The 114,503-nt window shown below is 44.0% G+C and carries 124 protein-coding genes, 4 tRNA genes and 1 pseudogene (2 of these 129 running past the window's edge); 62 read left to right on the top strand and 67 right to left on the bottom strand.

Features of this window, described 5'->3' with window-relative positions:
• The 5 genes from ICN15_RS10155 to ICN15_RS10135 all read left to right on the top strand — a co-directional run.
• Positions 1-217, top strand: partial view of a hypothetical protein gene (locus tag ICN15_RS10155; protein ID WP_216202619.1) — the end only. 653 nt of this gene lie to the left of the window's left edge; only the last 217 of its 870 coding nucleotides appear in the window; its start codon lies off the left edge, out of view; its stop codon occupies positions 215-217.
• A gap of 86 nt (positions 218-303) precedes the next feature.
• The gene (locus ICN15_RS10150) at positions 304-510 is read left to right on the top strand and encodes an AlpA family transcriptional regulator (RefSeq protein WP_216202618.1); all 207 of its coding nucleotides are present in this window, start codon (positions 304-306) and stop codon (positions 508-510) included.
• Positions 507-2,804: a phage/plasmid primase, P4 family gene (locus tag ICN15_RS10145; protein ID WP_216202617.1), complete on the top strand. Its 2,298-nt coding sequence runs from the start codon at positions 507-509 to the stop codon at positions 2,802-2,804. The genes ICN15_RS10150 and ICN15_RS10145 overlap by 4 nt, the downstream gene beginning before the upstream one ends.
• A 150-nt stretch (positions 2,805-2,954) precedes the next feature.
• A complete protein-coding gene (locus tag ICN15_RS10140; protein ID WP_216202616.1) occupies positions 2,955-3,257 on the top strand; it encodes a hypothetical protein in 303 nt (100 codons plus the stop codon).
• A 184-nt stretch (positions 3,258-3,441) separates the two neighbouring features.
• Positions 3,442-3,750, top strand: coding sequence for a hypothetical protein (locus tag ICN15_RS10135; RefSeq protein ID WP_216202615.1), 309 nt, complete (start codon positions 3,442-3,444; stop codon positions 3,748-3,750).
• 406 nt (positions 3,751-4,156) lie between these two features.
• Here the strand turns inward: ICN15_RS10135 and ICN15_RS10130 are convergent, their stop codons facing one another.
• Genes ICN15_RS10130 through ICN15_RS10120 form a run of 3 tightly spaced genes read right to left on the bottom strand, consistent with a single transcriptional unit; the run spans position 4,157 to position 5,856 of the window.
• Positions 4,157-4,588: a DUF6691 family protein gene (locus tag ICN15_RS10130; RefSeq protein WP_216202663.1), complete on the bottom strand. Its 432-nt coding sequence runs from the start codon at positions 4,586-4,588 to the stop codon at positions 4,157-4,159.
• 2 nt (positions 4,589-4,590) lie between these two features.
• A complete protein-coding gene (locus tag ICN15_RS10125; protein WP_216202614.1) occupies positions 4,591-5,031 on the bottom strand; it encodes a YeeE/YedE family protein in 441 nt (146 codons plus the stop codon).
• A 12-nt stretch (positions 5,032-5,043) separates the two neighbouring features.
• Positions 5,044-5,856, bottom strand: coding sequence for a sulfite exporter TauE/SafE family protein (locus ICN15_RS10120; RefSeq protein ID WP_216202613.1), 813 nt, complete (start codon positions 5,854-5,856; stop codon positions 5,044-5,046).
• A 59-nt stretch (positions 5,857-5,915) separates the two neighbouring features.
• On the opposite strand from ICN15_RS10120, the gene ICN15_RS10115 reads away from it, so the two are divergent.
• The 3 genes from ICN15_RS10115 to ICN15_RS10105 are packed head-to-tail and all read left to right on the top strand — an operon-like array spanning position 5,916 to position 7,299.
• Entirely contained in the window at positions 5,916-6,776 is an 861-nt protein-coding gene (locus tag ICN15_RS10115) for an MBL fold metallo-hydrolase (RefSeq protein WP_216202612.1), read from the top strand.
• A gap of 5 nt (positions 6,777-6,781) precedes the next feature.
• Positions 6,782-7,087: a metalloregulator ArsR/SmtB family transcription factor gene (locus ICN15_RS10110; RefSeq protein ID WP_216202611.1), complete on the top strand. Its 306-nt coding sequence runs from the start codon at positions 6,782-6,784 to the stop codon at positions 7,085-7,087.
• Between the two features lie 17 nt (positions 7,088-7,104).
• On the top strand, positions 7,105-7,299 hold the full coding sequence (locus ICN15_RS10105; RefSeq protein WP_216202610.1) for a DUF2892 domain-containing protein: 195 nt from the start codon (positions 7,105-7,107) through the stop codon (positions 7,297-7,299).
• A gap of 203 nt (positions 7,300-7,502) precedes the next feature.
• Here ICN15_RS10105 and ICN15_RS10100 read toward each other — a convergent pair whose 3' ends face one another.
• A complete protein-coding gene (locus ICN15_RS10100) occupies positions 7,503-8,126 on the bottom strand; it encodes a tyrosine-type recombinase/integrase (RefSeq protein ID WP_216202609.1) in 624 nt (207 codons plus the stop codon).
• 337 nt (positions 8,127-8,463) lie between these two features.
• On the opposite strand from ICN15_RS10100, the gene ICN15_RS10095 reads away from it, so the two are divergent.
• The 4 genes from ICN15_RS10095 (at position 8,464) to ICN15_RS10080 (ending at position 11,331) form a co-directional block, all read left to right on the top strand.
• A complete protein-coding gene (locus ICN15_RS10095; RefSeq protein ID WP_216202608.1) occupies positions 8,464-8,796 on the top strand; it encodes a cupredoxin domain-containing protein in 333 nt (110 codons plus the stop codon).
• Positions 8,793-9,560, top strand: coding sequence for a hypothetical protein (locus ICN15_RS10090; RefSeq protein WP_216202607.1), 768 nt, complete (start codon positions 8,793-8,795; stop codon positions 9,558-9,560). The genes ICN15_RS10095 and ICN15_RS10090 overlap by 4 nt, the downstream gene beginning before the upstream one ends.
• A 244-nt stretch (positions 9,561-9,804) precedes the next feature.
• Complete coding sequence (locus ICN15_RS10085) at positions 9,805-10,374, top strand: DsrE family protein (protein ID WP_096674878.1); 570 nt, start codon at positions 9,805-9,807, stop codon at positions 10,372-10,374.
• Between the two features lie 177 nt (positions 10,375-10,551).
• The gene (locus ICN15_RS10080; RefSeq protein WP_216202606.1) at positions 10,552-11,331 is read left to right on the top strand and encodes a class I SAM-dependent methyltransferase; all 780 of its coding nucleotides are present in this window, start codon (positions 10,552-10,554) and stop codon (positions 11,329-11,331) included.
• A gap of 51 nt (positions 11,332-11,382) precedes the next feature.
• Here the strand turns inward: ICN15_RS10080 and ICN15_RS10075 are convergent, their stop codons facing one another.
• From ICN15_RS10075 to ICN15_RS10065, 3 genes are all read right to left on the bottom strand, one after another.
• A complete protein-coding gene (locus tag ICN15_RS10075; RefSeq protein WP_216202605.1) occupies positions 11,383-11,802 on the bottom strand; it encodes a CHRD domain-containing protein in 420 nt (139 codons plus the stop codon).
• A 104-nt stretch (positions 11,803-11,906) separates the two neighbouring features.
• Complete coding sequence (locus ICN15_RS10070; RefSeq protein WP_216202604.1) at positions 11,907-12,515, bottom strand: DsbA family protein; 609 nt, start codon at positions 12,513-12,515, stop codon at positions 11,907-11,909.
• Positions 12,516-12,553: 38 nt separating this feature from the next.
• Positions 12,554-13,108, bottom strand: coding sequence for a demethoxyubiquinone hydroxylase family protein (locus tag ICN15_RS10065; RefSeq protein WP_216202603.1), 555 nt, complete (start codon positions 13,106-13,108; stop codon positions 12,554-12,556).
• Positions 13,109-13,762: 654 nt separating this feature from the next.
• Here ICN15_RS10065 and ICN15_RS10060 point away from each other — a divergent pair.
• The 4 genes from ICN15_RS10060 to ICN15_RS10045 all read left to right on the top strand — a co-directional run bounded on the left by ICN15_RS10060 (position 13,763) and on the right by ICN15_RS10045 (position 16,871).
• Entirely contained in the window at positions 13,763-14,086 is a 324-nt protein-coding gene (locus ICN15_RS10060) for a hypothetical protein (protein ID WP_216202602.1), read from the top strand.
• Between the two features lie 295 nt (positions 14,087-14,381).
• Complete coding sequence (locus tag ICN15_RS10055) at positions 14,382-14,792, top strand: DUF4149 domain-containing protein (protein ID WP_255532961.1); 411 nt, start codon at positions 14,382-14,384, stop codon at positions 14,790-14,792.
• Positions 14,793-14,821: 29 nt separating this feature from the next.
• Positions 14,822-15,175, top strand: a complete 354-nt coding sequence (locus ICN15_RS10050) for an HNH endonuclease (RefSeq protein WP_255532960.1) — start codon at positions 14,822-14,824, stop codon at positions 15,173-15,175.
• 145 nt (positions 15,176-15,320) lie between these two features.
• On the top strand, positions 15,321-16,871 hold the full coding sequence (locus tag ICN15_RS10045; RefSeq protein ID WP_216202600.1) for a cryptochrome/deoxyribodipyrimidine photo-lyase family protein: 1,551 nt from the start codon (positions 15,321-15,323) through the stop codon (positions 16,869-16,871).
• A gap of 129 nt (positions 16,872-17,000) precedes the next feature.
• On the opposite strand, the gene ICN15_RS10040 is transcribed toward ICN15_RS10045, so the two are convergent.
• The 3 genes from ICN15_RS10040 to ICN15_RS10030 form a co-directional block, all read right to left on the bottom strand.
• Positions 17,001-17,177 carry a hypothetical protein gene (locus ICN15_RS10040; RefSeq protein WP_216202599.1) on the bottom strand — a complete coding sequence of 59 codons (177 nt, stop codon included), beginning with the start codon at positions 17,175-17,177 and terminating at the stop codon, positions 17,001-17,003.
• A tRNA-Ser gene (locus tag ICN15_RS10035) sits at positions 17,137-17,226 on the bottom strand. The genes ICN15_RS10040 and ICN15_RS10035 overlap by 41 nt, the downstream gene beginning before the upstream one ends.
• Before the next feature lie 20 nt (positions 17,227-17,246).
• A complete protein-coding gene (locus ICN15_RS10030; protein WP_216202598.1) occupies positions 17,247-18,383 on the bottom strand; it encodes an NAD(P)/FAD-dependent oxidoreductase in 1,137 nt (378 codons plus the stop codon).
• A 143-nt stretch (positions 18,384-18,526) separates the two neighbouring features.
• Here ICN15_RS10030 and pgi point away from each other — a divergent pair, with 143 nt between their 5' ends.
• From pgi to nadC, 6 genes are all read left to right on the top strand, one after another.
• Entirely contained in the window at positions 18,527-20,017 is a 1,491-nt protein-coding gene (pgi, locus tag ICN15_RS10025) for a glucose-6-phosphate isomerase (protein WP_216202597.1), read from the top strand.
• 84 nt (positions 20,018-20,101) lie between these two features.
• Positions 20,102-20,362, top strand: a complete 261-nt coding sequence (locus tag ICN15_RS10020) for a PbsX family transcriptional regulator (protein ID WP_216202596.1) — start codon at positions 20,102-20,104, stop codon at positions 20,360-20,362.
• Positions 20,362-20,730 carry a type II toxin-antitoxin system PemK/MazF family toxin gene (locus ICN15_RS10015; RefSeq protein WP_216202595.1) on the top strand — a complete coding sequence of 123 codons (369 nt, stop codon included), beginning with the start codon at positions 20,362-20,364 and terminating at the stop codon, positions 20,728-20,730. The genes ICN15_RS10020 and ICN15_RS10015 overlap by 1 nt, the downstream gene beginning before the upstream one ends.
• Positions 20,731-20,747: 17 nt before the next feature.
• Positions 20,748-22,133: a phosphomannomutase/phosphoglucomutase gene (locus ICN15_RS10010; protein WP_216202594.1), complete on the top strand. Its 1,386-nt coding sequence runs from the start codon at positions 20,748-20,750 to the stop codon at positions 22,131-22,133.
• A 52-nt stretch (positions 22,134-22,185) separates the two neighbouring features.
• On the top strand, positions 22,186-23,304 hold the full coding sequence (nadA, locus tag ICN15_RS10005) for a quinolinate synthase NadA (RefSeq protein ID WP_216202593.1): 1,119 nt from the start codon (positions 22,186-22,188) through the stop codon (positions 23,302-23,304).
• 23 nt (positions 23,305-23,327) lie between these two features.
• Positions 23,328-24,185, top strand: a complete 858-nt coding sequence (gene nadC / locus ICN15_RS10000) for a carboxylating nicotinate-nucleotide diphosphorylase (protein WP_216202592.1) — start codon at positions 23,328-23,330, stop codon at positions 24,183-24,185.
• 18 nt (positions 24,186-24,203) lie between these two features.
• Here nadC and nadB read toward each other — a convergent pair whose 3' ends face one another.
• The 6 genes from nadB to ICN15_RS09970 form a co-directional block, all read right to left on the bottom strand.
• The gene (gene nadB, locus ICN15_RS09995; protein WP_216202591.1) at positions 24,204-25,865 is read right to left on the bottom strand and encodes an L-aspartate oxidase; all 1,662 of its coding nucleotides are present in this window, start codon (positions 25,863-25,865) and stop codon (positions 24,204-24,206) included.
• Positions 25,866-25,900: 35 nt separating this feature from the next.
• Positions 25,901-26,179 carry a type II toxin-antitoxin system RelE/ParE family toxin gene (locus ICN15_RS09990; protein ID WP_216202590.1) on the bottom strand — a complete coding sequence of 93 codons (279 nt, stop codon included), beginning with the start codon at positions 26,177-26,179 and terminating at the stop codon, positions 25,901-25,903.
• A complete protein-coding gene (locus tag ICN15_RS09985) occupies positions 26,179-26,406 on the bottom strand; it encodes a ParD-like family protein (protein ID WP_216202589.1) in 228 nt (75 codons plus the stop codon). Before ICN15_RS09985 ends, ICN15_RS09990 begins: the two co-directional genes overlap by 1 nt.
• Before the next feature lie 109 nt (positions 26,407-26,515).
• Positions 26,516-29,410, bottom strand: a complete 2,895-nt coding sequence (gene fdhF / locus ICN15_RS09980; RefSeq protein ID WP_216202588.1) for a formate dehydrogenase subunit alpha — start codon at positions 29,408-29,410, stop codon at positions 26,516-26,518.
• Between the two features lie 23 nt (positions 29,411-29,433).
• Positions 29,434-31,236 carry an NADH-ubiquinone oxidoreductase-F iron-sulfur binding region domain-containing protein gene (locus ICN15_RS09975; protein ID WP_216202587.1) on the bottom strand — a complete coding sequence of 601 codons (1,803 nt, stop codon included), beginning with the start codon at positions 31,234-31,236 and terminating at the stop codon, positions 29,434-29,436.
• A gap of 214 nt (positions 31,237-31,450) precedes the next feature.
• The gene (locus tag ICN15_RS09970) at positions 31,451-31,675 is read right to left on the bottom strand and encodes a hypothetical protein (RefSeq protein ID WP_216202586.1); all 225 of its coding nucleotides are present in this window, start codon (positions 31,673-31,675) and stop codon (positions 31,451-31,453) included.
• Positions 31,676-31,804: 129 nt separating this feature from the next.
• Between ICN15_RS09970 and ICN15_RS09965 the strand changes: the two genes are divergently transcribed.
• On the top strand, positions 31,805-32,398 hold the full coding sequence (locus ICN15_RS09965) for a DUF1080 domain-containing protein (protein WP_216202585.1): 594 nt from the start codon (positions 31,805-31,807) through the stop codon (positions 32,396-32,398).
• A gap of 49 nt (positions 32,399-32,447) precedes the next feature.
• Here ICN15_RS09965 and ICN15_RS09960 read toward each other — a convergent pair whose 3' ends face one another.
• The 4 genes from ICN15_RS09960 to acs all read right to left on the bottom strand — a co-directional run bounded on the left by ICN15_RS09960 (position 32,448) and on the right by acs (position 35,758).
• Positions 32,448-32,753 (bottom strand): YciI family protein, encoded by a 306-nt coding sequence (locus ICN15_RS09960; RefSeq protein ID WP_216202584.1) that lies wholly within the window; start codon positions 32,751-32,753, stop codon positions 32,448-32,450.
• A 97-nt stretch (positions 32,754-32,850) separates the two neighbouring features.
• The gene (locus ICN15_RS09955) at positions 32,851-33,423 is read right to left on the bottom strand and encodes a phasin family protein (protein ID WP_216202583.1); all 573 of its coding nucleotides are present in this window, start codon (positions 33,421-33,423) and stop codon (positions 32,851-32,853) included.
• A 235-nt stretch (positions 33,424-33,658) separates the two neighbouring features.
• A tRNA-Ser gene (locus ICN15_RS09950) sits at positions 33,659-33,749 on the bottom strand.
• Between the two features lie 47 nt (positions 33,750-33,796).
• Complete coding sequence (acs, locus tag ICN15_RS09945) at positions 33,797-35,758, bottom strand: acetate--CoA ligase (RefSeq protein ID WP_370625441.1); 1,962 nt, start codon at positions 35,756-35,758, stop codon at positions 33,797-33,799.
• Positions 35,759-35,936: 178 nt separating this feature from the next.
• On the opposite strand from acs, the gene ICN15_RS09940 reads away from it, so the two are divergent.
• From ICN15_RS09940 to ICN15_RS09920, 5 genes are read left to right on the top strand one after another with little or no spacing between them, the layout of a single operon-like run.
• Positions 35,937-37,460 carry a fumarate hydratase gene (locus ICN15_RS09940; protein WP_216202581.1) on the top strand — a complete coding sequence of 508 codons (1,524 nt, stop codon included), beginning with the start codon at positions 35,937-35,939 and terminating at the stop codon, positions 37,458-37,460.
• A gap of 43 nt (positions 37,461-37,503) precedes the next feature.
• On the top strand, positions 37,504-38,313 hold the full coding sequence (murI, locus tag ICN15_RS09935) for a glutamate racemase (RefSeq protein ID WP_216202580.1): 810 nt from the start codon (positions 37,504-37,506) through the stop codon (positions 38,311-38,313).
• Positions 38,310-38,999 carry a TonB family protein gene (locus ICN15_RS09930; RefSeq protein WP_216202579.1) on the top strand — a complete coding sequence of 230 codons (690 nt, stop codon included), beginning with the start codon at positions 38,310-38,312 and terminating at the stop codon, positions 38,997-38,999. Before murI ends, ICN15_RS09930 begins: the two co-directional genes overlap by 4 nt.
• A 5-nt stretch (positions 39,000-39,004) precedes the next feature.
• Entirely contained in the window at positions 39,005-39,697 is a 693-nt protein-coding gene (locus ICN15_RS09925; protein WP_216202578.1) for a MotA/TolQ/ExbB proton channel family protein, read from the top strand.
• 2 nt (positions 39,698-39,699) lie between these two features.
• Positions 39,700-40,113, top strand: a complete 414-nt coding sequence (locus tag ICN15_RS09920; protein WP_216202577.1) for a biopolymer transporter ExbD — start codon at positions 39,700-39,702, stop codon at positions 40,111-40,113.
• Here the strand turns inward: ICN15_RS09920 and ICN15_RS09915 are convergent.
• Both ICN15_RS09915 and ICN15_RS09910 read right to left on the bottom strand, forming a co-directional pair.
• A complete protein-coding gene (locus ICN15_RS09915) occupies positions 40,110-40,562 on the bottom strand; it encodes a hypothetical protein (protein WP_255532958.1) in 453 nt (150 codons plus the stop codon). The two genes, ICN15_RS09920 and ICN15_RS09915, sit on opposite strands and share 4 nt — an antisense overlap.
• Positions 40,563-40,583: 21 nt before the next feature.
• A tRNA-Leu gene (locus tag ICN15_RS09910) sits at positions 40,584-40,672 on the bottom strand.
• 133 nt (positions 40,673-40,805) lie between these two features.
• Between ICN15_RS09910 and ICN15_RS09905 the strand changes: the two genes are divergently transcribed.
• Both ICN15_RS09905 and ICN15_RS09900 read left to right on the top strand, forming a co-directional pair.
• The gene (locus ICN15_RS09905) at positions 40,806-43,271 is read left to right on the top strand and encodes a penicillin acylase family protein (RefSeq protein ID WP_216202576.1); all 2,466 of its coding nucleotides are present in this window, start codon (positions 40,806-40,808) and stop codon (positions 43,269-43,271) included.
• Between the two features lie 78 nt (positions 43,272-43,349).
• A complete protein-coding gene (locus tag ICN15_RS09900; protein ID WP_255532957.1) occupies positions 43,350-43,760 on the top strand; it encodes a surface-adhesin E family protein in 411 nt (136 codons plus the stop codon).
• An 84-nt stretch (positions 43,761-43,844) separates the two neighbouring features.
• Here ICN15_RS09900 and ICN15_RS09895 read toward each other — a convergent pair whose 3' ends face one another.
• The 7 genes from ICN15_RS09895 to ICN15_RS09865 form a co-directional block, all read right to left on the bottom strand.
• On the bottom strand, positions 43,845-44,117 hold the full coding sequence (locus tag ICN15_RS09895; protein ID WP_216202575.1) for a hypothetical protein: 273 nt from the start codon (positions 44,115-44,117) through the stop codon (positions 43,845-43,847).
• Positions 44,118-44,225: 108 nt separating this feature from the next.
• Positions 44,226-45,023: a sulfur oxidation c-type cytochrome SoxA gene (gene soxA, locus ICN15_RS09890; protein ID WP_370625440.1), complete on the bottom strand. Its 798-nt coding sequence runs from the start codon at positions 45,021-45,023 to the stop codon at positions 44,226-44,228.
• Positions 45,020-45,349, bottom strand: a complete 330-nt coding sequence (locus ICN15_RS09885; protein ID WP_216202574.1) for a thiosulfate oxidation carrier complex protein SoxZ — start codon at positions 45,347-45,349, stop codon at positions 45,020-45,022. The genes soxA and ICN15_RS09885 overlap by 4 nt, the downstream gene beginning before the upstream one ends.
• On the bottom strand, positions 45,346-45,834 hold the full coding sequence (locus ICN15_RS09880; protein WP_255532956.1) for a SoxY-related AACIE arm protein: 489 nt from the start codon (positions 45,832-45,834) through the stop codon (positions 45,346-45,348). The genes ICN15_RS09885 and ICN15_RS09880 overlap by 4 nt, the downstream gene beginning before the upstream one ends.
• 13 nt (positions 45,835-45,847) lie before the next feature.
• The gene (gene soxX / locus ICN15_RS09875) at positions 45,848-46,297 is read right to left on the bottom strand and encodes a sulfur oxidation c-type cytochrome SoxX (RefSeq protein ID WP_216202573.1); all 450 of its coding nucleotides are present in this window, start codon (positions 46,295-46,297) and stop codon (positions 45,848-45,850) included.
• A gap of 47 nt (positions 46,298-46,344) precedes the next feature.
• Complete coding sequence (locus ICN15_RS09870; RefSeq protein WP_216202572.1) at positions 46,345-48,576, bottom strand: xanthine dehydrogenase family protein molybdopterin-binding subunit; 2,232 nt, start codon at positions 48,574-48,576, stop codon at positions 46,345-46,347.
• A 9-nt stretch (positions 48,577-48,585) separates the two neighbouring features.
• Positions 48,586-49,035, bottom strand: coding sequence for a (2Fe-2S)-binding protein (locus tag ICN15_RS09865; protein ID WP_216202571.1), 450 nt, complete (start codon positions 49,033-49,035; stop codon positions 48,586-48,588).
• 133 nt (positions 49,036-49,168) lie between these two features.
• Here ICN15_RS09865 and ICN15_RS09860 point away from each other — a divergent pair, with 133 nt between their 5' ends.
• The 6 genes from ICN15_RS09860 to ICN15_RS09835 all read left to right on the top strand — a co-directional run bounded on the left by ICN15_RS09860 (position 49,169) and on the right by ICN15_RS09835 (position 54,020).
• Positions 49,169-49,519 (top strand): CidA/LrgA family protein, encoded by a 351-nt coding sequence (locus tag ICN15_RS09860; RefSeq protein ID WP_216202570.1) that lies wholly within the window; start codon positions 49,169-49,171, stop codon positions 49,517-49,519.
• On the top strand, positions 49,519-50,247 hold the full coding sequence (locus tag ICN15_RS09855) for an LrgB family protein (protein ID WP_216202569.1): 729 nt from the start codon (positions 49,519-49,521) through the stop codon (positions 50,245-50,247). The genes ICN15_RS09860 and ICN15_RS09855 overlap by 1 nt, the downstream gene beginning before the upstream one ends.
• Positions 50,248-50,370: 123 nt before the next feature.
• Positions 50,371-51,363, top strand: coding sequence for a tripartite tricarboxylate transporter substrate binding protein (locus tag ICN15_RS09850; protein WP_216202568.1), 993 nt, complete (start codon positions 50,371-50,373; stop codon positions 51,361-51,363).
• Positions 51,364-51,382: 19 nt separating this feature from the next.
• A complete protein-coding gene (locus tag ICN15_RS09845) occupies positions 51,383-52,972 on the top strand; it encodes a gamma-glutamyltransferase family protein (RefSeq protein ID WP_216202567.1) in 1,590 nt (529 codons plus the stop codon).
• Positions 52,973-53,326: 354 nt separating this feature from the next.
• Complete coding sequence (locus ICN15_RS09840) at positions 53,327-53,620, top strand: ADP-ribosyl-(dinitrogen reductase) hydrolase (RefSeq protein WP_216202566.1); 294 nt, start codon at positions 53,327-53,329, stop codon at positions 53,618-53,620.
• Between the two features lie 55 nt (positions 53,621-53,675).
• Positions 53,676-54,020: a BrnA antitoxin family protein gene (locus tag ICN15_RS09835; RefSeq protein WP_216202565.1), complete on the top strand. Its 345-nt coding sequence runs from the start codon at positions 53,676-53,678 to the stop codon at positions 54,018-54,020.
• On the opposite strand, the gene ICN15_RS09830 is transcribed toward ICN15_RS09835, so the two are convergent.
• From ICN15_RS09830 to pgaC, 4 genes are read right to left on the bottom strand one after another with little or no spacing between them, the layout of a single operon-like run.
• Positions 54,017-55,342, bottom strand: coding sequence for an ATP-dependent RecD-like DNA helicase (locus ICN15_RS09830; RefSeq protein WP_216202564.1), 1,326 nt, complete (start codon positions 55,340-55,342; stop codon positions 54,017-54,019). The two genes, ICN15_RS09835 and ICN15_RS09830, sit on opposite strands and share 4 nt — an antisense overlap.
• A gap of 4 nt (positions 55,343-55,346) precedes the next feature.
• The gene (locus ICN15_RS09825; RefSeq protein WP_216202563.1) at positions 55,347-56,132 is read right to left on the bottom strand and encodes an SUMF1/EgtB/PvdO family nonheme iron enzyme; all 786 of its coding nucleotides are present in this window, start codon (positions 56,130-56,132) and stop codon (positions 55,347-55,349) included.
• A gap of 18 nt (positions 56,133-56,150) precedes the next feature.
• A complete protein-coding gene (gene pgaD / locus ICN15_RS09820) occupies positions 56,151-56,636 on the bottom strand; it encodes a poly-beta-1,6-N-acetyl-D-glucosamine biosynthesis protein PgaD (protein ID WP_216202562.1) in 486 nt (161 codons plus the stop codon).
• The gene (gene pgaC, locus ICN15_RS09815; protein ID WP_216202561.1) at positions 56,633-57,889 is read right to left on the bottom strand and encodes a poly-beta-1,6-N-acetyl-D-glucosamine synthase; all 1,257 of its coding nucleotides are present in this window, start codon (positions 57,887-57,889) and stop codon (positions 56,633-56,635) included. Before pgaC ends, pgaD begins: the two co-directional genes overlap by 4 nt.
• 185 nt (positions 57,890-58,074) lie before the next feature.
• On the opposite strand from pgaC, the gene ICN15_RS09810 reads away from it, so the two are divergent.
• Together ICN15_RS09810 and pgaB are read left to right on the top strand one after the other, a co-directional pair.
• Positions 58,075-60,474 carry a tetratricopeptide repeat protein gene (locus ICN15_RS09810; RefSeq protein WP_216202560.1) on the top strand — a complete coding sequence of 800 codons (2,400 nt, stop codon included), beginning with the start codon at positions 58,075-58,077 and terminating at the stop codon, positions 60,472-60,474.
• Positions 60,475-62,394, top strand: a complete 1,920-nt coding sequence (pgaB, locus tag ICN15_RS09805) for a poly-beta-1,6-N-acetyl-D-glucosamine N-deacetylase PgaB (RefSeq protein WP_216202559.1) — start codon at positions 60,475-60,477, stop codon at positions 62,392-62,394.
• A gap of 38 nt (positions 62,395-62,432) precedes the next feature.
• On the opposite strand, the gene ICN15_RS09800 is transcribed toward pgaB, so the two are convergent.
• The 11 genes from ICN15_RS09800 to ICN15_RS09750 all read right to left on the bottom strand — a co-directional run bounded on the left by ICN15_RS09800 (position 62,433) and on the right by ICN15_RS09750 (position 73,841).
• Positions 62,433-62,508, bottom strand: a tRNA-His gene (locus ICN15_RS09800).
• 64 nt (positions 62,509-62,572) lie between these two features.
• Positions 62,573-63,655: a tRNA dihydrouridine(20/20a) synthase DusA gene (gene dusA / locus ICN15_RS09795; protein ID WP_370625439.1), complete on the bottom strand. Its 1,083-nt coding sequence runs from the start codon at positions 63,653-63,655 to the stop codon at positions 62,573-62,575.
• A gap of 85 nt (positions 63,656-63,740) precedes the next feature.
• Positions 63,741-64,901: an HD-GYP domain-containing protein gene (locus ICN15_RS09790; protein ID WP_216202558.1), complete on the bottom strand. Its 1,161-nt coding sequence runs from the start codon at positions 64,899-64,901 to the stop codon at positions 63,741-63,743.
• A gap of 137 nt (positions 64,902-65,038) precedes the next feature.
• Positions 65,039-66,055 (bottom strand): GGDEF domain-containing protein, encoded by a 1,017-nt coding sequence (locus ICN15_RS09785; RefSeq protein ID WP_216202557.1) that lies wholly within the window; start codon positions 66,053-66,055, stop codon positions 65,039-65,041.
• A gap of 163 nt (positions 66,056-66,218) precedes the next feature.
• Positions 66,219-67,031 (bottom strand): phosphate/phosphite/phosphonate ABC transporter substrate-binding protein, encoded by an 813-nt coding sequence (locus ICN15_RS09780; RefSeq protein ID WP_216202556.1) that lies wholly within the window; start codon positions 67,029-67,031, stop codon positions 66,219-66,221.
• Between the two features lie 529 nt (positions 67,032-67,560).
• Positions 67,561-68,451: an EH signature domain-containing protein gene (locus ICN15_RS09775; RefSeq protein WP_216202555.1), complete on the bottom strand. Its 891-nt coding sequence runs from the start codon at positions 68,449-68,451 to the stop codon at positions 67,561-67,563.
• Positions 68,448-69,269: an OmpA family protein gene (locus tag ICN15_RS09770; RefSeq protein ID WP_216202554.1), complete on the bottom strand. Its 822-nt coding sequence runs from the start codon at positions 69,267-69,269 to the stop codon at positions 68,448-68,450. The genes ICN15_RS09775 and ICN15_RS09770 overlap by 4 nt, the downstream gene beginning before the upstream one ends.
• A 32-nt stretch (positions 69,270-69,301) precedes the next feature.
• Positions 69,302-70,900, bottom strand: coding sequence for a hypothetical protein (locus ICN15_RS09765; protein WP_216202553.1), 1,599 nt, complete (start codon positions 70,898-70,900; stop codon positions 69,302-69,304).
• Positions 70,901-70,983: 83 nt separating this feature from the next.
• Positions 70,984-71,376, bottom strand: coding sequence for a surface-adhesin E family protein (locus ICN15_RS09760; protein WP_216202552.1), 393 nt, complete (start codon positions 71,374-71,376; stop codon positions 70,984-70,986).
• A 56-nt stretch (positions 71,377-71,432) separates the two neighbouring features.
• Positions 71,433-71,966 carry a helix-turn-helix transcriptional regulator gene (locus ICN15_RS09755; protein WP_216202551.1) on the bottom strand — a complete coding sequence of 178 codons (534 nt, stop codon included), beginning with the start codon at positions 71,964-71,966 and terminating at the stop codon, positions 71,433-71,435.
• 276 nt (positions 71,967-72,242) lie between these two features.
• The gene (locus ICN15_RS09750; RefSeq protein ID WP_216202550.1) at positions 72,243-73,841 is read right to left on the bottom strand and encodes an EAL and HDOD domain-containing protein; all 1,599 of its coding nucleotides are present in this window, start codon (positions 73,839-73,841) and stop codon (positions 72,243-72,245) included.
• Positions 73,842-74,080: 239 nt separating this feature from the next.
• Between ICN15_RS09750 and ICN15_RS09745 the strand changes: the two genes are divergently transcribed.
• On the top strand, positions 74,081-74,470 hold the full coding sequence (locus ICN15_RS09745; protein ID WP_216202549.1) for a surface-adhesin E family protein: 390 nt from the start codon (positions 74,081-74,083) through the stop codon (positions 74,468-74,470).
• A gap of 6 nt (positions 74,471-74,476) precedes the next feature.
• On the opposite strand, the gene ICN15_RS09740 is transcribed toward ICN15_RS09745, so the two are convergent.
• Positions 74,477-76,045, bottom strand: a complete 1,569-nt coding sequence (locus tag ICN15_RS09740) for a PAS domain-containing protein (RefSeq protein ID WP_216202548.1) — start codon at positions 76,043-76,045, stop codon at positions 74,477-74,479.
• 268 nt (positions 76,046-76,313) lie between these two features.
• On the bottom strand, positions 76,314-77,423 hold the full coding sequence (locus tag ICN15_RS09735; RefSeq protein WP_216202547.1) for a response regulator: 1,110 nt from the start codon (positions 77,421-77,423) through the stop codon (positions 76,314-76,316).
• A 130-nt stretch (positions 77,424-77,553) separates the two neighbouring features.
• Here ICN15_RS09735 and ICN15_RS09730 point away from each other — a divergent pair, with 130 nt between their 5' ends.
• Both ICN15_RS09730 and ICN15_RS09725 read left to right on the top strand, forming a co-directional pair.
• Positions 77,554-77,799 (top strand): DUF1902 domain-containing protein, encoded by a 246-nt coding sequence (locus ICN15_RS09730; protein ID WP_216202546.1) that lies wholly within the window; start codon positions 77,554-77,556, stop codon positions 77,797-77,799.
• On the top strand, positions 77,796-78,062 hold the full coding sequence (locus tag ICN15_RS09725) for a type II toxin-antitoxin system HicA family toxin (protein ID WP_216202545.1): 267 nt from the start codon (positions 77,796-77,798) through the stop codon (positions 78,060-78,062). Before ICN15_RS09730 ends, ICN15_RS09725 begins: the two co-directional genes overlap by 4 nt.
• A gap of 160 nt (positions 78,063-78,222) precedes the next feature.
• On the opposite strand, the gene flhC is transcribed toward ICN15_RS09725, so the two are convergent.
• Both flhC and flhD read right to left on the bottom strand, forming a co-directional pair.
• Positions 78,223-78,786: a flagellar transcriptional regulator FlhC gene (flhC, locus tag ICN15_RS09720; RefSeq protein WP_216202544.1), complete on the bottom strand. Its 564-nt coding sequence runs from the start codon at positions 78,784-78,786 to the stop codon at positions 78,223-78,225.
• A 35-nt stretch (positions 78,787-78,821) separates the two neighbouring features.
• Positions 78,822-79,154 (bottom strand): flagellar transcriptional regulator FlhD, encoded by a 333-nt coding sequence (gene flhD, locus ICN15_RS09715; protein ID WP_216202543.1) that lies wholly within the window; start codon positions 79,152-79,154, stop codon positions 78,822-78,824.
• Positions 79,155-79,549: 395 nt separating this feature from the next.
• On the opposite strand from flhD, the gene ICN15_RS09710 reads away from it, so the two are divergent.
• Positions 79,550-80,809, top strand: coding sequence for a response regulator (locus ICN15_RS09710; RefSeq protein WP_216202542.1), 1,260 nt, complete (start codon positions 79,550-79,552; stop codon positions 80,807-80,809).
• 5 nt (positions 80,810-80,814) lie between these two features.
• Here the strand turns inward: ICN15_RS09710 and ICN15_RS09705 are convergent, their stop codons facing one another.
• The 3 genes from ICN15_RS09705 to ICN15_RS09695 are packed head-to-tail and all read right to left on the bottom strand — an operon-like array spanning position 80,815 to position 82,367.
• The gene (locus ICN15_RS09705) at positions 80,815-81,423 is read right to left on the bottom strand and encodes a FlgO family outer membrane protein (protein WP_216202541.1); all 609 of its coding nucleotides are present in this window, start codon (positions 81,421-81,423) and stop codon (positions 80,815-80,817) included.
• 51 nt (positions 81,424-81,474) lie between these two features.
• Positions 81,475-82,116, bottom strand: a complete 642-nt coding sequence (locus tag ICN15_RS09700) for a FlgO family outer membrane protein (RefSeq protein WP_216202540.1) — start codon at positions 82,114-82,116, stop codon at positions 81,475-81,477.
• Positions 82,113-82,367, bottom strand: coding sequence for a hypothetical protein (locus ICN15_RS09695; RefSeq protein ID WP_216202539.1), 255 nt, complete (start codon positions 82,365-82,367; stop codon positions 82,113-82,115). Before ICN15_RS09695 ends, ICN15_RS09700 begins: the two co-directional genes overlap by 4 nt.
• A 161-nt stretch (positions 82,368-82,528) precedes the next feature.
• Between ICN15_RS09695 and ICN15_RS09690 the strand changes: the two genes are divergently transcribed.
• The 13 genes and pseudogenes from ICN15_RS09690 (at position 82,529) to ICN15_RS09635 (ending at position 95,094) form a co-directional block, all read left to right on the top strand.
• The gene (locus tag ICN15_RS09690) at positions 82,529-83,317 is read left to right on the top strand and encodes a class I SAM-dependent methyltransferase (RefSeq protein ID WP_216202538.1); all 789 of its coding nucleotides are present in this window, start codon (positions 82,529-82,531) and stop codon (positions 83,315-83,317) included.
• A 94-nt stretch (positions 83,318-83,411) separates the two neighbouring features.
• Entirely contained in the window at positions 83,412-84,275 is an 864-nt protein-coding gene (gene motA / locus ICN15_RS09685) for a flagellar motor stator protein MotA (RefSeq protein ID WP_216202537.1), read from the top strand.
• Positions 84,276-84,278: 3 nt separating this feature from the next.
• Entirely contained in the window at positions 84,279-85,214 is a 936-nt protein-coding gene (motB, locus tag ICN15_RS09680; RefSeq protein ID WP_216202536.1) for a flagellar motor protein MotB, read from the top strand.
• Positions 85,215-85,278: 64 nt separating this feature from the next.
• On the top strand, positions 85,279-87,195 hold the full coding sequence (locus tag ICN15_RS09675) for a methyl-accepting chemotaxis protein (RefSeq protein ID WP_216202535.1): 1,917 nt from the start codon (positions 85,279-85,281) through the stop codon (positions 87,193-87,195).
• Positions 87,196-87,384: 189 nt separating this feature from the next.
• The gene (gene flhB, locus ICN15_RS09670) at positions 87,385-88,545 is read left to right on the top strand and encodes a flagellar biosynthesis protein FlhB (protein WP_216202534.1); all 1,161 of its coding nucleotides are present in this window, start codon (positions 87,385-87,387) and stop codon (positions 88,543-88,545) included.
• Positions 88,542-90,620: a flagellar biosynthesis protein FlhA gene (flhA, locus tag ICN15_RS09665; RefSeq protein ID WP_216202533.1), complete on the top strand. Its 2,079-nt coding sequence runs from the start codon at positions 88,542-88,544 to the stop codon at positions 90,618-90,620. The genes flhB and flhA overlap by 4 nt, the downstream gene beginning before the upstream one ends.
• Positions 90,617-91,906, top strand: a complete 1,290-nt coding sequence (gene flhF / locus ICN15_RS09660; protein WP_216202532.1) for a flagellar biosynthesis protein FlhF — start codon at positions 90,617-90,619, stop codon at positions 91,904-91,906. Before flhA ends, flhF begins: the two co-directional genes overlap by 4 nt.
• Positions 91,907-92,030: 124 nt before the next feature.
• A complete protein-coding gene (locus ICN15_RS09655) occupies positions 92,031-92,420 on the top strand; it encodes a hypothetical protein (protein WP_216202531.1) in 390 nt (129 codons plus the stop codon).
• A gap of 5 nt (positions 92,421-92,425) precedes the next feature.
• Complete coding sequence (locus ICN15_RS09650) at positions 92,426-93,160, top strand: RNA polymerase sigma factor FliA (protein ID WP_216202530.1); 735 nt, start codon at positions 92,426-92,428, stop codon at positions 93,158-93,160.
• Positions 93,142-93,882 carry a flagellar motor protein gene (locus ICN15_RS09645; protein WP_216202529.1) on the top strand — a complete coding sequence of 247 codons (741 nt, stop codon included), beginning with the start codon at positions 93,142-93,144 and terminating at the stop codon, positions 93,880-93,882. The genes ICN15_RS09650 and ICN15_RS09645 overlap by 19 nt, the downstream gene beginning before the upstream one ends.
• Positions 93,857-94,048, top strand: a pseudogene (locus ICN15_RS10990) (flagellar motor protein MotB); the annotation flags it as partial. The gene ICN15_RS09645 and the pseudogene ICN15_RS10990, both read left to right, overlap by 26 nt.
• Positions 94,049-94,711, top strand: a complete 663-nt coding sequence (locus tag ICN15_RS09640) for an OmpA family protein (protein WP_304609513.1) — start codon at positions 94,049-94,051, stop codon at positions 94,709-94,711.
• Between the two features lie 92 nt (positions 94,712-94,803).
• Positions 94,804-95,094 carry a hypothetical protein gene (locus tag ICN15_RS09635; RefSeq protein WP_216202528.1) on the top strand — a complete coding sequence of 97 codons (291 nt, stop codon included), beginning with the start codon at positions 94,804-94,806 and terminating at the stop codon, positions 95,092-95,094.
• 7 nt (positions 95,095-95,101) lie between these two features.
• Here the strand turns inward: ICN15_RS09635 and ICN15_RS09630 are convergent, their stop codons facing one another.
• Positions 95,102-95,428, bottom strand: a complete 327-nt coding sequence (locus tag ICN15_RS09630) for a hypothetical protein (protein WP_216202527.1) — start codon at positions 95,426-95,428, stop codon at positions 95,102-95,104.
• A gap of 184 nt (positions 95,429-95,612) precedes the next feature.
• Between ICN15_RS09630 and ICN15_RS09625 the strand changes: the two genes are divergently transcribed.
• Entirely contained in the window at positions 95,613-95,894 is a 282-nt protein-coding gene (locus tag ICN15_RS09625; protein WP_216202526.1) for a hypothetical protein, read from the top strand.
• 36 nt (positions 95,895-95,930) lie between these two features.
• On the opposite strand, the gene flgJ is transcribed toward ICN15_RS09625, so the two are convergent.
• The 9 genes from flgJ to flgB all read right to left on the bottom strand — a co-directional run bounded on the left by flgJ (position 95,931) and on the right by flgB (position 104,479).
• The gene (flgJ, locus tag ICN15_RS09620) at positions 95,931-96,956 is read right to left on the bottom strand and encodes a flagellar assembly peptidoglycan hydrolase FlgJ (protein WP_216202525.1); all 1,026 of its coding nucleotides are present in this window, start codon (positions 96,954-96,956) and stop codon (positions 95,931-95,933) included.
• Between the two features lie 11 nt (positions 96,957-96,967).
• Entirely contained in the window at positions 96,968-98,161 is a 1,194-nt protein-coding gene (locus ICN15_RS09615) for a flagellar basal body P-ring protein FlgI (RefSeq protein ID WP_255532955.1), read from the bottom strand.
• A gap of 4 nt (positions 98,162-98,165) precedes the next feature.
• Positions 98,166-98,846, bottom strand: coding sequence for a flagellar basal body L-ring protein FlgH (locus tag ICN15_RS09610; protein WP_216202524.1), 681 nt, complete (start codon positions 98,844-98,846; stop codon positions 98,166-98,168).
• Between the two features lie 5 nt (positions 98,847-98,851).
• Entirely contained in the window at positions 98,852-99,637 is a 786-nt protein-coding gene (gene flgG / locus ICN15_RS09605) for a flagellar basal-body rod protein FlgG (protein WP_216202523.1), read from the bottom strand.
• 41 nt (positions 99,638-99,678) lie between these two features.
• Complete coding sequence (locus ICN15_RS09600; RefSeq protein WP_216202522.1) at positions 99,679-100,419, bottom strand: flagellar basal body rod protein FlgF; 741 nt, start codon at positions 100,417-100,419, stop codon at positions 99,679-99,681.
• 64 nt (positions 100,420-100,483) lie between these two features.
• Positions 100,484-102,835: a flagellar hook-basal body complex protein gene (locus ICN15_RS09595; protein ID WP_216202521.1), complete on the bottom strand. Its 2,352-nt coding sequence runs from the start codon at positions 102,833-102,835 to the stop codon at positions 100,484-100,486.
• A gap of 28 nt (positions 102,836-102,863) precedes the next feature.
• A complete protein-coding gene (locus ICN15_RS09590) occupies positions 102,864-103,565 on the bottom strand; it encodes a flagellar hook assembly protein FlgD (protein WP_216202520.1) in 702 nt (233 codons plus the stop codon).
• A gap of 13 nt (positions 103,566-103,578) precedes the next feature.
• Positions 103,579-103,989 (bottom strand): flagellar basal body rod protein FlgC, encoded by a 411-nt coding sequence (gene flgC / locus ICN15_RS09585; RefSeq protein ID WP_216202519.1) that lies wholly within the window; start codon positions 103,987-103,989, stop codon positions 103,579-103,581.
• A gap of 43 nt (positions 103,990-104,032) precedes the next feature.
• Positions 104,033-104,479 (bottom strand): flagellar basal body rod protein FlgB, encoded by a 447-nt coding sequence (gene flgB / locus ICN15_RS09580; RefSeq protein ID WP_216202518.1) that lies wholly within the window; start codon positions 104,477-104,479, stop codon positions 104,033-104,035.
• A 206-nt stretch (positions 104,480-104,685) separates the two neighbouring features.
• On the opposite strand from flgB, the gene flgA reads away from it, so the two are divergent.
• From flgA to ICN15_RS09550, 6 genes are all read left to right on the top strand, one after another.
• Positions 104,686-105,474: a flagellar basal body P-ring formation chaperone FlgA gene (gene flgA / locus ICN15_RS09575; RefSeq protein WP_216202517.1), complete on the top strand. Its 789-nt coding sequence runs from the start codon at positions 104,686-104,688 to the stop codon at positions 105,472-105,474.
• A gap of 150 nt (positions 105,475-105,624) precedes the next feature.
• Complete coding sequence (gene flgM, locus ICN15_RS09570) at positions 105,625-105,933, top strand: flagellar biosynthesis anti-sigma factor FlgM (RefSeq protein WP_216202516.1); 309 nt, start codon at positions 105,625-105,627, stop codon at positions 105,931-105,933.
• Positions 105,934-106,006: 73 nt separating this feature from the next.
• Complete coding sequence (locus ICN15_RS09565) at positions 106,007-106,834, top strand: flagellin (RefSeq protein ID WP_216202515.1); 828 nt, start codon at positions 106,007-106,009, stop codon at positions 106,832-106,834.
• Positions 106,835-107,116: 282 nt separating this feature from the next.
• Positions 107,117-107,926, top strand: coding sequence for a flagellin (locus ICN15_RS09560; protein ID WP_216202514.1), 810 nt, complete (start codon positions 107,117-107,119; stop codon positions 107,924-107,926).
• Between the two features lie 186 nt (positions 107,927-108,112).
• The gene (locus ICN15_RS10985; RefSeq protein WP_216202513.1) at positions 108,113-109,294 is read left to right on the top strand and encodes a flagellin; all 1,182 of its coding nucleotides are present in this window, start codon (positions 108,113-108,115) and stop codon (positions 109,292-109,294) included.
• A gap of 145 nt (positions 109,295-109,439) precedes the next feature.
• Positions 109,440-109,811, top strand: a complete 372-nt coding sequence (locus ICN15_RS09550) for a hypothetical protein (protein WP_216202512.1) — start codon at positions 109,440-109,442, stop codon at positions 109,809-109,811.
• A 62-nt stretch (positions 109,812-109,873) separates the two neighbouring features.
• Here the strand turns inward: ICN15_RS09550 and ICN15_RS09545 are convergent, their stop codons facing one another.
• From ICN15_RS09545 to fliO, 6 genes are all read right to left on the bottom strand, one after another.
• Positions 109,874-110,674, bottom strand: coding sequence for a hypothetical protein (locus tag ICN15_RS09545; protein WP_216202511.1), 801 nt, complete (start codon positions 110,672-110,674; stop codon positions 109,874-109,876).
• A 300-nt stretch (positions 110,675-110,974) separates the two neighbouring features.
• A complete protein-coding gene (locus ICN15_RS09540; protein ID WP_216202510.1) occupies positions 110,975-112,552 on the bottom strand; it encodes a tetratricopeptide repeat protein in 1,578 nt (525 codons plus the stop codon).
• Positions 112,553-112,580: 28 nt separating this feature from the next.
• A complete protein-coding gene (gene fliR, locus ICN15_RS09535) occupies positions 112,581-113,357 on the bottom strand; it encodes a flagellar biosynthetic protein FliR (protein ID WP_216202509.1) in 777 nt (258 codons plus the stop codon).
• 60 nt (positions 113,358-113,417) lie between these two features.
• Positions 113,418-113,687, bottom strand: coding sequence for a flagellar biosynthesis protein FliQ (fliQ, locus tag ICN15_RS09530; protein WP_216202508.1), 270 nt, complete (start codon positions 113,685-113,687; stop codon positions 113,418-113,420).
• A gap of 10 nt (positions 113,688-113,697) precedes the next feature.
• Positions 113,698-114,489, bottom strand: coding sequence for a flagellar type III secretion system pore protein FliP (gene fliP / locus ICN15_RS09525; RefSeq protein WP_216202507.1), 792 nt, complete (start codon positions 114,487-114,489; stop codon positions 113,698-113,700).
• 13 nt (positions 114,490-114,502) lie between these two features.
• A protein-coding gene (gene fliO / locus ICN15_RS09520; protein ID WP_216202506.1) for a flagellar biosynthetic protein FliO crosses the window boundary here: on the bottom strand, position 114,503 shows a 1-nt sliver of it. The gene runs 569 nt beyond the window's last position; a 1-nt sliver of its 570-nt coding sequence is all that appears in the window; its start codon lies off the right edge, out of view; its stop codon straddles the right edge of the window (only 1 of its three bases is visible, at position 114,503).

The raw sequence follows: 114,503 nt of genomic DNA, 5'->3' as shown, positions 1-114,503 counted from the left end.
TGACTTTTCACATTATGTAGTCGTGATGGAAGATCAAGATTTAATGCAAAACAACTCCAAAAGATTAACTTCAACGGAAGAAGGCTGGGATCTCGCTACGCTTAGAAATTATTTCGCTGAAGAAACAAAACTAACGCCTGTATGGAGTAAAAAATTAGCTGCTGAAATTAGAAGTAAATACCCAAAATATACAAGAAAAAATATGATTGAAAACTAAACAGTTAACAGTTAAGTGTTAATCGTGCTTTTTAAGTTGTTCGTTTGAAAATCTATTTATGTTCAACCAAACAGGAGTAAACATAAATGGAGTCAAGTATCAAACTGCTACGGATTAGCGATGTAGCAAATAAAACAACCCTCGCTAAAAGCACCCTTTGGATCAAAATATCTAAAGGGCAATTCCCTAAGCCTATTAAGATTTCTCCAGCCATTAGTGTCTGGAAAGAGTCTGAAGTAGATGCTTGGATTGAAAGTTTTTGCAACCCTTCTTCTCACAAGGAGGCAGCATGAACTTAGATAATTTTCCACAAGAACTCAAGGCAATTAACAACTGGGTTTTGGTTGCACTAAAACCAAAGGCTAATGGTGGCTTTGATAAAGTTCCCGTCAGACTGAACCAAGGTATAGCCGTTGATTCTGCATGGAGCAAATCCTCAAATCGCTTATCTTTTGAGATAGTTAAAGCGCTACTAGACAATGAACTTCTACTAAGTCCAATTGAGAGGCGTTTTCATGGCGTAGGTTTCGTTCTAAACGATACCGATTACATATGCGTTGACCTAGATAAAGCGTTTAGTGGTGACTCATTAAAGCCCTTTGCCAAGGATATTCTGGCTAGTCTTCACGGCTTTGTTGAAAAGTCAGTCAGTCAAACTGGCTTACACATATTCGTTAAAAAGCATGGCTGGGATCTTGGTACTAAGCGAGGCAAGTTTGAAGATGGCTCGGGAATAGATGTTCTATGTAGCGGGACTTTTGTCATGGTTACAGGTGACATCATCGATGATGCTTGTTACAGCATTGGTGAGACTCAAGACTTTTCTGAGTTACATAAGTGGCGCGAGCTACTTAATGGTTCTGATAACGCTAGCACCTTCATAAACCAAGAAGTTCCGTTTGATCACAACATACCTGTTGCAGGTTGGGACGTAGAGCGTATCAGAGCAGAAATTTTGCCAAGGCTAAAAGATTTTGCTGATCGAGACAATTGGCGTGATGTCTGCTTTGCCCTGCACCACCAAACTGGAGGCAGTGATGAAGGATTAGAACTTTTTCATGAGTACAGCCAGCGTATTCCTGAGATGTACGATCCAAGTGAAGTAGATGCCCTTTGGAAAAGCTCTAAACGAGACCCTAATCGTCTTAATAAGACCTTTAGATGGTTATTGCACCTTATACGTCAGCAAATTACCCAAAGTGCTAGCCACATCATGGGTGACTTAGATAATGCTCGTTACTTTAAATCCATGTTTGAAGGTGAGTTCCTGTTTTGTCATTCCAATCGTAAATGGCTTCGTTTTACTGGCATGCGTTGGGAATGGTGCCAAAAAGAGGAACAGATTGGCGCTGCTAAGTTAGTAGCGGAGCAAATTATGGATAAAGCTGGCGAACTCTTTAAGTTAGATCCAACTGGCCCACTATCAAAAGCATGGCAGGCTCATGCCAAAGCAATTCGTAGTAATGGTCGAATCATTGCCATGCTCGAATTAGCGACCAGCGAACCAGGAATGGGAATTAGCAACATTAGTGACTTAGATAGCCAGCCAATGCTCCTAGGTGTCAGTAATGGTGTGTTTGACCTTAAAAACATGAAGTTACTGCTACCTGATCCCAAACTGCTAATTAGTAGGCAAGTTCATGCTGATTACAACCAGGCTGCTACCTGCCCTCTTTGGCTCAAGTTTCTCAATGAAATCTTTATTGGCGATCAAGATGTCATTAATTATGTCCAAAAGGCTTTGGGTTACTCCTTGACGGGCGATGTGTCTGAGGAATTACTTCATTTTTGCTATGGGCATGGCAAAAATGGTAAGTCCGTCATGGCAAATGTCATTGTCAAAATCATGGGTGATTATGTACAGACGGCTAACTTTGATCTGCTAGCACTCAAAGAATCAGGCGCTACCAATGATGTTGCCCGCCTAGCTGGTGCACGTTTAGTCATGGCTAATGAGACACGCGAAAATCAAAGGCTGGATGATCAAAAACTTAAAGCTTTGGTCTCAACCGAAAAGATTACTGCACGCTTTATGTATGCCGAGTTCTTTGAGTTTTGGCCACAGTTCAAGATTTGGCTGCGTGGCAACTACAAACCCATCATTACCGATAGTAGCAATGGTGCATGGCGCCGGATGAGGTTAATCCCCTTTGAATATCAAGTGCCAGAGGATAAAACCGACCACAAGTTAGAAGAGAAACTTCTAGCCGAGAAGGAAGGGATATTAGCTTGGATGATTGATGGCTGTTACCGCTGGCAACAAGAGCACCTACCCGCTCCAAAAAGGATTGAAGATGCTAGTCGTGTGTATCAAGAAGAGTCAGACATGCTTGGGGAGTTTTTGGAAGATTGCTGCGAAGTTGGTGCTGGTAAGTCTGAAAGTCAGAAATCTGTATTTGGCACTTACCGCATGTGGGCTAATAAAAATGGTACGCACCCAGTCACTCAAAAGTCATTTACACGTCAATTAGGTAGTCGTGGAGTCGATACAAAACGAGTAAAGGCGCAAGGTGAAACTAACCGTTTTTATATCGGTCTAGAGCTCAACGAAAAGGCGCAGAACGAGTGGAAGTGGTTTTTCCAATAACAACGAAAAAGTGTAGCGGTGACGATAGTGACGATTTGATACCCAATTCCCAAAAGTACTCTAAGCATTTTTCTCATGAGGAACTTTTAGGAAACGACTCATATTTCGACACCATCGTCACCAAAAATCTAAATAAATAAGGAATACAAAATGAAAGCAACAAAAAAACAAGTAATCGATGAATTAAAGCAACTCGAGCGTAAATATGAAATGCTCGTCTGGTACGCCAGAAAGACACCTAAACAAATCGCAACGATTGAAGGAGTCAGGATTGAAGCCGCAAATCTAGAAAGGGAGTATCCCAATGAAACAGATGCCCTAAGGTCAGTTACAACAGGCGACTGGCACCATGGATTTAATAGTGGAATGCTAGCCGCAACCCGGTTTGCTCAGGATGCACTAGATATAGGTATTGATGTTGCCTATATACCCTTTCCTGATCTCAGTACATAGCTGGACTTAAGCGCGCGAGAGGATGGACTTGGTCTTGAACCCCATTTTCAGCCCCTTGCACCAATTGTTCACAACTAAGCACACAGCTAGCCAAGAAATGTTCTCAAAAGTTAATTGGACTTCCTGTGTGTTTTTAAAAAATAAAAAATTGTCAGAAAAATGACTGCTCAAAAAGAGCTAAAAAATGGCAATAAACAGTCAAAAAGGTATAGAAATAATGCAAAAACGTACCAAAAAACGCAACAAACTAACAACTAATAGCGAAATTACTGAGCTTGCCTATGCATTACACGTTTCAGCAAATAGGCTTCGCTTAACTATTTCACAAATCAACATCCCTGCTGCTTATCGTCTTCAAATAGCTAGACATGTGCAATGGATGATTGGGCAAGCAAAGTCTTTGGGGGAAGAATTGAATGCGCCACAACCAAATGCGTTCTTAACTAAAGACTCAACTGAGAAAATTGCAGAGCATCTTGGATTGTTTGACTGAGAAAATATAGCTAGCTTGCTCTCATAGGTACCATCTAGGGGAGGTAAGCACCTCGAAAGGAAAAGGCGTATGCCTGTTTCTTGAAGGCGGGGGTCTACCCCGCCACTTTATTTAATCTGCAATTTGCAACCAGAACCGATGTACTGCAATCTTAACAATTGGTAACTTCTTTGGTAACAATACTAAATTCGGTGCTCCAAGCCAGATCTATTGGGGTTAATTGGCGGACAGTACCTCCGTAGACTGCAACACCAAAGGAGCGCCAGTAATTACATTGGCTGCTTTAGAGTTATTCCAGCCACTCAAACAAGCCTTTTTGGGACGATTGACCGTCCCAATTCGGCCAATAACAGCCGTTAGAGCAGAGGATTAAAAACACCAAAACTACCTCTAGGTATTCATGAAATTAAACGACACTCTCTGAAAATACTTTCTTATAGGGATGATCATGTATGTACATTCCTGACAGCATTGCAACAACAAAGATGATTGCCTTCTGATTTCCAGATCCAAGGGCAACAAGAGCGGGTCCAGGGCATAACCCTGCGATTGCCCAACCAGCTCCAAACAAGATACTCCCAACAACTAAATCTTTGTTGATGTGTGTTTTACCGGAAAGGTGAAGAGGCTCTTCAAAGTAAGTCGTTTTCTTTTTTTCAATAAACCTAAATCCAAAAAAGGTGACGAAAATTGCACCTATCATGACAAACATGAGGCTAGGGTCCCATTGCCCAAATAAGTCTAGAAACCCAATGACTTTGGCAGGATTGGTCATTCCAGAAATGATAAGTCCGATACCAAAACCTAGTCCAGCAAGAAAGGTGAGTAGGTTTTTCATAATTAATTGATCCAATGAAGTAATAGATAGCAAACAATAAATCCTGAAGTCATAAAGCTCAGGGTTGCAATAAGCGAGCGTGTCGATAATCTACCAAGTCCACAAACCCCATGACCACTCGTGCATCCCGAACCCATTCTTGTTCCAAAACCGACTAATAATCCTGCTATGACAAGCTCAATTGAGCTCTTATTGATTTCGATGGTCGGTACTCCAAAAATTATTGAATAAATTTGATATGAGCCAATCAGCCCTAAAAGAAAAAGAATTCTCCACAAGTAATGATCCTTAGGTGTATTTTGAAATTGCATTAGAGCGCCGATAATCCCGCTAATTCCTGCAATTCTTCCTTTAAAGGCGATCAGAAAAACAGCGCCAAGCCCTAAGATAGCCCCACCAATAAGCGATGAAACTGGGGTGAATTCTTGCCAATTAATTATCATGTTCTTAAACACCTATATATCTAGAAAAGATTTGTAAAGCATGTATACGCCAACCAAAAATGTGAAGGATGCAAATATCTGTTGAATGCGTAAAGGATCTAACTTTTGAGAGAACTGCCTACTGATGAGTAAGCCAATAATGGCGCCTACTGAGAATAAAGTAGCAATAGGTAGATTTAAGGTTCCTGCAAATGCTGAGATTCCTGCGCTACCAATTGCAATGATTGCCATCACCCCTAATGATGAGCTGATAATTGAATTTGTTGACAGGTTGGTGTATTTACGAAGCGCTGGAACAATCACGAATCCACCTCCGACACCTAGAAGTCCAGATAAAAAACCAGAGACTGCGCCAACACTTAACAAAGTCAAAAAACAGGGCTTAGTCCATGTTAGTTTTCCAGTTATATCGTTTAATTGGCAGATCGTATTGTTATTTATCTTTAGGTTAGTTTCATCTTGGTTGAAGATTGCCTGTAGGAAAAAACGTATTGATATGCCTATCAATATCAGCCCGAATAGCGCAACTAATGGTCGGTTGGGCACTTGGTGCGCTAGCCACAAACCAAAGGGAGCAGTAGTTAAACCAGCAAGCCCAATTAATAGAGCGGCTTTGTATCTTAAGGTTTTTTTTCTGTGGGCTAAAAGAGCTCCAATGCCAGCCGAGGAAGCAATAGCCATCAGTGCGATTGGACCCGCCTCTGCAATACTTAAGTGTAAAAAATAGACCAGCGCTGGAACTGAGACTATGCCTCCACCTGCGCCAGTGAGACCCATTAATAGACCAATAAATAGGCCCAAACTTGAGGTGGTGATCATTTCCATGTTTACATTATAGTGAAATATAATATATATTTCAATATATTAAATAGGTGGAGATTTGCATGAAAGCACAAATCAGGAGTTTTTTTGATAAGGCCACTTGGACCTTTACCTATGTTGTCTCAGATCCAGAGGCAAGGGTTTGCATTGTGATTGATCCTGTTTTAAATTATGACCCCAAATCAGGCAAGACTCTAACGCAATCAGCCGATCAGGTTATTGAATACATTACAAGTAACCAGCTGCAATTGAAATGGATTTTAGAGACGCACGCTCATGCTGATCATTTAACCGCTGCTAAGTACTTGCAGGATGTGCTTGGTGGAAAAATTGCGATTGGCGAAAAAGTGCAAAAGATTCAAGGGGTATTTAAAGGAATATTTAATTTAGGTGATGAATTTAAGGCTGACGGCTCCCAGTTCGACCATTTGATTAAGGGTGGTGAGAATATCCCTTTCGGAAATCTCAAGATTGAATCAATAGCTGTTCCAGGGCATACTCCAGCTTGCTTAGCCTATAAGATCGATGATGCTATTTTTATAGGGGATACATTGTTTCCGCCAGATGTTGGCACAGCTCGTTGTGACTTCCCAGGTGGGGATGCCAGCACCCTATATAAATCAATTAAAAATATACTCAGTTATCCTGAGTCCACAAATTTATACATGTGTCATGACTACCCACCAACTGATAGGCAAGTTATTGGTAGAACTACTGTCGGAGAGCAGCGGACAAATAATATTCATATCCGTGACGGCGTGACAGAGGATGCTTTTGTTCAAATGAGAAAAGCTAGGGATGCTATGTTAGAGGTACCAGTTTTATTGTTACCCTCTATACAAGTTAATATCCGAGCTGGAGCTATGCCTCCTAAAGAGGATAACGGCACTTCGTACATGAAGATTCCAATCAATTTGCTCTAAACGATATGAAAACAATCAATCTTAAAAAGATGCAATCATCTGCTGATGATGCTTGTCGCTTAATGAAAGTCCTTTCCAATAGAGATCGGATGATGCTGCTATGCCAAATAAGTCAGGGTGAAATGTGCGTTGGTGAGCTAGAGGAATGCCTTGATATTCATCAGCCCACCTTGTCTCAGCAGCTAACCATTCTCAGAAATGAAGAATTAGTTGAGACCAGACGAGAGGGAAAGCAAATTTATTATTCGCTTTCTAATCATGTTGCATTAGAAGTCATGAATGTGCTGTATAAAAATTACTGCAGTAAATAACCAAAAGGAGTCTTTATATGAAAAGCAATATTGGCGGTATTGATCGTATTCTCCGCATTGTGGTTGGTCTAGTTTTAATTGGCTTAGCTGCGACTGGAGTTGTTGGTACTTGGGGTTGGGTTGGTGTTGTACCGCTCGCAACATCCTTATTTAGATTCTGTCCAGCTTACACAATCTTAGACACTAATACCTGCAGTAAATTGTCCTCTTAAGCTAGTAGAGGTCGTTCTTAATTGCGTATATGCGTATATGAGTGTATGCGTATATATAAATTTATAACCTAAGATTATGCTGATGGAGTGTTCCACCAAGGTCAGATTTGGGTCGGAAGCAGCCTGCCATGGGACGACTCATTGATTGACCGCTAATGAGTGAGGGGCGGACTATGGCTTTCGATCACAGCCCGCTTTTACACTTAAACCTCAGTTTGTTCAGCCATCTCCAAAGCATCATCCACTTCAATACCAAGATAGCGAACCGTGCTTTCTAGCTTGGTATGCCCTAAAAGTAGCTGAATGGCTCTTAGATTTTTGGTTCTTCGATAAATTAATGAAACCTTAGTACGACGCATCGTATGGGTTCCATAGTTTGCCGATTCCAAACCAATAGAGCTCACCCAGCCGTGAACAATCCTAGCGTACTGCCTAGTTGATAAATGGGGAGATTCAATTATGCGACTAGGAAATAAATAGTCCTCTGGGTGCAAGGTATCAAATCTCATCCACTGTTCAACTGCAACTCTAGTCGGCTCAGTAATCTCAAACTGGACTGGCCGATGGGTCTTTTGCTGCAAGATAGTGGTTCTGGAAGAAACATGGTCTCCAGTGCAGATATCTCTCACCTTTAACTTTAATAAATCACAGGCTCGCAGCTTGCTGTCTATAGCTAGATTGAATAAGGCTAAATCCCGTTTGTTATCACCTAGCTGAAGTCTTACTCGAATGGCCCAAATATCTTTTAACTTAAGCGGTGCTTTCTGCCCTGTTAGCTTGCCTTTATTCCAGGGCTCTTTATGTGCAATTGCAATAAGCTGTTCCATGACATTCTCCTTATGTGAAAGGGAATATCACTCTGCGCTGAATTAAAGCTATCAGCAAGGGATGTAGAAGTCCTCTAGGCGGTCACTCAATTAACTAGTTATAGCAGACCGCTATCGACCCATAAGTGACATTCAGGGATAACAAAACCCGTCCGAAGGTCTCTTTAGTGTTTCTTGGTGACCGCAGCGGAATCGAACAGGGCCTTGGATGCGCAATCCGATGGCCAACATATCAAAGCAGGCACTCTCAGCATGGTTCTCTACTTTTATTAAATGAGAGTCATTCTTAATAAGGTATACAATGAGAATCATTCCTATTTGATAAAGATCTTATTTTATGAAAAACACTATTGCTTACGCCTTATTTTGCCTAATGATTGGAGTAGCTACCTTGGTGAGCGCCAACCAGTCAGAAATCACCATCAAGATTCAAAAGGGACGCTTCTCACCCGCCCAAATTGAAATCCCAGCAGATACCAAAGTAAGACTGGTGATTCAGAATCTGGATGACACCCCAGAAGAGTTTGAAAGCCACGATCTAAATCGAGAAGTGTTTATTAAAGCAAACAGTAGCGCCTCTTTCTATATTGGCCCACTTTCACCAGGACGCTACAAGTTTGAAGGTGAATTTAGTCCAGAAACTGCTCAAGGTGAGGTCATTGTTAAATGAAAAGAATTGTCATGCCGCCTGTTCGATGGATAGTGGCATCTATCTTTTTGTTAACCGCCACATTTACATATGCCGGCGAATATCTCAGCGGGCCAGCTGACTACATTTATAGCCCAAGAGTTGAGGAAGGTGAGCGAGAGATTGACACTAAATTTGGTACTCAAAAGCCCAGAAGCGGCGAAGACTCAAGGCAATCAGGCGCCTCTATCGGCTTTGGTTATGGCGTCACTTCTTGGTGGTTCACCGAAATATATGGAAAAAATACTTGGGATGGCAATAACTCTCAATTTGACGCTATTGAGTGGGAAAATAAATTCCAACTAACTGAGACAGGGAAATATTTTGTAGATGTAGGATTCTTAATTGAATTAGAGCGCCCACAAAATCGAAATGAAGGGTATGAGGCTAAGTATGGTTTTTTATTGCAAAAGGACTGGAATAAGTGGCAGGCAAACTTAAACCTACTGATGCAAGGTCATTACACTGGCACCGAAAATCAAGGCACCTATTTTGGCTATCAGGGGCAAGTGAAGTATCGCCTTCAACCTGAGCTTCAGCTCGGAGCACAACTATTTTCTTGGCTTGGACAACTGAATAATTGGAACACGAATCAACAACAGCAAACCAGTGTCGGACCGGCTATATTTGGAAAAACTAAACTTGGTAGAAAAGAAGCGCTTGTCTATAACATTGCCTATCTTTGGGGAACAACTACCGCATCCCCAAAAAACACAATACGTATGCAGGTTGAGTATGAGTTCTAATGAGCGTCGCTTAAATGGACGCTTGACGGACGCAGGGATGACAAACCCCCAATTCATAAACTGTCCTTTTAAAGGACGCCTCTAGGTAGGGATATCCGAGAGTAGTAGTGGACAACCCTACTAGGCACAAAAAAACACCTCAGCTGGCCCCTTGAGGCATAGTTATAAGCATATAAGAAAAGTATTAGTAAATAAATTGTGTTGTAAAGCAAAATGATCACTTCGATTTAATAGGATAAAAATTATGAATTATTTAAAGCTATTGGTTATTTTGAGCGTGTTCATTTTTCAAGGCCATGCTTTTGCCGCCTCTGAGGTAGAGCAGTACGGAACAGCCAAGTTTCAAAGCTACCAAGATATTGAATCTGTTAAGCAACTCAAAGTTGTTTGGGATTTTAATTTTCAGGATCCAAAAAGTGTCAATGGCGTTTTTAATAATCTCGCCGCATTACTCAAAGCAACCGCCGAATATGGTCCGCATGATTTTGAGCCCATCAAGGTCGTAATCGTATCGCATGGGCCGGAGTTGGTGGTATTTGACAAGCGTAACTATGCGAAATATAAAGATGTAGTCGAGCGTGCGAGTAACTTTGCCAAACAAGGTGTTAAATTTGAAATTTGTAATAACGCCGCCAAGGCTGTAGGCTCTAGACCAGAGGATCTATACGGCTTTGTTACGGTTGTACCAGCAGGGCCCTATGCCTTGGCTTATTGGCAGTCAAAAGGCTACTCATTAAATGCCGTCGGGGCTACGATGCCAACAGGGCCTTTAAGTGAACTGAATAAGGCGGATGTTCATCCAAAAATTGAGTAGGTCCCTTTAAGGGGCAGTTTTAGTCGAGGATAAAGACGGTCTATCCGAGGCCGATGGCGTCCAACCCTACCAAGCTACAAAAGAAAATAGCCCAACAAGTGGGCTATTGAGATTCTTGGTGGCCCGGGGCGAAGGATTCCTTCTCCGCCCTTAGCAATGCTTTGCTAATATCAAGCTATGAAACGAATTGACTACGGTATTGATGCTCCCAATCTATTTAGGGGCTTTATCACTGGCTCGCTGATTAGCTTTAGCTTGCTGGTTATGAGTCGAGCCCTATTTGAGCCCAACCTCATTACATCTATTGTCGATATTCCTTTGGCTGTTATGGCTCTTTATTTAGGCTTTATGGGATGCCTAATGTATTGCTATAGCAAATTCGTCAAACTCATAGATGCTCAAAGGTTATTGGGTGTCAGAAATTGGACTGGTAACGAGCAAGTGCTTGATATTGGCTGTGGCAGAGGTTTGTTCTTGATCAATGCGGCACAAAGACTTTTCACTGGCAAAGCCATAGGAATTGATATTTGGTCTGCCACTGACCAGTCAGATAACTCACAAGCCCAAACCCTTGATAACTTAGCTTTAGCTAAAGTGACTGCCAAGTGTGAAGTTCAAACAGCGGATATGAGAAATCTTCCCTTTACCAATAATCACTTTGATGTCATTACCTCTGGTTGGGTAATTCACAATCTTGAAAAGCTCGAGGATCGCAAAGAGGTTATCCGAGAAATTGTTCGTACATTAAAACCCGGCGGAATGATTTTAGTCTCTGATATCGTCAATCAAACTGAGTATGTGGTGCTCTTCAAGGAGTTTGGACTAATTAACATCACGCTTCATAGAAACCCTATTCGAGAGGCTTTCTTAAAGGCGGTATCTTTTGGAAGTTTTGGTCCTTTTGGAATATCCGCAACCAAGCCATTAAAGAAAATAGCCCAACAAGTGGGCTATTGAAATTCTTGGTGGCCCGGGGCGGAATCGACCAGGGCCGAGGATGTCTAATCCTTATGGCTTTAGCTGAGCTCTAATTTCGCCAGGCTTATTGGTAGCGCTGTGAACATTGAGATAAAGATTGCCGCTCTTCAAACTTTGGAGCTGAGCATCTGTTAATTTGGCACCAGCGGGAGCTGACCAAACATTATCAGCAGTCTTGGTAAATGGCACGATGACAGGACCATTTTGACCCATTGCCCCTTCATGAATATGAGCCATGGTTCCATCAACACCATTAGTGGTAATTGTTCCTGATACTGAACCATCTGGACCAACCATAATTGATCCCACCCCAGAAGCTGAAGTCATGACTGGCGGAACCTCTTGAGATCCAGAGAGTGTTACTTTCATTGACTGCGCTGAAACAGCTAATGAAGCAAAACCAATACAAATCCCGATTATATTTTTAATTAAAGTGTTACTTTTTATCATGTGTATCTCCTATAGGTTTACTTCTAGATTCAGACTATCACAACCAAGTTAATAAGATATGTTGCGTGTTTAAATTAAAAGAAATAGCCCAACCAGTAGGCTATTTAGATATTCAGACTTCGAATAATTGCAGATAACTCATCAAATGTTTTATATCCATTAATAGGCATGAAGCTCTTGGGTGAAAAGTCTTTCTCGCCGATTAACATTGCCGGCAAGCCTTGAAAGCCATAAATCTTAAATTCTTGCTCGTCAGCCATCACATGCTTAGTCAACTGACCATTATCAAGAGCTTGTCTTAATAGCTGGCCATTAACTCCTCTCTGGGAGGCAATCTGCATTACCACTTCTTCATTGCTAATATCCAGACCTTCTAAAAAGAATGCATCAAATAGTGCCCTTGCCAGTTTTAGCGATAGCCCCTGAGAGTTAGCAAAATAAACACTTTCTTGCGCAAGCCAGGTGTAGGCTAGAAATTTAGGAGTTAAAAGCTTCAGCCCCTCATCTGCAACAATGGGCTCTAACTTAGCCTCCTCAAAGTTACTTAAGTAGGATTGCGACGGTGAGATATTACCTTCTACTGGACTTAACTCAAACGCCCTCCATACTATTTCCACTGTGTCTTGATGCTGTGCCTGTATCTTCTCTAGAACGATGGTTTGAAAATAACTGTATGGACATTCAAGGTCAGCCCAAACCTGAATCTGCATCATTGTTTTACCTTTAGTAATTCACTACATTCATCAATTTTTTATATACGTTTTGCCAGCAAAACTGCCGTCGCTGAGCCGCTACCCACCATAGCGCACCATGCTCTCAGGGCTAATGGTAGTGAGGGGGAGGCTTTTGATCTTGCTTCATTTTTATGACCAATCTCATCGGCTTGGCAGCGGATTAATAGGTCAAGTAATTGCTCATGGCCGCCATGTTTTTTGAGGTAATTAATCTGCTCTTGGTAGTGCTGCTCTACGAATGTTTCAACTGCAGCAATAGTTGCATAGACTGCTTTTCTGCCAAATAGTGCTGGTATGGCTCCTGTTAGCCATCCCGCTATTCGCCATGGCCCTAGCAAACGGCTTCGATACTTCCTCTCAAAGACAGCCTCTATTAGCTGTAAATGCTCCGCTTCAGTAGCCCCATGTTCTTTTGCAAAATGGATGAGCTCTTGATCTTTAAGCAATGTCGCAACAGCAATGATGCCTTTGTAAATATAGACAGCACCTGTTTCACCCGCATGATCAGATCGGAGTTCTTGCTCTAGGTATTTAGAGTATGAGGCTATGCCAGACTCAATCACAGCACTCATCTTAAACATGCCCTGATATAACTAAGCACTTCGTCATAAAACTGTCGCATCTTTTGTATCAATTTCATTTTTGGTTATGGAAGGTAATCTGCGGGATCAAATTTGGAAGTGGGATCTAGCATTTTTTTACTTTTTGCATCTTTAGTTTGGTTCTTTGTGCTTTCTACTTATTTACCTCAAAAAAAGAAGTCGCCCAAAAGCGACTTAAGGACCCTAAATACGGGTCAGAAGACATGAACCATTCTCTACCCATCAGAGCTTTTATGTTTAAAACTACTAACAAAGGGGTTTTTACGGCTCTGCACCATCAAATAATTGAGCGCATACTAACTAAGTATTAACCCTAATGCATAAAACTAAAGGAGCCTTAAATGACACAGTTCAAACAGTTTCTTAATAATTTGGTCTTGGCTTTAATTGATGCTCGCAAAGCGTATGCCAAGCGTCATTTGAACCATTTATTGGGCTCATAACCCTTTTTAGGCAACCCTAAATGCGCTTAACCGTATTTCGTTATAGAGTCTGTAACACGTTGAGAGGCTAGATGGAGCGTCTGTCATTGAAGATGATGACTTAGCGGTAGACGAGTCCGGTCTTGATATTCATGGAAGAATAGCCGCTAATTAATCGGAACAACCTTAAAGGAAAAGGACTATGTCTATATTTCGCAGTTTTGTACTCTTGGGTTTTTTCTTGCTTGTGTCCAATCAGTCATACGCCCAGGCAATCTCTAAAGACTATCAAAAGAATTGTGCTCGTGAGCAAGTGGCTGAGCATCAAGGCATTAAAGGCAAAGCACTTACTGAGGAAGACTTTACCGCTTATTGCGGCTGCCAAGCCAACTTCATTTCTAAAACGGCTTCAAATCGACAAGTTAATGAGTTGGTCATGAATCCAAAAGCAAAGCCTGAGTGGCTCAAGGTTATAGAGTTAAAGGCCATGAAAGCTTGCTTCACAGATCCTAAAATGACTACTTAGGATTTAGGAAATATATGGATGACTTTGGTCCTGTCATTTTGATTGAAGTAATACTCGTGTTTGGAGGGCTTTTACTATTTGCATGGTGGCAATTACGAGACCTTCGGAAAGAGCGAGAAAAAAATCAGAAGAAAAAAGGGTAAGAAACTTAAAGATTAGTTCGACACTCTACTTTGCTGAAATCATCACGTAGCTCAGTGCTCAAATTGATTCACCAAAATGCTTTACTGTTTTAATAATTGCATCATTTAGTACGCCAGTTTGCATACAACCCTATTTATCTTGAGGCTACACTTTGTTTGAAAACGCTCTCCACATATCTGCTTTATTAACTTCCTCCTTACTTTTTGGGGGCATGTTATTTTTCTCCGCAAGCTTTGCTGCTTTTTTACTTAAATCCTTACCGCCAACAGAAGCACGTGCATTAATACGCAAGGCCTTCCCTTCTTTTTATATTTTTGTGGTGATCACATCACTCATTGCAGCATTACTGGCCCTAGCGAGCAGTCTATTTAGTGCCAGTATCTTGGCGCTCATTGCCCTATCCACTATTCCTACTCGTCAAATCTTAATGCCCGCAATTAATGCGGCAACGGACGCAAAACTAAAACAGCGTTTCTTAGTGCTGCATGGTTTATCTGTGCTTATTACCTTGGCACATATTGTTGCATTAGGATTTGTGATTGTTGATTTAGCAGCCCAGTAAACAAGCCTGGTTCTCAGGCTACCCATGTTATGACCGGACGCATTAAGAAAAAACTGATTCTGTCTGAGTTGAGTAATACTCCAGATCAACAATCTGAATTATTGATTTGCCCACTATGCGACAGAGCCGTTCCAAAATCTCAGCGAGATGAGCACCACCTAGTTCCCAAGTCCCATGGGGGTCGCCAAACCGCGGTATTGCATCGTATTTGCCATCGACAGATCCATGCCGTCTTGACTGAAACCGAGCTCGCGCGTCAATACAATACTGTTGAACAACTCAGGCTACAAGCTGACTTAGCGGGTTTTATTGAGTGGGTTCGCTTAAAGCCCGATGATTTTTTTGAGCGTACACGCAAAAGTCGAAGGTTAAAGTCTGCGTAGTGCCTTGTATCAGCATAAAGTATGACAAAGCAGTCTTGCTAGTTGGGCAAAATTAGCCAAAGGCTTTTATGATGAGACATTGCATCTCAAAAAGATTAATTTTGAGTTGATATTCATCTAAATCAATTTCTAATACTACTAAATTATGAGTTATCAACTGGTTTGGTTTAAGCGTGACTTACGCTGTGAGGACCACGCCGCACTTGTCGAGGCTTCAAAGCTAGGCCCCATTCGCTGTATTTATGTGCTTGAGCCTACGCTATGGATGCAGCCAGATGTTGCCCTTCAACATTTTGAGTTTATTCGAGAGTGTCTTCACGATCTAGATGCCCAACTCCATTTACTTGGTGGCACTTTGGAGGTTCATGAAGGTGAAGTTACTGAAGTACTGAATAACATCTGGGTAGCCAGTCCTTTTCAAGGTTTGCATTCTCACCAGGAAACTGGCAACGGATTTACCTATTCCAGAGATCAAGAGGTTAGTAAATGGTGTCAGTCCCATGGCCTTCATTGGGGTCAATATGCCCAGTTTGGAGTTACTAGAGGATTAAAAAATCGTAATGAATGGCAAGCTAATTGGCAAAAGCACATGGAAGCACCTTTATATGAAATTCATCCAATTCAATTTTGGGAAGCATCACCTGTACCGAACTCCAGTGCTCAGTGTCTGACGCCATCTACGATGCAGGCGCCTGCGCACCTTAGACACAATCCACCCTTGAGACAACGTGGCGGAAGATCCCTTGCACTAAAAACACTCAATAGTTTTTTGAAGCAGCGGAGCATGGGGTACCGCGGCGGGATCTCATCACCTCTATCAGCGCCAGATGCATGTTCCCGATTATCTGTGTATCTGACCTATGGGTGCCTCAGCATTAGGGAGGTAGTGCAAGCTACGAACGAAGAACTACTTCAAACTCCGCCTCAAGCCAGCCGAAAAATATCAGGTCTGTCTGCCTTCATGAGTCGCTTATATTGGCATTGTCATTTCATTCAAAAGCTGGAGAGTGAACCTGAAATCGAGTGGCGAAATATGCACCGTGGATATGATGCATTACGCGAGAATGAATTCAATGACGATTACTTCAATGCCTTAAAGGATGGTAAGACAGGTTGGCCTATGGTGGACGCCTGTGTCGTCATGCTACGTGAAACGGGATGGCTTAATTTTAGAATGCGCGCAATGCTGGTTTCAGTTGCAGCTTATCCACTTTGGTTGCACTGGAAACCAGTAGGAGATTGGTTAGCCACCCAATTTTTAGACTACGAGCCCGGAATCCATTGGAGTCAACTACAAATGCAATCGGGCACGACCGGGATCAACGTGACACGTGTTTATAACCCGATCAAGCAAGCGCAAGATCATGATCAAAAAGGCTTTTTTGTTAGAAAATGGCTTCCTCACATGCGTCAAATACCGAATATGTGGCTTTTTGAGCCGTGGAACATGACTCAGGAAGAGCAAAATAATATCGGCGTTTATATAGGTAAAGATATTCCACAGCCAATAGTAGACATAGCTATCGCTACAAAAGTGTCTAAGGATCGCTTGCATGCTAGGCGTAACTTATCAGACGTTCGGGCTGGTAAAAAATCAGTGATTGATAAACATGCTTCTCGAGCAAAAAGAACTGGCCGCAAAAGCTCTAAAGTGAAGACTACAGAATCAAGCCCACAACTTACTCTTGGGTTTTAGCGAGGCTCTCATAGAGTGGCTGATCTCACCCAACTAAGCTTTTATTTCGGGGGTCAACTAACTACCTTGACCTCAACCCGTCGTGCAACATACTAAAAACTGCGTAAGTGCAAGGAATCAACCATCCGATCATCCCAAGCGACCGCTAATGGCCGAAAGCAGACCCTCAATGCCAAAAGAAAAGCCACCCCGCAGAGTGGCTTTGGTAACGATTTTGGTAACAAGGCTGTTGTATTGCCACAAACCCTTGTAATACCTATTGACTTGGCGGAAGAGGTGAGATTCGAACTCACGGAGGACTTTCATCCTCGCCAGTTTTCAAGACTGGTGCATTCAACCGCTCTGCCACTCTTCCTTCGCGATTTGAGTCCTGAATTATAGAGAACTTTTGATTTGCGCCTCCAAATACTGCGCAATTGCCAGGCTTGAGGTCAGGCCTGGAGACTCAAAGCCGTAGAGGTTAAATAGACCCTGAAGCTGGTGCTGCTCGGGCCCATTGAAGTAAAAGTCTCCCGCTGGCGTATTCTGAGGAACAATCTTGGCCCTCACGCCAGAGTAATCGGCCTGAAGCGCCCCATCCTTAAGACCAGGCCAATATTGCCTAACAGCAGCATAAAAGTCATCACCCCTCTTGGGATCCACCGTGTAGCTAATTTGCCCCTCTTCTTCAATTGCTAGCCACTCTACATCTGGTCCAAACTTGGCTTGACCACCCATGTCGAGAGTCAGATGCACACCTAAACCACCTGGCTCAGGGATGGGATAAATCAAATGAGTAAATGGGGATTTTCCAGAAAGCGAGAAATAATTGCCTTTTGCAAAATACGCTTTCGGTATTTGCTCTTTAGATAAGCCCTCAATCTTTTGGGCCAGCGCTGGGGCACTCAGTCCTGCGCAGTTGATCAGTAACTTCGTCTGAATTGTCACACCATCAGCACCGCCAATGGTGAGCTCAAAACCCCCTTCAGCATGATTGCCAATGGGCTTGGCGCTGACTAAGGGAGATTGATAGGCAACCATGCCACCCGCATCCTCAAAGCCGCCTAGTAAAGAAAGCATGAAGCCATGGCTATCCACTACACCAGTAGAACCTGAAAGAAGCGCTGCCTCACATTGCAGTTGAGGTTCAAGCGTCTTTGCCTCGATACCTGAAATCATCTTGATATCGGGAACTTGATTATTTTGAGCCTTATAAAGGATGGCTTGCAGATCGTCTAGCTGGCTTGCATCAGCAGCGACAATGAGTTTGCCGTAGGCTTTTGTATTCACCTGATGGCTGCGGCAGTATTCATATAAGAGGCGATTGCCTGCTACACAAAGCTTGGCCTTCAGAGAATCTTTTGGGTAATAAATTCCTGCATGAATCACTTCACTATTGCGCGCACTACTGATTGTCCCAAAAGAATCTTCTCGCTCGAGCAAAATAGTTTCTCGGCCTTGCAAGGCCATTTCTCGCGCAACCGCTAAGCCAACTACACCAGCACCTATTACTACACAATCGACCTGCTCCATTTAGGATCTTTCTAATGGCCTTTATAGCCTTAACATCTGAATTAGTGATGCCAATGTTGTTATCAATGTACTCATCTACGCTAAATCGTAACATTTTGAGCGTTTTAAGGAGATATTGATGGCCTTATTGATAAAATCTGGAAATGTCTTTGCAAAGTCAATTAGCCAACCAAAATACCCATTCAGCTCTCGATATAGTGCTCGATACCGCCTATCAAGGTATCGACGGTGCGGGCTGGAAAAAGCTGTTTACCTCTGCTCGCCAAAGTCACCTAGAGCAATTTATTGCAGATATGTTTGCTGGCAAGCATATCAATCATAGTGAAGATCGCCCCGCTTTACATTCCGCTTTGCGCAATCTCTCTAAGACGCCTGTATTTATTAATGGTGCCGATGTCATGCCGGCAGTTGCTGAGGTCTGGCGCCGTATAGAAGCACTTTGCAATAAGTGGACCGGAGTGACAGATGTCATTCATATTGGCATTGGTGGTTCAGATTTTGGTCCTCGCCTCGCCATTGAAGCTTTAGCCCATGTACCTAGTATTGAAAGTCGAGGGATGCGGATACATTTCTTGGCCAATATTGATACCGCCGAACTGGCTCGTATCTTGGCTCGCGCTCATCCGCATAGCACTCGCGTGATAGTGGTATCGAAGTCATTCACCACCCTTGAAACCTCCATGAATGCGAAGGCTGTTATGGCTTGGCTAAAAAGTAGTGGATGCTCTAAAAGTCAAGTTGCACATAGTTTGTATGCGGTGACTGCCAATATTCCTGCTGCCAAAGAATTTGGTGTTGAGGAAGATCATATTTACCCTTTCTGGGAATGGGTCGGTGGGCGCTACTCAGTCTGGTCAGCCGTTGGCTTGCCAATTGCCCTGCAATACGGCTTTGAAACTTTTAAAGAATTTTTGGCTGGTGCAGAAGCCATGGATCTCCATTTTAAGAATGCACCTTTAGAGGAAAACCTGCCCGTCATCATGGCGCTCGCTTTACTACACCAGCAAGAGCAGCATGACATCAAGGCTTATGCAACCATTCCATATGCGGATGCTTTAGATTGGTTTCCAAAGTGGCTACAACAACTCGATATGGAAAGTAACGGCAAGAGCGTTGACCGTGATGGTAAACCCGTCAAACATTCTTCGCCAGTCGTCTTTGGTAGTGCGGGTAGCAATGCACAACATTCCTACTTCCAGCTCTTACACCAAGGTACCGAAATTATCCCGATTGATTTCATTGCCGTGCGCGAGCCAATGAGTGATAGGCCAGAAGCTGAGGCGCACCATCGCATTCTGCTTTCTAATTGTTTGGCCCAAGCTCAAGCTTTGGCAAATGGCAAAGATGCTAGCAATCCAAATGATGTATACCCAGGCAAGCGCCCGAGTAACCTCTTGTTGCTGCCAAAGCTCAATGCTTTTTATCTTGGCGCCCTACTTTCCTTATACGAGAATCGCGCAGCGACATTAGGCGCGCTTTGGAATATCAATAGCTTTGATCAGCCTGGAGTGGAATACGGCAAGGTATTGGCCAAGCCAATCGAAAAAGCCCTCGCAAGTCACCAGAGTAATATTCAGGCCAGTGCAGATATTGACGCTGTAACTGCCGGCCGTATTAATTTATTAAATTCATAAGACTGCACCCTCGTCAATCTATTCGATTTGACTTAAGCTGACAAATTGTTTAAACTTGTATAAACATTTAAATAGGAGTAAATCATGGCTCCAGCACTAAAGGTAGAACAGACTATCCAAGAATGGGGTAATGGATTGGGCGTTCGAATCACCTCGCCTATTGCGAAGGCTGCTCATTTGGCTCAGGGTGTCCCGATTTCTGTAGAGGTTGTTAAAGATGGCGTTTTACTCAGAGTGGTTGGTAAGCCTAAACTTAGCCTTAATCAAAAGCTGAAAGCCTTTGATCCAAAAAAGCATGGCGGCGAAGTAATGGCATCAACACCCGTTGGAAAAGAAAATATTTAATGGCGGAAAAATTGAAGACATGGGTTCCTGAGCGCAGGGACATGATTTGGATTAACTTTAATCCGCAACTGGGAAAAGAAATGAAAGATGAGCATCCCATGCTAATCCTCTCACCCAAAGCATTTAATGAAAAAACTGGCATTGTGATTGGCCTTCCCATGACGCATGCTAAGTCTAATGAAACCAATCCCTTTGCAATCAAATTTTCGGTTGGTCGAAGTGAGTCTGTTTTTATCTTGACTCATCAACCCAAATCTTTTGATTGGCGCCTACGCTCCGCAAGACCTCACCCATGGAAGAGTCTGCCGCCAGCCCTTTTTCAGGAGGCTTGTGAGGGACTTAATTCAATCATCGAAATAGCCCATTAATAACACCAGGATTCAAAGTGAAACTATCCCCTTCAATTTTTAAAGCATATGACATCCGTGGCATTATTGATGAGACTTTAGATCCCTCTATTGCCAAACTCATTGGTCAGGCCTTTGGTACGGAGATGCATCAACTTGGTGAAACCGATATCGTCATCGGCCGTGATGGTCGCCTGTCTGGCCCCAGCTTAATTGAAGCCCTTACCGAGGGCTTACTTTCTACTGGCATTAATGTGATTGATTTAGGCATGGTCGCCACACCAATGGTCTACTTTGCTGCCAATCACACCATTGATGGCAAGACACCCAAGTCCGGCATCATGATTACTGGGAGTCATAATCCCCCGAATTACAACGGCTTCAAAATGGTTTTGGGTACTGCAGCTATTTACGGTGACAAAATTCAGGACTTGCGTAAGCGCATTGAAGCCAAGCAATTTGTCACTGGGCAAGGAACAAGAAGTACCTTTGACATTTTCCCAATGTACCTCAACTATATTGTGGGTGACATCAAGTTGGCTCGTCCAATGAAGATTGCGGTTGATTGCGGTAATGGTGTTGGTGGCGCATTCGCTGGTAAGCTCTTAAGAGCGCTTGGTTGTGAAGTGCAAGAGCTGTTCTGTGAAGTCGATGGTCACTTTCCGAATCACCATCCAGATCCAGCGCATGTTGAGAACTTACAAGATCTCATGAAGAACCTCCAGACTACCGATAACGAATTGGGCCTCGCCTTTGATGGAGATGCCGATCGCTTAGGGGTAGTAACTAAGGATGCTCAGGTCATTTTCCCAGATCGTCAAATGATGTTATTTGCCAAAGACGTTCTATCCAGAAATCCTGGCGGCCAGATTATTTACGATGTGAAGTGCACTCGTAATCTAGCAACTTATGTAAAAGAACATGGTGGCGAACCCATCATGTGGAAAACGGGTCACTCTTTAGTCAAAGCCAAGCTAAAAGAAACTGGTGCCCCACTCGCTGGCGAGATGAGTGGTCATATCTTCTTCAAAGACCGTTGGTTTGGTTTTGATGATGGTCTTTATACCGGCGCACGTTTATTGGAGATTCTGAGTAAAGAACAGAATCCAAGTGACACGCTTAACAACTTACCCAATGCGATCTGCACTCCTGAGTTGCAACTTGCCTGCGCTGAAGGCGAGCCTTTCTCCATACTAGAAACCATCAAGGCGAATGCCAATTTCCCAACTGCTGAATCTATTAATACGATTGACGGTGTGCGCGTCGAATACGCTGATGGTTTTGGCTTAGCGAGACCATCCAATACAACACCGGTAGTAGTGATGCGTTTTGAGGCAGACAGCGAAGAGGCTATCAAACGCATTCAGGCAGAATTTAAGGCTGTTTTACTAGCCGCTAAGCCAGGAGCCGCGCTACCCTTTTAAGTCATGAAATGGTAGGCTCTCTCGAGTTGGCGTAATAGAGATAAAATTGCTTATGACTTCACCTCCTATCGCTTACGATTTCCCACAGCAAGACTCTACTGGCGTAACTTGTACCGCCCAAGCTTGGGCCAAGACACCTCCCCAACTTCATGGTGCTGAAAAGGCCACAGTAATAGCCCGTATTAAGCAGTTACTGATTGAGAAAGAGGCTGCCCTAGTGGCTCATTACTATGTCGACGGGGATATTCAAGACCTTGCTTTGGAGACTGGTGGTTATGTAGCCGACTCTTTGGAAATGGCGCGCTTTGGCAAAAACCATTCCGCTAAAAATCTCATTGTTGCTGGTGTGCGCTTTATGGGTGAGTCTGCCAAGATACTGAGTCCTGAAAAAAGGATCTTTATGCCAGATCTAGAGGCAACATGCTCTTTAGATTTAGGTTGTGCTGCAAGTGACTTTGCCAAGTTTCGTGCCTTACACCCAGATCGTGTTGTAGTGGTGTATGCAAATACTAGCGCTGCAGTGAAGGCTCAAGCCGATTGGATGGTGACCAGCTCTTGTGCTTTAGCCATCGTGCATCAACTCAAGCTGGAAGGTAAGAAAATTCTTTGGGCTCCCGATCGCCATTTAGGTCGTTACATTCAAGAGCAGACTGGTGCTGATATGTTGTTGTGGAATGGTGCCTGTATTGTTCATGATGAATTCAAGGCTGTTGAATTAGAAGTATTGATGGCTGCGCATCCCAATGCGATGGTTTTGGTTCACCCGGAATCCCCTCAGGGAGTAGTTGATCTTGCTGATGTAGTGGGCTCGACTTCCGCCATGATTAAAGCGGTTGTTGAAGGCACTGCAACTGAATATATTGTGGCAACTGATAACGGTATTTTGCACCGGATGCGCCAACTCGCCCCCAATAAGGTATTGATCGAAGCGCCTACTGCCGGCAATAGTGCGACCTGCAAGAGCTGCGCTCACTGCCCCTGGATGGCTATGAATGGTTTACAAGGAATTCTAAGTTGCTTAGAAAATGCTTCTGGTGAAATCCTCATCGATGAGTCTACCCGAGTGAAAGCGCTGGGTTGTATCGATCGTATGCTCGACTTCACACAAAACCATCCCGACCTTCTAGCCAAAGCCCAGCATGGCTTTGTGAAGAATATTGGCACTGCCTAATGAAATTAATTGTCTGAATACGAATGTTTGAATATAACGAAACCTTAGAGCAGGCATGTCAACGCAATATTGCCGATGCCTTAATGGAGGATATCGGCACAGGTGATTGGACCGCACAGCTTGTTCCTAATAAACCAGTTCATGCGCAAATGATTGTGCGCCAAGAAGCAGTGCTATGTGGAGTAGCTTGGTTTGAAGGCACTCTCAAGAAATTAGACCCTGTAGCGAAAGTGACTTGGCATTACCAAGAGGGTGACGTGATGAAACCCGATACTAAGGTCTGTGAGATTGAAGCTAACTCTCGTGCCCTGCTTTCTGCTGAACGTCCTTGCATTAATTTCCTGCAAACCCTGTCATGGACTGCTAGTATTGCTCGGCAGCACGTTGATGCTATTGCCGGTGTGAGCCCCAATCCTAAAGGTTGTGCAGTGTTAGATACACGCAAAACGATTCCGGGGTTGCGTCAAGCTCAAAAGTACGCGGTACGTGTAGGTGGCGGCCAGAACCAACGTCTTGCACTGTGGCATGGCATTTTGATCAAAGAGAATCACATCGCCGCCGCTGGTAGTGTTGCTGCTGCAGTGAAGGCTGCGCAGGCATTAAATTCTGGGGTGGATATTCAAGTAGAAGTAGAAAATTTTGCCGAATTAAAAGAAGCTTTGGATGCTGGTGCGAAGAGTATTTTGATTGATAACTTCACCACAGAGCAAATGAAAGAAGCCGTAGCTTTTACCAATGGCCGAGCATTACTAGAGGCTTCTGGGGGTATCGGTTTAGATCAAATGCGCGTAATTGCCGCAACTGGCGTTGATCGTATCTCTCTCGGGAAGCTCACTAAGGATATTCAGGCGGTGGATTTCTCCATGAGAATAATCACCTAAGTCTCAATCACTAAAGAATTAAGTGTTGGCGCCCTCAGAATTTCCCTCTGCCTGAGGCGTCAGAATAGTCGGATAAGAGACTGCCCAAGTCCCCGGGTAATCGCGACTGTAATGCAGCCCCCTACTCTCTCTGCGCATGAGTGCTGATCTCACGATCAGTTCAGCACATTCCAGGAGGTTACGCAATTCAATTAAGTCGCGTGTGACCTTAAAGTTGGCGTAATACTCTTGCACTTCATAACGCAGTAACTTAATGCGATGTAACGCCCTCTCAAGACGGCGATTTGTTCTGACAATACCGACATAGTTCCACATCAAAGAACGTAGCTCATCCCAGTTATGGGCAATTACTACCTGTTCATCAGCATCTTCTACCTGACTCTCATCCCATAAAGGCAATTTAGGCATCGCAGGTGTCTTTAGGATTGAGATATCTGCAGCAGCAGCCTTACCAATCACAATGCACTCTAATAATGAGTTACTGGCCAAACGATTCGCACCATGTAAACCGGTATAGGTTGCCTCACCTACTGAATAGAGCCCTGGTAAATCGGTTTTTCCCTTGAGATCAGTCACTACACCGCCACAGGTGTAATGCGCTGCTGGCACCACGGGGATTGGCTCTTTAGTAATGTCAAGACCCAGTGTCATGCAGCGGGCATAGATCATAGGGAAATGCTCTTTGATAAAAGCTTCGCCTAAATGAGTGGCATCTAAATGGACATAATCAATACCATGCTTCTTCATCTCAAAGTCAATTGCCCTGGCGACGATATCGCGCGGGGCAAGCTCATTGCGATCATCATGCTCTGGCATGAAACGCGTGCCATTTGGTAGCTTAAGTAAACCACCCTCACCCCGAATCGCTTCCGTAATCAGAAAAGTTCGATCGCCAGGGTGATACAAGCAGGTTGGATGAAACTGAATAAATTCCATATTGCCAACACGGCAACCTGCCCGCCAAGCCATCGCAATGCCATCGCCTGTCGCGGTGTCTGGGTTGCTAGTGTATCGATAGACTTTGCCAACACCACCGGTTGCTAGCACTACGGATTTCGCTTGAATGGTTTCCACGCGATTATTTTTGATATCGAGTGCATACACACCATAACAACGATTTGGCTTGGTACGTTGAGTCTTCGCATCTAACTGGCGATTGGTGATGAGATCCAACGCAATCCAATGCTCTAGTAATTGAATATTTTTATGGGCTCGCGCTTTATCTAAAAGCACTTCATGAATCGCCTTACCAGTAGCATCAGCCACGTGTGCAATACGACGTTGACTGTGTCCGCCCTCACGCGTGAGATGCAAGCCCATAGGGCCAGTTTCATCAGCAGTAAAAGGAACGCCCTGCTCGACAAGCCAACGAATCGCTTCAGCACTTTCTTCAGCAATGTAGCGTGCCGTTGATTCCACGACAAGACCCGCACCAGCATCTAAAGTGTCCGCTACATGCGAATCAATACTGTCATGAACTTTATCCACCACTCCCACAATCCCGCCTTGAGCCCATGCAGTAGCAGCCTCTCCGAGACCACGCTTAGCCATCACAATCACTGGCTGATTTTCAGCCATATGGAGAGCGACTGTTAAGCCTGCTAAGCCTGCCCCAATAATTAGGACAGGTAATTCTGCTTTTGAATCAAATTGAGGTGTTTGGGGTTTTGAATTGGACATGACTAATTCTAAAGGGCAATGACATATTGCGTTAACTATCTCTTGATGCCTCGATAGAAATTTTCATGCGAGCCAATCGCCTCGAGATAGATTAATTTCAAGCCGTCATCGAGCGAATAACCGAGCAAGTAGAGTTGGTTCTTAATATTGAATTTGTAAACCAGCAACGCAGCTAAATCACCCTTCTTTCTTTCGCCGACCGAGGGTTTGTTAGCAACAATTCCTACAGCAGCATCTACATCCTTGGCGATATTGTCATTTAGCTTTTTATATTGTCTGGCAAATCGGCGCGTTTGAATCACTGCATGCGCCATTAAATCTTCTTAGAGCGGGGGATAAATGGGGTGCCCTCTGTCCTCGGCTCTGCTAAAGAGGCCAACGAGGCAGTAATAAATGAAATTGGAAGATCTGGATTATCAATTGCGGCACGGCCTACGGTAGCCCAAAACTCTAATTGGCCAGCAATCGTCCGATGTTCAGACTTGGCCTCTGATTTGGCTGCTTCGTATAGATTTTCATCAATTCTGACTGGCATACCCATCAAAAATCTCCTATTTCTAGTATTTTACTACAAAAGTAGCAATATGGAAAGTGAGGTCTTTTAAAGAAAAAAACCGCCCAAAGGCGGTCTGTTTCGAGCATGACGATGATCAATGAACCGATTCGACCTTCTGCCGGCTAGGATCATTAGTACCATAACCCAATACCACCGCAGCCTGACCACCTTTAACTAGCTTGACTGCGCAATACTTAAATTCTGGAATCTTGCCAAATGGATCGAGTGCAGAGTTTGTGATCAGGTTAGCCGCAGCTTCATAGTAGGCAAACGGAATAAAGATTACTCCGCGTGGAGTACCGTCATCTCTACGCACATGAATGCTGACTTCGCCGCGACGAGACTGCACGGTAATGACATCACCAGCAGATACGCCCATCTGCGTCATATCTTCGCCATTCATGGATACCGTGGCCATCGGCTCAATAGCATCAAGAACAGTAGCACGACGGGTCATGCTGCCGGTATGCCAGTGCTCTAGTTGGCGACCTGTAATTAGTACAAACGGATAATCCGCATCAGGACGTTCATTCGCTGGAATGATATCGGCAGGGACGAGTTTTACTTTGCCGTCTGCTGTAGCAAACTTATCGTTAAAGACAATCGGGCGACCTGGATCTTCGGGAGACAAGCAAGGATAAGTCACGCTAGACTCTCTCTCGAGACGATCCCAAGTGATGCCTTTGATTGCTGCATGCATCGCTTGACGCATCTCGTCGTATACCTCAGCAACGCCTGCATCAGGACCTTTGTAGTTCCAGTTCAGCCCCATGCGGTTTGCAATTTGCTGAATAATCCACAAGTCTGCTTTTGCTTCGCCAGGAGGATCAATGGCTTTTTTACCCAACTGAACCATTCGGTCTGTATTACTCACGGTACCGGACTTTTCAGGCCAGGCGGATGCGGGTAATACCACGTCAGCCAATAAAGCCGTTTCAGTCATGAAGATATCCTGAACCACCAAATGCTCTAGTGAAGCAATGGCATGTCGCGCATGATTCAAGTCGGGATCGCTCATTGCTGGGTTTTCACCCTCAATATACATTCCCCGAATCTTATCGGGATCACTATCCGGCGCAGTGATCTTATGCATGATCTCTACTACGGTGTAGCCCGGTTTTTTATCTAACGGGCTATCCCAGAACTTCTCAAACCAAGCATGGGCGTTTTCATTGTCAACCCGTTGATAGTTCGGGAACATCATCGGAATTAAGCCGGCATCACTGGCACCCTGTACGTTGTTCTGACCGCGTAAAGGATGTAGACCAGAGCCAGGCTTACCAATTTGACCGGTGATACTAACAAGGGCAATGAGGCAGCGAGCGTTATCAGTACCATGTACGTGCTGGCTAATACCCATACCCCATAGAACCATTGCTGATTTCGTAGTCGCAAATTCACGCGCTACTTCACGCAAGGTTTCCGGAGGAATGCCACAAAGAGGTGCCATCGCTTCTGGGCTGTAGCCTTTGATATTTTCTTTTAAGGCTTCGAAATTATTGGCACGATTCTGAATAAAGTCTTGATCTACTAGACCTTCTTCAATAATCGTATAGATCATGGCATTGAGCAAAGCTACATCGGTATCTGGCTTGAATTGCAAAGTACGCCAAGCATGCTTACTAATCTCCGTTTTACGTGGATCGCAGAGCACAATCTTAGTGCCACGTTTAGCCGCATTCTTAAACCAGGTTGCTGCAACAGGATGATTCGCTGTTGGATTGGTGCCAATCAACAAAATCATGCTGGAGTGCTCAACGTCGTTTACCTGGTTACTCACAGCACCAGAACCAACTCCCTCAAGCAAAGCCGCTACAGAAGATGCATGACACAAGCGAGTGCAATGGTCGACGTTATTGCTACCGAAACCAGTGCGTACAAGCTTTTGAAAGAGATAGGCCTCCTCGTTGCTACCTTTAGCAGAGCCAAAGCCAGCCAACACCTTATTACCATATTGGTCTTTGAGTTTCTTTAAACCACCACCAGCGAGTTCTAAGGCCTCTTCCCAGCTGGCTTCACGGAAAATATCGGACCAATCTTGTGGATTTTGTGCGGCGGTCTCGTCCTTTGGAACGCCCGCTTTACGAATCAATGGTTTGGTTAAGCGTTGTGGGTTATGAATGTAATCCATGCCAAAGCGGCCTTTAACGCACAGACGCTCGTGATTGGCTGGGCCGTCGCGCCCCTCAACACTCACAATCTTTTCATCTTTTACGTTGTAGGTAATCTGACAACCTACGCCGCAGAATGGACATACAGAGTCGACCTTACGATCTACGATTTGCGAGCCAATCAGACCTTTTGGCATCAAAGCACCAGTAGGACATGCTTGTACGCACTCACCACAGCCGACACAAGTAGAGTTACCCATCGGATCATTGAGATCGAATACGATTTCGCTATGGGCCCCACGCATGGCATAACCAATCACATCATTGACCTGCTCTTCACGACAGGCGCGGACACAGCGATTACATTGAATACAGGCATCGAGATTCACAGCCATTGCTGGATGCGAATAGTCTGATACCACTTCGTGACGACGAATCGCTTTGAGCTCGGGCCGCACGGTGACATCCATGCGGGTTGCCCAAACACTCAATTCACCGTGTTGTTGCTTTTGCTCTTCCTCAGCGGTATCACCAACCCACTTAAACCCTTCGTCTGGCATGTCTGACAACAGCATTTCCAGTACCAGTTTTTGACTCTTGACTGCACGCTCACTCAGTGCTTGCACTTCCATTCCGGGAGTAGCACTGCGGCAGCAACTCGGTGCTAAGGTACGCTCGCCATTAATTTCAACTACGCAAGCACGGCAATTACCATCAGCACGGTAGCCATCTTTAAAGCACAGATGGGGGATATCAATTCCATGGCGTTTAGCCGCCTTGAGAATCGTCTCACCTTCATAAGAAACGATTGTCTTGCCGTCAAGTTTGAACTCTACAGTTTGAAGTTCAAGCTCTTTAGGATTCGTTGGTGCATTCATAATTTATCTCGACTGTTACCGGCTTACGCAATTTCTTGCGGAAAGTATTTCTGAGTGCAGCGAATTGGGTTCGGTGCTGCTTGACCCAAGCCGCAAATAGAGGCATCCACCATCACGGTTGCCAGATCTTCTAAGGTTCCCTTGTCCCAGGATTTCGCTTTCATCAATTGCGCTGCCTTTGCAGTGCCTACCCGACAAGGCGTGCACTGACCACAGCTCTCATGCTCAAAGAAGCGCATCACATTTAAGGCAACATCACGCGCCCGATCTTGATCACTAAAAACGACTACGGCAGCAGAACCGATAAAGCAACCATAAGGCTGTAAGGTATCAAAATCCAATGGAATGTCATTCATAGTGGCGGGCAAGATGCCACCTGAAGCACCACCTGGTAAGTAGCCATAGAACTGGTGGCCATCTTGCATACCGCCGCAATAATCATCAATCAATTGCTGAATCGTAATTCCGGCTGGTGCAAGTTTCACACCTGGGTTCTTCACGCGACCGCTCAAGCTAAAGCTGCGTAAGCCTTTGCGACCATTCAAGCCAAATGCACTAAACCAATCAGGGCCCCGTTGCACGATATCGCGCACCCAATAGAGGGTTTCCATATTGTGCTCAAGCGTAGGTCTTCCGAACAAACCCACTTGCGCAATATAGGGAGGACGCATACGAGGCTCACCCCGTTTGCCTTCAATACTTTCGATCATGGCAGATTCTTCACCACAGATATAGGCACCCGCACCGCGACGCAACTCGATGAGTGGCAATGGCATTGGTGGGTTAGCTTTTAATTTATCCAACTCTAACTGTAAAAGCTCACGGCAGCCATGATACTCATCACGCAGATAAATGTAGCAGGCATCAATCCCAACTACTTGCGCAGCAATCAACATACCTTCTAAAAAGCGATGGGGATCACGCTCAAGGTAAGTGCGATCTTTAAATGTTCCAGGCTCACCTTCGTCAATATTGATGGCCATCAACTTAGGAGCCACTTGATCTTTAACGATGCGCCACTTGCGACCTGCTGGGAAACCAGCGCCGCCTAAACCTCGCAAGCCCGAGTTTTCCATGGCCTTGATAACGCTCTCAATACTATGTTTGCCATCAGCAATTTCTTTCGCTAAGGCATATCCGCCTTTGGCCTTATAGGCTTCGAACCCAACATAATCTGGCGAAATCAATTGATTTGGACCCAAAGGAGAAATGCTCTTCTCTGCGAATCCGGCAGGCTCAAAATGGGCATCATCACGCGCCATGACTTGCGTGGTCATGCCATTTTTAACGGCCGCCTGCACCTTATCTAGTGATGCAAACAAGACTGGATGCTGATGCACTACTGCGATAGGGGCTTGCTCACAACGACCCACACAGGGCGCTGCTATGACCTTCACTTTCGAATTGCCCAAAATGCTAGGTAGCTTTTCTAGGAGTGCTTTAGCACCAGCTAGTTCACAAGAGACGCCATCACAGACACGCACAGTGATGTCTGCCACTGGATCATTGCCACGCACCACTTCAAAATGGTGGTAGAAAGTAGCCACTTCATACACTTCAGCCATTGGCAAATTCATCTCTTTTGCCAAGGCAACCAAGTGTCGATCATGCAACGCACGGTACTCGTCATTCAGCTTGTGTAAATTTTCAATCAGAAGGTCACGACGAGAAGCATCAAGCCCAATTAAACTTCGCACTTCAGCCAAAGAAGCATCATCTGGTTGACGGCCCTTTAACTTGCTTTTACGGCGTATGGTTTCTCTTAAGTCATCTGCCGTTGCTAATGCAACAGCTTTTACCTCTTCAGAAGTTTTTGGGTGATTCATAATCTATATTCTCTAATTGATAATCGCAATCGTTACCACTATTTTATGTCTTTTAGTGCTAAACCATGTTTAAGGGAGAGAATGCCTCAATTAGCACAATCGTGCATTGATCGCTAAATAAATAACCCCTTAAAACAACCTTCGATTTTGACTCATTTCCATTTTCGCGTCCTTGACGGCGCTCAAGGGAATTGGGCAAGGGTAAACCCTTAATTTAAATGACCGATGGGGAAGGTTTATCACCAGGTGGAAGCGAGTAATCCAACTTACGCTCATATACCCTGGCCTTAAAGCAATCCTGATAGCCTTTGCTACCAATCTGCCAGCCAATTGAGGTGCAATCATCTTGGGCAGCAGATTCAATAGATCCGCAGCCAGACAAAGCAAAGGTAGCAATAGAAGCAAGAATAGCTAGGGGGCGTAATGTAGTTGAAGTCATACCCCAAGTCTAATGGATTCTGGATGCCAAGTTAAGGGAAAGTAGGCACTTGTGGAATTTGGGATAAGTCAGCAACATTAGATCTTGGCAACTTCACCAATAGAACAATTCATCCATTTGGAGACCACGATGCAATTTATCTTGAAGCGACTTCTAGCTGTCACTTTTTCACTGGCAGCCGCCCTACTCTCGCCAACTTCCCATGCCCAAGCGCAAGATGGTTATACCGATTTAATTGATGGTGTGAGCCTGGATGGCTGGAACATTATTGGTAGTGCAAATTGGGCTATTGGAAAAGGCATCATCGAGAGCAATAAACCCTCTGGATTTTTGGTAAGTAGTAAAAGCTATCGGAATTTTATTATTCGCGCTGAATTTTGGGCTGAATCAAATACCAATAGCGGGATTTTTATTCGCTGCCAAGATCAGAACAAAGTGAGCTCTAGCAATGCTTATGAGATCAATATTTGGGATACCCGTCCCGCACAAGAATACTCCACTGGGGCGATTGTCGATATTGCTAAGGTCAATCCAATACATAAAGCGGGTGGTCGCTGGAACACCATGGAAATCGTGGCAAATGGATCTCAGTTCAAGGTTACGATGAATGACGTAGTGACTGTTGGCGATGCCAGAGATAGTCAGTTTGCAGAAGGTCCGATCGCCCTTCAGTCGGCGGGCGGCACCGTTCGGTTCAGAAAGCTGCAGATCAAACCCCTCTAGGTTGCACTGCAGTTAAGCTCAAAGCCACCCGTTGGGGTGGCTTTTTGATTTAGGCTGCAGGTGGAAAGCCTACCTTCTGCTGCCAGCTATTGTTAAACACATGAATAATCGGCTTTTCATAAACACCCGCCTTAGTAAATGGCTCATCTGATAACCAGGCTTCTACATCCGCCTTACTTGGGAAGTCCATTGCCAATAAGCTGCCGACTGTGGTTTTGCCATCTTCCGATGTCAAGGGTCCTGCAAAAGCCATTTTGTCAGCTGATTTTCCTAGATAGGCGCGATGCTCTGGGCGAACTTGAATACGCAACTCTGCTGTGCCCGGACGATCCATTAAGAGGATTGCAAAAATCATGTGATTCTCCGTTGTGGTTTTAGTCCTGAGATATTACGACATCCGGAAAAGAAAAAACCGCCCGAAGGCGGTTTCTCACAAAGACACTTAAAACGAATTAAGCAGATTTGCGGCTTTTTGTTGCTGGCTTAGCTACTGCATATTGACCTTGCATGTTAGCCATTGCAGCATCAACACTCTTTTCAAAGTTTGCGAATGCGTCAGTTGCTGTAGCGCGCACTTGGTCAAACTGTTGGAGTGAAGTTTCAAATGCAGTCTTAAATGCAGCTACAAATGCCTCAGAACCAGCAGGCGCTGTCTTAGTTGCTTCTTTAACAAAGTTAACCATTTCAGCACGTGCGTCATCAATAGAAGCGTCAACTACTTGAGCAACTTCTTTGTTGCCATTACGCATGACTTTGTTTACCTTAGCTTGGTATGCAGCTGCATATTTAGCAGCGTCTTGAGCCACTTCTGGCTGAGCTAATTTAGTTAATTCCTGCGCATCTTTGATTGCCATTAATTTAGCGCTAGCATCTTGAGCAGCAACCAAAGCGTCTTTGGCAGCGGCTTGGTTCAACTCAGCTAATTCTTGCGCGCTTTCAACAGCAACTTGAGCTAAATACTTTGCGCTTTCAACAGCTTTAGTTTGAGCTTGTGAGAGTTGGTCGTTTAATTGATTCTGGAACATGGTGTTTTCCTAACTTTTTAAGGTTGATAAAATTTATTGCAATGCACCATTGTAGGAAGTTTTTTATTGCACTGCAAGATTTATTTGCGGCAATGCAACAAAAAGGCAGAAAACCCTATTCTTTCATTAAAATTAGGGGGTTATGAGAAACATAAGCACTCATTTGAGCACTTAATTTAGCCAATAATATGAAAAATAGGCGTAAAAAAACCACCCGAAGGTGGTTTCGAACTGCTGGCGGAAGAGGCGGGATTCGAACCCGCGGTAGGCTATAAACCTACGCACGCTTTCCAGGCGTGTGACTTAAACCGCTCATCCACCCTTCCGTACAACCTCTCATTATACGTTTCGAGGAATGGTTTGCGCCCAATCCTTATAAAGGCTGCTTGAGTTGCTCCAAAATTGCAGGGTTCTCCAGGGTGGAAGTGTCTTGGGTAACTTCTTCACCTTTAGCAATCACACGCAATAAGCGGCGCATAATTTTTCCAGAACGGGTCTTAGGCAGATTATCGCCAAAGCGAATATCTTTTGGCTTGGCGATCGGGCCAATCTCTTTAGCAACCCAATTACGTAATTCAGTCGCGAGCCTCTGAGCTTCATCGCCAGTGGGTCGAACACCCTTCAAAACCACAAAGGCACAGATTGCTTCACCAGTCATGTCATCAGGGCGGCCTACTACTGCAGCCTCAGCAACTAAGGGATTGGCAACCAAGCAAGATTCAATTTCCATCGTGCCCATACGGTGACCAGATACATTTAAGACGTCATCGATACGTCCAGTAATTGTGAAATAACCAGTCTCTTCATTACGAATTGCGCCATCACCAGCCAAATACAAAGTACCACCCAGCTCTTCCGGGAAATACGATTTAATGAAACGCTCAGGGTCACCCCAAATCGTGCGGATCATCGAGGGCCATGGGCGCTTCACTACCAAGATACCGCCACTACCATTTGGTACATCGACTCCTGCCTCGTCCACAATCGCCGCCATGATGCCGGGCAATGGCAAAGTACAAGAACCCGGAATCATGGGCGTTGCACCGGGTAATGGGGAGATCATATGACCACCCGTTTCTGTCTGCCAAAAAGTATCTGCGATTGGGCAGCGTTTGCCACCCACATTCTCGTAGTACCACATCCAAGCCTCTGGATTAATCGGCTCACCAACGGAACCCAAAAGGCGCAGCGAAGATAGGTCATAACTCTTGGGATGTATTGCCTCATCATTGCTGGAGGCTTTGATCAAAGAACGAATGGCGGTTGGGGCAGTATAGAAAATGGTTGCCTTGTGTTTCTGGATCATGTCCCAGAAGCGACCCGCATTCGGAAAAGTGGGTACGCCCTCAAACACAATTTCTGTGGCTCCTACTGCGAGTGGCCCGTAAGTAATATAGGAGTGACCTGTTACCCAACCAATGTCAGCAGTACACCAGAACACATCATTCGGTTTGATATCAAAGGTCCACTTCATCGTCAGAATGGTCCACAAGAGGTAACCGCCCGTGGAGTGTTGCACTCCTTTAGGTTTACCAGTAGAGCCCGATGTATACAGAATGAACAATGGATGCTCAGCACTAACCCACTCTGGCTCGCAGGTAGCAGATTCAACAGCAGCGACTTCATCCATCCACACATCACGGCCAGCAACCATCGTTACTGCAGTGCCGGTACGCTTTTTAACAATGATGTTTTTTACTTTATCGCAATCACCCAGAGCAATTGCTTCATCAAGAATGGCTTTCAGCGGCAATACCTTACCACCTCGGAATTGGCCATCCGCTGTAATCACAGCAACAGCGCCAACGTCAACAATCCGCTCTTGTAATGCTTTGGCCGAGAAGCCACCGAATACAACAGAGTGAATGGCACCGATACGAGCACAAGCTTGCATTGCAACAATGCCATCAATTGTCATTGCCATATAAATAATGACGCGATCACCAGACTTGATGCCCATCTTACGAAGCGCATTAGCAAACTTACTGACACGCTCAAGCAATTCTTGATAAGTCACATTGGTAACTGAACCGTCATCCGCCTCAAAAATAATGGCAGTCTTAGCACCCAAACCATTTTCAACCTGGCGGTCTAAGCAGTTGTGAGAAGCATTGGTTGTGCCATCTTCAAACCACTTGTAGAAAGGCACTTTGGATTCATCGAGAACTTTCGTGAAAGGCTTCTTCCAGAAAATATTTTCCTTCGCAAGGCGACCCCAAAAACCCTCATAATCTTTTTCAGCTTCTGCGCAAAGTGTGTTGTACGCCTCCATTCCTGAAATGGCGGCTCCTTTAACAAAATCTGCAGATGGGTTAAAAACGCGGTTTTCGTGCATTAATGATTCCATGCTTTAAAGCCCTTCTATTCAATAAACGGTCAACTTTTCTGCAAAAACACAGCAGAATCAGGGAAGCGCATCCCTTAGCCTTCATAAGATAAGTGAAAACACGCTAGATTTGCTCTATGGCAAACCCTTAAAATAGAACAAACCTTACTCCATAAAGTTAAAGACGATGACCAATATTAAACAAAATGACCTGATTCAAAGCGTTGCAGATGCCTTTCAATTCATCTCTTACTACCATCCAAAGGACTTCATTTCCGCCATGGGCAAGGCTTACGAGCTGGAGCAAGGTGAGGCTGCGAAGGATGCGATTGCCCAAATCTTGACCAATAGCCGCATGTGCGCAGAGGGTCACCGACCAATGTGCCAAGACACCGGTATTGCAGTCGTTTTTCTGAAAATTGGCATGAATGTCCAATGGGGCGATGCCACTATGAGTGTGAGTGAGATGGTGAATGAAGGGGTTCGCCGGGCTTACATGCACCCCGATAACCCGCTACGTGCTTCGGTGTTGACTGATCCAGCAGGTAAACGTAAAAACACGGGTGACAACACTCCCGCTGTTATCCATTACGAGATTGTCCCTGGCGATGATGTTGAAGTCATTTGTGCCGCCAAGGGTGGTGGCTCTGAGAACAAAGCCAAGATGGTCATGCTCAACCCCTCTGACTCCATCGTGGATTGGGTCCTTAAAACGGTTCCCACCATGGGTGCAGGCTGGTGCCCTCCAGGTATTTTGGGGATCGGCATTGGCGGAACCCCAGAAAAAGCCATGCTAATGGCTAAAGAGTCTCTAATGGGTCCAGTGGATATTCAGGAGTTGATTGCTCGCGGTCCTCAGAATAAGCTTGAAGAACTGCGTCTGGAGCTTTATGAGAAAGTAAATCAATTAGGCATCGGCGCCCAAGGTCTCGGTGGCTTAACCACTGTTTTAGATATCAAGATTTTAGATTACCCAACCCATGCAGCCTCTTTGCCAGTAGCCATGATTCCAAACTGTGCTGCTACTCGCCATGTGCACTTCCATCTCCATGGCGATGGTCCAGCAAAATTAGAAGCGCCCTCATTATCGGATTGGCCTGATGTTACCTGGACTCCAGACACTAAAAAATCCAAGCGCGTAAACTTAGACACCCTGACTGCAGAGGAAGTAGCTGCTTGGAAAGCAGGCGAAACACTACTCCTCAATGGCAAAATTTTGACTGGGCGTGATGCGGCTCATAAACGAATCCAGGAAATGCTCGCTAAAGGAGAAGCGTTACCAGTCAGCTTTCAGAATCGAGTGATTTATTACGTTGGCCCAGTCGATCCTGTAGGCAATGAAGCTGTCGGACCTGCAGGTCCGACGACATCCACTCGCATGGATAAATTTACGGAGATGATGCTGGCCAAGACTGGTCTGATTTCCATGATTGGCAAAGCAGAACGAGGACCTACTGCAATTGAGGCCATCAAGAAGCATAAGTCTGCTTACTTAATGGCAGTCGGCGGCGCAGCTTACTTGGTATCTAAGGCAATTCAGACAGCTAAGGTAGTCGGTTTTGCAGACTTAGGCATGGAAGCCATTTATGAATTCGATGTTAAAGACATGCCCGTAACGGTAGCCGTAAGCTCTGCAGGCATCTCGATGCATGAGACTGGCCCAAAAGAGTGGCAAGCAAAGATTGGCGGCATTCCAGTCACGATTGCGTAAGATAAGCACTCATCACAATCCTCTATAGTTAAGCGACTGTTACTTGGCACTCATCGGGGTATTTGATTCTGGCGTAGGCGGCCTATCCATTTTGGATGAGGCTTTGCGCCAGCTTCCTGAACACGACTATATCTATTTAGCCGACTCGATCAATGCGCCTTATGGAGAAAAATCGAGCGAGTGGATCGCTGCTCGCAGTATGGAGCTATGTCAGTATTTGGCGGCAAAAGGGTGCGATGCAATCATAGTAGCCTGCAATACAGCTACTGCTCAAGCGATAGCGCATATCCGCACCGTACTCATACACATTCCCATCATTGGGGTGGAGCCAGGGATTAAGCCAGCAGCAATGCAATCGACCAATGGCGTGGTGGGTGTTCTTGCGACGGAAGCGACACTCCAAAGCGATAAGTTCAATGCCCTATTAGCGACACTTCCAAGTGAATACCAATTTATTAAGCAAGCAGGCGCTGGTTTAGTTCCCTTAATTGAGGCAGGCCAAGCCAATAGCGACACAGTCTTAGAGCTTCTAGCCAAGCATCTAGAACCAATTCAGGATGCGGGGGCAGATACCCTGGTTCTTGGATGCACTCACTACCCTTTTCTTAGAAAAGCTATTCGCAAATTATTGGGTGACACGATCAATTTGATTGATACCAGCGATGCCGTAGTGCGCCAACTCAAGCGGAAATTAGAAGCGCAAGGGAAGATGCTTGGTGATGGTAGACATGGCTCCATATCATTTCTTAGTAGTAAAGATTCTGAAACCCTATCCAAGATGGCGCAAGAATTAATCCAATCCGATCTTAGTCTGCACCGGATTGAATCTGAGCTGGTGAGTCATTTCAGATGAGTACCTTCTTTACCCAAATCAGCGCGCGTTTACCATTCAGTGCAAGCGAACGCATCATCCTTGGCATTGTTATTGCCCTGCACCTCCTCTTCTTAATTGGCTTTCAGAGCAGCATGAAGCCAGACAATGAGAATAATCCGGATGATGCGCGAGTAATGGCAAATTTAGTCAGCCCTGAAGCTGCTAAACAAACTCAAGCTCCTTCAACTCCTCCTCCGCCAAAACCAAAGCAAGAGCAGAAGAAGACCGTGGATGAAAAGTCCACCAAAGCACCAGTATCACCGCAGACCCAGGCACAAGTCCCCACACCGCCAGCCCCCCAATCTAAAAGCGAATCTCAGGCTCCCAATGCTACGGTCGCACCCGCAACTGCTCCGGGATCTAGTGGCACACCCATTCAAACCGACATTGGTAAACTAATAGTCTTATATCAACCTGATGCAGATGCCTATTACCCCTCTTTCTCCAAACGATCTGGTGAGCAGGGTGAAGTGGTGGTGCGATTAATTATTGATGAATCAGGAAGTGTTGAAGAAGTCGCTTTATTGCGTTCGAGCTCTTTTCCCAGGCTAGATCGAGCAGCTTCTGAGATTGGTCATCGCTATCGTTTTAAACCGTTTTTAGTCAACGGCTCTCCAGCCAGAATTTCTACCAACCTGTTAATTAAATTTAATTTAAAGAATTAATCATCATGAATACACCATTTGGCTTAGCAAATTTGTGGCTTGAAGGGGATATGATTACCCGCTTTGTCGCCCTGGCATTACTCATCTGCTCTATCGTAACTTGGGTCATTTTGCTGTCACGCTTTTGGGATTTGCGCAATCTCCGCAAATTCAAACCCGAGCTGGATCAATTTTGGCGTGCTACTTCTTATGATCAAGGTCTGAATGCTTTTACTGGTCACGCAAGTAATCCTTACTATCAGATTGCCAAAGCAGCGAGTGGCGCATCTACCCATCACCAGAGTCAATCCAATAATCATCGTGAACTTCTGCAAACACTCAACTATTCCGAGTGGATGGCGAGGAGTCTGAAGAACAGTATTGATGGGATTGCAGCGCAACTGCAAAAGGGCCTTACCTTTCTGGGCTCTACTGGCGCAACTGCACCCTTTATTGGCTTGTTTGGAACAGTGTGGGGAATCTATCACGCCCTGATCGCCATTAGCAGCTCTGGTAGCGCACAAATTGATCAAGTCGCCGGCCCGATTGGTGAAGCCCTCATTATGACTGCCTTAGGTTTGGCTGTTGCGATTCCAGCAGTGCTGGGTTTTAACGCCATTAACCGCGCCAATAAACTGCTAGTTGCTGACCTCAATCGCTTTGGCAATGACTTACTTGCTTACTTTGTGACCGGCGCCCGTGTGGATTCCGGAGAATAAACATGTCCTTGAATCTGCAAAACGATCAGAACGAAGACGCTATCATGGCGGAAATCAACATGACTCCGATGGTGGATGTCATGTTGGTGCTCTTGATTATTTTCATCATCACTCTGCCCGTCATCCAGCAGGCGGTTAAGGTTGAGCTACCCAAGGCCAATAGCGTCCGCAATGAAGTGAAACCTGAGTCAGTCCAATTATCGATTGATGCGAAGGGCCAGATTTTCTGGAATAGTACGCCGATTGATTTAAAAACTTTCGATGGCTACGCAGAAAAAGCCGCCCAGAAAGAACCGCAACCAGAGATTAATTTAAGAGCAGATAAATCTGTAAAGTATGAATACGTTGCTCAGGTACTAGCCGCATCGCGTCGTGCTGGCTTAACAAAACTGGGGTTTGTGACAGAGCCGAATTAAGGTTTATGTAGAGCAACACATTGCTCTTGATAGATCTTACTACCCTCACCAAGAGTTGCAGACAGAATTCCGCCTTGAATGGTCTCTGCTTTTCTGAGCTGACCGGAAGATCGGTTAATCGCAATCGCCGTCTTTACTGAACCTGCTCCATATTGAACGCCATCAAATCTCTCAGGTGGAAAGTGGGCCTCCATCGAAATCAAAATGGCTGAAGTAGTGATCACTACATTTTTGATGGATTGTCGACCCATCTCATCTGACAGATCCAAATCTCGGCTATCGACAAATACCTTAGCCTTCTGATTATGAGAGGCTGGACTAATTTTTAATTCATAGACTTCAGTGTAATTCTTCTCCGCGCGCTCACAAGTAAAAATAAGGGGCTGTGCTGCCAGGGGAGAACTGGTCCAAAAAAATAGAAGAGAGAGAAAAATAGGAAAGTGTTTCAAGGATGCCTGAAATCAATCGATTGGTGCCCGAGGCCGGAATCGAACCGGCACGACTTTTTTGAGTCGGCAGATTTTAAATCTGCTGTGTCTACCGATTTCACCACTCGGGCTCGCACGAGCAATAAAGCCGTACTAAAAAACCAAGACGGATGAATTTTAGCATGCGAGGTCTATAGGGCTCGGGAAGCCTACTTTCGTTTGGACTTGACCGGAAGTGGGGGGGAAACCTACTACACTAATGCCATGAAAGTTCCTTCCCCGAGCTCAGGTCTGAAAATCCTTTTTAAGGGGATCTTCTGGCTTACCTCTTCAGCTCTTGCCTTGGTGATTATCGCCGGAATAATCTACCTAAGTTCAGCTCAAACCAATCCCTCTGGCAAACGGGTCATTAAGAGTCTGGGTGATTCCGTTGTCATTACCTTCGATGAAAGTGATATTCCTCATATTAAAGCGAAGAGCTCTTCTGATGCGCTGTTTGCATTGGGGTATTTGCACGCCGGTGAACGTTCTTGGCAAATGGAAGTTAATCGTCGATTAGCGAGTGGACGTCTTTCTGAAATCCTTGGAAAAGAAACCCTGTCAATCGATCGTTTTATTCGCACACTCGGCATCAAGCAGGCTGCTGAAAAGCAATTTGATCGCTACCCCATTGCGACTAAACGTCTCATGCAAGCCTATGCAGATGGCGTCAATTCGGGTAATGCCAACTTAGGCTGGGCGCTTCCTGTTGAATATTTTTTAACAGGATCCAAACCAGGGCATTGGTCACCGACAGACAGTGTGGCATGGATGTTGATGATGGCTCTCGACCTTGGTGGCAATTGGCATAAAGAATTACAACGCCTGGAGTTGTCACAGTTTTTAACGACTCAGCAGATATGGGAAGTGATGCCGGCCTATACACCGGGAGAGCTAGTCAGCAACCTTGACTTTGCCAAAATGTATCGCGACCTCAATGTATTCAATCCGAATCCATTAGTAAAGGATCAAAAATCCAAGACGCTTCCTGCTACCGAATTGGCGATGAACGAGGCGCCTGGTGGGAAAGATGGTATTGGCTCTAATAATTGGGCACTCAACGGCAAGCTGACAGCTTCTGGCAAACCCTTGCTTGCGAATGACCCTCACCTTGGTCTATCTGCCCCTGCGATTTGGTATATGGCTCATCTAGAGGCGCCAGACCTTAATGTCATTGGCGCCACTCTTCCCGGCATTCCAGCGATAGTGCTTGGCAGAACAGATCAATTTGCTTGGAGCTTTACGAATACAGGACCAGACGTACAGGATTTATATATTGAACAGTTAGACCCCAAAAATCCCGGAGTCTACCGCGGTCCAGATGGACCACTCTCTTTTAAGGTTCGCCAGGAAATTATCGACATTAAAGGAGAGCCACCACTGCGTTTTTTAGTCAAAGAGACGCAGCATGGCCCCGTGATTTCTGACTCGTATGCGCGTGCCAAAAGAGTCATTGACACGGACCGATTTGTCTTAGCATTGCGCTGGACTGCCTTGGATGCTGAAAATCAGTCTATTGCTGGTTTGCTGGACATGAATCATGCAAAAGATTTGGATACCTTCAAGCAGGCACTTCGCAAAAATTATGCGCCGATGCAAAACGTGGTGATGGCTGATATCGGCGGAAATATTTCTTTGCAGGCAGCCGGGGTTGCGCCCAAGCGGACCCTGCATCAGGGACTTTATGGTGTCGCTCCCGCATTGGGCTGGGAAAAACAATACGACTGGACTGGCTACGTGCCTTTCGAGCAACTGCCTAGCAGCAATAATCCAGACTCCAACTGGGTTGCTACTGCAAATCAAAAAATGGTAGCTGCCAATGATCCCAATCCCTTGACGGGCGATTGGGACCTACCTACCCGCTACGACCGAATTGTGGAGTTGATTAAAGGCAAAGCCAGTCATGATTTGTCTTCCATGAAGGTCATACAAGCGGATACCGTCTCTTTGGGCGCCACCCCATTGTTAGAGTTATTTAGATCCGCCCAATCAAAGCACCCTTTAGCTCAACAAGCCTTCGAGCTCACCAGGAACTTTGATGGTGATATGAAAGTAAACAGTGCCGGTGCGCTCATTTTTAATGCTTGGGCCGATCAAATCACCCGCAAACTCTTTTCACGCTTGGGATATTTATTTACAGAAAATTACGGTACACGTCATTTCAGACAAGCATTAATACTGCAGTTACAAAATCCCAATAGCCCTTGGTGTAACGACCCTCAAACTGAGCAGATCGAGAGCTGTGCAGATGCTTCCAATGCCGCATTGGATAATGCACTGGTGCAATTGAGTACACAATTTGGTGATAATCCTAAAAATTGGGCTTGGGGTAATGCGCATACTGCGGTCTCCGAGCATCGCCCCCTAAGCAAGGTTCCCATCTTGGGAGAGCTCTTTAATGTGAAGCAACCCTCTCCCGGGGATAGCTTCTCGATTAACGTGGGTAGACTAGAGCTTCTCAGGGCTGACAATCCCTTTGAAACGAAGCAGGCATCTAGTCTACGGACACTGTATGACCTTGCAGATTTGGAGCAATCCCTTTTTATTTATCCTACCGGGCAATCAGGCTGGGTACAGAGTAAGCTTTACCGCAATATGAGCACACTCTGGGCTCAAAATGAATACCTGCCCCTCCAAATGAAGCCAAAAAAGATTAGTAGAGAGCTGAATCTGATAATTAAGGAAAAATAGACTGGGGAGTTTAGAATGTTTCTGATGGGTCTAATACGGGCTCAGTATTCTTTAACAACAACTGCAACCACGCTAAATATGATGAAAAAAATATACGTACTCACCGTCTTTGCCACCCTTGCCCTTTTACCACTCGCCAATAGCTTTGCTGCCTGGAAAGAATTAGGCGCCAATGAGGTCATGGTAGTTTATGTTGATCTAGAAACCATTAGCGATTCTGGTGAAAAAGCACAAATCATGTCGATGTTGGATTTAAAGAAGCCTGGCATGAACCCCAAAACAAAACAGTCAGTGAGCTCCATCATTGGCATCAACGAATACAATTGCCCTGCGATTAGTTACCGCCCAATTGAATACAAAGAATTCGCTGGTAAAAAGGGTGCTGGCAAAGTTGTTTCTGATAACAAAACTCCCAATAGTGAATTCGAGCCAGTCGTTAGTGAATCTTGGGCGGCTGGAGTCTTTAATGTTGTTTGTCAACGCAAATAAATTCATCAGCTCGACAGCCTACATTAGCAGATCAAACCGAAGGGGTTGGCCTGCTTTTTTATTAGACAAAGGCATTCCGCTTGCTTACTTAATAATCTGCTTGAGCCTAGCGGGCTGCGCAGCGCCCCTCTTAGCGCTTGGTAGCTCTGCCACTGCTGTCGCAAGCTCTGGAGGAACTGCAGCCGTCAGCGTAGCAGTAGCGAACCCCACTACCGCAGCGAGCGTCATTTCTACAGCAGCCACGGGTAAATCGCCACTCGAGCATGCGGCTTCAGCAGGAACCAAACAGGATTGCAACTTTCTGAATGCACTGGGGCCTAAACCCATTTGCGCCGATATCCCAATACCTAAAGTCAAAGATATGAGCGAATCCTATCTAGGCCCAGCTGATATCGCTAAACCTAGAACTAAAACCCAATAATAATTTGCAAACTGGTGCATGAGTGTAAGACTCCAAGTTAATCTTTAAGGCCTGACTCCAGGTGATTCTAAAGGTATTCCTCTGGCGCGCCACATCAGAAATAACTCCAGTTGAGCCATTTCTGTTGAGCCATACTCAAATTGTTTTGACCTTACCCCGCTCATACAATTACGCAGACGTCGTTGCAAAGACCCCATGGTTTGCCATTCAATTCTGTAGATTGGGTATGCAGTAGGATGCCCTTGCGGAATCAGACTACCTCCTAATTTCAAGCCAGCACGCTCTTGATGACATTGAGCACAAGAGAGGTTGAGTTGCCCCATTCTTTCATTAAAAAACTGTTTGCCTTGTTGCAGGTCTTTCGTATTCTGGGGCGTTTCTTTGATGGCGATAGGCATCCCCTTTGATTGGCTTGCTACAAATGTGCTTAATGCCAAGAGGGTTTTACTTTCATAAATGAGTGCAGGAGCCTCTTGTCGTGAAGTACGACATTGATTAATTTGCCCCTCAAGCGTCTGCAACTTTCCCTGAATCACTTTAGGAAATTGAGTGGCAACACCGGCCATCTTTTTTCCCGAATCGCCGTGACAAGAAGCACAAGAGATATTCTGGTTGCCCGCCTTTTCTTGCCAGAAACTATGACCATCCATTACCCAAAACATTGCAGGGTTTAAATTGGGATCATCTTGCATCGCTTGATTTTCGGGCGTCATCAGCTGATAACTTGATTGACGACTCTCTTTTGGAATTTCCACCGGATTCTTGGCTGCTAATGCCACCGGTGCAATCAGGAGCGAAAGTAATATCGACGCCCAAGGATTACAGAATATCGCGATGTTCACGACACAATAATTTTGACTTGATTGACTGCTTCATATCCGTCATCACCTATCCAACTACACTCAATCGTACCTGATGCCACCGCAATCGTAGTAAATATGATGAGGGGATTGGCACCAATTCCAGAATAAAAATCAGCCCTAAAAACTTCTTCACCGTTATAGCGACAGGTAAACAAACGAATAATATCTCGGGGGATACGTTTGCCATCTTCGGTGTAGCGAAAGCCTGTCTCCATATCATGCTGAGCAATTGCTCGAATTTCAATAATGGAATCCTGCTTCGCGGTAGCTGGAGCAGTAATGCCCGTACGGGAGGTCTTACTCATATCATCTCCGTACACGCAGATAAAGTTACCAAGGTATCGGCATACCCTTGCCAATAACTACCATCACTCATCTGAGCAATTGCCCATACTCTTTGTGAGTCCGCCAAACGCACCCGGGTGGTGAGTTCTGCGCGTCCAGAGCGGGGTGTGAAATACGCCGTAAAAATATTTGGCAATGGATTTTCTTCAGAAATAATATAAACAGCCTTGACATAATCGCTGGTAGTCATTGGACTCTCGATTGCTACTTTGAGTACGACTAAATTTCCGCTTTCCACTAAGGGTGGAATGACCAGCTTAACTCGTCCATTCCTGGGGATATTTGCACCGACGATCTTGGCAATGGCTTCCATTGCCTCTGGCTTTTTAGCCATAGCCGACAATGGTATGAACCAACTCGATAAACCCAATACTCCCAGCGTCGACAAGTAAAGTCTGCGAGTGAGATTGGGAGAGGAAGTATTTAATTTGAATGCATTCATCATGATATTTTATTGCCTATTGAGCGACTGTTGTCTTCAGGCTCACCAAGAAAGCCACGACATCTTCAATTTCTTGTCCGCTTAAAATAGGCTGCCCATCAAACTTGGGGGCCACCCTATTTAATTCTACTGTACGGTAATACGAGGGCATAATGGTGCCAGGATTAAAACGGCTAGCGTCAACTATTCTGGCTCGCAATTGTGCTTCGCTTAAGCGCCCAACGCTGATACCAATCTCTGGGGCTAAGTTGCCCTGAAAACGCTCTTCCGGAAAGGGCCCGCTATGACAGAGTAGGCATAAACCGGTTTGACGACTAGCTACAATCACACGGCCTTTAACTGCATCTCCTGGAATAGCAGTAAGGGGATTCACGATGGAATCCCCCGACCAGGTTTGTGCTTGACTCGGGTTGGCAAGAGAAACAGTCCACGCTGCTAGCAGTAACCCTGCCAGTGCACTTCTCATTTCTTCATTACCTCAATACCTTTTAGACCAACCCATGAGTAGTGAACTTAAACCAACTTGATGCCGCTGTTTTTCAAGGGCACTGTACGATAGCGTTTACCAGTTGCTCGGTAAATCGCATTTAGTACCGCCGGTGCTGCTACAGCAATTGTCGGCTCACCTACACCACCCCATTCTTTACCGCCACCTTGAATAATAATGGTCTCTACTGGTGGCATCTGTGACAGACGAATGGAATTGAAAGTATCAAAGTTCTTCTGCACAACCGCGCCCTTCTCAATCGTAATTTCTTCTTCGAAGAGTGCAGATAAACCATATACAAAGGATCCAGATACTTGACGGGCCACTTGCGCTGGATTCACTACATAACCCGGATCAGTTGCAGCCACCATACGGATAATCTCTACTTCATTACCGTTTTTAACCGTGAGCTCGCAGGCGGCAGCGACATAGCTACCAAATGAGCGCATCTGAGCAAGTCCACGAAATACGCCTGGCTTTGCGGGCTTAGTCCAACCAATGCCATCGGCTACTGCATTGAGAACAGCCACTGCGCGTGGAAAATTCGCCATGTGCTTACGACGGAACTCCACAGCATCCATGCCCGTAGCCTCAGCCATCTCATCCATAAATGTTTCTAAGAAAACAGCATTTTGATTGACGTTGACACCCCGCCAAAAACCGGGAGGCACATTGGGATTACGCATCGCGTGATCAATCATCAAATTCGGGAAACTGTATGTGATGCCATGCTCGCCGTTTTCATCTAAGCCTTGGAACACCACTGGGTCTTTACCTTTATTGGCAGCAACCACTGCTGGACGCACAGCGGCCAAAATAGATTGACCTGAAAGACGCATATTCACGCCAGTGATGTTTTTCTTATCATCAATCGCCGCCGTCATTTTGCACATCATGACCGGGTGATAACGACCTTGTGTCATATCCTCTTCACGAGTCCAAATCAATTTAATCGGCGTGCCTGGCATTTGCTTCGCAATATTGACTGCTTGCGTTGTGTAATCTTGGAAGGCACCGCGACGACCAAATCCACCGCCGAGATTCACTTTGAACACATTGCATTTTTCAGCCGGCAACCCAGAGGCAGCCATCACCGCAGCTAATGAGGCCTCGCCATCCTGAGTTGGAACCCATGCCTCGCAGGAGTCTGCAGTCCACTTCGCTGTGGCCGTTTGGGGCTCTAAGGTAGCGTGGTTTAAGAATGGGTAGAAATACGTTGCCTCAATGGTTTTAGAGGCTTTGCTGATCGCCTCTTTAGCATCACCGTTAGAGTTACCGACAAAAGTATCAGTAGCAGTTAAGCCGGCTTCTAGCGTCTTCTTAATAGAGGCGCTGGAAAGATCACCGTTACTGCCGTTATCCCAAGTAATTTTGACGGCATCTAAGCCAGTCTTCGCTTGCCAGAAAGTGTCAGCAATGACGGCAACAGCAGTGTCACCTACCTGAACTACCTTCTTCACGCCTTTCATAGCGGTTGCCTGGGAGGCATCAAAGCTTTTAACTTTGCCACCAAAGACGGGAGACTCATGAATGGTTGCCACCAACATGCCGGGCAATTTCAAATCAATGGCATAGACCTGCTTACCAGTGACCTTATCGGCAGTACCATCAATCCGGTTGACTGACTTGCCAATCACAGTCCAGTCCTTCGGATCCTTTAAGGGGATATCTTTGGGCACTGCTAACTGGGAAGCTGCTACAGATACTTTACCGAAAGTCGTTTTACGACCAGTTGGGGTATGGGTAATCACACTATCTTTAGCAACGCATTCTGATGGGGGTACATTCCATTGGGAGGCTGCAGCCTGAATCAACATCACACGAGCTGCTGCACCGCCTTGACGAACATATTGCTCAGAAGTACGAATACCGCGGCTACCACCGGTGGAATAACTGCCCCATACTTTATTGCGCTTCAGATTTTCGCCAGGCGATGGATAGTCATAAGAAACTTTTTTCCAATCGCATTGCAGTTCTTCGGCAACCATTTGCGCCAAACCAGTGATAGTTCCTTGGCCCATCTCGGAGCGCACGATCCGCACGACGATATCGTCATTCGGCTTGACCTCCACCCAAACCCCAATCTCGGGTGTTCCCAGAGGAGTCATAGCGGTAGTGCCAGAACCCTCTGCAGCATTAGCCTCAGACATCAATGAAAAATCAAAGCCGATTGCTAAACCCGCTGCAATGGCGCTAGTGCCAACAATAAAGTGGCGACGTGAAGTATTGGTAGTTGCTGATTGAATAGTCTTAGTCATGATTGTTCCTTATGCCTTGCTCACAGCATGAATCGCATCACGCACTTGTTGAAAGGTTCCGCATCGGCAGATATTGGTCACTGCTGCATCAATCTGTGCATCAGTAGGCTTGGGGGTATTGCGCAATAAAGCGGTAGTAGCCATTACCATGCCAGATTGACAGTAGCCGCATTGGGGCACCTGATTATCAACCCATGCTTTTTGCACTTTAGAAAGCTGACCATTCTTTTCCAGGCCTTCAATGGTTTCAATCTTCTTACCCATCGCAGCACTCACTGGAATTGAACAGCTGCGAATTGCTTGACCTTCGAATAGCACGGTACAGGCACCGCATTGACCAACACCACAACCGTACTTAGTTCCTGTCAAACCGACATGATCACGAAGCACCCATAACAATGGGGTTGATGGATCGACATCTACCTTGTACTTTTTACCGTTGACGTTTAAGTCGGCCATGCGCGCTCTCCTGAGTGTTTTGATATTCAAGCTTTATCGATCTGATAAAGCCTCCTACTTTTTGTATGGTCATATTACCCAAGAAATAATATATTGCTTTGCAACATATGCTGCAGAGCAGTAAGATTGTCATATGATCTCCGGTTTAGTCCAAATCCTCTTGTTTCAAAGCATTGGGGAGCTTGTATCCAAGTTTGCTCTGCCAACCCTACCCGGCCCCGTGATTGGCCTAGTACTCCTGATTCTTTGGCTGGTAGTTCGCAATGGGGTCAATCCAGAATTAGCCAGCGTGGCCGATGGTTTTAGTCAATATTTTGGCCTCTTGTTTGTTCCTGCTGCTGTTGGAGTGGTGCTTTTTCTACCTCAACTTAAAGCCAATGCGCTGGCCATTGTGAGCGCCTTATTCGGCAGCGTGATTCTCACCATTGCTACCAGTGCGGTAATAGTACGTTTTCTGACCCCTAAGCCTAAAGGGGTTGATTAATGAACGAGAAGCACTCTATTGTTGAGATTTGGGTCTATTTATCAGGCAGTCCTTTATTTGCACTCTTCATCACCTTAGCCGCCTATCAAATTGGTCTGTGGGTCTACAGGACCACCAAGCAGAATCCACTAGCTAACCCTGTAGCCATTGCCATCACCTTAGTAGCGAGCGTGATTCAATTAATAGAGATGCCCTATTCAAGTTACTTTGAAGGCGCCCAATTTATTCATTTCCTTTTAGGCTCTGCGACCGTGTCTTTGGCGATTCCGATCTATAGAGGCTTAAGCAGTCTGAAGGGTCGCTCCATACCATTACTGGCGTCCTTGATTGCGGGTAGCTTGATATCCATTATTAGCGCAGTCAACATTGCCAAGCTCTTCGGTGCTGACGCCAGCATCACTGGCGCAATGTATCCAAAATCGGTTACCGCACCAATTGCAATGGGTATTGCAGAGCGCATTGGCGTCTCTCCAACCTTAACCGCGATTTTTGCCGTGACCACTGGAATACTGGGCGCTATTTTGGCGCCCTTCATTCTGAATGCGCTCGGTATGAAAGCCTGGTGGCAACGGGGCTTTGCGATTGGCATTGGGGCTCATGGCATTGGTACTTCTCGTGCATTCAGCATCCATCCAGAAGCGGGCACCTATGCCAGCCTCGCGATGGGCATGAATGGCGTCATTAGTGCGGTGGCCATCCCAATTCTCTATCACCTCTTCAATCGCTAATCTAATTCCATTCCACTTTAGCCTTAGCCTTTAACCTTCACTTCATTCACATTTAGATAGAAATAAGACCATGCAAGCCATACTTTTCCAATACGATAGAACTATCACTGAAAGAGTACTCACATGAACCTCACAAGACACTTTTGTAAGCATTTCCTCACAGGCTTGTTGTTGTCGATAGGCCTTAGTAGCCCTGTGTTTGCGGCAGCAGATGCTGACTGGCCCAAGAAACCCATTGTGGCCATTCTGCCTTTTCCTGCTGGTGGCTCAACCGATGCATTTGCTAGAGCAATCAGTGTGCCGCTAGGTGAGGCGCTTGGCCAGGCTGTTGTGATTGAAAATAAACCAGGTGCCGGTGGCATGATTGCCTTGGGTGCAGCTGCGAAGGCTGCTCCTGATGGATACACCTTACTGTTTAGTGCATTAACGAATCAATCGATTTCTCAAGCGCTCTTCAAAAATCCAGCAGCAGACCTCACCAAAGACTTTGCGCCCATTTCCTTGGTTGGCAGCATTCCCCATTTGATCGTCATCAATCCTTCTGTTCCAGCTAAAAATTTGCCAGAGTTAATTGCGTTTATTAAATCCAAGAAGGGTGACTTTAATTACGCCTCTCAAGGTAATGGCAGCCTCTCCCACCTAGAGTCAGTACTGTTTATGCAGCGTATCGGCGCTATGGGTACACACGTCCCTTATAAGGGAAGCTCGTTTGCCTTACCTGATTTAATGGCTGGCAATACCCTAATGATGTTTGACAGCGTGACAGCCTCTCTACCTCATATTCAAAGTGGGAAGTTGCGCCCCATCGCCATTGCTGCCCCAGAGCGTTCACCCCTCATGCCCAATGTTCCGACCCTAGGACAAGATGGCATGAAACAATTTGATGTCGAGAATCTCTATGCCATGTTTGCGCCGAAGGGAACCCCTCCAGCTATTTCTGCAAGACTAGAAAGAGAGATTCGGAAGATTCTCACGAATCCTGACTTCAAGACGCGTCTAGCGAATCAAGGAATTCACCCTCAGTTTGCGAATGCAGATCAATTGGCCATCATTACCCAAAGCGAGCATGACAAGTGGACGAAGATCGTGAAGTCTGCCAATATTAAAATTGACTGAAATTGAATAGATTAAATCCATGTTAATTGCCCCTCCCTTTGGTGGCGGCCGCGCCCCCGTCCTGGCTAAGAATGCCGTTGCGAGTTCACAGCCTTTAGCTACACAAGCGGGGATCGAAGCCCTACAAAATGGGGGCAATGCGGTTGATGCTGCCCTAGCCACTGCGATCACACTCACGGTGGTAGAACCCACGATGAATGGTTTAGGTGGCGATGGCTTTGCTTTAATCTGGGATGGTAAGAAACTCCATGGCATGAATGCCTCTGGTCGTGCACCAGCAGCGTGGACTCCAGAATTTTTTGCCGGTAAAGCAGCAATGGATTTGATTGGTTGGAATACGGTGACAGTACCCGGCATGGTGTCAGGGTGGATTGCACTCTCCCGAAAATTTGGCAAGCTCCCGTTTGCGCAACTCTTCAAACGCGCGATTGATTATGCAGAACATGGCTTTCCCGTCTCTCCGGTGATTGCCCGTCAATGGCATGAAGCGATTCTGATCTTAAAGAATCAACCTGGCTTTAGTGAGTCTTTCCTGATCGAAGGCAAAGCACCTAGTGCAGGTCAAATCTGGCGCTACCCTGCTCAAGCAAATACCTTACGCGAAATCGCAGAGACTGAAGGGGAATCTTTTTATACCGGTCGCTTAGCGCAAAGCATGGTTGATTTTGCTCAGAGTACAGGTGGGTGTTTCACGATGGCTGATTTCGCTGCCAACCAAACAGATTGGGTTGAACCGTTGGCATTTGACTATGGCGACTTCACTCTCCATGAAATTCCCCCGAATGGCTCAGGCATCGCCGCACAAATAGCCCTTGGCATTTTGCAGGCTGCTAATGTCAAACAATATCCAGCTAATTCTGCTCAGCGTATTCATCTGCAGGTGGAGGCGATGCGTATGGCCTTTGCAGATGCGCATGCACACATCTCTGATGCCAGCACCATGAAAATGCCAGCGAGTGCTTTATTAGATGGAAACTATTTAGCCAGTCGCGCTGCACTCATTAACCATTCGCAGGCAGGAACCTATGGCGCAGGAGATCCGCACGCGGGTGGCACAGTCTATCTATGTGCCGCCGATGACTCTGGCATGATGATTTCTTATATTCAGTCCAACTTCAAAGGCTTTGGTTCTGGCGTTGTTGCCCCGGGTGGTATTGCTTTCCAAAACCGAGGCATGGGCTTTAGCTTAGTCGATGGCCATCCCAATCAAGTGGCTCCCGGCAAGCGCCCTTTTCATACCATCATTCCGGCATTCCTTACTAAGGGCAATCAACCAACCATGGCATTTGGTGTGATGGGTGGCAATATGCAACCCCAAGGACATCTGCAGTTTGTGATGCGCTTTGTCGATGAGCATCTCAATCCACAAGCTTGCTCTGATGCACCCCGTTGGAGAATTGATGATGAGGGCAAGCTGACTGTAGAGGCTTCGATGCCAAGCGCTGTTGTGGAGGGCTTAAAAGCCATGGGGCATGAAGTTACCGTCATGCCAGCAAACAGTCTGGACTTTGGCAGTGCGCAAGCTATTGCGCTATTGGGTGAAGATACTGCAGATGCTTATATTGCTGGTAGCGATCATCGCCGCGATGGGTTGGCGGCTGGTTTTTAAAGCGATTTACCACCCTATATTTTTATCCTCCAAATTCAGAGATTTACCGAGAATTAAATAATCATCGCCTTGCTTGGCGATGTCTTTAGAGCTTTCAATCTAGCCAGCCCTGGATATTTTTTGGAAGTGATGGCTTTGCATCGTTTTTCGAAGGGCTAATACCCTCATCATTCCTACTAAGATCTTTTTTCATAGTAATCATATTAGGCAACAATATGAGAATTTTTAATGGAGCCCCACTACTCCACCCTATTGAAATAAATTCCATTATTTCAATCATGGGTTAACAAACTTTTTCAATTTTAGGATTCATCCCTTTGGTAAAATATGTATATACAATACAAGGGTGAAGGAATGAAAAATCTGGTAATTAGTCCAGCAATAGAAGAAAAATTAACCTTCAAGCACCACATCAGACGTCAAGATATTGAGCAATGTTTTATGAATAGAGCCCGCTCTTACCTCGAGGATACAAGACTAGATCACCTGACAGAACCGCCAACAGAATGGTTTATCTCAGAAAATAATCAAGGATTTTTAATTAAGGTGGTTTTTATATTCGACAACGACATGATTTACCTAAAAAGTGCATTTCCACCAAATTCTACAGAAATTCGTATATACAATACAATATCATTGCCTTACTAAAAGTGTCATTTCTATGAAAGTGGCTAAATATTGAAACTCAAAAGCGAGGAATGCGATGATCGCAAAAAGTAAGAGGGTAAGAATAGAGAGCTCAGCTAAGGCTTGGGAGAGCGGCGAGCTCGGTAGTGACCTAAAGCATGCGAGAGTAGTTGATAAAAAAATGAGCGCTCAAATTGACGAGGCGCTAGGACTCCAAATGATCTCCATCAGACTAGAGCAGGACTTGATTGAGTCTTTTAAACTCTTGGGCACTAAATACGATATGGGCTATCAACCTCTTATGCGGGAGGCCTTAAAACGATTCGTAGAGGGTGAATTTAAGCTGATTGCTAGCGAAGCTTTAGAAAAACAGAAGACTGAAAAACAAAAGAACAGCAAGAGGTTAGCAAAAGCGGCTTAACTAGGTAAGCAATTCAGATAAAAACGCTTTACCTCTTGATCACAGCTCACATCCTTAGGCAGTATCGGTCGCTCTAGAGTGATGCCCTCGATGGAGGTACAGCGACTCAAGGCAACATACACTTGTCCTGATGCAAATGCACCCGAAGAGAGATCTACTTTGATCTTATCAAGCGTCTTGCCTTGACTCTTATGAATGGTGAAAGCCCAAGCTAACATCAATGGGATTTGCACAAAAGTACCAATGATGTTGGGCGAGATTCTGCCGGACATCATGTCATGATCGTATCGATAGGATTCCCACTGGTGCCCTTTGACTTCAACCGTATTCGAGTAGGGACCGTTTTGCACCATTACCTTCACGGTGTTGGGTAGCAGCTCGCGAACGACGCCGATGGTGCCATTGACCCAGCGCTTCGGAAAGTTACTATCGGTTGCCGTGAACATGACCTTGGCTCCCACTTTTAGAGTGAGGTGATTTGGGGAGGGTAGATTACGCTCATCCACATTGAACTTGCCCGTGCTATTGCCGGTATAGACCTTGGCATCCGTAGTTAAGGCACGTAAGCCTGCACCATTAATTTGATCGGCACGGGCATTAGTCGTAGTTAAGGTAATGGTTTGCTCATCAGCCTCTTTTTTAGTTTCATAGCAAACGGCATTTAAGGTATCAAGGGCTTCATCAATATCTTGGTTAATACGGATCTGATTGAGTAAGCTCGCAAAGTGGGCATCCTTCTGGCGAAAGATCTTGGACAACTCCACCATCGTGACATCCTTGCGATGCAATGCCATTGCGCAGAAGAAATAAGGTCCCTCATAGCCACGCTCGGATAAGACTTGCATATCGGTGTTGGAGACTACCGGGGGCAACTGAAATAAATCCCCTACAAACATCACCTGAATGCCGCCAAAGGGTTCACTCTTGTGAGGTCCATTGGCACGCAGAAATAAATCGATTGCATCAATCACGTCTACTCTGACCATCGAGATTTCATCAATGATCAGTAGACGAATATCTTTATAAAGACGCTTATCTTTTAAGGGCTTAATATCCTCTTCAGGGAAGATTAATCGCGGTGGCAAGCGAAAGAAAGAGTGAATGGTCACGCCCTTCACTTGCAAGGCTGCTACTCCCGTGGGGGCCACCACCACGACATTACCAGAGATATGCTCTCGCAAATAACCAATGAGGGTAGTCTTCCCTGTACCCGCTTTACCGCTGACAAAAATATAGGGGTCACTTCGCTCAATGGCATCAATGACTGCCTGATATTCAGGGGTGATTTCTATTGCGGATGGGTCAACTACAGGATTGGTCATGCTCCTATTGTTTCACGGCATCGGCCACACACCGAAAACCGATATAAACCACGGCGATGTCGCTAGGTTTAGATTCCATATCTGACTCTTTCTGCCGTTCTGGGCCGTACCACCAAGATGCCCCCTTGGTAATATAGCCACCGTTTCTTTCGGTGGCCGTCCATTCCCAAACATTGCCACCCATGTCCAGCAGTCCGTTGACACCAGGCTTAGTAGTGCCGGTAAGAACATGGCCTGTGCCGCGGTTAAGAGCACCTGCTGGTGCTACACCTTTATAGTCACCGCAGCCACTTAAGCAGTGAGAAACCGCTGGCGTGCTGCCACCCGGAAATGGATAGCGCTCACCTTTGATATACCCAGAAGGTGGATTAGAGCGTTGTTCTACAAATCCTGCAGAATTCCACTCAGCTTCAGTAGGCAAACGCTTTCCAAAATAACGGCAAGCGGATGCTGCCTCAGATTGATTGAGATGAACTGCTGGCTCCGCATCTTTAGCGGGAGCACCGTAGGGAGTTTTCCAGGTCCAGCCAAGTTTCTTTACAAAGCCCGATTCGTAAGAGAGACCACCACCATTTTTCTCCGCTTGACTCACAAAGCCTGTGCCAGTTACAAAAGTTTTCATATCAGCAATGGTCATCTCGGTTTGATCCCAAGCAATGTTACCCACCTGAACCACGGAAATAGTGGATGCAGGGGCACTTGTTGCTGCTGAGGGTCTCAACATGAAGTACAGGGCAATGAATGACAGTAGTAGACCGAAACTAATGGAAAGAAAATCAAATTTTTTCATGAGAATATAAAAGGGGGATTACTTAAGGGGCTTGGCAGATATTAATTCACCGTCGGGGCTATATGTACATTTTATTATTTTTTGAGATCTTGCCTCATGAAGATCAACTGGCCCAATCGATGTCCACAAGCAATCGCCCTCTAGAGACGGGGAGCGAACGTCTGAACGTCGCTTTTCGGTGCGAAATCTCCAAATATCTTGAAGCGCCCAAACCCACAATGCGGAACATAAAGCCACTCCATATAAAGATACTGTCTCAATAAATTCAATAAACTGTTCCAAGCCACTGGGGCTGGCCCACTCTTGATATGCCAACTGAAGGCCAAAATACCATGCGACAGAAGTAATCATGACTTTCCAAAGGTAAAGCCAAATACCCCATCCAGCTGCATCAATCATTAAAGATATTGCCCACTCCGTTTTAGAGTCTTGTCGTACATGAGAAAAAATTAAGGGGCGCCCCTCTGATAATTTCACCTGAATATGGGATGGCAATTGCCTCATTGCAAGCCTCTATCGGGGCTATTCCATCTACCACGCTTGCTGCTACTTCTGAATAGAGCACGTGGAAAAGCAACGACCGTAGTGGCCATACATAAAATCCAAAATACAATTGGGTACCAAATAGTAAACAAATAATTACGCCAAATTTGGTAGTCGTAGCGGGAGTCTATCCACATCGCTACAGCAATTTGAGTCATTGAGGTCATTGCAATCAAAATACCTGTCCATTCGGGAATCAGAGTTTCGACGTTGATGTAATTTGGCAGTGCAATGAAGAAATGCAATAAATAAATAATAATGGTTACTAGCATCGAATAGGACCAAAATAAACTCAAAGCATATTCAAAAAATATTGGCCACATTCTGCGACTTTTCCAATCGAACAACATATCTGAAAACTTCAGAACTGCCTGTGCCCCTCCTGTTGCCCAACGAAGTCTTTGACTCCAAAGCCCTCTAATGGTTTCTGGCATCAGAATCCAGCAGATGGCTGCAGGCTCAAACCGAACTTGCCAATGCCGAATTTGCAGTTTCCAACTGATATCAATATCTTCCGTCAGAGTCTCGTTAGACCAAAAGCCAACATCTTCTAATGCGGATTTACGGAACATGGCACAAACCCCAGACACAGTAAACAATCGACCATAGGTTCTTTGGGCGCGCTTGATTAAGCCAATAATGGATGAAAACTCGCCAACCTGAATCTTGCCTAATACAGAAGAACGGGTTCGAATGCGTGGATTACCCGTAACAGCGCCTACGCGGCTACTTCTTAGAAAATGACTCAGCATCCAACGAGCAGCATTTTGGTCCAAAAGAGAATCGCCATCAATGCATAGCAAAAATTCAGCGTCTGTTAATAATGCAGCCGCAGTTAAAGAGACGGCTTTGCCTTGATTTTCAGAATTATGAAGAATGCGTAATTGATGATGTCCGCGTGCAAGTCGATTCAAAATCTCTCCTGTTGAATCGACGCTGCAATCATTTACTGCAATCACTTCAAAATTAGGATAATTTTGATCGATCAGATTACGCAGAGTTTCTTCAGCACTAGACTCTTCATTATAAAAAGGAGCAATTAAGGCAATCTTAGGAAAAGAGCTTAAGCTAGGTATGTTACCTGGAAGGGAATGCTTACGCTCATAGCGAAACCAGTAAAAAATCCCAGAAGTCACCCAGACCCAACTCATAAAGAGTGGGTAAAGAAAACAAAAACCGAAAATAGCAGAGGGTACTGCTTTTAAAATGTCCACAAATGAGCCTTCAACAGTAATCTGCTTAATTGAGCAAGAATGAAGCTGAAGGCATTATTTAGACTCAGGATATATTGATTCTCGAAAAGCTAATTGATAATCAAATATATAACCAATTTGCTCATAAAGATAGTATTCTGAGTAAATCATTAAAACTAATCTCAATTCAGCTTTAATAAGCACTTATGGAGAATAAAAATCTTCATGGGGAATTCTTAATCGTCGCACTCCTCTTTGTAAACTTAGCCCTTGGTCAAACCCTGCTAGAGGATATCCAATACAAAAAAGCATTGGAACTCAATAAGTCAGCTCGATATATTGAATCAGCTGCCCTACTGAAATCACTCATGATTTCTTATCCAGCCACTGAACGCTATAAGTCTGATTTCATATCAGTAGCTAGTAATGCCGAGCTTTGTGAGGATGTCATTGCTATGAGCAATAGAAAATATATAGCAAAGGCGCCAGCCTATGTTCAGAATGCAATATTTTCCTGCTATGCCAATACACAAGACTTTTCTAAAGTGGATGCATTGGCCAAGTCTATTTTAAAGATTCAAGGTACGAATAGGGCTATCGAGTTACGAATGACGGCATTAGCGCGAGAAAAAAAAGAGTCAGACTCTGCCCTCTATTGGAGCGCACGCTTTTTAAAAGATTACCCTAATAGTATGTCCGCATGGGAGCTCAGGGCTGGAGCTCTTCAGGATGTCGGTGATCAATTTGCCGCCCTTCAGATTTACGAAGATATTAGAAGGTTTAAGCCGCACAATCCGAATACTCAAGAGCGCATCATTCAAGTTTTACTGGATATGGGCATCCCTCACCTTGCTGTAGATTTGATCAACAAGAAACAGTGGAAAACGAATCAAGATCAAAAATTACGCGCTATTCATGACTCTGGGGCAGTCGATCTTCGTTGGGCACAGGCTGATTCTGCGGTTGCACCTAATCGCTTTACTTCAGTAGATACTGGTATAGAAACCTTAAATAACTCTCTGGCTTATGCCAAATCCATTCAGGCACCTAAGGATCAAATAGCTTCGATCCAATATGATTTGATCATTGCTTATACAAAAAGAAAGCAGTGGGACAAATCTTTAGCGCTTTATGATGAATTAATCTCTGGTGGCAGCACTGTTCCTGACTATGCTCTATCTGCAGTTGCAGCTAGCTATAGCGCTAAGTATCAATATGCAAAAGCAGGAAATATTCTTCAAAAATTGTATGCTAAAAAACCAGATGACTTGGATATTCAATTAGATATGTACTTTAATTTGGTCGATCAAGATCAGTTTACAGAAGCAAAACCTGTTCTAGATAAACTCACTGCTCAACTTAAAGTGCGCCCTAAGTATTTACCTAAGCGTGACTTTAATTACACCAGCGCCGTCATTGAGGCAGTCAGTTTTGAGGCTTATCAAGAAAAATATCAGGAAGCAAATAAAAAGCTTCTTCCTCTACTCGGCACTATTCCGTCTAATGCGGATCTACTCAAAACAGCTGCTAGCTTAAGAGAATCAGAGGGAATGCATCAATCTGCTGCAGACTACTATCAAATTGCTGCCAGGCAAGATCCAGAGGATATTGAAGCCAAAATTGGTTACGCAAATTCTAGAATGAGTCAAGGCGATATCCCCACCTTCATTTCTACGGTGAATGAATTAACACCGGGTTATTCTGATATCAACGCAGTAAAAAATGCCTCAAATAGGCTAGATATTTACAAAGAAGGCTATGTCACAGGTAATTTTGTGGTGGGTAATGGTGACTATGGAAGCCAAAAAAACAATAACCGTACCAGTGATCTCCGGGTCTACAGCGCCCCTATTAACGATAACCTGAGGGGCTTTGCTAGGTATCGTGATTTAAATAGTGGTCCCGCCATTCCCGTGACAGATCAAGGTGTTGGCGGTGGCCTCCGATACACAGGCATTAATCAAGAAGCTGAAGTAGAGGTAGGTAACGCAGGCTATGCGCGTGTTGAGGGCATACAGACCCTAAACGACAACTGGGTCGTTGGTGCATCCTACGAAAGGAATGCGTTTTATCTCTTTCCTGGTTCTCTTTATGCCACTTATGGCGGCAATGTTGTGGGGCTTGATCTGAAGTGGAAGGATGCCGACACCAGAAGCGCTGCTCTGGGATATCGCTACTGGACTTTACCAAGCAATAACCGTCAACAGATATTCGGCACAGTCAGTCAACGCCTCTTGACTGAATTCAACTACAAGCTCGATATTTCTGGCTGGATAGGAAGTCAACAAAACAGCAACTCGAATGTAAGTTATTTTTCGCCAGTGAACCAAACTGAATATTCAAGCACGCTCAATTTGAGGTTCTTGCAATGGCGCGATATCGAAACTAAGAAATATGACTTTTGGCATCGATTCTATGGATCGTATGGAGTAGTTACTCAATCTGGTTATAGCACCCTACCAATGAATAACTATGGCTACGGCCAGGATTTCAATATTGGAGATAAAAGAATGCTGAGCTGGGGTGTTGGCAAAACAAGCTTTCCATTTAATGGCGCAAAATCAAGCTATATCACTGGTTACCTTAATTTTGAGTCGCGCTTCTAAATGACATTACTTAAATACCTGCTATGTATGTTGGCCTTCGTGAGTCATCTTGCATGGGGACAATCTAATTTCAAGGTGTTGAGCTTTCATGACATCGTGATTGAAAAGACTGCCAGCTCTGAAATTGATGATGTGACTACGGATAATCTCATCAACTATTTCTCTTGGTTAAAAGCGAATAACTATCAGGTCATTTCTATTCAAGATGTTTTGAATGCCAAGAAGGCAGGTAAGCGCCTCCCTGATAAATCGATTGTTCTCACCTTTGATGATGGTTATAAGAGTTTTTATACCTATGTCTTCCCCCTCCTCAAAGCATTTCAATATCCAGCCACTCTCGCCATTGTTGGTTCATGGCTTGAAGTTCCTGAAAATGACACCGTTCTCTATGCAGATCAGCAAGTTCCCCGCTCCAAATTCTTATCTATTCAGGAGCTGCGTGAGATCTCCCAAAGTGGCTTGGTAGAGATTGCCTCTCATACCTATGATTTACATCATGGTGTATTAGGCAACATTGAGGGCAATACGATGCCAGCTCTCACTACATTCGAGTACAACAACACTACTCATCAATACGAATCCGAAGACCACTATTTAGCTCGTATCAAAGCTGACTTAATTAAAAATAATGTTTGGATTAAAAAACAGACTGGCACTATACCCAGAATTATTGTTTGGCCCTATGGTAGATATAACCAGATTGCACAAACCATGGCTAAAGATCTCGGAATGGAAGTGGCCATTACTCTGGATGATGGAGAAAATCTAGAACTTCAGCCTGTGGATAGCATTCGACGCATCTATCTCATCAATAATCCTGAAATTGATGAGTTTGCTGCCAACCTTCGAGAATCTCCTCCTGCTCTAGAGCGAGTCATTCACGTAGACCTAGACTATGTATATGACAAAGACCCCATTCAGCAAGAAAAGAACCTAGGATTACTCATAGAACGCATCAAAGATTCTGGGGTGACTACGGTCTATCTACAGGCGTTTTCAGATGACGATGCTAGTGGTGTAGCTAAGAGCCTCTACTTTAAGAATAGCTATATGCCGGTCAAAGCAGATCTCTTTGGTCGAGTCAGTTGGCAACTGAGGACACGAGTTGGTGTGAAAGTATTTGCCTGGATGCCACTCCTAGCCTTTAATCCAGGGCCTGAAAAGTTGCAGCAGCTTGACGTAGTGACTTCGGTTGATGGGAGTAAAGGCATTGGCTACTTGAGACTGAGCCCTTTCTCAGACCGCTCACGAAAGTTTATTGAGGGGATATATACCGATCTTGGCCGCTATGCCAATTTTGCGGGCATCTTGATACATGATGATGCAACGCTCTCGGACAAAGAAGATGCAAGTCCTGTTGCCTTAAATTACTACGCAAAAAAATGGGGTTTACCACCGAGCATTGAGGCCATTACTCAAAATCCAGAATTAAATGAAAAATGGTACAAGGCAAAGACGCATGCACTGACGCAATTTGCCTTAAATATGAAGGATGCAGCCCAAAACTATCGAAAACCCATTAGCCTTGCCAGAAACTACTACGCCGAGGTCGCCCTTAATCCAAGCTCTGAGGAGTGGTTTGCGCAATCCATCCCCAATGGATTAGATCACTTTAACTGGGTGGCTTTAATGGCAATGCCTTATATGGAAAATGCACGCAACCCGACTCAATGGCTCAACAACTTAGTTGATCAAACGCAGATCTATCCAAAGGCTAGTAAAAAACTGCTGTATGAATTTCAGGCAAAGAACTGGAAGACCGATAAACCCATCCCTACTGAAGAGCTTAGTGGCTGGATGCGATTAATGCGCGTCAGGGGAATATTGAATTTTGGCTATTATCCAGATGATCAATTTACAAATCATCCCGATATGAAAGTATTGAAGCAAGAGCTTTCTGCTGAAGCAGCGCTTCAGTGAAATAGATGCTGGCCGGTAATTTGATTCACGGTATTTAGTGGGGCGAACGACGGGGCTCGAACCCGCGACAACCAGAATCACAATCTGGGACTCTACCAACTGAGCTACGTCCGCCACTGAAGACTCAGATTATAGCTTTTGGATCAAAACCCTGTCAAAAAAGGCCTAGATCATGAATTTAGGCAGACTCAAACTCAAAGGCAGCCCAATCACCCAGAGTGAGGCTAGCATCTAGAAAAAAATCAGCAATGGCAGCCTTGCTCTGCACCTTGGCTAAAGCATGGTGATCTGAGAGACGCTGGCGCCAATAGCGGGAGCCTGCTCTGCCATGAGCTAGGCCCAGAATATGCCTTGTAAATGCACCGATGTAAAAGGGCTTATCTTTTGAGCGACATTCGTCATACCAGGCTTGACCTTGCTTTACTAATGCGATCTGAATACGATGCCACTCAGTCTCACTAAATAAATAGCCTGCAGCTTCGCCATCCGACGCAATTAAATCATCCCAGCCCAATAGCATGGCCGGGAAATGATAAGCCGCCCTGCCCACCATAAAGCCATCAAAATCATCCCAATGGCCGGCGATCTGATCATTGCTTTCTAGACCGCCGTTGAGCAATACCTTGAGATGCGGAAATTCTTTTTGGGCGTCGATTCTGAGTTTTGCAGCCACCTCATAACGCAGTGGCGGCTTACTGCGATTCTCTTTTGGGGATAATCCTTTGAGCACGGCATTGCGCGCATGAATAGTCACTTGACTGGCGCCCGCATCTGCCACCGCCAGAATAAAATCCAGTGCAAATTGATAATCTTTTTCTGAACTGGCTGCATCCATAGAATCTAAACCCAATCTATGCTTAACTGAAATAGGTATATCGACTGCACTCTTCATTGCTTTGACACAATCTGCAACTAAGACAGGCTCAGCCATGAGACATGCACCAAAAGCGCCACGCTGAACTCGCTCTGAAGGACAACCACAATTGAGATCAATCTCATCGTAGCCCCACTGTTGTGCTAATTCTGCCGCTTTTGCTAAATCAGATGGATCTGAACCACCTAATTGCAAAACAACAGGGTGTTGATCTTTTGAATAATCTAAATGGCGAGGCACATCCCCATGAATGAGAGCGCCTGTAGTGACCATCTCCGAATATAGTACTGCGTTTTTTGTCAGCGTACGATGAAAAGAACGGCAGTGACGGTCAGTCCACTCCATCATTGGAGCAACTGCCAGTCTTTTATTCTTTTTATTTTTCACAGAAACTTTTAATCAATAATGAATTAGTGATTATTTTATTGCATTACCGTGAATGGCAATGAAGGCCTAATAATAACATCCTCATCTAATCCTGATATTTCAGGGAGATGTCCCGAAAATGGGTCTGCTCAAGCAAGAAAGCCTCTACTACTAAAGGATCAAAGAATTTACCTTGACCGGCCAAAATCTCTTTCACAGCGTCCTCATGCGACCAACGGGCTTTATAAACACGCTCACTCACCAAAGCGTCATACATATCAGCCAGAGACATAATCCGCGCAGCCAAAGGAATATTTTCAGCAGTTAAGCCCCTAGGATAACCAGAGCCATCCCAGCACTCATGATGGCCGCCGGCAATATCAATTGCTAAATCTAGCGAAGTAGAATGAAAAGGATACTCTACCTTAGCCGCATTTAATACATTCTCACCCAGGCTGGCATGCGTCTTCATAGTCACCCACTCGCTTTCTGTGAGGGACACCCCCTTTTTCAGAATCTCATCAGGAATTCCGACTTTTCCGATATCGTGCAGAGGGGCGGCATTTGCAATATTACTTAAAAACAGTGGAGTGATTTCAGAAGGATATGCATTCATAATATGCAGTCTGTTTGCGAGTGCAGCTACATAGCTCTGCGTTCGTAAAATATGATTTCCAGTCTCATTATCACGAGCCATAGATAAGGCATTCAGACTAGATAGCATCGCTTTTTCAAGAAGCTCGGAGTTCTGTTTATGCCCCCTCCAAATAATTTCCAAGAAATAGTTTGCAATCAAAACGCACGTGAGCAAGATTAATAGCACTGAAGATATGCGAAGCAAGAATCCAAATACCCCCTCCTCGAAGATTGTCGACGGATTTCCGTTAAATTCTAAGAGCAAATCTGCCGATCTAATAAGCCGCACAGTAAGCTGAAGCAGGATAACGCCAAATAAAACTTTAATTTGAAATGCTCGCCGAACTTTTAATTGCTTCGATAGTTCATATATTTGCCAGAGTGACAAAGAAGCTAGTATGAGATTGAGGTAATGAATGCGTATTGAGGTACTTGAATATGAGAGCAGCAACAAATAAGCAATCGCCAAGATAACTAATGCAACACAATAAGCACTCAACTCAGGCATTTTTAATGCTTGCCGCCAAGATCTAAATAGTAAGGAAATGGATAGGGAGCCCCAAATCAAACAGATATTAGCAATGGCTAAAGCAGGTTTACCTACCCATGGAGCAATTGCAAAACACAACATTGACAGAGTATAAAAAGTAAGACTGATTGGCCAAAAGAATGTTTTTTTATTCACTTTATATTCTTCGTACTGCGGGAAGAATCCTAGCGTTAAGCCAAGCATCACAATAAATGATGTGAAATAGAAAATTTGATTAGTTAGCTGCATTCTGCAGAACCAGAAAGAATATTAGGCGTTTGTGTTGATTGATAGAATTTCCAACAATTTTTACCATCTAGCTTAGCTTGATACATTGCTTGGTCTGCATGCTCAAGTAAGGAGCTCACTTCGCCATCATCAAATGGAAAAAGTGTCACCCCAATACTGGCTCCAACACTTACCTGACTACCGCCAATCCGAACAGGCCCTTGTAAGGTGATAATCATTCGGGTTAATAGCGCTTCAACCTGGGCACGAGTTTGAAATCCGCCTAATAAAAGCAAAAATTCATCACCGCCCAAGCGAATTACCGAATCTTTAACTCGGATAATATTTCTCAGACGATCAGATACACATTGCAATGTTAGATCACCGACCTTATGTCCAAATTGATCGTTTACATACTTAAATTCGTCTAGATCCAAGAAACAGATAGCCAATAGCTCACTTTCCGCGCTTGCAGACTCCATGGAATTTGCCATTAAACGCTCTAATGCCAACCTGTTTGGGAGACCAGTTAAGGGATCATGGTGAGCTGCATCTGAAAGCTCGTCATTACTTAGAATTAAAGCCTGCTCACGTGCATTCATCTTTTTAACCTCAAAGTAAATTGGGTAAAAGGCAATACCTAAGGCCATCAGAAAAAGTAATATAACAAAAATAATCATATTGTGTTTCATATGATTAAGAATTTCATCAGAAAATTTAGTCGAAACCTTTATGTAAAGCCATCCCAATGAAACGCCGGGATCAATTTTTTGCCAGGCTGAAATAAGCCCTTGATTAACATTCTCAATTTGTTCAGATGTTGTGCTTTGAGGAGTAACCAACTGTTGACTCTCAAAATCAAGTACAACAGAATCATCTGACTTGCGCAATAAACTCACTAAAACATGGCCATTTAAATCGGTGATGGTAATCGCTTGTATAGCCTCGTTGGCGAATGAATGTCGTAACATTGCCTCTAAGGCCCCATAATCTCGAGTCACAATCAAGTCGCTTACTGAAGTTGCCATCCCAGCAGAAAGGAGCGAGATAGATCGGTCACGCGAAGACTTGATAAATTTGTCAACGCTAATGTAAGTCCATAAACTGGTGACCAACATCATCACCGCAACAATGCCGCCAGACCATAGAATGAGTCGATAAAAAACTTTTCGAGTTGAGAGATATCGACGATTAGTTAGCATTTTTCACTACAAACTTTGCCAGGCCTAACTGCTCTAAAGGCTGGTAATCACGTGCGTAATTAACCACGATAGGATCTGGCATTTGAATTCCATCCAATAAACGTCGTCCCTCAGCAGTTTTCGCTAACTCTAAAAAGCCTTGAGTGACTTTCTGCCGTTCTTGCAATGAAATTGCTGGACTCACTGAGAATGGATGTGGCACATAACTAGTGGTCTTAAAGAGGACTCGAACTTGGTCTTGCACCTCAGGAGGCTCTCTTTGTAGAGTGTTATTAACAGCCCCGCCAGCACTAACATCGCCTGCTATCACCGATCGGTAAACATTGTTATGAGAATTGACATAGATTGGCTCTATATCAATTCCCTGTTTGGCTAAAGTGGCTCTTACTAGAAGTGAAGCTCCAAACGCATTCGGTGCTGGGAAAGCGAGCTTAGCTCCACGCAAACTCTCGATACTCTCGATGCCGCTCTTTTTTTTGACGACAATAATTCCGTCTAATTTATTTTTACCATCTGCTAGCAGTGGAAAATAACCTTTGGCCTGATATGCCATCACTTGGTGATAGGGATTCATAAAGGCAAAGTTTGGTTTGCCATCGAGTAGTTCTCGCTCAAAGTCCGGAATAGTCCGAACAATTATTAAATCAAAGCAAATACCAGCGCTGTAGCCTACCTTCTCTAGTACGGGTGCCCAACGCACATAAAGCTGTGCAGGTGCTAACTGGGGCACTACATAAACACTGCGAATAGGATAGATTGAATTTGGATCACCGATACACTTGCCGCATGCTAATAGAGGCAAGAATAATGTGAAGATAAATATAAAAGATTTATGTATTAGTTGCATAGCGATATCTTGCTTTTTTTATATATTCAACACTGGGGATGAATAGCTATCGGGAGCAAGGTTATCGCTGTCTCTGGCTAATACCTGAGCGAGACCCTGTTTTTCAATATTTAAATAGTGGTGCAAAGTAATGCAGTCGCACCTCAAATTGGTGTGGATACTAAACAAAGAATTTTTTTCACCTCCAATGAAACCCTTCCAAAAAGGCATCACCTGCAAGAGTCAGAAGGCATCGATATGAGAGAGCAAAACAATTACAGCCAAATAAAAGCGAGATCTACTTAAAAGCAAGTAACGACATAATGAATTATTTTTAATAAATCAAGCTTCATTAAGTACTTTTTGATTTTATAACGAAATTCTATAAGAATGTTGATATTCCGTTAAATCGTATTGGCGACACCTTTAAATGATGTTCGCAGGTCTTTCGCTATAAATTTTAGCTCCTGACGATTGCTCAAGAAGATCAGAAGACAGGTTCCTACTATTTTGCATTAAGCCAAGCTACTAGCACCTGAACAGCCTCACTACTGACTCCCTGCCATTGATCTTGAGTAGTCCTGGGATCACCCATAACACGAACCAATTTTGCGCTCATGGCCATCATTAAATCATCAGGTGGCTTTACCCCTTTCCAGGCTAAGAGCAAAGCATCAATGAATAGGGATTTGGTCTTGGGGTAGCGAAATTGATTTTGCGCATCAATCCCCCAATCAAATGCTAAATTGACAAAGTCAAGTTGCCGTCTCTTTTCTTTAGGAAGCTTAAGTAATTCAAGAAACGCGCACTGAGCAAAAGCGGTATCTGCAAATCCTGGCCATACATCAAATTGATTCATCCAGCCTTGTAATCCTCGGTTTGTTTTGAGAATGGAATCAGCCACTAAATGGGGGCCTTCAGCGGATTTAAAGATGTTGAGCTCTTGAGCCAAAGAATAAAGGGGAGTACCAGCCTGAATCGCATCACTAGTAAAAAAACGATGGGCTGTCTGTGCTAACTTTTCAAAAACAGGGTCATTTGGTTTGAAGTGGGTGAGATAAACATAAAACAGAGGCTCGGCCCACTTCATCGCCCTTTTCGCAATCTTCAAAGAGCGTGGGAGTTGAATGTCAAAGTACTCACTTAAATAATCAGCTCGCGTTGCTAAGCTACGATCTGACTCGAGCCAAATGGCATAGGGAAAGTAACGCCAATAACGTTGATCGACTTGATGACCTGAAAGCTGGGCTAAGGAAAAGCGAATGAAGGTACGCTCACCCACTGCGAACAGATCGGGTGGTAGGCCCATTCTTTCAATTGATATTTTTTGGGAGGAAATACTTTGCGTGGCAATCGCTAGCAGAGGAAAATCTTCTGGTAATGATGCTAAGTTCATTTTGGTAATGCAGTGGAATTACTATTAGCGTCCTTTTTTGCCGTCGCACCCGATCCAACAGAAGCCCCCTGAATACTGGCAGCATCTAGGACCTCTTTAGTTTTTTTGTCTTTTTGAGAATCGGGTTTGAACGCCAAAATAAAGCGCATCTCTACCCGCCGGCTTTTTTCTGAATCTTCCATGCCAAGATTTTTCACTAAGCGCTTATCGGAATAAGAGCTAATGCCAAAGACATCTAACTTGCGTTCATTTTGGTAGGACTGTGGCTTACCCTCGGTCAATACGTCATACACAGCCCGAGCTCGATCAAGCGCAAGATGCCAGTTTGTGTAATTGCCTTGTTGTAGAGGCTTAGAGTCTGTATGCCCCTCAATAAAAATCGTATCGATCTCTACCTGCTCTTCATTGGGTGGGCAGTCTAATGGCCTAGCAGCTCTTTCGGAGTGAACATAACAAGGCAGGATCTTGGCCAAGGATTCTCTCGCTTTTTTTAATGTCTGGGCAGCATTGTCATTGAGTACAGCACTATTAAAACCAAATAAGGCATCAGCTGGTAGGCCAATGACACCAGATTGCGGATCTATCACGACATTCAGGCCAGCCTCTTTAAACTTTTGCCCAATCATGAGAACAGCACTAGCTAGGGGATCATTGATATTTTCACCCTGTTGAATAGAATCCACCCTCTGAGAAAGCATTACTACCATGATGATGAATACAAACAATAAGCCAATCATCAAATCGCTAGCTGAAGCAAGGTAGCCCGTCTCTTCAACTCTTTCAGCGGGTTTATTCTGGCTTGATGGTAAAAAAATCATTGCTGTGATGTAGGTCTGATCAGGTTCTTGACTTAGGTCTTAGGAAGTGACTCAACAAAGTCATCCATCGTTTGCTCTAAAGTGACGATAGTCGAATGAATTGAAGAGATGGCCTGAGCGAGCTTTTCATCTAATTTAAAGTGTAGCTGCACTACCTTATTAGAATAATCTGATACGCCACTGGTCAGATGATTAACCGTTTGATCAATTGAGCTCTTAGTAGATTCAAATTCAGTACGCAAGGAACTCAGCGCCTCACGAGAAGCATCAGTACCCAACTTGATTTCATTGACAGCGTCTTTCAGAGCGCTGGACATAGCAGGAATGCCGACGCTAAATTCCTTGCTAAGCACCTCTTGTGAGGCTACCGTGCCATCTAAACTTTGGGCTATTAAGCCGAGTGATTCTGTGCTCGCTTGAATTTTTTGAACAAAAGAATCCACATTAGTAATCACCTTATCAATTCCATTGACTGAACCAATCAGGCCGCCGAGAACAAACTCTAATTTAGTAGCTCCCTCGTTGGTGAACTGATTCGCCCTCTGCAAGCCAGACTCAAGGCCTTGCATAGTCTCATTCGTCTTCGTTACTGTTTTTTCTAGGGCACTAATCGCACTACCAAAGGAATCGCCCGCTTGCGCCAAAGAAACTCCAGCTCCAATGCCAGCAGTATTGAGTTTTTCAGAAACCTCAAGCAGCGTTTTTCTAAACTGCTCTAGCTCCTTTGCAGAGCCTCCTTTAATGGCCTCTAAAAATTTCTCCATGATATTTTTAAGGGCTTCTTCATTAATTCGACTAATACGGTCAGTCAAATTATCAAAAGCATCAATCAGTTTATGACTCAGATCGTTGAATAAAGGCTCAAGTGCCTTGCCGATCGAACTGGATATGGAGAGTGCAAAATCAGTTTCAAAACGCTTTAATTGATTTACTTGTTCACGATTTTGTATCAGTATTTCGTGGAACATACCCAGTTGGGCCTGGATAGTTGCTTGCGAGGCATTATCTGGAACTATGGCTCGAAGATGGGCATCCAAATCATGAATGGCGGATTCTAACTTTTCAATCGAGAGTTTGCCACCCCAATTCCACACTAGGGAGCTGAATAATCCGGCAATCGAAGTAATGAATTTACCGCCAGCAGTAGCTATTAAGCCCTTGAGCGCTGCATCTCGAGATTCTTGGTTGCCAGACATCGCTTGGCCTGCATCATTTAATGCCAACGCCAAGAATACGAAAGTAAACATCAAACCTACACCAATCAAAATGTTGGGCATGGTTTCGTAAAGGGAAAGTTTAATTCTGCCCGAAAGGACATTTCTTGCCGTCCAAATATCGGAATAGGGTTTGAGGCAGTATTGCTTAGCCCCTAGGTTTCCTGGAATCGTAATAAGATTCCTTTTGCACTCTTGTAGCAAATCTACTATTCGGGCATCTTTTGTTGCTTCAATGGCTACTGAAAAAATATCACCACCTACTGCTGTTTGATTCTTTAATTCATCGGATAGGCCCTTGACATCTTCAATGGATTGCTTGATCACCTTTGACCAAGACCAATATAAAAAAGCAGCTACTAGAAGAATTCCAATTGCGATTCCAATGGGAAGATATAAATTGACTGGATTTTGCATGTTTTAGTAGAAAAAATGAATAGACTAATAGTACAAGAATGCTCGTTAAGATGTTTTAAAGTAAGTTTTCAGTAATTGACGCATCATCGGTCCTTACAAACACGCTTCATCACAACCAAACCAAGAGTGCCTTCTGCCACAGGCGCAAAGGTATACGGGCTCTTATCTTGATACACCACATCACCCTCTCCCATTGCCCCTGAATACCATTTAGTCGAGAGCGCTCTTTGAAGCTCTTTCTTGCAATTGAATTCGATATACGTTCGAAATGAACGGTAGGAGTACTTGTCCTTATCAACAACTAAGTCCTTCGCTTCGTTCACTAACACTTTCACTTTAACTAGGCTTTTATTTCTTTGAATAGCCTGAGCGTCTATATAAACAGAAATATCTTGATTGGCAGTCACTTTGGTCCAATCTGCAGAGGCTTGACCTGCAAATAAAAGGAATAAGAGTAAGAGTAGTTTTTTAATCATTGTTTAATTATTGCTTGCTCATTGCTTGATCATTATCCTCGTCAGGCAATCTTTATTTATGAGAAGTTGATCAAAGGATTTAAGAAGAAATAAAAACATCCAACACCAGCAATTAAAACCAATAGCAAGCCAGAAATTTTGAAGATCTTTTTGGATCGCTTGGGTTGAGGTACTTCAATACCCTGAATCGGTAATTGGGTGGAGTTTTGCTTGCCAGTAATCTTGAGTAAAAGGCTTGGCTTTTCGTATTGAAGCTCATTGATCATTTTTTTTGCCAGTACGGCTTCAATCTCTTTCAATTCCTTTTGCTCGCTTAGCTCTGAAGCACTCTGATTGAGATCTGATTCATTTATATTGAATGCTTGATCCTCAGATAGTCCTAGTATGTTTGCTACCTTTTTAGCGCTCGAATATTTAATGGTTGGCGAATAAAAAGCGCTTAGCCCAGTGGATTCAATTTGTCGAATTTGACTATTCGAGAGTATCGCTTTATTTGCTAACTCCTCGACAGAGAGGCCCATCTTTTCTCTAGCGTCCTTAAAGCACTCACCCACTATTTTGGGCAATGGATTTTTATGCTTGTCGGACACCAAAATTTCCCTTTAATGTTTGCAAAGAAGTAACTCCATTGTCAAACGCTACGATGACTCAACCAATTAATATCGAATCATTCTTATAATTACCTCACTGATTTCAATTCACAACTCTAAAAACGCTGGCTAATGAATATTGCTTATACAAATCATGAACTTAGGCTAGTGTATACGCTAATTGTAACAATGCAAGTATTTAAAATAGATGACATTTTTACGACTAATACAACCCACATCTAGCGCCGTGAAATGACTAAGAGGGACTTTAGGGCCTTAGGCCAACTCCTCGTCCACAGAATTTGCACTCTCCCAAACATCCTCTTCAGGTGCGAATTGGGTTTGAGAAACGAAGTTTTTAATCGCCATGAGCGAATCTTGAGCGACATCGTCTAAAGTCACGGTCTTGAGCTCATCAGAGCATAAATGGCGACATTTCTCTAAATCGCCTACTTCCGCTGCCTCAGCAAGAGTTAATAGTTGCCCCAAAATACCAGAGCGATCAACGATCGCATCCACAACAACACTGGGAAGATTAAATTGAGAGAGTAGCTCGCGGGCGGGCTCATCAAACAGGTTATCAATTAAGGATAAGCCACCCACTAAAAAGGCTAAGTCGCTAGACCCTAAGCCTCCCCCTGCGCCCAACTTGCTTGATAAGGCTTCCATGAAGAAGGCGCGGACACAAACAAGCTGTAACAAGGGGGTAGCATCCAAGGCCACCTTCGCCTTGGTATCAGCATAAAGTAAAAGCTGAGTCCAGCGGGTAATGCGCTTGACGCCAGAGATCACCGCAGCGTCCCGGATGTTCTCAGGCTTGTCGCGTTTCCTGCGCGAGTCAATCTCAGCAATCACCATAAGATGCTTAGAAACCACCGGATTAGCCTCAATCGCAATGACCAAATCCTTTAACTCGGGAGATGACAGTAGCAAGGTTAATAACTGTAATAACTTGCGGTACTCTTCTCCTCGATGCAAAGAAAGCTCAGGGTCAGGCTTCACAAAGTAAAAACCTTCAAATGCATCGCACCCCAAATCTCGAGCCCGGTGAAAATCTTCCGGCTGATGGACATTGACTGCAATGATTTGTAAAACGTTGCTGGAGCCCTTCACTTTTTCGTCTCGTGGCAAAGGGATGCCTTTACAGTAGTCAATCAGACTGGATGGTTGAGCAACTTGATGAAGATCCAATTTGACATAGCGAAACTTAGGTAAGATGTCATCAAGGCCATCAAACACTTCAGTCAAACCCGTCAATACAAATTTGTAACCAGCACTTCTGAGCCTCTCCAGCTTTTGCAGAATTTCAGGAACGGGAGGCCCTTCAGAATCATCGAGCTCTTGCTTAGTCTCAGGATCTTCTTCAGCATCATCGACTTGATTTGCCTCTGTCTTGATCGCCTCTAAAATTTCTGCCAAATCAATTTGTAATGGAAACTTAATAGCGGGGAAACCTCGTAGCTCATCCCCCAATTGATCTGCACGAATACGAATAAACCCCAAATGCTGGCCTAAGGATTGAGTGACCCCTTTAGTCTTCAGGGAATAGAAGATTTCAGACAGGGTAACGTCTGTAATCTCCTTGCCATCATCATCTCTGAGATTGGCATCAGTCACCTCTTCTGGATAACTCACTTCTACATGAGGATCATTTGCTAAGCGTGTAGCAATTTGCGCCAATACCTCATTGCGGTCATTAAGCCGTTTCGCCTTGAGGGCAGTGCCTGGACGAAAGAAAAGTTCGTACCCAATGATGGCTTGGGAAGCATTAATAATGGGCTCACGTCCAAGATAGGGATTTTCAGGGAGGATTTTTTCTGGGCCCTTAGAAGCCTGAACCGGTTGAGATACCGCTTTTTTCTTAAAAAGTGCCATGAATAATAATGATTAAAATGAGTGTAATTAGGGTGTATTTTTACCACAATTACATCGGGCTTTTGCGCCTTATTCGGGCAAAATCAAACCCTATTTACTCATTCAGGACCTGTTTAAGGGAATCTCTGGGGCTAGTTGTTGTGTATGAAAGGTGATGGATCTAAATCCTTCAAAATTCTGCACTCGTAATGAAATACAGAATAGAATATTTCTAGATTTTCAATACGGGAAGAATTTAAATGAAAAAACTCGCTTTAATCATTCTGTGGGGCTACAGCGCACTCGCAATGGCTAATTGGCTTGAGCTTGGGAGCAATGATGCCGCAGTGATCAAGATTGATACCAGCACGATTAAGCGTAACCCCTACTCCATCGAAGCATGGGTTTTATTTGACCTTAAGAAACCACGACAAATTTTTGAAGGGGATAGAGACTTTTACTCCGGTGTGGCTCTTTATGAGTATGACTGCACAGAAAACAAAGCGCGTTTTCTAGAAAAATATGCTTATGCTGAAAAGAATGGTCAAGGTGATCAGCTATTTTCATCTAACAAGCCAGAGAATTGGCTCAGCATACCGCCCAATGTATTAAATTTCAAAGCGTTTACTTATCTTTGTAGACCTAAATAATCTAGGTTAAATAGTATTTTGATTACGGCGCTCCTGAACTAGCACTAAGTCAAAACCAAAGCTTGACCCCTGCCCTTCAATGCTCTGGATATGGAGCTGACTGCCCATCAGCCCCAAAATTCGATTACTAATCGTTAATCCCAGTCCCGTACCACCGAAGCGTCGTGAAATCGAATCATCTGCCTGCGCAAAGGGTTCTAGTATTTGCGGTTGAGCCTCTTGGGAGATTCCAATGCCGCTATCCTTAACAACAAAGGAGAGAGTTAAGGTAGCACCTTCCAGCTTGAGCAACTTAATAGAGAGATCCACAGAGCCTTGCTCAGTAAATTTAATCGCATTACCAATTAGATTATTAATGACTAGACTCAGTTGAAAGAAATCTCCGATGAGCTGCACATGTTGATCTAAATCGCAAAAGAGATTTAATTGCAATCCTTTGGCCTTGGCACTCTCAGCAAATAAGCTACGCACTCTAGCAAAGAGATCTTGAATACAAAATGGCGCAGTATTGATATGCCCCTTATCAGCCTCTAGCTTAGAAAAGTCGAGAATTTCATTCACGATCTCCAGCAGCAACTTGGCGGAAGACTCGATGCCATGCAGATAATCCCGCACTACTGGACTTAGGGGCTCAAATAATGCCAAAGAGGAGAGGCCCAGTATCCCTGTCATCGGGGTTCGTATCTCATGTGACATATTCATTAAAAACTGAGTTTTTACTTTGAGAGCAGCCTCAGCATCCATCTTGGCATTAATGAGCTCAGTAATATCCCAATTAGTACCGACCATGCGCAGTGGTTTGTTATTAACATCTCTTTCTACTTCAGCTAAGCCTCGAATAAAGTGAATGCTGCCATCTGGCCAAATGACTCTAAATTGCGTATTAAATTCACTAGCACCCTCCATGGCTTTGGTAATGCTCAGCTCAGCATCCGCTCTATCTTCTTGGTGAAGCCTCTCAGTCCAATCGGCATACGACCCAGTAAATTGATCTCGAGTAATGCCATACAACGAATACATTTGCTCATCCCAAGCCAAACGATTGTTGAAGAAGTCAAAATCCCAAATACCGACAGCACCAGCACGCGCAGCCAGCTCCAAGCGATTCTTCGTTTCAAAAATCAGCTTTTCGGATAATTTACGCTCAGTAATATTACGCTGAATTGAAACCCAGTGGGTATAAACACCAGATTCATTAGCAATGGGAAAGATGTTGAGTTCTTGCCAGAACTCCTCACCATTTTTTTTGTAATTTAATATTTCTTCACGGACATGCTTTCGCTCACTAAGCGCACCATAAATTCTGCCCCTAGTAGCGGGATCAGATCTTGGGCCCAGAAGAATTTGAGGATTTTTTCCCAGCACATCGCGTGGCGAATAACCCGTTTCACGAACAAAAGCCTCGTTGACATAAACAATGCGTGGTTCTTGATTAACATTAGGAACATCGGTGATCACAACAATATCGTTCGTGTTGGCAATGATGATGCCAGCCAATCTTAAATACTCCGCAGGATCAACAATGGAAAAAGATTCTTCCATGGGGAATTTTGCAGAATGATTGGCGCTAGTCATATAGTCGGATTATAGGATTACCCACCGATTTAGCAATATTTGATATAAAGATGAAATTCAGAGAGAGAAATCGCTGACTTAGCCAGCAGAATTTTGCAAAATAGATGAAATGGTATTGAGGAACTACTTAAAGCCTATACACTTTTCTGTAAAGCCATTAAAACCTCCATCCATAATCGATTGCTTCTCTTCTTGCATGACCGAAGCTAAAAATGCAATGGTAGGTGATGCATCCATTAGCCCGAACCAGTTGGATTGAAGTTGATTACTACTGAGAAATTTTGAAGGCCTCTATGGACTTTTCGAGGTCTCTAAACATAATTGACCCACGGGGTTTGACACCTGAGTCCGCATTTAGGCGAGATTGAGTACGCATATCCATGAGGATTTCACCAGACTTTGCTTCACGGCACAGCCTAGAAACAATTTCAGTCACTGCGCCAATGGCCGTATAGTCCTCTCGACCTTCGAATCCCATCATTCCTAGGGTGGCAAAACCCGTTGCAACTCCTATGCCGAGAGATAGGGAGGGGTTATAGCCCTTTTGAACCCAACGAACCTTGAGGTTGCTAAAGGCCGTCGTAAACCGTTTTGCAAGATTGATAGCCTGCATTGGGGCGTTGTCTACTGGGATAGGATCATTAAAAAAGATGACGATCTCATCACATGAAAAACGTTGTACTGTGCCATTAAATTGACTAATAAGTTTGCCAAGGATTTGATGAAAATCGTTGAGAATAATCATGACTTCCTCTGGCTCTCTTTCCACCACTAAATTACCAAAGCCACGTAACTCAAAAAATACAATAGTGATTTCTTTACGGTGCGGTTCTAATAAATTCTCTTGTTTATCAGCAACAATTTTGGTGGCAACATCAGCAGGCAAAGATCTCTTTAGCTTATTTAAGTTTTCGATTTCCTGCACTTGTTGTGCAACCTTCATTTCCAAATTTTGATTCAGCTGCAGTAACTCACCATTTCTATCAGCGATTTCTTTTTGCAAGCCAGCAATTCGCAATAAGGAATCCACTCGCGCTAACAACTCAGCTTGATTAATAGGCTTACTCAAAAAGTCATCAGCTCCCGCCTCTATCCCCTTGACTTTTTCGATGGCAGGATCAAGCGCCGTGAGCATCACAACTGGCAACAAGGCAGTTTGTGCATTTTTACGAATAGCTTGGCATACCTCATATCCAGACATCTCTGGCATCATCACATCTAACACTACCAGATCGGGGATGGAATCTTCAATGGACTTTAGAGCCTCAGCACCGCTGGACGCGGTTTTCACAACATAGTTACGACTCTCTAATATTGCCTTCAATAAATCAATATTTTCGGGAGTGTCATCAACAATGAGGATATTCGTGGGTTTCATAGCTTAAGCATTGATTTATTTGGTTATCTTCGATCTAACCAATTGGTATTTTTTGAGCAACTGTATTATATTATTTATGTATTACTAGCTAACTTTTTTAGTTCATCCCATCCTAGCCTCTGGAGATTAGATGCAAAACGTATTGTTAATCCGCGCGGAATGGTGTGGTGATGTAGATATCTGGTCTGCTACCTCCGATCATGTACCTGGATTAGCAACGGAGGCTGACTCGATTGAAAATCTCTTTAATAAACTCAGCTCTATGATTCCAGAGTTATTAGCGGCAAATCAGGTTGATTGCCCATCCGAAATTCTGTATGAAGTAGTGGCTCACAAGCTATCAATTACCCACATGCCTTCCGAAGGCCAATTATGAGTAAAGTGATGGGGTCCTACCGGGGCAACTCTTTTTCTTCAGATTTACTGGCGATTTTGAGAGAGGCTGGGTGCAACTATCATGCACCAGGCCAGAGAGGTAACCACGATATCTGGTTCTCACCAATAACTGGGATTTACTTTCCACTCGATGGCAGAATTCTCTCGCACAATACTGCCAACGCCATTTTGAAGATTGCTGGTCTGCCCGAACAATTTGAAGCATATCAAGATGAAGACGCTGAAGATGGCACTAATAACTAAATAGTTATTTAGTACGCAGAGTATGTTTTTCCTAATTGCATACCTGAATATCACTGAGTGTGACTTGCATTCACAACATCAAACTGTCATGAAATTATGGGGTAAATACTGCTTTGATAGATGGTCTACAGCTGTGCAAAGCGTATTTAAATTATAGGTTTTACGCCGCGAGCAGGTATTTTTTATTCTTTTGGTACTTGCCTGCTCTTGAGGGAACATTGCAAAGATTGCACTCATAGTCTTCATGCAAGTCATACACATCAACTACAAACTTCCCTTTACAGCAGGAACAGGTTTCAGTTTTTAGCAGTTTTTGCTCTACAAAACGAATCAGAGTCCATGCGCGAATTAAGCTAATCACTGGCTCATCACTGATCGGATGATCATCGGCCTGCTCAATGACATGGTATTGCTCAAGGTAAAGCTGATAAGACTTAATTAGCGCCTGAATACCAGTAACACCAGTGTTTTCTTTTAAGAAAGTGTAAATATTCAGAAATAAAGAGGAATGAATATTCGGTTGCCAGGTCAAAAACCAGTCGGTTGAAAACGGCAACATCCCTTTTGGAGGTGAAATACCCTTTAACTCTTTATAAAGCTTAGTCAAACGCTCACGCGATAAAGAAGTATGTGACTCTAGTAACTGTAAGCGAGCGCCTAAATTGATCAACTGAATCGCCAACTGAAGCTGCTCAGTTTCACCAACGATGCTTTTTACTTTCATGATCTATTCCGCTCTCGTTATGAATATTACAGAACTTAGGCGATGGCTTCGGCTTTTTGGCCGGCCATCAAAATTGAACTGTGAACAATGGATTGGGATAAACCCTTAGTATTTTTGGTCAACATACCCAACATAGCAGCATCATCAAAGCGAAAGCGCATCAACATCATGGTTGAGCTAGCCAACTTAATTAATTGAGAATTGCTTAAATCCCCAATCAAATCAGCGATATCCTTGCTCACACCAAGTCGGAAAATCGCTTGATCTTTGTCTGCTTGAATCATCTGCTGAGCCAGCATCAAATAGTTCAGATTCGCTTCACGAATTTCTGTCATAATGCTTTCTTGTGATTTATCAATCAGTTGCATGTTGTATCTCATTTCTTTTATGCGATTAAGTGCTTTCGCGATGAATGTAGTTTCTCTGATCCAATATTTTTCTAAATAAGATAAATGCTATAAAAATAGTAAGGGAAATACTTACAAAATGTATAAAATGCTAATGTAAGAGTAGTTCATCCGCCTTAAAACCCTGCCTTAGATCTTAGTAATCAATAAAATCGTAGCCATTCAAATGGCCAGCAAAAGCCCAAGCTGTATGGCCCAAGCAAAAATGGAGACTGATTTTTGTATACACAGCTAAGCACTCAAAACTTAGATACTGCCGCGGGCTTCAAACAATCGCGCCCGCCCCTATTTCTAACTCAGCAGATCAAGTTACACAGTTTTCTTGCGACGAATAAATGGAAACTAAGGGCAAAATTGTGACTATTAACAACACAAGCTCTGCTGGAAAGCAAAGAAATCAGCAAGCCATGGTGTTGTTAGGGACTCGTATCCTCGTTGTTGAGGACAATCTCATTAATCAGACCGTGATTAAGCAATTCTTATTACGCGCAGGCGCACTGATCGAACTTGCTAGTAATGGCCTAGATGCTATCGCGTTATTAAAGACTGAGCAATTTGATGCCGTATTGATGGATATTCAGATGCCAGTATTAGATGGCTTGCAAGCCTGCAAACACATTCGAGAACAATTAAATCTGAAATCCTTACCGATTATCGGACTGAGTGCAGGTGTATTTGCTGATGAAATTCAGCAATGCCTCGATCACGGCATGAATGACTTTATTAGCAAGCCCATTGATCCAGACAGGTTGTATCAAACAATATCAAGCTGGATTTTGCAATTACCGATCTTTAAGGCGGATTCACTAACCCGCCATCGAGATACGACACATCAGGAAACTCTCGTAGATGCCGCTTTGGAAGACTTACCCGGATTTAACCTTAAAAAAATAGCGCTGTTGATGGCTAATGCCCCGCTGACATACAAGCTACTCAATCTATTTTTGTTGGAATGTCGAGATTGCAGCGCAGGTCTGCAAAATGAAATTGCCATTAATGATTACAAAGCTGCCCAAAACCGTATTCATGCGTTTAAGGGATCAGCAGGAAGTGTTGGGGCTGAGGCGATTTTTGCTGCCGCTGAACACCTCGAAGCAGATCTCAAGGTTGGCCAACTACAAACCAAAAACTACGATTCTTTTTTAGAGCGGCTTGCAGAGACCCGCATTCAGTTAAAACAATACCTTGATCAATCTGAATCGCATTTAGAAGGTCAAACTGGTAAGCAAAATCTCGAAAACAAGCCTTTGCAGGATTGTGTCATTTTATTAACTGAAGATAATCTCCTTGCGCAAGAAGCCTTAAAAGAATTTTTAGAAATTTTTGGAGCGCGCATTGATGTTGCTAATAACGGTCAAGATGCTTTAGAGCGATTGAAGACCGTACGTTATGATGCCGTCTTAATGGATATTCAGATGCCAGTGCTAGATGGCTTGCAAGCCTGCAAACAAATCCGAGCGCAAGCCCACCTGAAGACTTTACCAATCATTGGGCTGAGTGCCAGCGTGTGTGAAGATACATCTCAGCAATGCCTAGATCATGGAATGAATGGCTCCATCTCTAAGACGGTTGACCCTCAGGAGCTAGTGAATCAGCTTACTCAATGGATCAAATAGCAACGCTATTTATCGAGCTTTAATTTACCGCCGCTGCAAGAGTAGTTCAACTCCCGAACAATCGCAGCGCTAATAATTTGATTGCTTGGATCAATGGCTTTGACATTAATCACCAGCTTATTTGGTAGGTTTAAATAAGTTGCAACAATCACTTGGCTTGCGCCTACCTTCGTGTTACCAGCTTGATCAAGCTTGCGGGTCAGAGAAATAATCCCAGCATCACTAATTCGAATATCTTTTCCAAACTCCACTTGCACCACCTTCTTACCCGGAATGCGTGCAAGGTAGCTGCGCATCATCTCACTCATGACCAAGACATTAGGCTCAGTTTTTAAAGTATTTACATTCACAAAATCTGCCACAAGTAAGATGCCGTATTCATCTGGCCCATTAGGATCAAATTTAGGTAACGCAGTGTTTAGCTCTGTAGCCATGCCCGATACCAGTACAGTCAAATCGGTTGCCTGAAGCTTGTCTTCAAAAGTAAGGCATTGAGAATCACTACGCCTAGCAGTACCACAAGCTGTCAGGCCCAATAGTGCGCAGAGAAAAAAAGTACTCAGCAGTATTGAGGAGCGAGAAAAAGTAAGGCGAGGAAATTGGCGAATAGACATATTGAGAAGATACCAATAAAAGTCGTATTCTACTAGTGGTTGCGAGTCAGATTAATTAGTGAGATTTAACACTGGCATCGTTGGCGCTCTTGGAGGACCGTCCAGTAAATGCGATATCAGCCGATCGGCAGGTAATTTCACTTGTGCCGTGGATACTACAGCGCCACTGATCACCTGGATCATTCTGACATTTAAAATCAGACCTTCTGAGGTATTTACATAAGTGCCAGTAATGATGCTGCCAGCTTGCACTGGCGGCTTGAGTTGTTTAACGTCTCTGCTCAGAGAAAACTCACCACTTGCTTCGATTAGAATATTTTTTCTGAAGGTGATGTCTGTAACAGACCAATTTCTTAATTGCATTTCATGCATTAAATTTTGCGCCAAAAGTCGACCCAACTGAGATGTCTCAGTTAAGGTATTGAGCGCAACAAAATCAGTGACAACTAGAGCACGACTTCTCATCTCTGGAGAAAGGTTGCGCTCCAGCTGCTCGGCAATAAACATCGAGGCCGTATTGAGAGTGCCCGTTGAGGACGTGCTGGGAACAAGAGAAATAGACTCATACCGAAATGGATAGGGCGAGAGTGTCTTTTCTTGACTAGGCTGCGTCTGCGCCTGCACAGAAGTGATACAAGTGAGTGCGCCCAAAGAAAACAGAGTGCATACGAGTAAATTCAATGGCAACTTCATTGGGGCACCGCTCTAGAGCTGACGGCTTCCGTTGGCATGACCTTGCTGAGTTTTGCATCATTCTCAGGCAGTCGAACGCGATAACTCACCGGAAAATCACTAGACATGCCTGGCTGAATAATCATGACTGAATAAAAAGGCTGTGAACTGCAATTTTCACAATTGACTGCATAGGGCGAGCTTACAGAGGAGCAGCCGGAACAAATCAGCAGACTCGCAATCCATAATGAAAGATAATTTAAACGCAACATATCCTTAACCCAAAAAACCCTAAGCTGTTTTAATTGAATACTTCAACCCCAACAAACGTTTTGATGAAGCCCGCTTGAATAGATTCCTATATTCACTTTACGGCTCAAAATAGCGATTGATGAGGATTTACCAAAATGATTTTTAATAAACTCCTTATCTCATGGCGAAGATGAATTCTTTTAGTAAGGCACCCCCTGCTTTGATTGCCTTGTTTGTTCAAGGCATCGCTTTTGTTCTGGCAGCGGGCTCATGTTGGTTAGCGATCCAGTTTGATTTTTATTTCCCTAGCCTTGCAGTCTTATTAGTACTGCAAGCAGTATTTGCCTATTTTTTAAGCATCGCACTCCAAATGGCTCATTGGTGGCGCTACATTCACCTTCTATTTCCATTGGCGATCTGGGCGGCACTAGCGCTGCAAATTCCGACAAGCTACTTTTTAGTGGGGTTTTTGCTTACAGGAGCCCTATTTTGGTCTGTTTTTCTCACTCAAGTGCCTTTTTACCCCTCCAAACCCGAGGTTTGGGTCGCTGTTTCTGGGTTATTGCCCGGTAAAAAGCTCAGAATTCTGGAAATTGGCAGTGGTTTGGGCAATTTTGCGATCCGCATGGCCCAATTGCGGCCAGAATCTTATGTTGAAGGCATAGAAATAGCCCCTTTGCCCTGGCTTGTCAGCCTCATTCAAGCCAAATTCATCGCGCCCAGCGTCCGTTTTCGCCTTGGCAACTATGAAAAAGTGAATTTCGCTCACTATGACCTGATTTTTGCCTATCTATCACCGGCGGCAATGCCTGAGCTGTGGAAGAAAGCGCTCTCAGAAATGGCTGGTGAAAGTCTCTTAATTAGCCATGAATTCCCAATTCCAGGCGTTCACGAAACTCAAAAAAAGACCTTTCATTCAGATCAACGTCAGTGCTTTATCTACCAAATCGGCCAATATCAGGCTGTTTAACGGGAAGACAGACATCATAATCTGGCTTTATTCAGGCAATTAAATGTCTTATTTACAGGTATTCTTCTGATATTCAGGCAAAAAGGGGCTCATTGTGTTTGTCATCATTGGTTTTGTCATCGTCACATTTTCAGTATTCGGGGGCTTTGCTATGGCCGGCGGCCATCTCGCAGCGCTAATGCAACCAATCGAGCTATTGATGATTGGAGGGGCCGCTTTGGGTGCCTTTTTAGTAGGCAATGACCTCAAGACTATTAAGGCAACCCTTGCCACTCTGCCCAGCGTATTTAAAGGCTCTAACTACAGCAAAGCGCTATATCTCGACTTGCTAGCAATGATGTTTGAGTTTCTAACCAAGATTCGTAAAGACGGCATGATGGCCATCGAAAAAGATGTGGAAAATCCAGAGAACAGCGCCATCTTCACCAAGTACCCAAAAATTATGAAAGACCATCATTTGATGGACTTTTTATGCGACTACTTACGCATGATGCTCTCGGGCAATATGGAGCCGTTTCAAGTAGAAAACTTAATGGATTTAGATATTGAGACCCACCACAATGAAGGGCATGTAGTGTGTCATGCGATTGCAAAAATGGCTGACGGTATGCCTGCTTTTGGCATTGTTGCGGCCGTGATGGGTGTGGTTCACACGATGTCATCCGTGGGTCAAGTCTCCAACGCTGAACTGGGTATCTTGATTGCGCATGCTCTGGTGGGAACCTTCCTCGGCATTTTGTTGTGCTACGGATTTGTAGGCCCACTTGCCACCATCCTAGAGCAAAAATTGAATGAGTCCTCGAAGATGCTCCAAACAGCAAAGGTGATTTTGCTAGCCAGCTTAAATGGTTACGCACCGACGATTGCTGTCGAGTTTGGCCGCAAGGTCTTAACTTCGAATGAGCGCCCTGGCTTTCTTGAACTCGAAGAATATATTAAAGGCGCCAAAACGCGTTAATCCATGGCTACCAAAGAAGATAAGCCTCTCATTGTTGTAAAACGAATTAAAAAAGTTGCTGGTGGTCATCACGGAGGTGCATGGAAGATTGCCTACGCAGACTTCGTAACAGCGATGATGGCCTTCTTCTTGCTGATGTGGCTATTGGCATCTGTTTCTAAAGAAGATCTGAAGGGCATCTCTGAATACTTCAAGATGCCAATTGAAAAAATTGTCTCTACCGGCCCTAGCGCTTCAGGCTCCAGCGGTATTTTTGTTGGCGGAGGCAAAGACCTTACCCGTAAGGATGGTGAGGTTTCTAAGGCTGATGACAATAGCGATAAAGCGCCGCAAAGGATGCTGGATGAAGAAGGTCTCAAGCAACTCAAAGCCCGGGTTGAGTCTGCCATTGAAGCAAATCCCCAACTCCAGAGCTTCAAAAAACAAGTGTTGATTGACATTACCGAAGATGGTTTGCGGATTCAGATTGTGGATAACCTGAAGAGGCCCATGTTTGCCTTATCGGATGATGAGCTTCAGCCCTATGCACGCGACATTATGAAAGCCGTTGGCAAGTCGCTCAATGGCGTAGAAAACAAGCTGACTTTATCCGGCCATACGGATGCACACCCTTTTCCCAATAAAGAAAAGTCTTATAGCAACTGGGAACTCTCTGCGGACCGAGCAAATGCTGCAAGGCGCGAACTAGTGAATGGCGGCATGGATGAAACCAAGTTGATGCAAGTCACTGGTTTATCTTCTGCGGTTCTCTACGACAAAACAGATCCGCTCAATCCCATTAATCGCCGTATTTCGATTATTGTGATGAACAAAAAAGCTCAAGAGCGGATAGAAAGAAATGCATCCATTGAGGCTGGTAATGCCGATGCTGTACAAAAAGGGATTCAAGCTTCAGCCCCTGGCATAAAACCGGTGGCTAAGCCAGACGTGAAGCCCTGAGGCTTCGATCTATTCACGCACTTAAAGGTGTTTACCCTTTCGCCTAATTGTAATAATGTAAATCATGATGAAACTACAGACCGGTCTCCCTAAGCTCCCCTACTTGCCAGTCAAAGTAGGCTTAATAGCAATGCTAATGACTGCTCTCGTCATGGCAGGATTACTTTTAATCAATACCCAAAGCTGGACCCCTGACTTCTCAACAGCGATGAAGCCATTGAACTCCATGTCATCTGCAATTACGCCGGCCAAGTCGCCAAAGGTAGAGGAGCCTGCACCTGCATCAGTTGATTTAAATAAACTCAAAGAACTCATTGCACAAAATCGCCTCTTTTTAAATAAGGCTTATGCAGAGAAAAAAGCGCCTGAACCTGTCTCAGAAGAAGTTCGCAACCTAGCGGATCGCGTGACGCAAGATCTCGCTGATATGAATGCGATCTGGCAATCCTTTTTAGCAGGTCCTTTAAGCGCAGAAGAAAAGACCTTAGCAACCCAATATAGAGGTGATTTTGACAAACTGGTTAACCAGTCGATCAAGCCAACGGTTGATCTCTTGCAAGTGAACTATTTATCGCAAGCCAGCGCATTACTGGCTCGCACTCAAGGCCTGCAAACACAAGTCATGACTGATTTAGATGCGCTCATCAAAGCCCAGTCGAGCGCCAAACTCATTGCCTTGCAAAAGAAAAGTATTACGGAAGTAGCTCCTGAAGCTCCTGTGGTTGCTGTAGCTCCTGCGGTTACTCCTGCACCTGCAACAGTCAATACACCTTCTTCAACAGGTGACTTACCTACAGATAAGCTCATGATCATTGCCGTCGGTATGCTGGTGATGCTGAGCTTGGCACTCCTCATTTCTAGAACACTTAAGCATAGTTTGGGTGCCAGCCCTGAAGAATTAACAAAAGCAGCAGGCTATATTGCTAGCGGTCAATTAGATTACCGCATTGCATTGAGTGCTGGAGACCATAGTAGTGCCATGGCTGCTATCAAAGCAATTCAAGGCGAGTGGAAACAATTCATGCTTGATACCAGCATTTTGAATGCCGCTATGCAAGATGGAAAGTTATTGGGTCGCCGCGAGGTTGATCAGCATCGCGGTGCTTTTTATGAATTTGCCAATGACCTCAACACCACCATTGACCTTGCAATGCAAAAGGGTCAAGTATCTGAATCTGCTCAACGCAATATTCAGCAAGCACTTCAAAAAGCCTTAACCCAAGCTCAAACCATTCCTGCGGCAATACAAAATCATGATTTGAGTAAAAGACTATCTGTTGATAGCGAGCTTGAGGAAGTGAATTTGCTCAACAAAACGATGAATCAGCTCCTAGACAAAATGGAAGAGCTCAGTAGCTTTGCCCAAAGTCAAGGGATAGATATTCAAAGACTGGCCAAAGACTTAAGCCTAAATCATGCTAGCCTCATGAAGGGCGCTGAGGAACAGGCCCAATACTTACAAAACTCCAACTTGAAGATGCAAAGCTTGGGAGATAGCACCAAACAAAATGCTGAAAACGCAAAACAAGCACGTCTCATGGCTATTTCGACCTCTGAAATGGCCGATACCCTTACTGCCGAGATGAGCCATGCAGGGATTCCTGCTGAGAAGCTGGAAAGCATCAACAAATGGGTGGAGCGAATTGCCAGCTCTACCCGTTATGTCGCCGATTTGAGCGCCAATATCACTACCGCATCCTTGGATCAGAGCCTGAACCTAAATGAAGTGAATAGCGCTATATCCCAGGTGGAAAAAATAGCCCAGAAAAATATTGAAACAATCAAAGATACTGCTTTAAATGGGGGGATGCTATCGCATCATGCCGGCGCCCTAGAGCAGGCTTTTGGCCATTTAACGGTATCGACAACTAAACCCGTTGCCGCCCCTTTGAGCGTTTCATTAGATACCCCAAAGACCACTGAATCTGAGAATCCACCAGCAAATCCTTCTGAAAAAGATCCAGATTGGAGGCTGTTTTAGACCGGATTTTAGGCAGAGCTTGTACCAATAAATCTGTCTGAAAGGGGTCTTTTTGACCCCTTATTGCTAATAATCCCATTTTTAGAAGATTGAATTAAGGGGCGTTCACCCCCCTTTTCTAGCAATTCATTTAAGGCCCGCTCGCTGAAAATCATTCATCAGCAAATCAATCCTTTTTAAGGTGTAGCGGTGGCAGAAGAAAGCGATTTAGAAAAAACAGAACAGGCCTCGTCGAAACGATTAGATAAAGCGTATCGAGAGGGTGACGTTCCTCGCTCCAGGGAATTGCAGACCTGCGCCTTGTTATTTACCGCTGGATTATCGATTTGGATATTAGGGGCGCACCTTAGTAGCGCCCTTGCAAATATGCTGAGTTCTGGACTCACGTTTGATAGCAAATTAGCCTTTAATACCGAAAACTCTCTAGCAAGTCTTTCTGGACAAGCCATTGATTTACTAATCGCTTTTTCTCCTCTAGGTCTAGCCCTGACAATAGTTGCCCTAGCTGCTCCAATTCTCGTTGGCGGCTGGAACTTCAGCACAGATCTATTAATACCAAACCTTACAAGGCTCGATCCCATCAAAGGATTTGGCAATTTATTTTCTAAAAATTCTTTAGTGGAATTAGTCAAAGCAACAGCCAAGGCTACTTTGGTTGGAATCGTAGCCTACTTTATGATTGCCGCTGATTTTGCACAGCTCATTACCTTGTCATTAGTTCCTCTAGAGGTGGGCGTGGCAGAGACAGGTTTATTTCTGGTGAAATCATTTATTTTTATAGTTGGCGCCTTAGTAGCTATTGCCTTGATTGATGTGCCTTATCAACTCTATCAATATGCTGAGAAGCATAAGATGAGCCGTGAAGAGCTCAAGCAAGAGGGTAAAGAAGATAACGGCAGCCCTGAAATTAAAGCCAAAATTCGCCAGCAACAGCGCGCAATGTCACGACGCAGGATGATGTCACAAGTACAAAAAGCAGACGTAATCATTACCAATCCAACCCACTACTCAGTTGCTATTCAATATAGAGAAGGTGATATGAGGGCGCCAGTGCTTTTAGCCAAAGGGTCAGATGCTGTTGCATTGCGTATTCGAGAGCTCGCTAAGGAGCATGACATTCTGGTTTTAGAGTCTCCTAAACTTGCGCGTGCGATCTATGCCAATACTGAGCTCGATGCAGAAATTCCTGAGTCTCTTTACCTTGCAGTTGCCGAGATTCTCGCCTTTGTATTCCAGGTCAAAAACTTTAACGGTCGAATTGGCACTTACCCAAGTCAACCCCATAATATTTTTGTACCCGATGAATTAGATCCATTATCGAGCACTAAGCAAATCGAGCTTACATCATGAACTTTACCCAATTTTTAGACTCTCTTAAAAATTTCAATAGTAAGACTATTGCAGGTCCACTCATTATTGTGCTCATGCTCGGAATGATGATTTTGCCAATTCCAGCGATTGGCTTAGATCTCTTATTCACCTTCAATATTGCACTATCAATTTTGGTGCTGATGATTGGACTGCAGACTTCCAAGCCATTAGATTTTTTAGCGTTTCCAACAGTGCTCTTGGTGACAACCATGTTGCGCCTGAGCTTGAACGTTGCTTCAACACGCCTAGTTCTGACTGAAGGTCATACTGGTCCAGCAGCAGCCGGCAAAGTAATTGAAGCTTTCGGACATTTCTTAATTGGTGGAAACTATGCGGTAGGTATTGTGGTCTTCATTATTTTGACCATCATTAACTTTACGGTGGTCACTAAAGGTGCCGGAAGAATTGCAGAAGTTGGTGCGCGTTTTACCTTAGACGCGATGCCTGGTAAGCAGATGGCAATTGATGCCGATCTGAATGCCGGAATGATTGGGCAAGATGAGGCACGTAGTCGCCGCACTGAAATTAGCCAGGAAGCTGAATTTTATGGTGCCATGGATGGCGCTTCAAAATATGTGCGAGGTGATGCGATCGCCGGTATTCTGGTGATTATCATTAACATTCTCGGCGGCCTCATTGTAGGCATGCTTCAGCATGATATGAATTTTAGCGATGCGGTAAAGAATTACACTTTGCTGGCTATCGGCGATGGCTTGGTAGCGCAAATACCATCCCTTATTATTTCCATTGCAGCTGGTATTGTGGTTTCACGTGTTGCTAATGACCAGGATATTGGCACGCAGTTAACCAAGCAACTCTTTAATAATCCTAAAGTTCTGAACATTACCGCCCTCATTATCGGTGGTATGGGCTTGATTCCAGGCATGCCTAATCTTGCTTTTTTACTATTAGCAGCCACCCTGGCGGGCATCGCCTATACGGTGAAAAATCGCCTAAAACAGGTAGTCGAAACTGACGCAAAAGCGAATGAAAAGTCTGAAATGGAGTCCATCGACGCTACATGGGATGACGTGATGCCAGTGGATGCACTTGGTCTAGAGGTCGGCTTTCGCCTAGTACCTTTAGTAGATACACAACACGGTGGAGATCTCATTAAGCGCATTAAAGCCTTACGCAAAAAATTTGCTCAAGATGTTGGTTTCTTAACCCCACCAGTCCATATTTGCGATAACTTAGAGCTCAAGCCCTCTGCGTACAGTATTAAATTAAAAGGCGTGGAAATTGCAAAAGGTGAGTCCCATTACGGACAATTCTTAGCGATTAATCCAGGTAATGTGACCGGCCAACTACCCGGACCGATAACATCAGATCCCGCATTTGATTTGCCCGCGACCTGGATTGATAACAGCTTACGTGATGAAGCACAAGGCATGGGCTATACCGTAGTGGATGCAAGTACCGTGATTGCGACACACCTCAATCACGTGATTGGTATGCACGCCTCAGAACTACTTGGTCATCAAGAGGTACAGCAGCTACTCAATTTACTTAGCAAAGAATCTCCAAAATTAGTTGAAGATTTAATTCCAAAATTACTTACTAGCTCTGTAGTGCAAAAGGTGCTGCAAAATCTATTAAGCGAAGGAGTCACAATTCGCGATATGCGCACCATCATGGAAACCCTCATTGAATATGCGCCACACACGCAAGACCCTGCTGAATTAACTGCCAAGGTAAGAATTAAGTTGGGTCGAGCCATTACCAATCAACTCTTCCCCAATAGTAACGAGATGTCTGTGATCTCTCTTGAAAATAATCTCGAGCGTCTTTTAATGCAGGCAGTCAGTGGTAGCGGTGACGGCGGTTCAATTGAGCCCGGAATCGCTCAAACCTTAGCTTCCCAAGCTGGTGAAGCCGCTCGCGCACAAGAAAAAATGGGGCACTCTCCCGTACTATTAGTCGCCTCACCATTACGGGCCACTTTAGCGAAATTTCTGAAAAGAGTAACGCCTAATTTACGTGTTTTATCCCATGAAGAATTACCTGATTCTAAAACTATCCGTGTTGCCAACTTAATTGGAGGTTCTGTATGACCATCAAAAAATTCCTAGCCAAAACTCCCCGCCTTGCGCTAAATCAAGTTAAAGAAGAGCTGGGCGAAGACGCTACTATTATTTCCAATCGATCCATCAACGGCTGGACTGAAATTCTCGCGCGTGGTGAATCTGCAGTCAATACTGACTCGCAGAGTCAAAAGACTCAAAAGCTAGACGAGACGCAACTTGCAAAACAACTACAAGCAAAAAAAGCGCAAGAGATGATTACTTTGCTTAATAGCAAGCCCGCTCAGAAAACTATCAGCTCTTCCTCAGAGCTCCCGGAAGCTAATGTAACTAAGATTGACGCTGTACAGAGTATCCAAATTCAGGGGGTCCTGAAGGAAATTCGTGAGATGCGTTCACAATTTCAGGTACAGATTGATAATCTCTCTCGTGCCAGCCTGGAATATAGCTCCAACAAAAGAGATCTCATGAGTCAATTTTTATCCGCTGGCTTCAATCTTGACCTAGCAAAACGCGTTATTACGAAATTGCCATCAGACTTTTCTGCCAAGGAGGCCACTCCCTGGGCAATTAATTTACTCGCAAAAAATCTACAAGTTCTCGAAAACGAATCTGAGATTATGAGTCGCCAAGGCATCTTTGCATTGCTGGGACCTACGGGCGTAGGAAAAACAACTACGATTGCTAAAATTGCTTCTCGCTATGTTCTCAAGCATGGCAATCAAGGCATTGCTTTAGTTAGCACTGATACTTATCGAATTGGCGGTCACGAACAACTACGTATTTACGGAAAGATTTTAGGGGTTGAAGTATTTGCTGCAAAAGACGCCCAAGAATTGCAGCAAACTCTTGATCAACTTAAGGATAAGAAGCTGATTCTCATTGATATGGCAGGATTAAGTCAAAAAGACCAGATGGTAGGTGCACAACTTGATATGCTCCATGAGGCAAATCGCGATATTCAAAAAATTATCTGCCTCAATGCCAGCAGTACTCTAGATACCCTTAATAATGTCAGCAAAGCTTTTGCTAGTAGAGGTCTAGATGGCTGCATCATCACTAAGGTCGATGAGGCCATTGGCTTAGGTGGCGTCATTAATGTCGCGCTACAAAATAAGCTCAAGGTCTATTACCTCACCAATGGTCAGAGAGTACCTGAAGATATAGCCATGATCGATAAAGTCGCACTGATCGAGGAGGCCTTTAATCAAGGAAAGACCAAAGATGCTGTATCAACAATCTCTCCAGAAGATTTACCTGCCTTCTTCAGTAATTCGTCTACGAATATGAACCAGGGAATTGCCCAATATGCTTAATCCCTTCGATCAAGCAGAGGGACTCAGACGCATTCTGATGCCCCCTAAGCCCGATGCGATTTCTTGCTTAAATTTGGACTTTAAGCGTGGAAAGGGCCAACTACTGAGTGATCTTATTAAAGACATGGAAAAACAGCAGATTTACTTTATTGATGCAAGTATTGAAGGGCATCATGAACTACCCCTGGCTTTGCTTAATTACGATCATTTCATCATGAAACTAACAAATAACCCAATATCTATTAAGCAAACCTTCGGAATTATTAAGTTACTAAGCAAAAGTGCTGAAAATCGGGTCTTTGGCATGATTGTTAGCGCCCAAAATGAGATTGCGGCACAAACCATTTATCGCAATCTGAAACAAGCAAGCAAGGGATTTTCACATATTCATCTAGAGCTCATCGGGTTTAGTACACTTAGTAACAACTGGGTTAGCCCTATATTGTTAAATATGATGCCTGCCCAAATAAAAAAGACTACTTTTACCACCCCATTTGGCGTAGCAACAAACTAAAAACTATGTACAAGGCCGACGGAAAAACTGACCATAAAGAAAGTCTAGTTCATCAATACGCCGATTTGGTCAAAAAAATGGCCTATCAAATTAAAGCTAAGTTACCTGCCAATGTGGAGGTAGATGATTTAATTCAAGCCGGTATGATTGGGCTATTAGACGCCGCCAGTAAGTACCAGGATAACCAAGGGGCCCAATTTAAAACCTACGCCAGCTCCCGTATTCATGGCGCCATCATGGATGAGCTCCGTAGTGCTGATTGGCTGCCACGCAATATTCGCAAACAAATGCGAGATGTTGAAAAAGCGATCGCTAGCTTGCAGCAAAGCTTAGGTAGACCTCCAAGTGAAAATGAAGTTGCTAAAAAACTTAAGCTTAACATTGCTGATTACTTCCAGCTATTAACCGACTGTAGCGGGCATCAACTAATTTATTTTGAAGACGTTCATAAAAATGAAGAAGAAGATCACTTTCTTGACCGTTTTATTCAGCACAATAGCGGCGATGTGATCAATGGTCTACTTTCAAAAGATTTTAAAGAGGCCTTAAAACAGAGCATTGAAGCCCTACCCGAAAGAGAGAAAATTCTGATGGGTTTGTATTACGAACAAGAACTCAACCTTAAAGAAATTGGTGCGGTGATGAGCGTTACTGAATCTCGCGTATCTCAAATGCATAGCCAAGCTGTTGCTCGGATTCGCACAACCTTAAAAGAGAAATTATGGACTGGGCCAGCCTAGGCGGTATTGCACTTGCACTCATTGGTATTTTAATTGGTGAATCGCTTGGTGGCGGTAGGATTTCCTCCCTACTCCAACCCTCAGCATTCATCATTGTTACCTTTGGCACGTTTGGTGCAGTTTTGTTGCAAAGCCGCCCCGCTAACTTTCGCAATGGGTTTAGTAAACTAAAATCTGTTTTTACTGAGCCGGAAGACCAACGAACTACTTTGGCACTCGATATTTCGCAATGGAGCTTGATAGTCAGAAAGGAAGGCGTATTAAAGCTTGAGAGCTATATGAATGAAGCGTCCGATCCTTTTGTGAAGAAGATCCTGCGCCTAGTTATAGATGGTGCGCCACCACAAACCATTAAAGAGGTTGGCGCAAACGACCTCTATCAATATGAATTACATGAACGTAACGCCATTAAGGTTTGGGACTCAGCAGGTGGCTATGCACCTACGATTGGAATCTTAGCTGCCGTTATGGGCTTGATTCATGTGATGGAAAATCTATCGGACCCCACCCTACTTGGAAGTGGCATCGCTGTAGCCTTTGTTTCTACTATTTATGGCGTTGGCTTGGCAAATCTTTTATTTATTCCAATTGCCAATAAACTAAAAACACTCCTACAATTAGAAGTATCTAAATATGAGATGGTTGTAGAGTCATTGGCATCAATTGCCTACGGAGAACACACTAAAGTGATAGAGGATAGACTCTCTGGATACCTCCTTTAAAAACCCCCCACTGAAAAGACGTCGTCACCTAGAAGATCATGAACATCATGATCGGTGGCTTGTCTCCTATGCCGATTTCATCACTCTCTTATTTGCATTTTTTGTAGTGATGTATGCAAGCTCGACCATTAATCAAAAAAAATATGATGCGCTATCCAACTCCTTAATGTCCGCATTTGCTCCCATCCAAATGACAGAGGGAGATAGTAAATTAGCAATGAGGGACAAAGGAGATGCTGAGATTGCTGGGACTTATGCAGCCGAACAAAGTCCAATCCTCATTGATCCTTTGGGTCTAGTTAAGCTCAAACGAGAAATGGCTATGATGAAGCGTGAGAAAATGAATCGCCTCGAAAAGGACCTTACTAAAGCATTAAATCCGCTAATACAAGATGGAAAAATTAGCGTCATTCAATCGTCCAAAGGTATTAGGATCGATATTATTGATAGCTACCTCTTTAGCCCCGGATCCGCCGCCGTTACTAGCCCAGCGGCGTTCCAAACCCTTGCAGAAATTGCACCAATTTTGGCTAAAAGTGATCAAACGATTGATATTGAAGGCCATACAGATAACCAGCCTATCAACACCAAGGCATTTAACTCTAACTGGGAGCTATCAGCGATTCGAGCTACCACAGTACTTAATATACTCAGTCAAAAAGGAATCAACGAAAATCGTTTGAGCGCCACCGGCTTTGGCTCATCAAGACCAATCAGCAGTAACGATTCCGCTTTAGGTAAGGCAAAAAACCGTCGGGTTTCAATTCTGCTATTACGTGACCCTGGCCAGCAGCCTGGATCGGACCTACTGCCCTCTAAAACAGACTAGAATAAGGGACTTATTATGTTATCAACTGGCTCTAAAGAGACCTTTAAATACGCTCAAATTCTCAATTCACACTATTTTTAGCAAGAAATCCCATGAACCTCATTGATTTTATAGCGCCCTTTTTGTTTGGTGTTTTCGCGCTGATAGTTCTCGGCATGAGCATTTTTATCATGAAATTAATTGAATCAATTGATAAACAAGCAGCCCAGATAAAAATCATTTATGGATTGATTGAGCAAACAAAATCTGAAACAGAGGCAGCTCTAGATTCTTTTACTCCAACCAGGGAGAAAGTAAATAACCATAACGCACGTATAGATAGTATTGAGTTTGAGCTCAAAGGCATGCGAGAAAAGATGAGTGCAGTAAACCCTAAAAAATAGTCTGCAATTACCAGAAATTAATTGGCAACAAGTAGTTGTTAATATCTTTCGCTAATTCTCGCTTAGATGTGTCCGAAGTGATTTTCTCTTTCATGAGATAAACAAATACATCTATAACAATCTCTCGCAATGATTCGGGATCCCAAACATTCATTCGATCCTTAAACAAGGATAAAACATCCTTGCCACCCAGGCCGCGCAAACCAGGATGCAACATATCACTCATTTCTATAGTGTCAGCAAGTGATTGCACCACATTACGACTTCCTGAAAAGCGAGTGTTAAAAGTCTTACATAACTTTTCAATTATTTGGGATTCTGTTAAGTGTGCCATTTCAATTTTGCCTATTTCTTATCAATCAATACGGGGGTGAGATTTGGGCGCCTTAGTGCTACTTTCTAATACCCCAAATATTATCACAAGTGATAATATTCAAACAATGTGTAGCGCTAAATCCAGAATAAGAGAGGTCGATAAAAAGGCAGTTCGTTTGCTATGCTCATCATTTAATGAATCAATGCGATCTGGCAAGGATTATAAAGTCGCTTTAACAAAGATGATTGAGTCTCAGAAGCAGTTTATTCCAGCATTAAGAACGGTTGACTCTAACAGTATTTTGGCCAGTTATAACGCCCAAATGGCTGTTTCTTTGCCACAAGAATTACGAAATAGAGCCATCAAACTCATCATTCATCTCGTGCAAAAACATGTCAATCCAAATCTGAACGATTCAGACGGCTTCTTTATGGAGGTATTTATTGATAAACAAATGTTAGAGCTAAAAGAGTGGCTTAAGTAACATTGAACCCGACTAGGACATTCCATTAGCTCAGCCTTAAGGCTTGCTAATTTTTTTAATCACACTAGCCAATTTTTTAGCGTAGTCAGGATCAGTTGCATAACCCGCTTTAGCCATCGCATCAGCATAGCTATTAACATTACTCAAGTTATTCAGGACATTATTAAAACGTGGATTACTAGTAATCAAATTGGCAAAGTCCTTAAATGAATCTGCGTAAGAATCATACGCCCTGAATTTTTCTACCTTGACCTGCTTCTCACCGTTGATATATTCAGTAGTCAATGTTGATACCACCCTGCCATTCCAATTGCCTGTAGCTTTGATACCAAATAAATTATTACTAGGCGTGCCATCGCTACCTTTAATTTCTTTTTTTCCCCAGCCTGTTTCGAGTGCAGCCTGACCGAGCATAAATTGAGCTGGCAGACCGCTAGCGTTACTAGCCTGTCGTGCAAATGAAGCTAACTTATCTGTGAAACCATTCACAGTGTCCTTAAGAGCATTGGATAAAGATGGCGATATGATTTCAGCAGACATTTCAAAATCACTAAATAATTGTGAAATTTTATCTGACCAAGATTTTGTACCGTCTGCTTTAATGGTGGCACTTCTTGTACGAACATCCTCGGGAGCTGTTAGCGAAGTATAAGCAGAAAGACCACTAACACTTGAGCGATTAAGTCCAAGTGCTTTAGAGCTAATGGGACCATCGCCTGTTTGTCCTTCGGGAGCGCCTACTGCTTTGCTGAGTTGCCTGACAAGAACGTCAGCCAAACCAATACCCTTACCGTTGGCAAGTTTTTGACTTAACTGCTGATCAAACATTGAGGTGTAAAGCTTATTTTGCTCAGTATTAAAGACACCATCTTGTGGGCTAGCATCACGCATGCTTTTTAGCATCATATTAATGAAGATCGCTTCAAACTGCTTAGCAACACCCTTAATTGCTTCTGGTGAGTTCTCTTTTGCAGACTTCTTGAGTGAGTTGAGGCCATTAGCATCCATAGCCAGCTGATTACTTAGATCAGTGCCAGAGATGGTGTTATTAGATAGCGCCATGATACTAATGCTTAAATTATCTCTAGTTCGGCGCGTAATGCGCCAGCAGCCTTAATTGCTTGCAAGATAGCCACTAAATCTTGAGGCGTTGCACCAACAGCATTTAATCCCCGAACTACATCTGATAGAGATGTGCCACCAGCCAATTGAATCACGTTGCCGGGGTCTTGATTTAAGCTAACCTGTGATACTTTTGCCTCAACCGTATTTCCAGTATTCGAAAAAGCGCCTGGCTGACTAATAACAGGAGTCGTACTAATCACTACAGTCAAGTTACCATGAGCAACCGCGCAATTTTCTAACTCAACACTCTGATTTAAGACAATTGAACCTGTTCTTGCATTTAGAATTACCTTCGCTTCGCCTTTGGCTGGAGTAACGCTGATGCTTTCTAATGCAGCCATAAATTGGACGCGGCTAGCACTATTAATATTATCTGGCGTAATCTGAATTACACGCGAATCATGGGCAATTGCAATTGGCTTGCCAAAACGTTTATTAATTGCATCAACAACAATACTAGCTGTAGAAAAATCAGAACTTTTAAGCTCTAGATTAAAGATATCCATGCCAGCTAAATTATTCGGGATCACTCTTTCAACAGTAGCTCCAGCTGATATACGACCAGCATTAAGCTGATTAATAGTTGCCGAACTGCCATTAGCGGAGGCAGTTGCGCCGCCAATAACAATGTTTCCTTGAGCCATTGCGTAGATCTGACCGTCAGCTCCTTTTAAAGGCGAGAGCAATAAGGTGCCACCTCGTAGAGTCTTGGCATTACCCATAGCTGAAACAGTGACATCTAAAGTTTGACCAATTTGAGAAAAAGGCGGCAAATTTGCCGTCACAATAACTGCCGCTACGTTCTTCAGTTGAATCTGAGAAAATGTACCTGGCGGTAACGTGACTCCCAGAGATTGCAACATACTTAAAGTACTTTGTAGGGTAAATGGTGTCTGCGTTGTTTGGTCGCCAGTGCCATCCAAGCCCACAACCAATCCATAGCCAATTAATTGGTTACTTCGGACGCCCTGAATATTTGCTAAATCTTTAATACGCTCAGCATGTGCGACAGAAGTCAGGCTTAGACTGCTAAATATACCCGTACACAATAGTAATAGTACTATCAGGCTTTTAAGCCATTGGGGTCTTTTTTCAGTTCGAAATAAAGAGAAACGATGAGATTTAAGAAAAAATGTCATCATATTTTTAGAATGGCGCAATACTTAAGAAGAAGCGGGTAACCATACTAGCAATATAAGAGCTATCAATTGCATTAGTAGTGCGGTACTCAAACCGAGCATCTGCAACAGTGTTAGAGGCAACTGTGTTGTTAGTTGTAATCATATTTGGGTTTACTACCCCTGAAAAACGAACAAACTCCGAGCCTTGGTCGTAACCGATTTGCTTTTCACCTGCTACCATTAAATTACCGTTTGGAAATACCTCCAAAACTGTTGCTGTTATAAATCCATTAAAAGTATTACTAGCATTAGACGTAGCTTTATTTTCATTAGATAAGTTGTTAGCCCAACTAAACGTTGGACTAACAGTGTTGCCAAACTGATCGGTTGCCGTGGCATTGGCAAGGCCCTTTTTAGAGCCTGATGAGCCTGCGTCTTTTGTTGCAGTGGTGGTTTCAGTAATATTAATTGTGATCGTATCGCCAACGCTACGTGCACGATTGCCCTCAAACATCGGTTTGTAGCTTACGCTTGAAAAAATTGAACCATTTGAAGCTTGCGACATCGCCATGCGATTACTAGCTGGACCAGGGTTTTGCGTGATCGTGCTGGGAACGACGCTGCAAGCACTAAGGCTAATGCCTATAGCTGTAATACTAAAGACGGTAAAGAGGCTTATTTTAGGTAGGCGTAATGAGGTTTGCATAAGGGCTATCCCAATTGAGCCAATCTTTGGAGCATCTGATCAGAGGTTGATATCGCCTTACTATTGATCTCATAAGCGCGCTGAGTCTGAATCATATTGACCATCTCCTCAACCACATTCACATTAGAAGTTTCTACGAAGCCTTGCGCCAGGACGCCTGCGCCATTGGAGCCAGGATTCACTGTATTGGGTGCGCCAGAGGCAGCAGTTTCAGCATACAGATTCTCACCTTTAGCGCTCAAGCCCGCTGGATTAATAAAGGTGGCTAATTGCAACTGGCCAACCTGTGTAACTGCAACCGTGTTTGGCAAGGTCACTGACACAACACCGTCAGCTGCTACTGTTACCGTCTGCGCAGTTGCTGGAATCGTAATCGCTGGCTGAATAACATAACCACTAGCGGTCACTAACTGTCCGGTGCTACTGACCTGAAAGCTACCATCGCGGGTATAGTTTGTAGTGCCATCGGGCATTAAGATCTGAAAGAAGCCGCTACCATTAATTGCAATATCAGTATTGTTACTGGTTTGCTGTAAGTTGCCCTGAGTAAAGATGCGTTCTGTAGCGACAGGCTTCACACCTGTACCAATTTGCATTCCAGAAGGGAGTTGAGTTTGTTGAGAAGATTGTGCACCGGGTTGACGAATCGTCTGGTAAAGCAAATCCTCAAACACTGCTCGCGACTTTTTAAAACCATTCGTACTGACGTTAGCCAAGTTGTTGGATATCACATCCATCTGGGTTTGTTGAGCTTCGAGACCAGTTTTTGAAATCCACAGTGAGCGTATCATCTTATTTCCTTTAATTTAGAGGTATCTTGACACATTAGGTATTAATTTAAATTGAAGAGCTGAGCGGCTTGTTGGTCGCTATTCTCAGCATTCTTCATCAGCTGCATCTGAATATCAAATTGGCGTGCTAGAGAAATCATATTTACCATACCCTGTACAACATTTACGTTGCTGTTCTCTAAGGCACCATTCACTACTCTTATAGTAGGATCAGCAGCAATTGGCGACAGATCTCGATTATTAAATAGGCCATCAACACCGCGCACTAATTTTTTTTCATCAGGGTTGGATAACTTTAAGACATCTATAGGTGTAGAGGGACCGCCGCTAATTGCAGGATCTATACTAGAAATTGTTCCGTCCGCTCCAATGGAGATATTGACATTAGGCGGAATCGTAATGGGACCGCCGCCGCCCAGAACATTGCGACCACCTGCTGTTTGCAAAATACCATTTTCACTAACCTTAAAAGATCCATTACGAGTTAGACCTTCAGAACCATCAGGGCGTTGGACACTAAACCAGCCTTTACCTTCTATAGCCACATCTAGCGTACGGCCAGTTTGCTGAATTGCGCCCGGCGTGAAATCAGTGCCGTTACTTGCATTAATAACAAATGCCCGAGTGTCAATGCCGCCCCCCAAAACTGGTACTGATAAAAAGGAGTCGATCTGCGCCTTGAAACCAGTCGTAGAAACGTTAGCCAAATTATTCGAGTTGGTAGATTGCTGGTCCAAGATATGTTGGGCCCCAGTCATTGCGGTGTAAATAACACGATCCATATTAAGTCCTTTTTTCTCGCTTCTCTTATCTATTGGGTGAGCTTAGCTTGTGTAACGAAGTACATTAACCATTCATTCCAATAAGGGTTTGATAATTTTGACTTTCGATCTTAACTACTTGAGCGCTAGCCTGATAAGCTTGCTGGGCAGCTAATAAACCTACCATATCAGTCGTTTGATTCACGTTGGAAGCCTCTACTGAGGAGCCCACAATCGTACCTCTACCTAAGGTATTTGCAGCGGCAATAAGTGGAACTCCAGACTTAGCCGTCTCAACCCATGAGTCGTTTCCTAAAGCCTTCAGTCCCACATTACTTGGAATGAGCGCTATGCCAATTTGACCTAATTCATAAGTACTATTATCTGAATAGGTGCCAATAATGGTACCCGTTGCATCAATCGCTTTTGTATTAAGGTAAGCAAAATCGGTTCCTAGCGTAGTCGTTTGGACAAAACTATGAGAGCCGCTGGTAAAACCATAACTATTGATATCAATTGCGTTCTCTGGCCCATAATTTTTATGATTGACTATTACCGCCGAGATATTTGCTAACTGCTCTGTTGTCAGCTTAGATCCCAAATAAGTACTGGGGGCACCTGAGGTGGTTTTTAATCCAGATATCAATCTTGCATTCACAACCCCTGGTCCGCTATAACTCCAGTTAACAGTATCCGTTCCACTCATCACTGCAGTGCCGAGCCCAGATCCGCCAGTACCAGCCGTTTTAGTCCCACTCCAAGTTCCATAGATAGAGGCAGAACTTGCAGTATTAATTTTGTTATAAAAATCAGCGGCAAGTTGCGCAGCAGTCACATTACTTGTTGCAGTAAAAGTTAAGCCTCCAGCTGAATAAGTATCGCCTGCGCTCAACGCTGAAAAAGTCAATGCTTCAATTTGTGCAGCGGCAGTCGTTGCGGCATTTGTGCCGGCGATTGATATAGCTGTATTTGTAGTGCTCGAACCAAGCACGCCAGACACTGTTTTTACACCAGATATCAATCTTGTAGAGACAATTCCGTCTCCGGCATAGCTCCAGTTAATAGCATCCGTACCATTCATCACCGAAGTACCAAGACCAGATCCACCCGTACCAGCTGTTTTAGTCCCACCCCAGGTTCCATAGCTTGATATAGAGGTTGCGGTATTAATTTTGTTGTTAAAAGCAGTGGCAAGTTGTGCGGCAGTCACATTACTTGTTGCGGTGAAGGTTAGGCCTCCTGCTGCATAAGTATCGCCAGCACTTAATGCGGATAAGATAAGTGTTTCAATTTGCGTAGTAGGGCCGCTTGTACCAAGCGTGCCAGTAGTTAATAAGCTTGGACTGGTAGCTGTAGAACCGGCAACAGAAATCGTATCGAAATTTCCTAACTTTCCGGTGAATATTCCACTGCTCAGGGCATAATTGGCCGGACCACCATTTGCAACAGACACTGCAGAACGAGCTGCGATTGTTTCAGCAGTATCCCCTGCCAAAAGGCCTGCAAAAATAGTAGCAACGCCACCCTGAAGTGCGCTTGCAGTAATTGCTGGTTGAGCGCCCATACTTGTTGCAGTAAAAAATACAATATCGCCAGAGCCACCATTGATTCCGGCTGCTGAGTAAACCGCGCTACTACTAAAATTACTAGATAATTGTCCGCTATAAGAACCATCAGCAGTTCTGGGACCAGTAGTTGCTCCAGCAGATAAATTAGCAAAAGCACGGGCAATTTGAGTGCTGGTCAAATCTTTATTTGCCTTAAAAGTTAACCCAGCAACAGTGATTGCATCACCAGCAGACATTCCATGTGCAAAAGTAACATCATCCGTCTCGCGGGTAGACGGAGTTCCGATGGTTGAAGGAACAATGCTTGGAGCCATTGCAGTACCAATAGTCTTACCATCAGTGTTCGTGTATACCAGCCCCCCGAAAGTAATCGTGCCATAAGGCGATAATGGCGCAGTAAACGCAGCTACATCGACCTGTTTTGTTTGTACTGATAGCGGATGTATTTGGTAGGTTGATAAATTGATGGGGGTACTATTAATATCCATCACCTGAAAACCTGAAGCATTTACTAAATAACCATCCGTATTTTCTATAAATTGACCATTACGGGTATAAGAAGTTTGATCTAGGGTTGGGTCATACGTCACAAACATACCCTGACCGTTAATAGCGGCATTTAATGGGGTGTTATTGGACATAATCGCACCCTGTGAAAATGACTGAGTAATATTGGAAGCCAATACAGCTCCGCCAGTCTGAAGACCTGACCCTGAGTTAGCAGAATTCAGATGACTTGCGAGTACATTTGTAAAATCAATGCTAGAGGACTTGTAACCCACAGTTGCAGCATTGGCAATATTTTTACCCAGCACACTTAAATTTTCAGAGGCAGCATGTAAACCACTTAGTCCTTCTGTAAATGACATATCAATTCCTTAATCTTTAGCAATCTAGTTAGCGAATTTGTGCAATATCAGCAAGACTCGTTGTGGTGTTGTTATCCAACATAATTTGTGTAGGTGCAGTACCTGTAGGATTCAGAATTCCGGTAACCCCAGCAACTGTTAATCCAGCTGGATTAATATTTTTTCCGGCGACATTAGCAGACAATTGGAATTTATAAGGGCCATCTGGTAACTGGTTGCCATTGATGTCCTTACCATCCCAAACCAAAGGCACTGTGCCTGCCTTTTGCGGGCCCATGGATAACACATCTACGGTCTGACCAGCACTATTCAAAATATTGACCTTCAAGGAGGTGGCAGATGCATCTAACTGAGCACCAAATGCTGCTTGACCCTTGACCAGGTTCATGGTGTTACCTGGAATCAAGACACTTCGACCAACTAAATTAGTGGCCTCATAAGCTTGACTTGATTGCATCTGTGAAAGCAACGAGCTCATGGAAGTGTTGAGCTTATTAATACCATCGACTGTTGAAATTTGCGCCATCTGACTAGTCATTTCAGAACTTTTCATCGGATCAGTGGGATCCTGATACTTCATCTGCGCAACCAGCATTTTCATAAACTGATCCTGAATCTGCTTCGCTGAACCAGCTGAGGCATTTAATGCAGCAGTAGCGCCATTAATAGCGCCAGCAGTCCCGGTAGCCCCAGCATTTACAGCAGTGGAATTGTTTTGAATCGTAGTCATATTAATGTCCTAATTAGGCTTGGCCAATGGTTATAGTTCTTTGCAACATTGCTTTAGCTGCATTCATAGTTTCAACGTTGTTTTGATAAGAGCGTGAAGTGGAAATCATATTCACCATTTCCTGAGTTGCATTCACGTTCGGCATGGCAACATAGCCATCTTTATCCGCCAAGGGATTGGCAGGTTCATGCACCATTCGTGACGGAGATTGATCCTCAATTACTTCTTTTACCTTAACGCCCTGATGACCCGATGTTCCAACCTGCGCAGCCTCAAAAATAACTTGTTTCGCTTTATAAGGCTGACCATTAGCGCTCGTTGCGCTATCAACGTTTGCCAAGTTACTCGCAACCGTATTTAAACGTTGTGATTGAGCGCTCATGGCCGAACTAGAGATATTAAAAACATTAAGTAAGGAAGACATAGTGATTTACCGTTCTATTTATTAAAGTGAATCAAAAAAATAATTAAGCGCTAGGTTTAAGCGCTTCATTCATATCTTTAATGCTAGCGTTGAGCATTGTGATGTTGGCTTCGTAATGAATGGCGTTATCTACGAATGCGGTCCGCTCAACCTCGCCGTCGACCGAGTTACCATCCACACTGCTCTGTATCAAGGGGCGATAGAGCAAGTCTTCTTCACTAATGCCGCCTTTTTTCACATCCCCGGAAATGTGTTTTTGATGGCTAGTGGTCAAAGAAAGCGCTCCGCTTTGGCTTCCTGTAGAGTTATTGGCGGCATTGGACACATTGGCTTCTAGGGCCTTTTTAAAGGAAGACGCAAAGTCAATATCCCGAGCTTTGAAGTTCGGGGTGTCAGTATTGGCGATATTGGCAGCTAGAATTTCTTGACGCTGCGCCCTCACCCGCAAGGCAGTTGCGTTAAAATCAAACAATGCATCTAATTTATTCATTTTTTTCTCCAATTCCCCTAAAGAAATCTTTTTTGCTGTCGTAATAGGATATGTAAACCTATAAATTGCATTTTCTCTAATGTAATTTGCCCTCTCCTTTATTGATCTTTCAATAAAAGGGGGAATTGCTGGGCTAATTGAGCTATTGACTTACCGCCCTACTCCTAAAATCATGCTTTTGATACTTATCTATCTTAGGATTGAGCATGAATAGTTTTATTCAAGAATCATCTCCAATACCAGCAAAGCCTGAAAAACTGTATTTCATACCTTTTAAGTGGGGTTTTAAGCTCTTTAATGCCTTATTAATCTCCAGCACCCTACTAGTAATGCCGCAAATAGGCTGGGCGCAAGGACAGCCCCAAATCCAAGATCTTCGCCTTATAAATCAGAAGGTTAAGGAGTTTTTAACGGCTCAAAGTGCTGGCTCGCCTGGCAAGGTTGAAATCACTATCACCCCCATGGAGCAGGGGACCCGCTTGGATCTTTGCCCTAATCCTGAGGCGTTTTTCCCTCCAAGCAGTGCTGCTTGGGGCCGGACCACTGTGGGAGTGCGCTGTAGCCAACCAAAACCATGGACGGTTTACCTCCAAGCGAATGTCAGCATCATCGCTAATTATGTGGTGGCCGCCAATCCACTGGGCCAAGGCCAAACTATCAACCCCAATGATTTACAGCTGCAAAAAGGCGATATAACTGCCCTCCCAACTGGGATTTTTACTGAAATTAGCCCTATTATTGGTACCAGCGCCAAAATGACCCTAGCCGCGGGCACTGTCATTAAAAAAGAAATGCTCAAAATGCCCATCGTAATTCAGCAAGGGCAGAGTGTCAGGGTCGCTAGTAAAGGCACTGGGTTTTCGATTACCACTGAAGGTCAAGCCCTAAATGCTGCTGCTGAGGGCGAAATTACTAAGGTCAGAGTTAATAATGGCAGTGTAGTGACTGGTATTGCTAGAAAAGATGGCCAGGTTGAGGTTGGTGGCAAAAATTAACCCTCAGAATGAGTGCTTGAGATAAAAATGCCTAAAGAAAGCCGATTAGGCGCCGTAAAAGAAGGTGATGAAGTAATGTTTTATTTACAAAATATCCTTCATCAACAGTTTCTGAAGAACATGTATCTAAAACTACGCTAAAGTGACCCCATGAAAATTAACGATCCTTTAAAGACCGCACTGAATACTGTAGTTGAGAAACCAGCTACGGGTGAGAGCACTCCGACTTCAACTGTAAACCCTAGCGCTGGTGCTGTCCCTCCCCCCGCAGCTGATATCACCAAACTTTCAAGTCAACTTCAATCGTTGCAAGCAATCGTTGCTAATAGCCCAGTATTTGATGCTAAAAAAGTAGACATCATCCGTAGTGAAATTGAAAGCGGTCGGTTTGCAGTTGACTCAAGCAAAGTGGCAGATGCCATGGTTAAGGATGTTGTTTCTTTTCTCAAATCTAAATAGATTGAAAAGAAAGCGTATTCAATTTTTTGCGCTGAAACAAATTCACTGACAATGTTAATTCTTAATGCCTAACATGAGCATTGCTAAAACTAACTTAGTTAACTCTATTACAACTGCTGTTAAAGATTCTCAGACGAAAATTAAGGCACTAGAATCTCAGCTAGTCTCTGGTAAAAAAGTATTAACTACTGAGCAGCAAGATACTGTAGCCACCCTTTCTAAAACTGCTTCATCTTTCACAAAGCCGCAAGCCAGCATCACTGCTGCACAAAATACAATCGGTGTTGCACAAACAGCGATTACTTCAATTAACAAGTTGATGAGACAGATGCAACAAATGGCATCGCTAGCATCCAGTCCAAGCCTTAATGCGAGTGATAGCAATAATTTTAACTTTCGCTTTCAGAAATTGGTTACAGAGATTGGTAAGTTAGCAACTAGCGCTAAACTGAATGGAACCAATCTGTTGAGTGGCACCGCTGGTATGAATGTCGTGATCGGTACTGATAAGACGGCCGCATCTCGCTACTTTATTAACAGCGTGAATGTCTTCGGCATGATGACCACTGGCCTGCTAAGCGGCGTCAAATTAGACACTCCACAAAATGCCCAGGAAGCCAACAACTCCATACGCAGTGCCATGATGCAAATTAGTAATGGTGAGACCAATTTAAAGTATGCCTCTAGTGAGCTATCTAAAAAGGCAAACGAGCTCACAGGCCTGAGTGTACAAGCTTCAGACTCCATCAAGACCTTACAAAATATTGATCCTGTCAAAGTTAAAGAGCAGCTTACTCAATTAAAAAGTAAACAAAACATTGACTATCAACTCATTAGCCAATTAGATCCTGATGCTTATAAATCTTTAAAGATAGCCAGCCTTAAATCCGGGTTAAATTAATCAACCCGATCAAAAATGAGCAACACTCGTTTTTTATAATAAATAAAAACTATTTGCTAAAGTATTTTAAAGTTTTACCGTTAAAGTAAATATAGATCGAAAGCTTCTGCGGAAGTTTTCAAATGAGCTAATGTAATAGTTAGCGCCAAGCTCTGTTGATGTAGTCTAAGTACTGCGCACTGATGCTTTTTCGTAAGTTGGTTTGTTCTTATGCATGGTGCATAAGCAAGCCGTTTATCACAGTCATAGTGACCGTGTAAATTTAACTCAAGGAAAAGAATCATGCCATTTACTTTTAGTCCGCTACAAATTACTCTTGCGAACTCTGTTAAAGATGTTCAAAACGACATCATTTCAACTCAAAATGCTTTAGCACGGGGTACGGCAGATTTAAACCCTGGCGAACAAGGGGTTGTGACTCGCTTATCTTCTCAAGCAGCCGGCTACACAAAAATTAAAGCCAACCTTACTGTTGCCCAAAATATCATCAATGTTGGTCAGACTGCACTAGGATCAGTTTCTGACATTCTTATCCAAATGAAGGCCTTGGCAACACAATCGCAGAGCGCTGGATTAGTGGATGGCACCGACAGAGCTTCGCTAAACACAAGTTTTCAGCAACTCTCAACCCAAGTAAGCTCCCTTATTACTAACGCTAGTTTAAACGGCTCTACTAACAACCTGGTCAGCGGCGCTACCGCATTGAGCGTAACTGTAAACCAGGATGGTACAAGCGCCATGTCCCTTACTGGTCAAGGTATTACCGCTAGTATCACGACTGCAAGTTTAGCTACCGGTATCGGTACTTCAAGCAATGCCGGTACGATGATTACCAACCTAGACACCTTAATTCAAGCCGTGTCTACTGCTCAGGCTAACCTTAGCGCCTACACTGTCGGGGTAACCGCGCAGATGGCAAATGCTACTGGATTGGAGTCTGGCTTAAATGGTGCAGTTGCTTCTATGACTGCGATTGACTCTACTGCGCTACAAACTAAGCTACAATCGTTGAATAACCAGCAAAGTATTGATTACTACTTGGTTAGCCAGCTAAATACAGCTTCTGCAGCGATTTTATCGATATTCCGTTGATTTAAAACGCGTTTTAGCTTTCTAAGCGTAAAAGAGCCGGGTAATTCCCGGCTTTTTTACGCGATTGAATTGTTGAATTTTTACTATTATTCTCCTTATAGAAGTATTTTTTATCTGTTTAGGCCCTGGCACTGCACCCTTTTCGCAAGCTAATGCCAGGACATTAAAGGATTAAGAGGAAATAAAGTGAACAATACGATAACTGGATTAGCAACTACCCTAGCATCTGGCGTCAATGACGTTCAGAAGAAAATTGTTGAGACGCAAGTCCAATTAGCTGCGGGCAAGAGAACCTTAAATCCCGCTGAAAATGGGGTTGTGACAAGGCTAACTGCACAAGTGCTGGGCTATAAGTCGGTTGAGAAAAACATTGTTGATGCGCAAAGCGTCATTGATGTTGGACAAGTTGCCCTCCAATCGATTGCAGATATCATGGTTCAAATGAAAGGACTTTCCGTCCAGTCATCTAGCGTTGGATTTGCCTCTACTGATCGAGATAGTTTAAATACAACATTTGAAAGTCTAGCTAAACAAATTGGCGACATTGCTGCATCAGCCGGAGTAAACGGTAACAACCTCATTAATACCAGCACTGGTCTCACAGTTACCACGGGCATTGATGGCACCATTGCTTCTCAAACTACTGTACAAGCTGCAGACGTCACTGCCATGGCCACAATCATTAATAATCTCAGAATTAATGGCGGTATGACTGGGACAAATGTATCTACTGCAGCATCAGGGGCGACTCACCAAATCGATACCATCACCTTGAGCGACACATCACCAGCATCAGTTCTTATTGCGGGCGATAGCGTTACTGTTTCGGGATTAGTCTATACCTGCCCATCTGGTACAACAGTTTCCGCCGCCACAGTCGCAACTGCGTTTGCAGCCTTCATTACAAGCGGAACACCAACGACAAACTTTACAACGACTGACGGAAGCTTATTAGCTGATAAATATAATTCATTAAAAGCTGACTTCACTGCTTCAGCAGCATCAGGCGTGTTAACTTTAACCTCTGTCAATGCTGGTACACACTCACCCCCTAGCCTTGTAGTTGATACTAGATTCACTGCAATTGCCAACTGTCAAATCGCAACTACTTCACTAGCTAATCAGATTACGACTATATCTTCTGCACAATCTTCCTTAAGTGCTGCGACCACAGGACTTAAAGCGCAACTGGAGACCGCAAATGCTTTAGGTACTGGCGTTCAAAAGACGATTGATAGTATTGCCAACGTAGATGCCACAGAACTGCAAGCCTTCTTGCAGAATCTGAATACACAACAAAGTGTTGACTACTATCTAGTCAGTCAAATGAATCAGGCCTCAGCAGCGATTCTTTCGATTTTCCGATAACTCAGAGCTGACAGGCCGTTATGGCATTAAATAACAACTTAACCTACGCTAATATGCTAAATTAGTGTAGGTTAAAATTTGTTTTATCAAAGCACAGAAAGTCGAGCCCAAAATTTTTCAAAAACAAAACGCCATCAATGCATATGTGTCGGTTGATAACAACCTCACAGGCGCTAGCTTTGAAAAACGCTGGTTTGAATCTGTGATTATGATTCTGAAGCGAATCATGGCTGGGGAATTTAACCCCGTAGAGACCCATAAAAAACTACTTGAAGTTTCAGAGGGGCTACAGTGGGTTCAAGAAAACCTGAATGAGAAGTTGAATTCTCAGCACCGTACGATGCTTAAAAATATCTACAGCACGAATATTCAAATCCTCAACAGTACCATTCAAACTCAGAAGATGGATTACTTGCCCCTGGTCATTACTTCTATAGAAATAATTCTAGAGCCCTACAATAAACCGGCCTCGGCAGAGGACTCTAGTAATACAGCAAAGCAGCAGAATACTGCTTAAGTATTTGCTCTCAGCAGATTGAGCTCAACATCTGCATAGCCCACATTGTTTAGATCAAATCACTATCTAAAAATTCTTAGCTCTTCAGCAGCAGCAGCGTTTAATTGCCCTACTAAATAATAATCAATGCTCAGTTGATTGCTATGGACTTGAAGTTGGGTTTGTAATGCAGTCGCGTCAACATTTTGTAGATCATCAATATAGGCGCTTAAGCCACTAGAAAACCCTGTCGCCGCAGTAATGTTGGCCTTAATTGCCCCACTATAAGCACTCATTGACGATTGCAAGGCGCTAACCTGATCAATATAAGTGTTGAGATTTGCTAACTTTGTAGTTGTTGATACAGAAGCAGTAGTAGATAAGTCGTGGTCCGCCGCTAGCGAAGTGCCTAAGGTATTAAAGTCATAGCCAGCTACGCTTGAACTAATACTTGAGCTAAGCGCCGGATAAATCGTGATTCCTGGACTCGAACCGAGCAAGGTTTGTCCGTTAATAAGGGAGCTACTAGCAATAGATTTAATTTGCAAGCCAAGGGATTGATAGCTGCTGCCATAAGTGCTTGCGTTTGTAGGGTCTGCTGCTGCAGAATTCACCAAATTTAGCATTTGATACAAAATACTGGATATTGAAGCGAGTCCAACTTGGGTAACGCCCACTAAATCATTGGCAGTTTTGAGGCCAGTTGTTCTGGTGCCCCACGTTGATATATCAGATGAGAGAGATAAAATGACGCTGGCACTTGAAGAACTCAAGTCTGGGTTGATACCTGTAGCTAACTGAGTTTGAGTCTTCACCATCTTATCCTCAACAGAACTGATAGCATTCGAGAGAATGGGTGAAAGTCTAGGAATTAAGATGGACATGAGGGGTAACCTTACGAAAATGACCTAATGTCATTTAATCATAAGTTTAGTGAAAAACTAGACCCCTACATCTTAATTAACGGCAAACTTGAGTAAACCTTTAAAAAATATGAGGTTTTTTTACAATCTAGGTACCTTAGCCCTAAGTAAACCACCATTTATGGCTTAGCTGGGTAGGGCTTTATCAACTTATTTCGCCGCTTTGGTGAATGCCCTTTGTGCTGGATTTAAAAGTATCTGCAATCACGATGATGGAGCAAGCCAAGAAATATCATCTGCCCAACTCTTCAGTAAAGCTGTTTAGTGATAGTGCCCAGGGGAGCTGAATAAAGGCATTAAGTCTGCCCGAATTTTTTGAAGAACGTCGTCCCATTGACCATCGACAGTTTGCCTACAGAGTCGCAGACTAGGATACCAAGGAGTCAAATTCACATTTAACAACCAGCGCCAGTCTGGCATTTTAGCTAACAGGACCCAGCAAGGCTTATTGAGAGCACCAGCCAAATGCACAATCGGATTATCTACAGAAATAATAAGATCACAGGCTCTAATCAGGGACGCTAAATCGTCAAGATTGCTTTGATTTTCAAGCTGAGAGCGCTGTATTACCTCAATTAATGATTGCTTTTGGAGCTCCTGAATTCGTACTTCATGATCACCATCATCAAGACTCACAAATTTGACGCTCGGTATATTAAGGGTGCTGACTAAACGACTAAGCTCCAGAATTCTATTGGGATCCGCTTGACTGCTTTCTTGGTTACAGGAGATGCCAATTAAAAGCTGATCTTTACTTGATAAAGCCTCTTTAATGCTGTCTGTATGCTGTTGATCAGCTACGAGAAACTGGGTCTTTACATTACAAAAATCATCGAGATGGTTTCTAAAAAGCCCTGCCAAGTCACCCATCGGGAGATGGGCATCGTATAGTTTTTCATCAACTATCTGCTCAGTTGAGTAAAAAGTCATATCCGGCATAGAGCGCTGAAACAGAGAAATCAAGCTCGGGTCCACTTGCACTATCAGGTCAGATACTAATTTTTTCATTTCAGGAAGTAATCCCCCAAAAAATATATGCTCGGCTACGCCCTGCTCTGCCCAAATCAATACTCGCGGAAAGTTACTGCCGGCAACCCAACGAGGTTTTTTAATAATCAGAGGCTGCAAATTAGAGTCTTTACATTGCCAGCGCCAATCATATTTACTCCAACCCAATTGATAACTACCGCTTAATAAGTAAAGTTGAGCAAGGAAAATTTGTGCCTCTAGGAAAAGTGGCTCGATCATAATTGCTTTTTGCAGATCTTCAATTGCTAAATGCGTTAACTGTAGCGCATGATAAGCCTTACTTCGGTCTAGATAAAATTGGGGATTGCTAGCATCTAACTCAATCGCCACTCCAAAATCCTCCAAGGCCTGGTCGTAAAGAAAGAGTTCCTGCAAAACATTGCCGCGGTTTGAGTACAACTTTGCTATCTGCGGCTGAAGACTGATGGCGATATTAGAGTAAATCAAGGCTTCATTCCAACGCTTTAAATGATAAAAAGCTGCACTCAAATTAGCATTTGCCTCCCAAGAGTTAGCCTTCAAAGATAAGGCCTGCTGGCAGCAATCTAGTGCTAACTGATACTTCTCCAATTGAATCAGAGCACTAGCAGCGCTCACAAAGCACTCTGGAACGTGCGGATTGATTTCAATCGCCTTAGAAAGTAATTGGATAGATCTGTCTGGATCCTCATTAGTTAGTAGTGCGCCCAACATATATAAAGCATCAAACTGATGGGGCTCGTCCTGAAGAATACTTTCGTAAATCCATTTGGCTTGATTGAGATGACCTTGCTCAATAAGGTCTAAAGCCTTAGTCACTGTGTCATTCATATTTCAAAGTCTCTGATTGCTTGAGATCTTATCTTAACTTGAGCATGGTCTTACTTGCCGACATACCCTGCTCTAAGATGAATTGATATGGGGCTGCCATAGTGGGCAGCATTAACATCACAACAAGAAATCCAACACCTAGCGTAATTGGAAAACCAATACCAAAAATATTGAGTTGGGGGGAAGCCTTAGTTAAGATACCAAGTGCTAAATTAGTAATTAGTAGAGTAGCCACAATAGGCAAAGACAATTGCAAAGCAATGCTAAAGAGTTTTGCCCCCCATAATGCAATAGTCATTCCGTCGATCATTCTGGGCTCTGCTGTAACTGGGAAGGCGTAAAAACTCTCTAAAAGTGCAGAAATCATAATTAAGTGGCCATTCATACTCAGAAATACGAGCAAGGCCAAAATACCCATTAATTCAGCAATCACAACCGTAGTACCAGCAGATTGAGGGTCATAGCTTGTAGCAAAACCAAAGCCCATAGTCATGCCACTGACTTGACCCGCCAACTCAATTGCACTAAAAATAATTTGCACCATAAAGCCAATTGCAAATCCAATCAGCATTTGTTCGGTCAAGATCAAGACTCCATTTAAAGAGAGTACGTCAATCAAAGGCATTGCAGGTGCTGCAGGAGAAATGATCGCAGCTAAAAAAATACCCATTGATACCTTAATGGGAATAGAGATAGCCTTATTACCAAAGAACGGAGCAATGGCTACAAAACCTAGGATGCGTACCAACGGAATGAGGATACTCACAACCCAAGTTTGGATTAAATCGCTGTTGAGTATCAACATCTTTTAGGAATTTAATTCAATTTTAGAGTAGCGATATTGACTCAAATTTAGATTGAGGCTTTAACCAATGAGCAAGGAAAAATTCGTAAACATACCGCGCATATAGGTAACGAGGACAGATAACATCCAGGGACCTACGATGATAAGGGTTACAAAAATACTTAATAATTTTGGAATAAAAGATAGTGTTGCTTCATTAATTTGAGTAGCAGCCTGAAATATTGAAACCACAAGACCTACGATGAGAGCCACTAATAATAAGGGTGCTGAAACCAAAATGGTGGTTTCCATGGCCAGGCGGCCCATATTCATAACTGATTCTGGGGACATAATAGATTCCTTAAGAAGCAAAACTGGCTGCTAAAGAGCCTAATAAGAGTTGCCAGCCGTCTACCAACACAAACAGCATAAGCTTGAATGGCAAAGAAATAATTGCCGGGGAGACCATCATCATACCCATCGCCATCAATACGCTGGCAACCACCATGTCGATGATCAAAAAGGGGATGAAAATACTAAAGCCAATCTGAAAGCCAGTTTTAAGCTCACTAGTCATAAAGCTCGGCACTAAGACGCTAAGCGGAATATCTTCAGGTGTCGCAACCTTCTTCCCTGACATATTTAAAAACAAGGCTAGATCTGTTTCACGAGTTTGCTTGAGCATGAACTCTTTGATTGGAACAGAGCCTTTTTCTAAGGCTTGCTGCATCGTAATTTTATTATCATTAAGCGGCTGATAGGCTTCGTTATAAACTCGATCGAAAACCGGGCCCATCACAAAGAATGTGAGAAATAAAGCCAAGCCTAACAAAATTTGATTTGGTGGCGAGGATTGGGCTCCAATTGCCTGACGCAAGAGTGATAAAACAATAATGATACGAGTGAAACTTGTCATCATTAATAATACTGTTGGCAAAAAAGATAAAGAAGTGAGCAAAATTAAAGTTTGCAAACTTAAACTATAGTTTTGACTTCCGCCAGGACCTGCTGAGCTAGAAAGCACATTTAATGAAGAATTGTTAGCAGCAAAACTCGAGATGGAAAGACATGCTAAACCTAAGCCAAGCAAAATACTTAAAATCAGGATCTTATTATTGGGCGAAGTGGTTTGAGGTATTTTTAGAGTAGTCATAACGATCCGTGTCT

The organism is Polynucleobacter sp. CS-Odin-A6, assembly GCF_018882095.1.
Taxonomy (GTDB): domain Bacteria; phylum Pseudomonadota; class Gammaproteobacteria; order Burkholderiales; family Burkholderiaceae; genus Polynucleobacter.
This window is presented reverse-complemented; position numbering and strand designations above follow the sequence as displayed.

Coding starts and splice junctions, on each gene's coding strand:
- ICN15_RS09855 (WP_216202569.1), top strand. CDS start 49,519: ATGAACGAGAAGCACTCTATTGTTGAGATTTGGGTCTATTTATCAGGC.
- ICN15_RS09690 (WP_216202538.1), top strand. CDS start 82,529: ATGGCGAAGATGAATTCTTTTAGTAAGGCACCCCCTGCTTTGATTGCC.
- ICN15_RS09640 (WP_304609513.1), top strand. CDS start 94,049: ATGTCCGCATTTGCTCCCATCCAAATGACAGAGGGAGATAGTAAATTA.
- ICN15_RS09760 (WP_216202552.1), bottom strand. CDS start 71,376: ATGATTAAAAAACTACTCTTACTCTTATTCCTTTTATTTGCAGGTCAA.
- ICN15_RS10090 (WP_216202607.1), top strand. CDS start 8,793: ATGAAAAGAATTGTCATGCCGCCTGTTCGATGGATAGTGGCATCTATC.
- ICN15_RS10130 (WP_216202663.1), bottom strand. CDS start 4,588: ATGAAAAACCTACTCACCTTTCTTGCTGGACTAGGTTTTGGTATCGGA.
- ICN15_RS09880 (WP_255532956.1), bottom strand. CDS start 45,834: ATGATGAATGCATTCAAATTAAATACTTCCTCTCCCAATCTCACTCGC.
- ICN15_RS09560 (WP_216202514.1), top strand. CDS start 107,117: ATGCCATTTACTTTTAGTCCGCTACAAATTACTCTTGCGAACTCTGTT.
- ICN15_RS09835 (WP_216202565.1), top strand. CDS start 53,676: ATGATCGCAAAAAGTAAGAGGGTAAGAATAGAGAGCTCAGCTAAGGCT.
- ICN15_RS10070 (WP_216202604.1), bottom strand. CDS start 12,515: ATGATGCAGATTCAGGTTTGGGCTGACCTTGAATGTCCATACAGTTAT.
- ICN15_RS09565 (WP_216202515.1), top strand. CDS start 106,007: ATGAGCATTGCTAAAACTAACTTAGTTAACTCTATTACAACTGCTGTT.
- ICN15_RS09595 (WP_216202521.1), bottom strand. CDS start 102,835: ATGTCATTTACAGAAGGACTAAGTGGTTTACATGCTGCCTCTGAAAAT.
- flgA (WP_216202517.1), top strand. CDS start 104,686: ATGAATAGTTTTATTCAAGAATCATCTCCAATACCAGCAAAGCCTGAA.
- nadC (WP_216202592.1), top strand. CDS start 23,328: ATGTTTGAATATAACGAAACCTTAGAGCAGGCATGTCAACGCAATATT.
- ICN15_RS10150 (WP_216202618.1), top strand. CDS start 304: ATGGAGTCAAGTATCAAACTGCTACGGATTAGCGATGTAGCAAATAAA.
- pgi (WP_216202597.1), top strand. CDS start 18,527: ATGTCTTTGCAAAGTCAATTAGCCAACCAAAATACCCATTCAGCTCTC.
- flhC (WP_216202544.1), bottom strand. CDS start 78,786: ATGAAAGTAAAAAGCATCGTTGGTGAAACTGAGCAGCTTCAGTTGGCG.
- ICN15_RS10120 (WP_216202613.1), bottom strand. CDS start 5,856: ATGGAAATGATCACCACCTCAAGTTTGGGCCTATTTATTGGTCTATTA.
- ICN15_RS09650 (WP_216202530.1), top strand. CDS start 92,426: ATGTACAAGGCCGACGGAAAAACTGACCATAAAGAAAGTCTAGTTCAT.
- fliQ (WP_216202508.1), bottom strand. CDS start 113,687: ATGTCCCCAGAATCAGTTATGAATATGGGCCGCCTGGCCATGGAAACC.
- flgJ (WP_216202525.1), bottom strand. CDS start 96,956: ATGGCGCTATCTAATAACACCATCTCTGGCACTGATCTAAGTAATCAG.
- fdhF (WP_216202588.1), bottom strand. CDS start 29,410: ATGAATGCACCAACGAATCCTAAAGAGCTTGAACTTCAAACTGTAGAG.
- ICN15_RS10020 (WP_216202596.1), top strand. CDS start 20,102: ATGGCTCCAGCACTAAAGGTAGAACAGACTATCCAAGAATGGGGTAAT.
- ICN15_RS10135 (WP_216202615.1), top strand. CDS start 3,442: ATGGCAATAAACAGTCAAAAAGGTATAGAAATAATGCAAAAACGTACC.
- ICN15_RS09770 (WP_216202554.1), bottom strand. CDS start 69,269: ATGATTTTTTTACCATCAAGCCAGAATAAACCCGCTGAAAGAGTTGAA.
- ICN15_RS10145 (WP_216202617.1), top strand. CDS start 507: ATGAACTTAGATAATTTTCCACAAGAACTCAAGGCAATTAACAACTGG.
- ICN15_RS10080 (WP_216202606.1), top strand. CDS start 10,552: ATGAAACGAATTGACTACGGTATTGATGCTCCCAATCTATTTAGGGGC.
- ICN15_RS09700 (WP_216202540.1), bottom strand. CDS start 82,116: ATGAAGTTGCCATTGAATTTACTCGTATGCACTCTGTTTTCTTTGGGC.
- ICN15_RS10045 (WP_216202600.1), top strand. CDS start 15,321: ATGAGTTATCAACTGGTTTGGTTTAAGCGTGACTTACGCTGTGAGGAC.
- ICN15_RS09545 (WP_216202511.1), bottom strand. CDS start 110,674: ATGTCCATCTTAATTCCTAGACTTTCACCCATTCTCTCGAATGCTATC.
- flhA (WP_216202533.1), top strand. CDS start 88,542: ATGAACTTTACCCAATTTTTAGACTCTCTTAAAAATTTCAATAGTAAG.
- ICN15_RS09900 (WP_255532957.1), top strand. CDS start 43,350: ATGATGAAAAAAATATACGTACTCACCGTCTTTGCCACCCTTGCCCTT.
- pgaB (WP_216202559.1), top strand. CDS start 60,475: ATGACATTACTTAAATACCTGCTATGTATGTTGGCCTTCGTGAGTCAT.
- ICN15_RS09830 (WP_216202564.1), bottom strand. CDS start 55,342: ATGACCAATCCTGTAGTTGACCCATCCGCAATAGAAATCACCCCTGAA.
- ICN15_RS09810 (WP_216202560.1), top strand. CDS start 58,075: ATGGAGAATAAAAATCTTCATGGGGAATTCTTAATCGTCGCACTCCTC.
- ICN15_RS09705 (WP_216202541.1), bottom strand. CDS start 81,423: ATGTCTATTCGCCAATTTCCTCGCCTTACTTTTTCTCGCTCCTCAATA.
- motB (WP_216202536.1), top strand. CDS start 84,279: ATGGCTACCAAAGAAGATAAGCCTCTCATTGTTGTAAAACGAATTAAA.
- ICN15_RS09730 (WP_216202546.1), top strand. CDS start 77,554: ATGCAAAACGTATTGTTAATCCGCGCGGAATGGTGTGGTGATGTAGAT.
- pgaD (WP_216202562.1), bottom strand. CDS start 56,636: ATGAGGCAATTGCCATCCCATATTCAGGTGAAATTATCAGAGGGGCGC.
- fliP (WP_216202507.1), bottom strand. CDS start 114,489: ATGACTACTCTAAAAATACCTCAAACCACTTCGCCCAATAATAAGATC.
- nadA (WP_216202593.1), top strand. CDS start 22,186: ATGACTTCACCTCCTATCGCTTACGATTTCCCACAGCAAGACTCTACT.
- ICN15_RS10040 (WP_216202599.1), bottom strand. CDS start 17,177: ATGAAAGTCCTCCGTGAGTTCGAATCTCACCTCTTCCGCCAAGTCAAT.
- ICN15_RS09870 (WP_216202572.1), bottom strand. CDS start 48,576: ATGACTAAGACTATTCAATCAGCAACTACCAATACTTCACGTCGCCAC.
- ICN15_RS09745 (WP_216202549.1), top strand. CDS start 74,081: ATGAAAAAACTCGCTTTAATCATTCTGTGGGGCTACAGCGCACTCGCA.
- ICN15_RS09590 (WP_216202520.1), bottom strand. CDS start 103,565: ATGACTACGATTCAAAACAATTCCACTGCTGTAAATGCTGGGGCTACC.
- ICN15_RS10100 (WP_216202609.1), bottom strand. CDS start 8,126: ATGGAACAGCTTATTGCAATTGCACATAAAGAGCCCTGGAATAAAGGC.
- ICN15_RS10110 (WP_216202611.1), top strand. CDS start 6,782: ATGAAAACAATCAATCTTAAAAAGATGCAATCATCTGCTGATGATGCT.
- ICN15_RS09645 (WP_216202529.1), top strand. CDS start 93,142: ATGGACTGGGCCAGCCTAGGCGGTATTGCACTTGCACTCATTGGTATT.
- flhD (WP_216202543.1), bottom strand. CDS start 79,154: ATGCAACTGATTGATAAATCACAAGAAAGCATTATGACAGAAATTCGT.
- ICN15_RS09940 (WP_216202581.1), top strand. CDS start 35,937: ATGACCAATATTAAACAAAATGACCTGATTCAAAGCGTTGCAGATGCC.
- ICN15_RS09765 (WP_216202553.1), bottom strand. CDS start 70,900: ATGCAAAATCCAGTCAATTTATATCTTCCCATTGGAATCGCAATTGGA.
- nadB (WP_216202591.1), bottom strand. CDS start 25,865: ATGTCCAATTCAAAACCCCAAACACCTCAATTTGATTCAAAAGCAGAA.
- ICN15_RS09920 (WP_216202577.1), top strand. CDS start 39,700: ATGTCCTTGAATCTGCAAAACGATCAGAACGAAGACGCTATCATGGCG.
- ICN15_RS09965 (WP_216202585.1), top strand. CDS start 31,805: ATGCAATTTATCTTGAAGCGACTTCTAGCTGTCACTTTTTCACTGGCA.
- ICN15_RS09735 (WP_216202547.1), bottom strand. CDS start 77,423: ATGAAACCCACGAATATCCTCATTGTTGATGACACTCCCGAAAATATT.
- soxX (WP_216202573.1), bottom strand. CDS start 46,297: ATGAGAAGTGCACTGGCAGGGTTACTGCTAGCAGCGTGGACTGTTTCT.
- flgC (WP_216202519.1), bottom strand. CDS start 103,989: ATGTCTTCCTTACTTAATGTTTTTAATATCTCTAGTTCGGCCATGAGC.
- ICN15_RS10015 (WP_216202595.1), top strand. CDS start 20,362: ATGGCGGAAAAATTGAAGACATGGGTTCCTGAGCGCAGGGACATGATT.
- ICN15_RS09860 (WP_216202570.1), top strand. CDS start 49,169: ATGATCTCCGGTTTAGTCCAAATCCTCTTGTTTCAAAGCATTGGGGAG.
- ICN15_RS09975 (WP_216202587.1), bottom strand. CDS start 31,236: ATGAATCACCCAAAAACTTCTGAAGAGGTAAAAGCTGTTGCATTAGCA.
- ICN15_RS09635 (WP_216202528.1), top strand. CDS start 94,804: ATGAACCTCATTGATTTTATAGCGCCCTTTTTGTTTGGTGTTTTCGCG.
- ICN15_RS09850 (WP_216202568.1), top strand. CDS start 50,371: ATGAACCTCACAAGACACTTTTGTAAGCATTTCCTCACAGGCTTGTTG.
- ICN15_RS10065 (WP_216202603.1), bottom strand. CDS start 13,108: ATGAGTGCTGTGATTGAGTCTGGCATAGCCTCATACTCTAAATACCTA.
- ICN15_RS10140 (WP_216202616.1), top strand. CDS start 2,955: ATGAAAGCAACAAAAAAACAAGTAATCGATGAATTAAAGCAACTCGAG.
- ICN15_RS09930 (WP_216202579.1), top strand. CDS start 38,310: ATGAGTACCTTCTTTACCCAAATCAGCGCGCGTTTACCATTCAGTGCA.
- ICN15_RS09625 (WP_216202526.1), top strand. CDS start 95,613: ATGCGATCTGGCAAGGATTATAAAGTCGCTTTAACAAAGATGATTGAG.
- ICN15_RS10085 (WP_096674878.1), top strand. CDS start 9,805: ATGAATTATTTAAAGCTATTGGTTATTTTGAGCGTGTTCATTTTTCAA.
- ICN15_RS09725 (WP_216202545.1), top strand. CDS start 77,796: ATGAGTAAAGTGATGGGGTCCTACCGGGGCAACTCTTTTTCTTCAGAT.
- ICN15_RS09960 (WP_216202584.1), bottom strand. CDS start 32,753: ATGATTTTTGCAATCCTCTTAATGGATCGTCCGGGCACAGCAGAGTTG.
- ICN15_RS09540 (WP_216202510.1), bottom strand. CDS start 112,552: ATGAATGACACAGTGACTAAGGCTTTAGACCTTATTGAGCAAGGTCAT.
- ICN15_RS09675 (WP_216202535.1), top strand. CDS start 85,279: ATGATGAAACTACAGACCGGTCTCCCTAAGCTCCCCTACTTGCCAGTC.
- flgB (WP_216202518.1), bottom strand. CDS start 104,479: ATGAATAAATTAGATGCATTGTTTGATTTTAACGCAACTGCCTTGCGG.
- ICN15_RS09845 (WP_216202567.1), top strand. CDS start 51,383: ATGTTAATTGCCCCTCCCTTTGGTGGCGGCCGCGCCCCCGTCCTGGCT.
- ICN15_RS09825 (WP_216202563.1), bottom strand. CDS start 56,132: ATGAAAAAATTTGATTTTCTTTCCATTAGTTTCGGTCTACTACTGTCA.
- ICN15_RS10030 (WP_216202598.1), bottom strand. CDS start 18,383: ATGGAGCAGGTCGATTGTGTAGTAATAGGTGCTGGTGTAGTTGGCTTA.
- ICN15_RS09785 (WP_216202557.1), bottom strand. CDS start 66,055: ATGGCAACTTCAGTAAGCGACTTGATTGTGACTCGAGATTATGGGGCC.
- ICN15_RS09655 (WP_216202531.1), top strand. CDS start 92,031: ATGGAAAAACAGCAGATTTACTTTATTGATGCAAGTATTGAAGGGCAT.
- ICN15_RS09955 (WP_216202583.1), bottom strand. CDS start 33,423: ATGTTCCAGAATCAATTAAACGACCAACTCTCACAAGCTCAAACTAAA.
- ICN15_RS10060 (WP_216202602.1), top strand. CDS start 13,763: ATGTCTATATTTCGCAGTTTTGTACTCTTGGGTTTTTTCTTGCTTGTG.
- ICN15_RS09615 (WP_255532955.1), bottom strand. CDS start 98,161: ATGATGACATTTTTTCTTAAATCTCATCGTTTCTCTTTATTTCGAACT.
- ICN15_RS09695 (WP_216202539.1), bottom strand. CDS start 82,367: ATGTTGCGTTTAAATTATCTTTCATTATGGATTGCGAGTCTGCTGATT.
- ICN15_RS09610 (WP_216202524.1), bottom strand. CDS start 98,846: ATGCAAACCTCATTACGCCTACCTAAAATAAGCCTCTTTACCGTCTTT.
- ICN15_RS09600 (WP_216202522.1), bottom strand. CDS start 100,419: ATGGATCGTGTTATTTACACCGCAATGACTGGGGCCCAACATATCTTG.
- ICN15_RS09925 (WP_216202578.1), top strand. CDS start 39,005: ATGAATACACCATTTGGCTTAGCAAATTTGTGGCTTGAAGGGGATATG.
- fliR (WP_216202509.1), bottom strand. CDS start 113,357: ATGTTGATACTCAACAGCGATTTAATCCAAACTTGGGTTGTGAGTATC.
- ICN15_RS09775 (WP_216202555.1), bottom strand. CDS start 68,451: ATGAACTTAGCATCATTACCAGAAGATTTTCCTCTGCTAGCGATTGCC.
- ICN15_RS09985 (WP_216202589.1), bottom strand. CDS start 26,406: ATGGGTATGCCAGTCAGAATTGATGAAAATCTATACGAAGCAGCCAAA.
- ICN15_RS10050 (WP_255532960.1), top strand. CDS start 14,822: ATGACCGGACGCATTAAGAAAAAACTGATTCTGTCTGAGTTGAGTAAT.
- ICN15_RS09750 (WP_216202550.1), bottom strand. CDS start 73,841: ATGGCACTTTTTAAGAAAAAAGCGGTATCTCAACCGGTTCAGGCTTCT.
- ICN15_RS09630 (WP_216202527.1), bottom strand. CDS start 95,428: ATGGCACACTTAACAGAATCCCAAATAATTGAAAAGTTATGTAAGACT.
- ICN15_RS09865 (WP_216202571.1), bottom strand. CDS start 49,035: ATGGCCGACTTAAACGTCAACGGTAAAAAGTACAAGGTAGATGTCGAT.
- ICN15_RS09905 (WP_216202576.1), top strand. CDS start 40,806: ATGAAAGTTCCTTCCCCGAGCTCAGGTCTGAAAATCCTTTTTAAGGGG.
- flhF (WP_216202532.1), top strand. CDS start 90,617: ATGACCATCAAAAAATTCCTAGCCAAAACTCCCCGCCTTGCGCTAAAT.
- ICN15_RS09885 (WP_216202574.1), bottom strand. CDS start 45,349: ATGAGTAAGACCTCCCGTACGGGCATTACTGCTCCAGCTACCGCGAAG.
- ICN15_RS10115 (WP_216202612.1), top strand. CDS start 5,916: ATGAAAGCACAAATCAGGAGTTTTTTTGATAAGGCCACTTGGACCTTT.
- ICN15_RS10125 (WP_216202614.1), bottom strand. CDS start 5,031: ATGATAATTAATTGGCAAGAATTCACCCCAGTTTCATCGCTTATTGGT.
- ICN15_RS09990 (WP_216202590.1), bottom strand. CDS start 26,179: ATGGCGCATGCAGTGATTCAAACGCGCCGATTTGCCAGACAATATAAA.
- acs (WP_370625441.1), bottom strand. CDS start 35,758: ATGCACGAAAACCGCGTTTTTAACCCATCTGCAGATTTTGTTAAAGGA.
- ICN15_RS09970 (WP_216202586.1), bottom strand. CDS start 31,675: ATGACTTCAACTACATTACGCCCCCTAGCTATTCTTGCTTCTATTGCT.
- ICN15_RS09740 (WP_216202548.1), bottom strand. CDS start 76,045: ATGACTAGCGCCAATCATTCTGCAAAATTCCCCATGGAAGAATCTTTT.
- ICN15_RS10075 (WP_216202605.1), bottom strand. CDS start 11,802: ATGATAAAAAGTAACACTTTAATTAAAAATATAATCGGGATTTGTATT.
- ICN15_RS10095 (WP_216202608.1), top strand. CDS start 8,464: ATGAAAAACACTATTGCTTACGCCTTATTTTGCCTAATGATTGGAGTA.
- flgG (WP_216202523.1), bottom strand. CDS start 99,637: ATGATACGCTCACTGTGGATTTCAAAAACTGGTCTCGAAGCTCAACAA.
- ICN15_RS10105 (WP_216202610.1), top strand. CDS start 7,105: ATGAAAAGCAATATTGGCGGTATTGATCGTATTCTCCGCATTGTGGTT.
- ICN15_RS09790 (WP_216202558.1), bottom strand. CDS start 64,901: ATGTTGTGTTTTGCAATTGCTCCATGGGTAGGTAAACCTGCTTTAGCC.
- flgM (WP_216202516.1), top strand. CDS start 105,625: ATGAAAATTAACGATCCTTTAAAGACCGCACTGAATACTGTAGTTGAG.
- ICN15_RS09840 (WP_216202566.1), top strand. CDS start 53,327: ATGAAAAATCTGGTAATTAGTCCAGCAATAGAAGAAAAATTAACCTTC.